Below are 86,567 nucleotides of genomic sequence, written 5' to 3'. Positions count from 1 at the left end.
TAACGTCTGTGATTTTTTGGGGTTCTATCTGCGACTAAAGTGCCTTCCTCATCCCATCTTCTTAGGGTTTGGATGGAAACACCCAGTGTTTTAGCTGCAACGCCAATACTAACATATCTACTCATTTGTATATAATAATATAGAAATAGGTAGATTTCAACTAGCAGTTATTAACCCTATGAATTTGATGAATTACTGGCGCGAATTTATGCCCTGCTCAGACGTAGCGGCGCACAAAATCCTGTAAACGATACCGCACATATTTTAAGTTATGGCGATTTAGTCTTAGATACCGAACAACATTTGGCAAAATTCAAAGGTGAATATATCGAATTGTCGAATCGTGAATGGGCAATTTTAATGGCTTTGGTCAGCCACCCTAATAAAATTTTCTCTAAAAGTAATTTAGAAGATAAATTATATGATTTTGACAGTGAAGTCAGCAGCAACACCATTGAAGTCTATATTCACCATTTACGCGCCAAACTTGGCAAGGACTTTATTCGTACCATTCGTGGTTTGGGCTACCGTTTAGGGCAAATTTAATGCAATCCTACTCTTTGCAAAAACGTCTGATTGTTTATGTTTCTATCTTTAGTGTCATGTTGGGCTGCGTTTTGGTATTTGCAGCGTATCGAATTGCCCTAGAAGAAATGAATGAAATTTTAGATGCACAAATGCAAAGTTTGGCAGAACGCATTGCAGCGAACCATCCTGAACCTACACAGAGCCAAATCGATTTAAATCAGAGATATAGCGAAGAAGACTTATTTGTCGATATTTGGTCATATGACGATGCTACAACACAATTACACCCTCAAGATGTGTTGCTACAACCCGTAGAAAAACCAGGGTTTTATAATCATCAAACCGAAGTTGGACTGTGGCATACCTATATTTTGCCGCAAGAAACCCTACAGATTCAAATTAGCCAGCAAAACTCTGTGCGCCAATATTTAGCTTTAGAATTAGCGGCAAATATGTTTATTCCCTATGCAATATTTTTACCCTTTGCCCTTTTGGCTTTGGGTTGGCTGATTCGTCATAATTTTCAACCACTAAATAACTTTAAAAGCGAATTGGCACGTCGTAAAGCGCAGGATCTCAGCCCGATTCACATGTTGGATTATCCTGTCGAGCTTGCACCCACGATTCAGGAAATGAATCAGTTATTTACGCGAATTTCTGCCGCACAGCAGGAACAGCGCCAGTTCGTTGCCGATGCTGCACATGAATTACGTACCCCACTCACTGCACTCAATTTACAAGTACAAATTTTATTGCAGCAATTTCCACATAGTGATGCCCTCAATAATTTAAGCCAAGGGGTTTTGCGTTTACAGCATTTAGTCAATCAGTTATTAAGCTTAGCCAAGCAAGATGCCTCAGATAGTCTAATTGAAAACGATCAAACCCTATCTTTAAATCAAATGACCATTGCCTGTGTGGAACAGCTCATTCAATTGGCATTGCAAAAAGATATTGATTTAGGTGTCGAACAACGCCAAGAGTTGAATATTCATGGACAAAGTTCTGCTTTACTTCCATTATTTATAATTTAATTGATAATGCGATTAAATATACCCCCAAACAAGGCGTGATTAATGTGACTATTTTTCAGCAAGAACAACATGCAATTTTGCAAATTGAAGACAGTGGTGCAGGCATTGACCCCGCACTATTCAATCAAATTCGACAGCGTTTTTACCGTATTCATAACCATGCGGAAATTGGTAGTGGTTTAGGTTTATCTATTGTAGATAAAGCCACCCAACGCTTAGGTGCAAGTTTAGAGTTTTCTAAAAGTGCCAGTTTAGGTGGTTTATGTGTGCAGGTTAAATTTCCGATGCGTTAAGATCGGGTTTTAAGTTAGATTTTGAGTGTGCAATTTATGCGCCAAGAATGCATAGGCAACCACATTCAAACACCAAGTAATCCAGCCTGTCCAAAGATTATGACTAAAAAAATGTGCCCCGCGCATCATTTGCGCCCAGCCCATCCCCATGCCTAAAATACATGCTGCAATTAAGAAAAAATAAGCACGTTTAGGTTGAGCAACCCGATAAACAAAATATCCTACCAATAAAGCAAAACCACTTGAGGCATGCCCACCAGGAAAACAATGCCCTGCCGTTGCACTTAAATCCCACCAAACGCCATGCGCTGTGGCAATGCTCATATCCCACGGGCAAGCATGTGCCGACTGCGATTTAAGTATTGCAATCACACTGGTTGAAATCACCGCCATCCAAAAGAAATAGCCAAACTCCCAACGACGAGCACGTAATTTTTGAAATCTGAAAGACAGCAACCAAGCCAGCAAATAGCTCAGATATACTGCAATCAGGATATATTTGACATACCGATGATTTAATACAGCCAATGCCCAGTCTTGTCGAAGTGGAAATTCTGCATGAGCATCCACAAAGGGTTGAATGAGGTATAAATCTAGCCTGCCTGCAACGCTAAAGAAATTGAGCAATATCAGCAAACTCAGAAGGAGTAAAATTGCTTGAAGAAGTAAAAATTTTGAATGCTGATGCCGCATGAGGAATACTCAACTCACTATCTATTTTAAAGTCTGTTTTATGCTTGTTTTTTAAGGAATTAAGCAGAAATCAGGCATGCACCCCAAGTCAATGCGATAATTGCCAAAGCAACAAATTGCGCTGCACTGCCCATATCTTTGGCATTTTTAGACAAGGGATGTTGCTCAATTGAAACACGATCGACCACAGCTTCAATGGCTGAATTAATCAGTTCGACAATGATGGCAAGTAAACACACCACTATCATGATCACTTGTTCGACACGACTAACAGGCATGAAAAAACTGAGTGGAATCAGCAGTGAATTAATCAGAATGATTTGCCGAAATGCCGCTTCATTTTGAAAGGCGGCTTTAAACCCTGCCAAAGAATAGCTTGTGGCATTCAAAATCCTTTGTAAACCAGAAGTGCCTTTGTAAGGAGAGCGTGGAAGCATAGTGAATCTGATTTGAAATAAATCCGATGTTAAGTCACTTAGCTTAAAATTGGCTTAAATATAACCTTTTGAGACTATTAAATTAAATCTGTGTAATATGTAACATTATGAATGCCTATTGAATAATAAGACTCCATCTAAAGTAAGCTGTAAATACCATCAATTTCTTATTGTTGAATCTAAGGTTGTATCAATTGCTCGGCTTCAACTTGCTTAATATCAAAATCAGGACTTTCTTTGGCTTGAATAATTTGCACAGGAATAAAGCGCACTTGAACCACACTTGGTTTTCCAGGTGGGTCTTGTGCTAATTTTTGATTCAATGCAGAAATCTGTTGAGGTTTTGGCGCTATATCTCCACGCAAGACTACGCGAATTAAAGTCATCTCTTTACGCCGATCAAACTGCACCGTATCAATCAAATTATTATGTTGATTAAATTGACTTTCAATCAAGCTTTCTACCTGATGTTCATACATCTGTTTATTTAACATCATCATAAAGTTAAAGCTTAAATAGATACCCAGCGCAAAAAGTACTAAAAGACTCACGATATTTCTTTTAATAAATTCAATTACTGTGCTATTTACTTCTTCATCTGAACCGCGTCTAAAACCTGCTGCCCATAACACCAGTGAAGAACTAATTTGAATAGCAACAATATTGGTCAGTGCCAACAGCAGAGCATTTGCTGCATGTTTCCATTCCAGATGCGCAATTAATATGCCACTTGCAACCAGCGGCGGTACCAAAGCAGTCGCAACTGCAACGCCAACAACAGCCACAGACAGACGTGGTGAAACGGCTGCAAATGCCCCTGCTGCACCACCCGCAAGTGCAATCATTAAATCCATAATGGTAGGCTGAGTTCTAGACAGAATTTCATGGGTGATAGGTAAGTTAATATTGATAAGACCTAAAATGATGCCAATACTGACAATCATCGACACACCTAAAACTAAGGTTTTAAATGCTGTTTTAAAAAACAACCATCGATTATCAATAAATGCTAAAGCTATACCTGAAATAGGGCCTAGCATCATCGCAACCAGCATTGCACCAATCACCACTGCGGCTGAATTTGACAATAAACCATAGCCCGCAATAATCGCTGCCAAAGCATTCATTATAAAAAAGGTTTTGCTTGGTAAGGCATCCGCTTGAATGTTCAACCGTACTTGTTTATGATCAATTTTTTTAGAATTTTCGCGCTCCGCCTGTTTGTATTTCAGCTTTTCTTTCAAAAGTTCATATTTTTCTTGTTCAGGACTGTCTTCAACCACTATCGTTGGATCTTGATCTTTTTCCAAAGCATACCTCCGTGTCAGCTAAAGAAGAATCTTTCCAAATCCTCATACGGCCGTAGACTTTGTGCAATTACGCCCATCATGTTTAGCTTCATACAATTTATTATCTGCAAGTTTCAGTACATCAGAAACATCTTCTGCATCTCGAGGCCAAAAAGCGATGCCAACAGAGATGGTGATTTGACCCATCTGATTAATCGTAGTTTCCTGCATGGTTTTTCTAAGCCGCTCTGCAGCTTTATACACCACATTTGCATCTGCAGTCGTCATTAAAACTAGAAATTCTTCACCGCCACTACGACAGCAAACATCCTGTTCCCTAAAATTAGTTAGCATTATTTGCGCGAGCGTTTTAAGTACCACATCACCTTGATCATGCCCATACTGATCATTAATTTGCTTAAAAAAATCTATATCAATGGCTAATACTGCAAATTCGGTACGAGTCTCTAGCAGTTCATTTAAAAATAATTGCATACCACGACGGTTATATAAACCTGTTAATGGGTCCGTATTGACACGATGTTTTAACTCCGCAATCCGATCACTAAAGGTTTCCGAACTCATTAATAATGAGGTTCTAAACTTTAAAACCTCGAAATACCACGGATCAACTTCTTTAATTTTATTTTCAATGTCCGCATGATTGAGCATACTTGCCATACGTGCCAAGCGGTTCAAAGGTGAAGAAATAAAGCTTGAGATATACCAAATCAATAAAAAAATAAAAAAGTAAAAAATGAAGATTCCAATCGATACTTTAAAAATCAGCGTATTAGCTTGTGCAAGTAAATCATCTGTGGGCTGCTGAGAAACTACAATCCAATTTACACTTGGAATATGTGCAAAACCCGCCAAATTATCTATACCTAAACTATTCTTTAAACGAATTGATCCCTTTGTATTCTTATTAATATAATCCAAACCTGTATTATTGATAATTTTTTCACCAATTCGCTTTTTATCTGGATGAAAAATAATACGATTATGTTGATCAATCACATACATATAACTTTTTTTATAATCATACTGAGTATTGAGCATGGTATTAATCAAGTTCTGCTCCTGTAAATAAATCGTACCACTGATTAAGCCTAAATATTGATGTGTTTTATTATAAATAGGTTGTGACATCATGACGATTAAATTATTACTTATAGACCAATAGGGAGATGAAATATAAGTTTTCTTTTTTTCAATAGATCCATCAATACCAATGGTACTATAAGCCTGATTAAAATTAAGTTTTAATGTATTAGGTGCATAAGCTAAAATATGTTTATTCTGCTCTACCAATAAAACACTATTAAAATTATTCGATTGATTTTTTAAGCGTTTTACTTCTTCTTTTCTAACTTGTGTATTATAAAATTTTTTTTCTAATAAACGTGCACTATAATCCAACTCTTGCAGCATATCTGAAAAATGTTGATTGGCACTGGTGGCAATTTTTTCTGCATATTTTTCATTGATCGAAAGTGAATTTTGAATTAATTGTTGTTTAATTACATAATTTAAAATAAAAATACTTACGACAAATAAGCCTGATACACTTAAAATTGTGGAAATTAAAATAAGTTTACGCAGATCCAATCCAAGTCGTAGTAAAAAATGTTTCAACAGTTCCTACCCCAAAAATTCAAAAACTGTGACAATTGCCAACTTTAACACATAATTTTACAACTCAATCACATAATTTTAAAGCAATATAGTTGAATTTTTGATGTTCAATTCAACAAATTGGATAATTCGCTTGTTGCTGACCACAAACTAAATCAGAAATATATCCTCTAAATACAATTTCTACCACACACTTCCTAAGAATGCACCGACTAATAACAAATAAAGACAACTTGAATTTTTTCGTTCTTATTTTTTGCTGAAAACCTTGTCTATTCGATAAACTTTTAGGGTCAATTACTCATAAAATTACAAAAAATAAATATTTATTCCATGCTTTAAATTTATCCTATCCACCTAATAAATAAATTGTTTTCTCTTATGTTTAAGACACTTTTCACTATAAGCAGTTGCTCACTTTTAACAGCATGTATTGTAGTTGACGGAACAGCATCGGGGCAGATTCCCAATATCGTCATTCAACCTCAAATTCCAGCAAGTACACCTGTAGAACGTCCTGCACAACAAACCATTTATATGCCAACACCTATGCCTTATCCTGCACAAACATGGCAACAAAAAGTCAAAATTAAAACCTATGATGGTCGCTGCGTAGATTTTAGTCGCAGTAATCAACGTTCCATTCAGACTTCACATTGTCATGATGGTACCAATCAGCATTTTATTTTCCATCCTGATCAAAGCATTACCGTGCAAGGTAAATGTCTAGATGTAGCAGGAAAACAGAAACATGATGGTGCTGAAGTAATTGCTTATACCTGTAATGGACAAAGTAACCAAAAATGGTATCTCGATGGTCAGCGTATTCGTAGTGCAGATACAGGCAAATGTTTAGATATTTATAATGGAAAAATGAAAATGTATAGCTGCAATCAAAATCGTGGGCAGAAATTTAGTTTTATTGCCTTATAAAAAAGAATCACTAATTCCCTCAGCCTAGCCTGCTCTTTTGAAGATGAGGGAATTAGCGAATGATAATTTAAAAAATTATAAAAATTTTACTTTAAATACGATTAATTAAGGATGCTGACTAAACAAATCAAAAATCACTTTTCTTAACCACTGATGACTGGTTTGGTGATGACAAGACGTATGCCAATATTGTCGTACAGGATAGGTTGGAAAATTCAAAGGCGCACTCACTACTTGTAAATTCCCGCGTGCCAATAACACCTCACTTAAATAATAAGGCACTGTCGCAATCATATCGGTTTCTTGCACAATTAAACCGACCCCTAAATAACTTGGGATACTCATTAGAATATTACGTCTTAAACCACGATTGCTTAATTCATTTTCAATATGGTAGTGACCTATACTGGTATCTACATCGACATGCGATTCACGAATATAAGCTTCAACATCTAAACTTTTTTCACAAATACGTGGATGATCTTTACGACTAATCACCACATAATATTGTAAAAATAATTGCTGCTGATAAAAACCCTGCTCTAACTCAGGTAAAAAACCAATCGCAAAATCAATTTCACCATTTGCCATTTGATAACTGGTTTCACGGGTAATAGGACGAATTTTAATCCGCACTGAAGGTGCATATTTTTTTAAAAACTTGGTCAGTTTTGGCAATAAAACCAAATGCGAAACATCGGTCATTGCCAAGGTAAATAATTGATCGGAATGTGTCGGATCAAAATCGACTTTAAAATTATTGACCGTTTCAATTTTATTAATAATTTCACTAATCGGTGAAAAAATCTGTTTCGCCAACTCTGTAGGCAACATTTCATTGCCAACCCTTAAAAATAATGGGTCATTAAAATGCTGACGAATTTTATTTAAACAGTTACTAACCGCAGGCTGACTCATGCCCAATGCATCTGCTGCTGCAGACACATTTTTTAATTTATATACATAGTAAAAAATCTGTAGCAGTTTGCTATCTAACTTAAACATATCCATCTTTCCTTAGAATCAGTTTCACTGCTCAGTTTTCATCCTTATTTAACGCCAAGCTTTTAATTTAGAGCTATGCCCAATGCCCACATTAAAACAATTGGTCGGATCCAATTTTTGATAATGCTGCTTTAAGGCAGGCTTCGCCACATATAAATGCCCAACATTATGCTCTGCAGGATACTCTGCCCCACGTGCATCAAGCAATGACCACATTTGATGTTCCATCGCCAACGGGTCTACGCCTTTTTTAATAATATAGTCCTGATGAAAGACATGACATAAAAAATGACCATAATACAACTTATGTATAATCGCCTGCTCCAACTCTTCGGGCAAGGTTTCAACCCATTGCTGATCATTACGTCTTAACGCAATATCTAAAGCAACAATGTCTTCCACTTCATTTCGATGTGTATCACGATAACGAATTGCAGCACCTGCCACTGCAAAGCGATGCAGAAAAGCCTTGCGGCCTTCATCTTCATTACATAGAAAAAAACCGCCGGAATTGCGCGTGATAAAATAATCCATTAAAAACTGCTGTACTGCCGCAACATCTTGCTGCTCAATGCGCAAAATTAAATGATGTTCATACAAATCACGAAATTGGTTCATGCGTTCTGGTAAATGATTTGGCAGTAGTTTCGTGAACATTTGCAAAACTTTATCCGACAATCCACGCATGCCCCAACGGGTTAGAAAACCATCAACTTTATCTTTCATGGCAAAAGCTGCAGGTACTTTACTGGTGCCAAACTTCTCGATAAACAAGAAGCTGTCTTTGCCATATTCTGCACCAATGTCATAGGCATCTCGATGAATATACTCGCCAGCAATCGGTACACGCGGCAAATCACGTAATAAAAAACGGCGAATCGCGGTTAAATCATCCTGCTGATTGCTGCCGATATAAAACACCTGACTCGGAATTTTCTCAAATGTATCCAAACGCACTGCAAACACACAGACTTTACCTGCCGAACCCGAAGCTTCAAACAAACGGCTCGGGTCGGCATTAAACCGTGCAGGCGTATCGGCATCGACTTGGGCAACATCATGCACGTAACGCTGATCTGAAGCACAACAATGTTCCGAATATTCAATATCTTCAGGGCGATATTGTTGTTGCTCAAGTTTGGTTAAAATTTCTTCTGGCGAGTTCCCTAAATTCACCCCCAAATGATTGATGAGTTGCAACTCGCCCAGTGCATCGACTTGTGCATATAAGGCCAACTCAGTATAGGCAGGACCACGTCTGACCAATGCACCACCTGAATTATTACATACCCCGCCCAACACTGAAGCGCCAATACAAGATGAACCAATGACTGAGTGTGGCTCACGCTGATGCGGCGCCAATTGCTGTTCCAAAGCATCCAATGTTGCACCAGGCAAGCAAATCACTTGCTTGGCATCGTTGATGAGCTGAATACCTTTTAAACGTTGGGTGTTGATCAAAATTACAGGACGATCATAGTCATCACCAAAAGGGGTAGAACCACCCGTGAGTCCAGTATTGGCGGCTTGCATAATAATAATGCAATCTGCTGCCACAGCCACTTGTAACACTTGCCACTGCTGCAATAAAGAACCTGGCGTGACCACCGCAAAAACCTGTCCTTCGCCAAAACGTCGCCCTTGACGATATAAACGAGTATCTGATTCATGGGTCAATACATGCGCTTTTCCCACAATATCGACCAAGTTTTTGAGGGTTGCTGCAGCATCAAATTGTGTTGCAGAAGAAATTGTCTGTGGCATAGTGTACAAGTCCTGAAACAAGGTGAAAAATACAATTAAGCGATTCAGCCAAATGCATCGGTTGATGGATTGATCGCTCCTGTTGGCAGTTTAGCCTTTCAGTTCACGCTCAAGTTGTACCAAGCAATCTGAGTTAATCGCTTGAATGTTTTTAGCACCCGTTAAGGTCATTGCGACTCGCATTTCTTTATCAATCAATTCGAGTAAATTACTCACACCCGCCCCACCTGCTGCACCTAGTGCATAAATAAAGGCACGTCCGAGCATACAAGTATCCGCACCCATCGCCAACATGCGCACCACATCTAGGCCATTACGAATACCTGAATCCACTAGAATTTTTAGATCTCCTTTTACTGCATCGGCTATTGGCGGTAAAGCACGTGCAGTCGAGAGCACACCATCTAACTGACGACCACCGTGATTGGACACCACAATTCCATCAGCCCCAAAACGAACAGCATCCTTAGCATCTTCTGGGTCTAAAATGCCTTTAATGACCATTGGGCCATCCCAGAATTCACGAATCCACTCCAAGTCTTTCCATGAAATAGATGGGTCAAAGTTATTGCCTAACCAGCCAATATAATCTTCAAGTCCTGTTGGTTTGCCTAAGTATTTAGAGATATTGCCCAAGTCATGCGGACGACCTTGTAAGCCAACATCCCATGCCCAGTTTGGATGCATCACTGCCTGCATATAGCGGCGCATAGCAGCATTTGGACCACTCATGCCCGAATGTGCATCCCGATAACGTGCGCCAGGCACAGGCATATCTACTGTAAAGACCAAAGTTGAACAGCCTGCTGCTTTAGCACGTTCCAAAGCATTACGCATAAAACCACGGTCACGCAATACATATAATTGAAACCACATTGGCCGTGAAATGGCAGGCACCACTTCTTCAATTGGGCATACCGACACGGTAGATAAAGTAAACGGAATGCCTTTTTTGTCAGCTGCAACTGCAGCCTGCACTTCACCACGGCGCGCATACATGCCCGTTAAACCCACAGGTGCCAAAGCCACAGGCATTGACAAGGTTTCATTAAATAAGGTGGTTTCTAAACTCAAAGCCGACATGTCATTCAAAACACGTTGGCGCAAGGCAATCTGTGAAAGGTCTTCCACATTTCTTTTTAGCGTTTGTTCCGCGTACGCACCTCCATCAATATAGTGAAATAAAAATGGCGGTAAACGGCGTTTCGCTGCTTCGCGGTAATCATTCGCAGAAGAAATAATCATGGCGCTATCCTGTTTAATCGACTCGCACGCTGACGACGCGCATCTTCCTCGTCTATCATGCGTACTTGTTGAACTACAAATTCAATATGTCCACACACTGCCGAACGGGCAGCTTCTGGATCCTGGCGTTCAATTGCATCCATCACTTGAAAGTGTTGATCGTGCAACTGATCGAAACGGTGGGCTTCGGTATAGACTTTGCGTCTGCCCAAAACTACGTTGTATTGCAACAAATCAAATAAGCCACGCATCATTTGAATGAGCACCAAATTGTGCGATGCTTCGGCAATTGCCAAATGAAACTTGGCATCGGCAATTGCTGCCTGATCGTCATCACCTAAAATTTGAAAATGGGCGATTTGCTCATAACAGGCACGGATGTTTTTCAAATCCTCAGCAGTTGCCCGCTGTGCGGCATACCATGCCGTACCACCTTCAAGCACCATTCGAGCTTCCTGCACATCAAAACGATAAGCAGGGTCTTCATCAATCAGGTTACTTAAAGGCTGCACAATTTGATATTGCGACCAATTGGTGGGTAGCTGTTGCAAAAAAGTACCCGCTCCAACTTTGCTGACCAGCATGCCCTGACTGGTCAATTGCTGAATAGCCTCACGCAAAGAGGAACGGGAAACCCCGAGTTGTTCACATAACTTTCTTTCGGCAGGCAATCGGTCTCCGACTTGCATCTGATTTTTTTCAACCAGTGTGCGCAGGTCTTGAACAACTTTGTCGGAAACTTTCATGCGGCTATCCTCTTGTGCATGTGGTTATGGAATCATCCATGGGAACACATAAGCTTGTAGAGTGATAATAATACCGATCATTACGGTGAACGTGATACTGTGTTTCACGGTAAAGCGGAATAAATCCGATTCTTTACCGACTAAACCAACAGCCGCACAGGCAATTGCAATAGATTGCGGTGAAATCATTTTGCCTGTTACCCCACCACTGGTATTGGCAGCAACCAACAGAACTTCTGGTACACCAATTTGCTGTGCGGTTGTGGCTTGCAAGGCAGCAAACAAGGCGTTGGCTGAAGTATCTGAACCTGTCAAGAACACCCCAATCCAGCCTAAAAATGGCGAGAAGAATGTGAAAGCATTGCCTGTGTGTGACAAAGCCAGTGCCAAAGTCGCAGACATGCCTGAATAATTGGCAATAAAAGCAAAAGCCAACACCATCCCAATCGAATAAATTGGTGTTTTTAGCTCATTGATGGTTTCTGCAAAAGTTTTAACAGCTTCGCGCGGTTTCATTTTTAAGTAAATGATGGTGATGACAGCCGCAATCATAATTGCAGTCCCTGTTGCACTCAGCCAATCGAACTTAAAGATTGCATCGTAGTCTTTAACTTCAGCAACCACAGGCGGCATTTTTTGCACCAATTGATGTAAAAATGGCACTTTGATGGAAATTACCCAGTCATGCATTGCCCCATCTTTTGCAAATAAATCTTTGAACGGTTTAATACTCCAAATGGTGACCATCACCGTTAACACTGCAAAAGGTGACCATGCTTTAACAATCTGCCCGATGCTGTATTTTTGCTGTTGTTCTGCAACTAAGTTGGCATCCACTTTGGTGTCTGCATCGCTAAAACGGAAAATGTGTTTTGGCTGCCAGAATTTAAATAAGACCGTTAAACTAATCAAAGAGGCAATTGCGGCTGTAATGTCAGGTAACTCAGGTCCAACAAAGTTAGAGGTCAAGTATTGTGCAATCGCAAAAGCACCACCACCCACCAACACTGCAGGCCAAGTTTCTTTCACACCGCGCCAGCCATCCATAATTGCCATAATCCAGAACAGCACAATAGGCACCATAAATGGCAACTGACGCCCAACCATCTGGCTAATTTCCATGGTTTCTACACCCGAAACCTGACCCGCCACAATAATTGGAATCCCCATTGCGCCAAACGCAACAGGTGCGGTGTTCACAATCAAACATAAACCCGCAGCGTATAAAGGTTTAAAACCCAAACCCACCAACAAAGCAGCAGTAATTGCCACTGGCGCCCCAAAGCCCGCTGCACCTTCTAAAAATGTGCCAAACGCGAAGCCCACTAGTAGCATCTGGAGACGCTGATCTTCTGTAATTGACAGAATAGATGAGCGAATAATGTTAAACTGCCCTGTTTTTACAGAGATTTTATATAAAAATAATGCGCCAATAATAATCCATGCGATTGGCCATAAACCGTAGAAAAAGCCATAGATCAATGAAGCAAAAGCCATTGGTGCAGGCATGCCATAGGCAAATAACGACACTAATAACGCCAAAATAACCGTAATTGTTCCCGCAACACTTCCTTTTAAGCGAAATACAGCCAATGCCAGAAAGAAAAAGATAATCGGGATTAATGCAATAAGACTCGAAATCCAAATATTTGCCATTGGATCGTAGATCTGTTGCCAATGTTGAAGCATTGTCATCTCCTTGAAATGCTCACTCAAACGTAAACATAGGTCTAAGCATATAGATAAAATTCTAATTTTGGTCTGACCAATATTAAGATAAAAATCAAAATACTCTTAACATTTGCAACAAATAATAGTTTTATACAAATAAATGTCAATATTGGTTGGATTGTTTATTCATATGGTCATACCAATTTAAATAAAGATGATCTTTGTTCGCAGCATAAAAAATACGGTGAAGAAAAATTTAAACTTTGTTTTTTCTGTAGTTTTTAAGAGGAAGGAAAAACCAAATTTATTCGGCACAGCCTTATACAACTTTCGTCTAATACAGTAAAATACGTGTGCTTTCTTCTAAGATGAATTGAACGCTTGATCAAAGGAATCATGGATAAATTCAGCTCAAGTGGCCGCTATTCGGCTTAAAAACATGTGGATTAAAAGAATTTTTTAGACAAAAAAATAACGCCATTATTGACTGCAACAATGGCGTCATCGTGTATTTATAACAGCAACTCACACCTTACTGTGGCTTAACCTGTCACCACGTTCAGGCGCTTTAAACGCGAAATATGCAAATCAATTTGCCCTGCAATTTCAGGTAAAATTTGCTTTAAAAACTGGCTATAGTTCATTGCATCTTCTGCTCTTAATACGCCTGCTTGTACCAATTGTTCCTGCTGTAGCAACATACTTTGTACACGGTTTAAATCAGGCTTTTGCCCTTGGCTTAAACCTGTACTAATTTGCTTAAAGCCTAAATACAACTGATCACGTTGCTGGATTAATTGCTGCATTTCAACTGCAGATACCGCAGCACGCTCTAGCATAGCGTTTGTTTCCAGTACATTTTCAGATTCATCTGAATATAGACTTTGCGTTGTTTCTATCTCTGTGGAAGCCGTGTTCGGTTTCACCCACACTGTTTCCGAAACAGTCTTATTCGGTGGTTGAAATACATACACCACGGTAAACAACACCGCGACCGCCAAAACAAAAAAGCCAATACCGAGCCATCGAGTCCCATTCATGTGCATGCTCCATAAGCAAACCATCCTAAAATGCGCTCAATTCAAATATCGTCTTGAGCGCCTTAGCATGCTTTGCCTGTTATGATCGGCCTAAAAATTACGGCGTCGACCAATCGCTTGGTGCATAACCCAAACGCACTCGCTGTGGGTGATTCCCCACTGGCACACTGCGGACTTTTTCTCCCGTAGCAAAGTCAATCACCGTTACCACATCGGTTTCACTTTCTGAAATCACACAGCTTTTTCCATCTGGGCTACGGGTTGCCCAATATGGTTTACCTGCAGGAATCAGTTTGCCTGCTTTTAAACTCTGACGGTCTACAATGGTCGCGTAATCATCCATCGTGCCTGCCACACAGAGTTTTTCGCCATCTGCGCTGATGGATAAACCATGATGACGTGAATCATTTACCCATTTGCTGCGGTCTTTTGGAATTGTACTGCTGCCCGGTAATTGTCCAATACGCGTGACTTTATCGGTTTTTAAGTCGTATTCCACCAAACCATTAAAAAATGAAACCTGCGCATAAAGTTTGCTTTCATCTTTACTTAGCACCATAGGACGCACTGAGTTGGATAAATCTTTACGTCCAAAGGCATCTAACGCAGGTCGGAAATCAATTTTTTTCAGAACTTTATAATTGTTGGCATCGGCAATGGTAATAAAGCGCTTACCTTTGGTAAAATCTTGCCACTGTGCATCCATCGAAGTTTCTACGTTACCAATCGCAGAGTTTAAGATTTTCGTTCCACCTGCAAAGTAAATATTTTCGTGCGGCTTATCCCCTGTTGCAAAACGCCCCAATTCTTTACCTGTATGAATATCTAAAACATGCACCACATTACCTGACGATGCCGACACAGCAACACGTTGTCCATCTGGTGAAACCGCCATGTGGTCTGCGCGGAAACCTTCGACTGGCGTACGCCAATTAATTTTGCCCGTTTTAATGTTGATGGATACCACATCGGCAAAACTTGGACGTGAAGCCACAATCGACTGTCCATCTGGCGTGGAATACATATCATCCACCAACTGGTCATTGCCCTCACCTGCAGTTTGTTGAATGTAAGTGTAGGCAATCAATTTCACTGGATTTAAATGAATTTCTAATAAACGCTCTTTGCGGTCAGGAATCATATTGACCACACCCACTTTGCCAAAGTCTTGTGAAGGGTGAATCACCGTCACTGTGCCATCCCAGTTATTGCCGACAAAAAAGACTTGTTGGGTATTCGGTGGCTGCGGTAAATAGGTCGAATCTGCATAACTTTGTGCGCTGACACAACTTCCTAAAGCCAGCACGCCTTGAAGTAGATGTTTAAACACCTTGTTGGAATAATTCATGTTCTTGTTCTCCCTGAACAGCAAAATGAAAGTGTTGTTTTTGTTTTGGCTTGTGTTTTTACATATTTGTTGTTTTTAACTGAAGCCTGCCTAATCCATCTTGAAGCGATCTTGAAGATTGTTGGCGTGGCATTGATTGGGCAATAGCATAAGAGTTTTTGTAATTTTGCGTCTAGGGTTCGAGCTAGACTATCCGATAGCAGGTCAATTTTCAGATAAACAGAAATACAGCATCACATCCTGTTAAAATGCCAAGTATGATAAAAGCTTGTTTTTGTCGATGAAATGACAGTAATCCCATACCCATTCAAGCATTTAAACTCAAGAATATAAGGATGTGCCGAGATGCAGTTGTTGGAACTTAAAACCTTGCGTAAACAGCTTCGACAACAGCGCAGAGCGGTCACGCGCACCCAACAGCAACACGCACAGCAAGCTGTTTTGCAGCGGCTAATACGACTGCCAAAATTTCAGTACGCAAAAAAAGTGGGTATGTATTTACATGCTTTTGGTGAAATTCATACACACCGCATCATTGAATATTGCTTCGCGCATAGCAAACAAGTGTATTTGCCCATGATTTGCAATATGAATCAACACTTGGTGTGGGTACAAATCACCCCACAACAATATCGTCAGCGTCGCTTTGCCCATCATCGTTTGGGGATGCAAGAACCAAGAACAAGTCGCGGAAAACACATCTCCCATTTAGATTTAGTCTTGATGCCCTTATTGGCTTGCGATACGCATGGCACCCGCATTGGAATGGGCGGTGGTTATTATGACCGCACTTTAGCCTCTGCCCCGCAGCATCCTTATCGCTTAGGGATTGCACATGATTTTCAGCTAATTCATACACGCTTGCCACGTGAAAATTGGGATCAACCTGTAGATGCCTTACTAACTCCACAACATTTTTTACAGTTTAAACGCACCTTGAAACGCTAAATTGATCATTTTGACTGAATAGATCAATTTAAAATCACATATTTAGCTACTTTTTAAACAATTTGTGTTGACCTGCCCTTGTATTTTAAAAAATACCCATCACTATTAAAAAAATGGCAACACCGTTGTCACTCATTAGGAGTGCCCATGTCTGAAATTATTATGAATCAAGAAACCTTAGAGCCTCAGGTTCCAAGTGTATTACCGCTTTTAGCGCTACGTGATGTGGTGGTTTATCCACACATGCAAATCGCGCTATTTGTAGGTCGTGAAAAATCGATCAATGCAGTTGATGTGGCTCGTAACAGTGACAATCTAGTATTTGTAGTTGCGCAAAAAGATTCGCTTACAGAAGAAATTGATCACGACAATTTATATCAATACGGTACTGTCGCGAAGATTGTGCAAGTTGTGAATCACGAAAATGATGAAAACTGTATCAAAGTTCTGATTGAAGGCTTATACCGCGCCAAACTCGAAAAAATTATTGATGAAGACGCGTATTTGACTGCAGAACACAGCTTGAGCCCAATGACTGTTGCGATGGATGAAAATACCCAAGCAACACGTTTGCAAGAATTACGTGCCTTATTTGCGCAATATGCAGAAGCAAAATTACGCAATGCACGTGAACTGATTGCTGCTGCCAATAAAATTGAAGATTTATTGCAGTTGTTGTTCTTTGTTGCAACCCGTGTGCCATTGAATATTGATGTCAAACAAAAATTCCTTGAGCACGATGAGTTTGAAGCTCACTTGACCGAGTTAATGACTTATTTATTGCAACAGTCTGAAGAACAGCAGATTGAGCAAACCTTGCATGACTCTGTTAAACGCCAGATGGAAAAAAATCAGCGTGAATACTTCTTGAATGAGAAGATGAAAGTCATTCAACGCGAACTGTCCGATATGAACGGCGGTGCGGAAGATGATGTCGCTGAAATTGAAAAACGTCTGGCCGAAGCAGACTTGCCAGAACATGTCCGCAAAAAAGCAGAAGCTGAGTTCCGTAAGCTAAAAGCCATGCAACCTGCATCTAGCGAAGCGGCTGTGGTACGTAACTATCTGGAAGTAATTTTAGATACGCCATGGAACAAAGCCAGCAAAGTCAGCATTAACTTGGCGAAAGCACAAGAAATTTTAGATGCCGACCATTACGGTTTAGATGAAGTCAAAGACCGTATTGTGGAATACCTTGCTGTGCAGTCGCGCGTGAAAAAACTCAAAGGTCCAATTCTGTGCTTAGTCGGTCCTCCGGGTGTAGGTAAAACCTCACTGGGTGAATCGGTTGCAAAAGCCACTGGACGTGAGTTCGTGCGCATGGCGCTAGGCGGCGTACGTGATGAAGCGGAAATTCGCGGTCACCGCCGTACCTATATTGGTGCGATGCCGGGTAAAATTGTGCAGTCATTGACTAAAGTTGGTGTGAAGAACCCACTGTTCTTGCTCGATGAAATTGACAAAATGGCACAGGATTACCGTGGCGACCCTGCATCTGCTTTGTTAGAAGTACTTGATCCATCACAAAACAACAAGTTTAATGATCACTATTTAGATCTAGACTTAGACTTGTCTGAAGTGATGTTCATTTGTACTGCCAACAGCATGAATATTCCAGAAGCTCTGTTAGATCGTATGGAAGTAATTCGTCTACCGGGTTATACCGAAGATGAAAAAGTGAATATTGCAGAACGCTATCTTGTCCCTAAAGCCATCAAAAATAATGGCTTGCGTGCTAAAGAATTGACGGTTCATGAAGAAGCGATTCGTGACATTGTGCAGCGCTATACACGTGAAGCAGGTGTGCGTAGTCTGGAACGTGAAGTGTCAAAAATTGCCCGTAAGGTGGTGAAAGAAGCAGTCAGCAAAAAAGCCAAAAACCTACAGGTAGATGTGACTTCACAAAACTTGCCTGACTACCTTGGTCCACACAAATTTGACTATGGTATGGCAGAAGAAGAAGCCGAAGTGGGTCGTGTAAATGGCTTGGCTTGGACTTCAGTGGGTGGTGAATTACTCACCATTGAAGTGGCAACCATGAAAGGCAAAGGTAATTTCATCACCACAGGTTCATTGGGTGATGTGATGCAAGAGTCAATCAAAGCCGCGATGACCGTTGTGCGTACCCGTGCCGACAGTTTAGGCATTGAAGCCAATGTATTTGCCGAAACCGATGTACACGTACACTTGCCAGAAGGTGCAACACCTAAAGATGGTCCATCTGCAGGTTTGGCATTGACTACGGCATTGGTATCTGCATTTACAGATATTCCAATTCGTCCTGATATTGCCATGACAGGCGAAACCAGCTTACGTGGTCGTGCAATGCGCATTGGTGGCTTGAAAGAGAAACTTCTTGCGGCACATCGTGGTGGTATCAAACTGGTATTTATCCCACAGGAAAACGTGCGTGACTTGTCTGAAATTCCAGACAATGTCAAAGAAGGTTTGGAAATCAAGGCTGTGAAAAGCATTGATGAAATCTTGCCTTTGGCACTGACCAGTATGCCTAAGCCTTTAACCAAGGCACCGATTGTGAAGCCAGTAGCAGCAGGCAAAGCCGCACGTCATTAAGCAAGTTACTCTGCTTTAAGCATAGAACATCTCAAAAGAGCACTTCGGTGCTCTTTTGTCGTATTTAGATTCTGGATTTAAAATAATTGAATAATTTTTTAATTATTTTTAAAATGGATAGTCTGTTTTTAATTCAATTTCCTTGAAAAAATAGGCAAACCATCCACATATATAAATTTAAGATACATCGCGCTGTATGTTTCTTGTTTGGTCTATTTAGACCGATAAATTGATCAGACGCTTTTGATTGAAGCGTGCTTCATGGTCTGGTCATCCATATCTCCAGGTGGATGACCTTTTAACCGCAGTCCTATTTCTATTCAGGGCTGCGTTCTTTATGCGCTGCGATCAATCATCAAGGTGATAAAATCTGTGCAACCAAGCCATTCACGACATGTGCCATTTTTTCAAAATTTACTGTTTTTAAAGTATCACCTGTGGTGTGGCGAAGTGAGCTGCGATAACTGCCCGTATCGGTAATTAAAATAGCTGGAATATCATATTTCCAATAATTTAAATGATCTGAAAAATCTATACCCTTGATGAAAGTCGGTGCCACCACGCGCTCACATTGCAACTGGTTCAAACGCTGCATCGTATTGCAATAGCTTGCACTCATTTCACGTGATTGCATATTGCTCAATGCCACAATAAAATTGCCATGACTTGGGTAAATCCACTTTAAACCGATTGGGTAATTTTGCACCAAATTTTTATCGTAATAACCAATCATATCCAGCACATACACCGCACGGATTTTTTCCTTTTCAGCCTGCACAGATTTGGCATGTATAAAACTGCCCATCGACTCGGTTTTAAAAAATGGTGGCTCTGCCAAGGTATAAAAAACAAATTCAACATTTTGACTAAGTTTATTCTTTTCCTGCGCCAAAATTCGTGCTGTTTCGATTACACCTGCAACGCCAGAAGCGTTGTCATTTGCCCCCTGCTGCTGCCCATAAACATCGTAATGCGCACCAAAAATCGTTTTTTGCGCAGCACCGATATTCAATTTGCACACCACATTGCGGTAGCTTTGCTGATTGACCACATAATTTTGAAATTGACACGGAATTCCAAATACTCGCATTTGTTCCCGAATCCATGCCGAAACCCGATTCAGTTCAATCACATTTTTATAATGACGATACTGTTCGGAATTACCCAAACCCTGCTGCCCAATCACTTGCTGCATATAGACTTGCAAATTGTTTGGTTCTGCCCATTGAGCCTCAGGCACAGCAAATGTAGCAGTGGTCATCAATCCCATACCCGCGCCCAATATCCATGAATATAACTGCTGACTTTGAAACGCGCGCATGCTGATAATTCCAAGACAAAAAAGACCAATAAGATTGCTGAGTATTAAAGCAACAGCCTGTTGGCAAATTCAATTGCAAATTGTGTCGTTACACAGCGCTTGTGTTGAATCATGGTTATAATGCGAGATTCTGATTGATCGCTACATGAACTCGCCTATGAAAATTCGCATTCTGACCATTGGACAAAAAATGCCTGCTTGGGTGCTGACTGGTTTTGAAGATTATTTCAAACGGATTCAGCCTTTTGTGCAGACTCAAATTGTCGAACTGCCAATGGCGAAACGTGGCAAAAATGATTCTGAGGCCGATATTCTAAAATATCGCCAAATTGAAGGTGATAGCATTTTAAATGCCATGAAAAACAATGAGCTGTTAATTGCCTTGGAAGTGGGCGGCAAAGAGTTCAGCACCGAAAAACTTGCAGAAACCATGAAAGGCTGGATGCTAGAAGGCAATGATGTCGTGCTTGCGATTGGTGGACCAGATGGTCACTCTGAAGCAGTACGTAAAGCAGCAGCATGGCATTGGTCATTATCCAAACTAACTTTGCCACACCCTTTAGTTCGCGTGATGCTGATTGAGCAGCTATACCGTGCTATGAGCATCAACCACAACCATCCTTATCATCGTGCAGGTTAAATCAACTTATTCAATTTGTACGTTGAGTTATCAAAATATCTTCAACTCAAACGACGTTGCAAAGCTGCAACATAGCGTTGAACAAAAGTACATTTCGCTATACACACTTTTTTGCGATGCTGTAGAACAGCAGGCTTTAGGGATCTAGGCATGAACTTACAGACATTACCCGGTTTATTTATCTCACATGGTTCGCCCATGTTGGCACTCAATCCTGAACAGGTCGGGCCTGCACTCAGCCGTTTAAGTGAAAATTTGCCAACACCGCAAGCCATTGTGGTGATGTCGGCGCATTGGGAAAGTAATGCACTGGAGGTCAACACAGGTATTCGCCCTGAAACATGGCATGACTTCCGTGGTTTTCCTGAAGCCTTGTACGCCCTGCGCTACCCTGCACCTGGATTACCTGAACTGGCAGAAGATATTTTGCAGCGTTTGGCTGATGCGGGCTTTGCTGCCCATGCCAACAGCACACGCCCGCATGATCATGGCGTATGGATGCCATTACTACACATGTATCCCGATGCCAATATTCCAGTGATTACCATTTCTTTGCCCATGAATATGAGCGCCGAACAGATTTATCACATTGGGCAAAGTTTAGCGCCATTACGTGAACAGCAAATTTTACTGATTGGCTCAGGCAGTATCACCCATAACTTACGTGAATTATCATGGAATACACCCAATGCGGCTGTGCCTGAATGGGCATCTAGTTTCCGTAATCGTGTGGTGCAGCATTTAAGTCATCGCAATTATGATGCAGTACTAGATTGGCAACAATTGCCACATGTAGCACGTAATCACCCAACCCTAGAACACTTTGCACCGCTTTTTTTTGCAATGGGTACGGGAGATCGATTTAACATTGTACATAGCAGCTTTAGCATGGGTTCACTCGGTATGGATATTTATCGTTTTGACTAACCGATAGCTCCGCTTATTTAAAATCTGACTTTTTAATTTGGATACATTTTGTTAGCAAAAGCTACGATTTGTATCCATATTTTTTGTTAATCTCTTGATTATAATCACGTTGAAACTTTAGCACATAGAATATAAACAAATGAAATTCAGTATTTTTGCGCTTGCCCTGCTCCCTTTGGCTTTAACTGCATGTCAATCTTCACATCTTCCTGCCACTTCAGGAGATCCGGCTATTTCTACTCTATCCACCACATTAAAAACGCCTACACAAATTTTGCCCGCTTATACCTGGGAACTTGATCGTGGGCTGCAACGCCCGATTGTTCTGAGCTTTGATCAACGAGGCAGACTAAGTGTAGCTTCTGGCTGTAATGGCCTTGGCACGAGCTGGACTGTTAAAGATAATACCCTGAGTACGGGTGACATGATGGGCACCATGATGGCATGTGATGCACCATTAATGGAACAGGAACGTTTTATCAGCCAGCTTCTGCAAAAGCGTAATATTCCGTTTAGTCTGGATCTAAATGATGCCAATCAGCCAAAACTGAGTATTACTGCAGCTGATGGTCAAAAATATGTCTTTACCGGAAAAATGACACCGGAAACCAAATACCAAGGTCAGGCAGAAACCATTTTCCTGGAAGTTTCGTCACAGACTAAAGCCTGTACGGGTGTAGCTCAGCAAACCTGCTTACAGGTGAAAGAAATCAAATATGATGAAAAAGGCTTAAAGACTCAGGTCGATAAAGACTGGACTTTATTTTACGATCAGATCGAAGGTTTTCAGCATTCATCGAATGAGCGTCAGATTATTCGGGTAAAACGTTATGAAATTAAAAATCCGGCAGCTGACCAGTCTAAATATGCCTATGTATTCGACATGACCGTAGAGCGTGAAGCAGTCAAAGGCACTCTATAACGATAAAATCGCAATATAAAAAAACCGAGGCATTCACCTCGGTTTTTTTTCAAGCTTAAACTCAGTCAGACTTAGAATACGCCTTGAGAAAGCATTGCATCAGCAACTTTTACGAAGCCAGCGATGTTTGCGCCGTCTACATAGTTCACGGTACCGTCTTCTTTCGTACCGAATTTTACGCAGTTGCGGTGAATTTCTTTCATGATTGCGTGTAAGCGCTCATCAACTTCTTCGAAAGTCCAGCCTAAACGCAATGCGTTTTGAGACATTTCCAGACCAGAAGTTGCTACACCACCGGCGTTAGATGCTTTACCTGGCGCATAAAGAATTTTCGCTTCAACGAATTTCTCAACCGCTTCAAGTGTAGAAGGCATGTTCGCACCTTCAGCAACACAGATTACGCCGTTTGCAAGAAGCGCTGCTGCATCATTCGCATCAAGTTCGTTTTGAGTCGCACATGGAAGCGCGATATCACATTTAATACCCCAAGGACGTTGACCTTCAAGGTATTCAAAACCGTGCTTAGACGCAAATTCAGAAATACGACCACGTTTTACGTTTTTAAGTTCCATCACTTCAGCAAGTAATTCTGGCGTGAAACCTTCTTTCACGTACACAGTACCATTCGAGTCAGAAAGTGAAACTACTTTCGCACCCAAGTACATTGCTTTGTCTGCAGCAAATTGTGCAACGTTGCCTGAACCAGAAATCGCAACGACTTTATCTTTAAAGCAATCGCCACGAGTCTTGAGCATTTCCTCAGCGAAATACACAGTACCGTAACCTGTAGCTTCTGGACGCGCCAAAGAACCACCGAAAGACAAGCCTTTACCTGTGAATACACATGAAGTGTCATTGCTGAGCTTCTTCATCATACCCGCCATGTAACCCACTTCACGACCGCCTACACCAATATCACCCGCAGGAATATCCGTGTTAGAACCTAAATGACGATATAACTCGATCATTAAGGCTTGGCAGAAACGCATAATTTCGCCTTCAGACTTACCTTTAGGGTCAAAGTCTGAACCACCTTTACCACCGCCCATTGGCAATGTGGTCAAAGCATTTTTAAAGGTTTGTTCAAAACCTAAGAATTTTAAAATTGAAAGGTTCACTGATGGGTGGAAACGCATACCACCTTTAAATGGACCAATTGCTGAGTTGTACTGTACACGGAATGCACGGTTTACGTGGGTTTGACCTTGGTCATCTACCCAAGAAACGCGGAACTGAATTGCACGCTCAGGCTCAACCAAACGCTCAAGCAAACCATGTGCTGCATATTGAGGGTTCTTTTCAATGAACGGCCAAAGGCTGGTCATTACTTCTTCTACAGCTTGTAGAAACTCTGGTTGATGTGCATCACGTGTTTTAACGTAATCTAGGAATTCGTTAAGGCTGTTGTATTTCAACGCTTAATCCTCAGCAGAAAATGGATCAAAATTGGTCAAAATTTCAATCAATGATATATTTTGGCGCAAAATATTAAATATCTTTTGTTAACAATCTACAATAGTTTTTTTCAAAAAACTTTAAAACATTTGTATTTTCATAAATTTAACTTATTTTTTAGCGTGTTAAGCCTATAAGTTAATGTAACAAATTAATTCATAGTTTTGAGCATTTTTGCCCAAAAAGCTAGCAATTGTTGTTCTTAATTTGCGCACAAGCCTAAAAGCAAAAATCGTGCTAAAATCATCGACCTAGAATTTCCCCCTAGCCTTATCTTCCGTTTTTCTGCTGCTGTTTAAAGTGGCATTGGTTTGTCCATGAATTCGCAAATTGCTCTGATTCAAAATATTGATGCGCTACTCCCTCAAACTCAATGTGGCTTATGTGGTCACCGTGATGGCTGTTTACCCTACGCCAAAGCGATTGCAGAAGGCGAAGCGGCCAATAAATGCGTACCCGGTGGACAACCTGTTGCAGATGCACTAGCAAACTTACTGCAACGCCCTGTATTGACCGCAGAAGCCAGTGTTTGGCCTGTGCAGGCAGATGGACGCCCACAGCGTATGAAAGCGCTAATTCGTGAAGATGAGTGCATTGGTTGTACCAAATGTATTAATGCCTGCCCTGTCGATGCCATTTTAGGCTCAGGCAAACTCATGCACAGCATTTTGACTGATTTATGTACTGGCTGTGAATTGTGTATCCCACCTTGCCCTGTCGATTGCATTGACTTGGTAGAAGATACACAACCCCTGCTTTCTGATAGCGCACGAGTGGCAGAACAGAATGATTTACGCCAACGCTACTACGCCCACATACAACGTGAAGAACAACGTCGTCTGCACCGTAAAGGCCCTGTGGTACGTGCAGAAATTGATACCGAACTGTTTGCTCAATTTTCTGCACAAGCCGATGCTGCTGTGCCTGTGATTGAATTGCCTGTGCAAAAAAATGAACAGATTTCCACTGCCGATGCACAAACCACCATCGAACTGGCAAAATTACGCACACAAATTAAAAAACTCGAAAAACAACTCAGTGTGCGTGACGATGAGAAAAAACGGCTATTACTAACCAATTTACAACAACAGTTACGTGAATTAGGAGCATAAACATGCCCGAAAGAAATACACGTCTGACCAATAAAGCGGTCAAAACAACGGCTGCCAAAAGCACCACGCTCAAAGAAAAGCCGTCTAAAAATATGACCAAAAAGCAAATTCAGACTTTTTTTGAGCGCTTACGTGACCAACGTCCAAATCCGACCACTGAACTGAATTTTTCCAATCCATTTGAATTGCTGATAGCGGTGACCTTATCTGCACAAGCGACCGATGTCAGCGTCAATAAAGCCACCGACAAACTGTTTCCTGTTGCCAATACTCCCGAAGCGATTTATGCCTTAGGTGTGGAAGGTTTAAAAGAATATATTAAAACCATCGGGCTGTATAATTCCAAAGCAGAAAATGTCATTAAAACCTGCAAAATTCTCATCGAAAAACACGGCAGCATCGTGCCTGATAATCGTGCCGATTTAGAAGCCTTGCCCGGCGTGGGACGCAAAACGGCCAATGTAGTGTTAAATACCGCATTTGGACAGCCTACTATGGCGGTCGATACGCATATTTTCCGCTTAGGTAACCGTACAGGTTTAGCTGTAGGTAAAAATGTTTTAGAAGTCGAACACCGTTTGATTAAAGTCATTCCTAAAGAATTTTTAATTGACTCGCATCACTGGCTAATTTTACATGGCCGTTATTGTTGTATTGCGCGTAAGCCTAAATGCGCTGAATGTGTGGTGTCAGATGTGTGTAACTGGCCTGATCGCTTTGAATTTGGTGCACATCGTCATACTACGCTGCATGAAATTCATCACGCGCCCATATCTAAGTAAGTGCTTCGGTAGAGTTTTGCAAAGTGATCTAAGCTTATTGATGACAAGCTAGATCATCAAAGCAATGTGGATTATCCAAAATCGTGTGGATAACTGTGCAATCTATGCACAAGATTGTGCAGAGATGATTTATTTATCCTGAGAATCTTCAGACTGACGTTGTTGTTCTTGCTGTTGTTTAAGTTTCGGATGCAATTGATAGTGCTTACCTGATTTTTTTTCAGCCGAATTCTGAGCTTGTGTGTTGCGCAATAACTTATAGCTCACAAAAACAAGAAAGCCTAAAACGGCAATACTTGCCAATAACATGATGATCACAGCAGCATGTTGCAAAGCACTCTCCCAAACTGACACAAATAAAAAGAGCCCTAATATGAATCAGGACTCTTTTAAAGTCAAAACAAGCTGCCTGTTTAAGCGATTTTATTTTCTTTTAAACAGGCTTGGTCTAAAACCTAGACTTATTTTGCTTGGTCTAAAATAGCAAACAAATCTGCTTGAACTTCTTCAATTGGACGAAGACCATTCAATTTGTTATAGCTTGGTGCATTTTCACCAGAAGCAGCACGACCTTGATAGAAGCCAACCAATTGCTCAGTTTCTGAGTGATACGCTTTTAAACGCTTACGAATGGTTTCTTCTTGGTCATCTGGACGTTGAACCAAATCTTCGCCAGTTTCGTCATCTTTACCTTCCACTTTTGGTGGATTGTAAACAAGGTGATAAATACGACCAGATGCAGGGTGCTGACGACGACCAGACAAACGTTGTACGATTTCTTCGTCTGCAACATCAATTTCAATCACGTGGTCGATATTGATGCCTTCGCTTTCCAAGGCTTCAGCTTGTGGAATAGTGCGAGGGAAACCATCAAAAATACAACCATTCACGCAATCTGGCTGCGCAATACGCTCTTTCACTAAGCCAATGATCAGTTCATCAGATACCAAACCGCCACCGTCCATGACGCTTTTGGCTTGTAGACCTAATTCAGTACCTTCACGAATTGCAGCACGGAGCATATCACCGGTTGAAATTTGTGGGATATTGTAGCGCTTACAGATCAACTGAGCTTGTGTACCTTTACCTGCTCCAGGTGGTCCGAGTAAGATAATGCGCATAAAAAAACATCCTCATTTTAACAATGTATTTGACACTCGTTGCATATCAGAGCCATCGCCCTTTACGCAGCCAGCATCCTCTTATAAGAAAGCGACAAACAAATGTATTAAACCAGCAATAAAACCAGTTACACCACCCAAGACAATTAAAATCCACTCATCTTCCTGAAAGGCAGGACGCAAGAGATTCTGGAATTCTTTTGGCGTCAGTTCACGAATACGATCTCTGAACATTTGATAAATTTTCTGTGCACGGCTCGCATTAAAGGCAGGGTCGCATACAGGCACCATCGTAATTTCAATCGAACGATCAATCAAGTCAGTCTTGAGTTTGGCATACTCTTTTGGCCCCAAAGACAACTGTAAAGAGGTACGAACCAATGGTGTTTCCATAATTTCGTTGATGTGGCGTTTGACAATACGGCGGGTTTTGTCTTTTTTACTGCCATACATCATTTCAGTCATAATCGATTTTAACGTAATCAGATCTTCTGTGACTACCGTTGCAAACACATCCGAGACTTCTTCTTGGCGTTTCATGAACGCACCCTGAATATTATAAGTCCCAATGCGTGGAATCACTGGCTTAATCCATGGAAATTGACGATTTTCAGTCAATTTAAAGAACTGCGGATATTTCACGTAATGTGGTTCGACTGGGTTAAATACCATCCAAATCGCAATCCAGTTGGTCAAGAAGCCCCAAATTGCCGCCCAAAATGGAACCGTCCAGTGCCATGGTACAAGAAACCAAACAATCATTTGGAAAATACCAAAGAACATCCCAATCAATGCACTGATATGCCAAATAAAGTTAATTTCTTTTTGACCGACTTTTAGGAACATACGCACCATTAAGCGGCGATCACCTTCCATTTGGCTGACCACCATTTCACGCATATCCACCAAGGATTCAACATTCAAGGTCAGTTCAGTCACCAATTCACGCAGCACACCTGGCAATTGTTTATGCGCCTGTGCGTAAATACGGCGTTTAATCGAATACGGTAGGTTTTCCCAAAGCACAGCATTGCGGTCTAACATGACCTCATCAATTAAGTGCTCAAGTTCAAAACCCACTTGCTCACCAATAATACGCGCCATATCGTCAGGGTCCATAGCATTGAGAAACTCACGCAATGAACCTAATTTTGACAATGTGTTATCGGTAATGATGCCTGAAATACGCCCTGCTTTACGCGGTACAATCCCCTGCCATCCCACAGGAATAGGCCCAAGGTGAAAGCCCCAAAAGCTAATTGGATAGAACACCATTTTTAGTGCCATCCACACGTGCGCCCAAGTCACAAAAGCAGTCACAGGAATAATACTGAGCACGGCCCAAAAATCTGGACGATTCAAAAAGGTTTGCCACAACTGATTGACGTACTCAAGCATGCATTTTTTCCATATTTAGTTCTAATTACAAGATTCTAAAGTAGTTAAAAGTCACTATTCTGACTACAAACCCATACTGAGCGTATAGGAAAATTGTAGTCTAGGCTCAGTTTCCGCAATCACTCGCCCTTGTCGATCTTCCAATTTTTCACCTGCGCCAATGCCAACACTAAAGCTACTGATGCGTTCAGGGCTCAGTAATACATAAGCCAGATCAATGCCTGCACCTAAACGCGCTTTTTCTTCACCATCCACCCATTTAGATTCTAGGTGTCCTGCGTAAGCGCCAATATAATAACCATTTTTGTCTTTACCTGTGAGGTGGTATGGGTAACGAAAACCTGTTTGCCCACCGACTTCATGGTCACCATTTAAAAAAGCCCCCGCTTTTAGATAGGCAATGCCATAAGGATTGACCCATTCACCATTCAAATGCAGTAATTTTTGGGTAATACCCGCCCCTACATTCCAGGTTTTTGCGCTATCTGCGCTAATTTTTGCTTCAGGTAAAAAAGTAGTGTTCCCAGCAAAGCTAAAACTTGAAAAGGCAAGTAATGCCACGAAAGAATAGACTTTTGTCATTATTGTCACCAGTGTCCATTTGTTTTAATTTTAAAAACAGTCCTGTTTTCGTGTTTTGACTCTAGCAGAATTGTCAGGATTCTTATATACAGCAAATTACAATTTTGATGTCGCTAAAGTCAAAAATTAAGATTGCGCCCATCTTCTAGGTTAAATCGGGCAATTCAGTCAAACATGGTTACTCAAAATTGCCAATAGATGCGTTAGAATAGTCCAAATTCGTTCTCCCTCATTTTTGTTAAGCCAATTTTTGTATGAAACAACACTATCCGTTAAAAAATGCTCAGCAAGAGAAGCGTATTTTTCGCAATCGCATCTTTTTTTCGGTGGGTGTTGTGGTTTTTTTCTTGCTGCTGTTGGTGGCTCGTTATGCCTTTTTACAAATTAGCGGCTACGATGAATTTGCGACTGCATCAGATAAAAACCGAATTCGGCTACAACCACTCGCACCTGCACGTGGTTATATTTATGACCGCAATGGTGTGTTATTGGCAGATAACTACCCTGTGTTCTCAGCCACTTTAAGCCGTGCAGATGTTGAAGATATTGACGATACCATTGCGCGACTGACACCTGTTTTACAACTGACAGAAGAAGATATCGATCGCTTTAAAAGTCGGATTAAAACTTCACGTAAAACTGAACGTGTATCGATCAAGCTGAATTTAAATGAATCGGATATTGCCCGTTTTAGTGAAGTTAAATTTCAATTCCCTGGGGTCAATATTGAAACCCAGATGACACGTTACTATCCGCATGGTGACTTATTTGCGCACGTGATTGGTTATGTCGGGCGCATTAACGACAAAGAACTGAAAGAAATTGACAAAGATGCTTATGCAGGCACCAACTTGATTGGCAAAATTGGGGTGGAGAAATCGTATGAGCACTTGCTACATGGCGTACCCGGCAACGAATCTGTAGAAGCCGATGCACATGGTAATGTGCTGCGCAATTTAGGACGTAAAGACCCTGTACGTGGCAATGATTTGTTTTTGTCATTGGATTATGGCTTGCAAGTGGTCGCCTCTGAACAACTGGCAGAACGCCGTGGTGCAATTGTGGCACTTGACCCACGTACAGGTGAAATTTTAGCTTTAGTCTCCAGTCCGAGTTTTAACCCTAACTTATTTGTCACAGGTATTAGCCATACCGACTACTCTGCCTTACGCGATAATTTAGATCAACCACTCTATAACCGTGCAGTACAAGGTGTTTATCCACCGGGTTCTACCATTAAGCCGATGTTTGGTTTAGGCGGTATTCATTATGGCTATGTCGACTGGAAAACCGCCATTCAGGATTATGGTTATTTCACTTTACCAGGCGACAGCCACCGTTTCCGTGACCATAAAAAAACTGGGCATGGCATTGTCGATATGCACAAAGCTCAAGTCGTGTCGTGTGATACCTACTTCTATGTATTGTCGTATCGCATGGGCATTGAAAAAATGAACGACTGGATGCGTCAATTTGGCTTTAGTGAAAAAACTGGGGTCGATTTACCAAGTGAAAGCACAGGACTCTACCCAAACCCGGACTGGAAAATGCGTACGCGCAAAGCCAAATGGATGAAAGGTGAAACAATTTCCGTCAGTATTGGTCAGGGTGCATTTACCTCGACACCATTGCAATTAGCAATGGCCACCGCCATCACCGCCAACAAAGGATTTAAAGTCACACCGCACGTGTTACGTGAAAGTCGTGGCGCGAAACCATTTAAAGTTCACAATGGTACCAACGGAAAAATTGACTTTAACGGCACAGAAGAAGACTGGATTAAAATGCGTGATGCCATGGTTGATGTGATTCAATCAGGTACAGGTAAAGGGATTAAAGGCGGCTTGCAATATTCAGTTGCAGGTAAAACAGGTACAGCACAGGTTAAAAGTATTGCGCAAGGTAAACGCTATAACGAAGCCTTATTGACCGACCGTCAGCTTGACCACGGTTTATTTGTTGGCTTCGCTCCTGCCGAAAACCCTGAAATCGCAATTGCCATCATTCTAGAAAATGGTCGCGGTGGTTCTGCAGCAACGGCTTTGGCGCGTCCAATTTTAGACTATTGGTTACTGAATAAAAATAAAAAGCCAATTCGTCCATCTGCCGCACAAGTGAGTGGTGGCTTAATGACTGCAGGTTTAAAACCAAGTGAATTGCCAAGTGGTGAAGTCCCTTCATCTACTGCACCAAATACGAATAACGTGAATAATCCGAATACAGCAACCAATCACCCTGCGCTCAACCCAAATCCTTCGCAAACTACTCCGAGTTCAGCTCCAACCAATCCACCTGCAACTGCGCCAACAGCAGTTGTACCCACTAACCCAATTGAGAGCGACTAAGCCATGAAAAATCAACTACGTATTATTGGTGGAGAATGGAAACGTCGTCAGTTGGCTTTTGCTTCAATTGAGGGATTACGCCCTACGCCCGACCGAGTGCGCGAAACCTTATTCAACTGGTTAATGTGGGATGTGCAAAACGCCAAAGTGTTAGACCTCTGTTCAGGTTCGGGCGCTTTAGCTTTTGAAGCCCTGTCTCGCGGTGCGGCACACGTGGTCATGATTGAGCCAAACCGTACACAAGCACAGTTTTTACAGCAAAATTTAGAATTATTACGCGTCAATAAAAGCAAAGCACAATTAAAAGTTTCTACCGCACAACATGCTTTGGCGACACTAAAAGATCAGTTTGATTTGGTATTTTTAGACCCGCCTTATAGTTTAGATTTATGGGAAGAATTGGCAGGGTTGGCTGATCCACTCATTGCGGCACAAGGTCTGATTTATGTTGAAGCAGATCGTGATTTAAACCTGTTAAAATTACCGCAGACTTGGCAAAAAGTTAAAGAGAGCAAAGCGGGAACTGTACGTGCGGGCTTATACCAAAAGATTGTTGTTTAAATTTTCTCCTTAAAAGATACGCGGTAATTTTATGACTATCGACACTTTTCAAGAGTCATCTATTAATGTAATATTATAACATTACATATTGTAGTATTTATCTTCATGAAAGTTCGTTCATCTTTAAAAAGTGCAAAATCGCGTGCCGATTGTCAAATTGTGAAACGTCGTGGCAAATTATTTGTGATTTGCAAATCCAATCCACGTTTTAAAGCAAGACAGGGATAATCCCCTGTCTTTTAGTTTTGATAGATTATTACACTGAAATAGTGTGCTTATTCTGAATAGTAACGTGTATCGACACTAAAACTTTCAGGAATTTTTGCTTGAACCTGCGCATAAAATGCCATGATTTCAGCCATATCTTTTTCAAAATCACCGGTTGGATGCACAATTTTTCCCACACCCGTTTTCTTTTTTGCGTAATCCATATACGCCAAAGCAATTGGCACACCTGCATTTAACGCAACATGATAAAAACCTGTTTTCCATTGTTCTTGACGCGCACGTGTGGCTTCAGGCGTCACCAACATCACCAATTTAGGATGGTTTTTAAATAAGTCCGTCATGAGCTGAACCATACTAGGTCGTGCTTCGCCTGGTGCTTTCGGACGACGGTCTATACCAATACCTCCCATTGCACGAACAAATGGCCCAAACGGCAATTTCATATAGCTGTCTTTAATGGTCAGGCGAACATTAACGCCCAAAGCTTTAAGCCCTAAACGTGCATATAACGCATCCCAATTACTGGTATGCGGTGCTGCAATCATCACATATTGGTCTAACTCCAACGGACAATGATTGTCGATTTCCCAACCCATTAAATTTAAGCTTCGCTCAGCTAACTTTTCAAACACAACCGCATACCCCAAATAAAGTGTGCGAATTTTAGCAAGCATCGACAAATACAAAAGTCTAAAACGACGAATAAATAAACAAATACTTTATAAATGTATAAAAATTTCCTGCACTCATCTTATTTTTGTCATTCCATGCAAAATCATACTGTTTATGCGCTTATTCATTGCTAGATTCAAGCAAGTTTAAAATGGTAAATATATAAATTTACGCACAGTTTGCTGAGTTTTTTACGGTCTAATCCGATGTAATCCTTGAAGTGAAACTTAAAACTTTAAAACATCGGGCTTGTTATGATTTGCTACAAATCTTCATTAAAAATAAGGCAAATTGGCTTTTCAGATACAAGGTGAAAGTTTAAGGTGGCAGCAAGACAAGTTTGAAGTTTAGAACATTTATGCTGAATCGTTATCCGATTGCACTCAGTACACTTAGCTTATTTTTAGTAGCTTGCGGATCAACTGATCCAAGCAGGGAATATCAATCCGCTTTGCCTTCTGAGCCACAAATTACGCCCAAAACTGAAGTTCAAAATTCAGCAACTTCATGGACAGGACAAGCTACAGGTAACTTTAGAGCCTTATTGCCTTGTGACAACTGTGAACAGCATGTGATTCATTTACGCCTGAATGATGATCAAACCTTTCAACTCAGCGACATTAAACGCTCGAAACAGCGCCAGCGCGAAAACCAAGTGGCGGGAACGATTCAAGCTGCTCAGGGCAACAATCAGCAAGACAAACAGAACCAACACCCATCGCAAAACACGGCAAATGAATGGTTGCTCAATACAGAAAATGGGCAAGCCTATGCACGTATTCAACTCACAGCTCACGGTCTTCAATTCAGCTTATACAATCAGAAAAATATACAAAATCAACAGAAAAATGAAACTCAGGTTTTCTTACATCCTGTAGAAAATATGCAAGTCAGTAATGCCCTGAAGCATGTCGATATTCAGGCTGAACACGTACAAAATGTTGAGGTCAAAGAATTAAACGACCCTGTGATGGCACACGATTATTTTCTGGCAATTCACAATCAATCTGATCAAGCATTACAATTACATGCCAATGACTTGGTTTTGGTCGATCAGCAATATCAAGAATATGCAGCCGTAGTCGATCCGCATTTTTTAGAACCAATTCCTGCACAACAAAAACAATGGATTAAGGTGTCTTTCCATTACCCTGCTTCTGTAGAGGCAGATGTGATCAAAATTAAATAGGTTACAGCTGCTGCATTTCATAAATGAAGGAACATCAATTTAAGGATGTTTCAAAGTTCTTTGACTATTTTAAATAGCCATAAAAAAACCCTGCATCAGCAGGGTTTTCTTTTAAACCATCAAGCGATTACGCGTTGAATTGGTTCATTGTGTTTTTAGCTTCGTCCGCTGCTTTAAGCGCGTTGTCACCAGAGAAAATTTCTTTGTGATCGTCACCGATGTCAGAACCAGCCATTGCTTGGTGTTTAACACAAGCGATACCACCGCGGATTTCTTTACGTTGTACGCCAGCAACATAAGCCAACATACCTTCAGAACCGAAGTAACCTTGAGCAAGCTCGTGAGTAGAAAGAGCAGCTGTGTGGTAAGTAGGCAGAGTAATCAAGTGGTGGAACACGCCTGCTTCACGAGAAGCGTCTGCTTGGAATGTACGTACTTTTTCGTCAGCTTCAGCAGCCAATTCAGAATCGTCGTACTCAGCGCTCATTAATTTAGCGCGGTCGTATGCAGATACGTCTTTACCTTCAGCAACCCAACGGTCGTACGCTTGTTGACGGAAGTTCAGTGTCCAGTTGAATGATGGAGAGTTGTTGTAAACAAGTTTCGCATTTGGCACAACTTCACGTACACGGTTAACCATGTGAGCGATTTCTTCTACGTTTGGAGTCGCAGTTTCGATCCAAAGAAGGTCAGCACCGTTTTGTAAGCTAGTTACACAGTCAAGTACAACGCGGTCAATTTGAGTGCCTTCACGGAACTGGTACAAGCCAGAAGCTAAACGCTTAGGACGGTGTAATTTACCATCACGCTTGATTAGGATTTCGTCTTCTTTCGCTTCAGAGATGTCAATTTCTTGAGTGTCTAAGTAGCTGATGTATTGAGAAGCGATGTCGCCTGGCTCTTTAACTACTGGGATTTTTTGAGTTAAGTCAGCGCCTTCAGAGTCAGTACGTGCAACGATGATACCGTCGTCAAGACCCATTTCTAAGAACGCATAACGTAACGCGTGGATTTTAGCGATGAAGTCTTCGTGTGGAACAGTTACTTTACCAGCTTGGTGACCACATTGTTTCGCGTCAGAAACTTGGTTTTCGATTTGAAGTGCACATGCACCCGCTTCGATCATTTTCTTAGCTAATAAGTAAGTTGCTTCTTCGTTACCGAAACCAGCGTCGATGTCCGCAATGATTGGCACAACGTGAGTTTCAAAGTTGTCGATTTGAGCAGTGATTTCAGCAGCTTTAGCAGTATCACCAGCGTCTTGTGCTTTTTTAAGTGCGCGGAACAAATCGTTTAATTCTTTCGCGTCAGCTTGACGTAAGAATGTGTAGATTTCTTCGATCAATGCAGGAACAGAAGTTTTTTCGTGCATAGATTGGTCAGGAAGTGGACCGAATTCTGAACGAAGTGCAGCAACCATCCAACCAGAAAGGTAGATATAACGGCGTTCAGTAGTACCGAAGTATTTTTTGTTCGCAATCATTTTTTGTTGCGCAACAAAACCGTGCCAGCAACCTAAAGATTGAGTGTATTTGCTTGAATCAGCATCATAAGCAGCCATATCACGACGCATAATCGCAGCTGTATATTTAGCAATATCTAAACCAGTTTTGAAACGGTTTTGCATTTGCATACGCGCAGCATCTTCAGGACTGATGTCTGCCCAAGTGTTGCCGAATTTTGCTTTTAATTCGCGGATTGCATCAATCGCTGTTTGGTATGTAGTCATGATATTGTACCCTGTAATATTATTTAGGATTTATCAATCGAAGGCTAAATCGCGCTTATGCTTGATTGCTCAGATTTAGAGCACTTCGTTACGATGAATACAGAGTAGAGTGACTGAATGAATTAATCCAATATTCTCGTGTAATTCTCGGTATTTTTTAAAAAAATGTATAGATCAAAGTCTTAATTCACAAAAACAATAAAAACACAACATATTGATTTTAAAAACTTTATTTAGAAAATCAATCAAATATCTTTGCTTACAAATTCATCTCTATGCCGATATTTTCTGCATTAGACTTAAGTCTTGCATTTCATAAAAAATGCTTGCATTGGCGATTTCTGCCATTTTTTAGCAAAATTTTGCTGCTTTTCAGCGCAATGTAAGTGCATAAGTTTCATACAAAATAGAATCTGCTATCAGTTCTGCCAATGCTTTTAAGTGTTTTTGCATTTAAGATTAAAAAGTATAGATGCAGTACTAGGCAACCTACATTTCTTTAGGAAATAATGATGGGGCTGGCTGTTTTTATTCAGATTTTTTGCTGTTTATCTCGTCGATTTTTTCATCATAATTTATACACAAGCCTTACGGCTTATGGCATAATTCCAATAATTTAGTGATTTTATTTTCGGTATTTATTTTATGAATCTGGAGCGGGTTGATCTTAATCTATTAATTTATCTTGACGTCTTACTTCGTGAAAAAAATGTAACCCGTGCTGCAGAACAATTGGGCGTTACCCAACCTGCGATGAGTAACATTTTACGTCGTTTGCGCAATTTATTTAATGATCCCCTGCTGATTCGTTCTTCTGAAGGCATGACGCCAACTGAACGTGCCTTAGAATTACAACCGCGTATCCGCGATGCCTTATCTGACCTTTCTATGATTTTGGAGCCGCGTACTGAGTTCCGCCCTTATACTTCAAATCGTGTATTTCGGATTATGACCTCCGATTACGCAGAAGCCACATTAGTCCCACGCTTGGTTAAAGCTTTACGCTCTGAAGCACCTAATGTGGTATTAGACTTTTTAACCCCGAGTGATGTGTCTTATCGCGACATGGAACAAGGTAAAGTCGATTTGGCGATTAACCGTTTTAATGAAATTCCACAAAGTTTCCATCAGGTTTTAGTTTGGCGTGATAGTTTTTCTTGCCTGCTCAATCACAAACACCCTGCTGCCAATAACCTGAATTTAAAAAGCTACTTAGATGCACAACATATTTGGGTTTCTAAAACAGGTATGGGCGTTGGTTTTGGTGTGAATCCAGAGAAACAAGCGGGACTGGGTTGGATTGATCAAGCTTTAGAGCGTATTGGACAAAAACGTAAAATTTCGGTGTTTACCCGTCATTATCAAATGCCTGCACTACTCGCGTCTAATGTAGATTTAGTCGCAACCTTACCTACACGTATTGCGCGCTTACAAGCCAAAAGCCAAAGTTTACTGATTAAAGACCCACCATTTTATATTCCAGAATTTGAATTAAAGATGGCATGGTGTCCGTTGTTACATCATCACCCTGCACACCGTTGGTTACGCCAATTGATTTTATATGTAGCGCGCCAAATGATTGAAGAAGAAAACCGTGAGTTTTTACTGAATAACTCTCAATTTTCAGCCTATTAATTAAAAATTCACTGAACTTATTGGCACAAACGCTTATACTCAGATGAGGAATATTTCGATATTCCTCATTGTTTAATCATGATTTAATAAAGATTCAAATTGTTATATTTAAAATAATATAATCCACAGGTGGATTCGTGAGCCTCTTCCAGAATATTGTTATTATCCTCATCCTCATTGTCGGAGCTGGTTTTTTATCGCTGACTGAAATTGCGTTGGCTGGTGCACGTAAAGTTAAACTGAAAATTCTAGCCGAATCAGGCGATGAACGTGCCCAAAAAGTTTTAGACCTACAAGAAAACTCAGCTGATTTTTTTGCTGCCTCACAAATTGGCTTAAACGCAGTTGCCATTTTAGGTGGTATTTTAGGTGAAGGCGCATTCCGTCCTTATTTTTACAACTTAGTTGTGCGCTTCTATCAAGGACCATGGGCTGAAACGCTTAGTTTTGCCTTGTCATTTACCTTAGTGACTTCGCTGTTTATTTTATTTGCCGACCTAATGCCTAAGCGTTTGGCAATGATCGCACCTGAAAAAATTGCGGTATCGGTGATTAATCCGATTCAAATTTTTATTCGGATATGCAAGCCTTTGGCATGGATGATTAATGCGATTGCCAACGTGCTGTTCCGTTTATTTAAAGTAAATACCACGCGCGAAGACAATATTACATTTGATGATATTTCTGCAGTCATGGATGCAGGCGCTCAAGCAGGTGTTTTACAAAAGCAGGAACATCACTTTATTGAAAACGTGTTTGAACTTGAAGAACGTAACGTGCCTTCGAGTATGACTACACGTGAAAATGTGGTGTTTTTTACCCTAAAGGAATCTGAAGCCAGTATTCGTCAAAAACTTGCAGAATATCCTTATTCCAAATTTTTGGTCTGTAGCGAAAATATTGATGATGTGATTGGTTATGTTGATGCCAAAGATATTTTGGTCAGAATCCTCAATAATCAATCTTTACTGCAACTGAATGAAAGCACCATCCGTAATGTATTGACCATTCCAGATACACTCACGCTGTCTGAAGTCTTAGATCGTTTCCGCTCGACCAAAGAAAAATTTGCCGTGGTGATTAATGAATATGCTTTGGTTGTGGGCGTGATTACCCTGTCTGATATTATGATTACTGTGATGGGCGATTGGGTAACACCTATTGAAGAAGATCAGCAAATCATTAAACGTGATAACAATTCTTGGCTGATTGATGGCAGTACACCAATTGAAGACATTAAACACGCGCTGCAAATTGATGAAATGCCAGATGATGAAAATTATGAAACCATTGCAGGTTTTATGATGTATAAGCTACGTAAAATCCCGCGTCCTGCCGATTCTGTACTTTTTGATGGTTATAAATTTGAAGTGGTCGATGTCGATCATTTTAAAATTGACCAACTTTTAGTAACACGAATTGTAGAAACACAGGAAATACAAAACAACACTGAAGCAGATGGATAGTGAAATTCACTGTATTCGTGTGGGCTTGATCTGCATCCAGATTTTCTAGCATTCATAAAAAAGCACCACATCAAAATGAAGTGGTGCTTTTTTCAAACCTGAACAGATACATCTGAAATTCAGCTGAATATCTATTTAATATTTGCTGATCAATTCATCCAATACCGCTTGATAGTGAATCGCAATATCTTCAGCTAGAATTTTATAGACATTGTCGAATTGCACCATCGGCCAGCCCTCTTTCCAGAAAGGAAAAATGTTGTGCAAATCATGCGTCACCACAGCATCTTCACGCACAATCGCTTGTGCAACCTGAGCCAATACTTGTGCAGTTTCTGTGCCATCAATGGCTAAATAATCAATGCCACGTGCTTTTAAAATACGTACACGGTCTTTTTTATAACGGATTTTTTTCATTTGCGCTTCGTTTAACTGCAAAGCCAAACTTACTGCTTCTACAAATTTGCTTTCGAATGACTGATTAAGTGCCACCAACGCTGCTTTATGCGCTTCCTGACGACCTGCTTTCCCACCATTACGGATAATTTCTTTTGCCTCTGTGTCTAGCTCATCACTTTTCATAGACTGCAAAATGTCGAGTATTTCGATATCACTTAATGATTCAGGAGATTGGTCAATCATGTACAGCCCTTGGACAAAAATAGCAAAACGCTATTTTCGCACAATTTAGCTAAAAGCTCGACACATTCCGAAGCAATTGTTCACACAAGGCAGTGCTGCACCTATTACAGTGCAGCAGTTTAAAATTGATCTTTCAGCTTTGATCATCCTTGTTTATTTTAAATTTCTTATTGTTCCCTTAGTTTTTCTCCTGAATTTTACCGTCTATTTAAAACCCGTTATTTCAAATGAATAATCCAATAAATAACAGGTTTAACTTTTCAACTCACTTGTACTTTTTAGTAAAAAATAATTAACAGGTTGCTCTTTACACTTAATACAAGTTTTCGCGTTTATCATGATCGAGGCGGTCAATATAGCGTTCTAAATGTAGCAGCGCATGATACATTTTATTTAAGTTCCGAACATTGATTTGCTGACGAACAATATTTTTGTGTAACCGTTTTAATGCACGTAGACTGTGTTTTGGCGTATATGCAGATAAAATTTTCATAAGTCTGCTCTCTCTATCAAATTATTTTACATGAACCGTTTTGTTATCTTGAGAATGAATTCAATGAATATAAAGATAAGCTCTATTATTGACAGGGTGTGTCCTACACCTCCTTAATATTTGACTATTTGGAAAAATTTTATTGTGTTAAATTGTAGTTTAAAGGAATATTTATGTAATTATGATTAAAATAATTGCTAAAAAAGATTCAAAAAATCTTTGTTAAAATCTTCTATAAAAATATGCATAAAAAAACTGACACTCGGTCAGTTTTTTTATGCATGTTGATTTTAAATTTGGAGTCTTTAAATCACTTGCACCACGACTTTACCCACATGCTCGCCTGTATCCATTTCGGCATGTGCCTGCTGAATTTGATCAAACTGGAAAGTTTTATAAATCATTGGCAGACATTCACCTTTTGCTAACAATGGCCAAACGATCTCTTGCAACCCTTTGGCAATTTCAGCTTTTTCTGCAGTATTGCGGGCGCGCATGGTTGAACCAGTAATAGTAAGACGCTTCATCATGATTTGACCAAGTTTCACCTCTTTGGCTTTTGCACCCCCTAAAAATGCGATATACACCAAGCGACCATCAAGGCGTAATAAATTTAAATTACGTTCCAAATACGGCGCACCAACAATATCTAAAATGACATCGACCCCAGCATTGTCTGTCGCCTCGTTAATCACTTGTTCAAAATCTTGTGTCTTGTAATTAATGGCTGTAGTGAGATGTGAAATTGCTTGTACTTTTTCATCTGAACCTACAGTGGCAAAGGTTTTTAAACCAAGCGCATTACACAACATTAATGCTGTAGTACCAATGCCACTAGTGCCACCGTGAATTAGTGCCGTTTCGCCCGCTTTGGCTTTGCCCATTTGGAACACGTTGGCCCACACAGTAAAAAATGTTTCAGGTATTGCTGCGGCTTGCACAAAGCTGACACCTGTTGGAATCGTCAAAGTCTGGCTTTCAGGTACAACACAATATTCTGCATAACCACCACCATTGGTTAAGCCGCACACAGCATCACCAGCTTTAAATTGGCTGACATCTGCCCCCACAGCAACCACTTCACCTGCTACTTCTAAACCTGGCACTGGCGTCACGCCTTTAGGCATAGGATACAGACCCTGACGCTGTAAAATATCAGGACGATTCAAACCAAAAGCATGTACTTTGACCAAAACCTCATTGGCTTGTGGCTCAGGTATTGCAACCGTTTCATAGGCTAATTTTTCTGGGCCACCTGGTTCTGTAATAATAATCTGCTGCATTGTGTTTTGTGTCATGGCAAATCCCTGATTGTTTGATGCTGATATGAATTCTGACTATTTGAACATAAAACAGCAAAGCATTAAAACCCAGATTAACTTAGGTATAATTCTCATGCCGTGGTGTTTCATGCGTGATTAAATTTTTATTTATGATTAAAGAGTATGTGATGTCAGAAATTGTGGAATACAACGAAAATAATTACCGTGAGTTTGAATATGAAACAGGCGTTGCGGTGATTCGTTTTTATGCGACGTGGTGTACGCCTTGTGTTCAAAATGCACCATTTTTTGAGCAGCTTGCCCAACTTTTTGATGCTTCGGTAAAATTTGGCAAAGTAAATGTCGATCTATCTCCAATTTTAACTTTGCGCTATCAAGTCTTTGGTTTACCGACCACCCTAATTTTAAAGATGGGCAAATTGTTGAACGACTGTCGGGCAATGTTTCTGTCGTACAACTTCAACAAAAAATTAAGAGCTATCTTTAAGCCATGTAGAGTAGCGTCAACATATTAAGTTTGAATTACTACCTGATCGCGTCCTGCATGTTTGGCTTGATACAAATGCGCATCTGCAGCTTTCATAAAATCATCCACGTGCATATACGCTTGTGCGCGAGTCATCCACGCTACACCGATACTTAAAGTCACATATTGTTTATGGTCTTCTCGTGCTACATGCTCAAAAGCTGCATCACGCACAGCCTGCAAGACCTTTTGCATGAGTGGTGCAATCGCAGGTTGCGGAATATCGTGCAGTAAAATGGCAAATTCTTCACCCCCATAACGTGCCACAAACGCATTTTTAGGCAAAGTATCTTGTAAAACTTTAACTAGGTTTTGCAGAATTTGATCGCCTTTTAAGTGCCCATAATGATCATTGTATTTTTTAAAATAATCGACATCGAGCATCGCAAAGACCAAAATATGTCGCTTATTTTGCAAGGTTTCAAAATACAAACGCTGAATTTCTTCATTTAATGCACGGCGATTATATGCCCCTGTTAATGCATCGGTTTTAATCTGTATTTCCAGTTTCTCATTCAAAAGACTGAGTTGTTCAGTGCGTTCCTGCACTTTTAAATCTAACGAGCTGTTTAAATGAATCAGTTTTTGGTTCAAGCGTTCAATGCGTAAGTTATGGTAGGCATAATTTCGTGCCTGCTGAAACATGATGAGCAATGCATAAACACTGGTCGAAATAAAAGATAAATGAATGGAATTGACCAAATTCAGCATTAATAAAAAATCATGAATAAATGTGCCACACAGAATAATTACTGCCCAAAAATTGATTCTAGAATAATGCTCTCCTGAATGCAGGGTTTGATAAAATCCATAAGCAAAATTTGCCAAAATCAAAACAAAGAAAAATGAACTATAAAATGCCAATTGCTGAAAAATAGTGGGTTCTGCCCACAGCGTCACCCCAATATTAAAGCTTAATAACAACATTGCCGCGCTATATACCCAACGATGCAAATAGCGCGAACTGAGCAAAAACATATAACTCAGGAAAAATAAAATCGCGAGAAAACTAAATAAATATTCGAGCCTTATTCCCCAAGACCAACTTAAATTCAGGAAAGTGGTGTAAGCATAGGGCGGAGAAAATAAATTATGTAATGCTAGAAAAACAATAAACAAGCCAAAAATAAACATAAGCTTGGTCTTGCCGCCATTTGCAAGACTAAATGCCGAAAACATCAAGGTAAACAAACCAATACCAAGTACTGCCCCACAAATCATGGCAATACTCATCATCAAACGCTGATATTGTTGATTGATGGTGCGACTTAAACCAATTTTCATTGGATTTTTTAAACCACCTTGCAAGCTCTGAAAGCTAGACGCTTGAATGGTCAGGGTAAAATATTCACTTTCAGGAACAAAATATGCAATTCGTGGGGCATTTTCGGTTTGGTGACTACTCGCATCTGCACCGACTGTGCCAACACGCACCAGTGGATCGCCATTTAAAAATACCCGATAGGCGCCATATTGGTTGGGAATCCAAATCGCAATACGTCTGCCTAGAAATTCTTTTGGAATTTGAAAGTGCCCAATAAAAGTGCCGTAAGTATTGGCATTGCCCATTAAATCTTCAAATGAAGCAGGCAATTCAACGGTATTCGATGCCAGTACCGCACTGGGTTCTTGAATCAATTGTTGCGGATAAAACAACCATCGCCCAGTCAAAATACTCGATTGATCTTCAGTAAATTGAACAGAATTGAGCAGTTGTTGATGTAGATAGTAAGATTCAGGTGCAGACTCATACTGCGCCAACACACGCGGTGGTGTGAGTACACTGCACAGTAAAATTAAGAAGAGCAATGCACACTTGTGCCACATCCGAGTGAAATTCAAAAATGCAAAAGTCCTATTGTGCTTGTTTTTTAATCTAATCGTTCTTGCACTAAATTTGAAGTAAAAAATTAAGTCATTTATGCTAGACCTTACTGGCATCGGATGAATGACTTAAATTCTAGCGGTTTGGCTAAGTTGAAAGGTGTTTATTGATCGCGTGTTTTCACATCATACAATTCAATTTCAAAAATCAAATTAGAATTAGCAGGAATGATATTGCCCATTTTGCGCTCACCATAAGCCAAATGCGCAGGTACGATCAGTTTGCGTTTACCACCCACTTTCATCCCCATGATGCCTTGATCCCAGCCTTTAATGACACGACCTGTACCAATCACGGTTTCAAAATAGTTACCACGGTCTAAGGATGAATCAAACTTGGTGCCATCTTCCAACCAGCCTGTGTAATGCGTAGTAATTAAAGCGCCTTTAACCGCTTCTTTCCCCTCACCCACCACCAAATCAATAATTTCTAATTCTGCACTCATGTTCATCTCCAAATATTTACACTTCGATGTTTAAGATAATTTCCAGCTCGTGCAAGTGTTATTGCAACTGTGTCCACTCAATCTGAGCCTGTGTCTGATCGCCAATCAATGTCCATTCGCCATCCATTACATTCAACTGCAATTGCATGGTACGTTCGCATAAAGCTTGAACGGCTTCGGTACTCGCTGGCGATAGTTGCCACACTTCAACATTATTTAAAGTTTTGATTTTACTGTTACGTTTGTACCATTCATCTACCGATGAACCATAAGCAATAATCGCAACTTGCTTACAACGCGAACTGGCTTTTTTGACTTTGTCTTCATCTGGGCAACCGACTTCAATCCACTTAATTAACTGCCCTGTTAAGTCTTTTTCCCACAAAGCAGGCTCATCGGTTTCAAATAAATCTTTGGTAAATTCCAAAGCTTCATCTGCATAACGTGCGAATGCCAAAATACGCACCATCAATCGCTCAATAGTTTCAGAAGGATGCAATGCCATGGTGAGCTGATAGTCACCGTATTGATGCACATCCATATTGGCAATGTTCAAATCTGCCTTATAAATTGTCGCTTTCAGCGCCATTGTCTATTCCTAAAACTATGTTTAAATTTGCCACTAAGCATAATGGATTTTCTGTGATTTTGCTGTATCGTTTGCCCGATAACGTATAGATTTCAGTCTAGAACCGCAGCAGCATCGACCCGATACGCCAATAGTTCAGCCTCAAATTTTTCCCAATCACGCTCGCTTTGATAAATAATTTCCAACCGATTGTCTATGCCTTCATCGGTAGATTGATAATTAAATTGCTGCGGATTGAAGTTGAAACTTTTCCAACCCTGATTGGTATAAAAAATTCCTTTAATACGCAGCCAATCTTGCTGTTCACAGAGTAAATCTAATAAGGGATAAAAGTCGAATTGCCAACGTTTAGGCAATTTCCAACCTGCGACTGCATATCCTTGTGCAGTTTCGACATAGTGATATGGCAATTGTTTGATTTCTGCAGACTCTTGCAGATTTGTAGAGCTGACCTTCTGTTGCAATTTTAGCAACGGCTGAATTTTACGCTGTGTACCGACATACGGTATATCCATTTCGGTCAAAGCCAGATGACCCTGTTCTGCTTTCAACCATTTTTGCGCGTAGGCTTGATATTCCTGTTGTAGTTGTATGAGGGCTTGCTCATCTGCCGCCTGCATTTGGTCTGCATGTGACACCACAATAATTTGTGCAGCTTTGAGCTGATCGGCATACAGGTTTTGCTGCGTCCACGCCTGATCATGCAAACGCGAACCATCTACTACCGTCACCAAGGCGCGCATCGATAAATGCGTATGCCAATGTGGTTCGGTCAGTTGTTCCAAGAGTTGCGCAGGATGCCCCAAACCTGTCGGCTCGATGAATAAACGGTCAGGCTTCGCTTCGGACAATAAACGCGACAAAGCAATTTGCATAGGCAATTGGCTGCTACAACATAAGCAACCGCCCAATAATTCTTTGACTTGATAACCCTGTTGCTGAGGTAAGAGTTGTTGATCGACCCCGATTTGTCCAAATTCATTCATCAGCACCGCCCAAACTTCATGTTCTGGTTTTTGGCTGAGTAACTGTTTCAATAAGGTGGTTTTTCCTGCACCGAGAAAACCAGAAATAATATGCGTCGGGACTGCTTTTTGTGGTGCAATTAATTTCAAAATAAGCTCACTTTATTGAATTTCAAACAACTCAAGCATGCTAAGCAAGTTTAGCGATTAGTTCAATCTGAATCTAAACACACTGAAATTTATTCATTTCAGCACATCTATCACCATCATGATTTGAAAAATTCGCTTACATTTATTACGTGATGATCTGCAACTTATTTGGGGAAATACACGAGTTTTAGCCGCTTGATGTTATGTTTTATTGCCAACCACGCAATTTTATTGCGGAAAACACAGCCATTTTGATTGGATTTGACTGCATATTTAAAACAAAAATTACCAAACTACGACCTATTCATCATCATTGTGCGGTTCAAGTAACCGTCATTGTTTTGCTTTGTTGCAAGCATTGATCCCATAGCTTTGGCTCTTTAGCATGAGTTCCTGTTCAGCCCGTTCAAATCAGGTGATGACTGACTTGAACACTTTAGCCGCAATAAGTTTTTTTACTTAATGCTTGTGCTGAGCACTCCCTACTACTCATGAAAAACTTTAAATAAGGATGCCAAACCATGAAATTGACACAAATTTTACTCGCTTCAACTTTTGCTTTTGCCACTGCAACTACTTTTGCTGCAAAGGCTGAATCGACAGCAACAGAACAGGAAAAAGTGGTTGTTTCAACGCAGGAAACTGTGGCTGAACCAGCTTCAGAACAAGCTGCTGCACAACCTGCATCTGAAGCAAGCACTGAAACCCCTGCTGCATCGACGCAACAGCCTTAAAACTTAGATACATTTAAAAATGTAGATCGAATACAAAAACTGAGTTTTCCGCCACTCTCTCGGTTTACTCAGTTTTTGTTTATCTGCATAACTTATCAATATTGCCTTGGACAAAATTAAAAAATAGGCACAAAAAAACCTGTCTACAATTGCAAACAGGTTTTCAGCTAAATTTGATGAAAACTTAGTTTTGTTCAGTTTTCTTATAAATGCTGCAAGATGGATGATGATTTTCTTGCAAACGTGCAACTTTACGTTGCTCTGCTGCTTCAAAACGGCAACGCTTCCAGTCATTGTCTAATTTCAACGCAGGGATTTGTTTTGGTTTACCATTTTCATCGACTGCAACCATAGTGAAGTAACAGCTGTTGGTATGGCGCACTGTACGCTTTTGAATATTTTGTGCTTCTACACGAATCCCAATTTCCATTGAAGTACGACCGACATGGTTCACACTAGCAAGGAAAGTCACCAATTCACCCACATGAATCGGCTCTTTAAAGTTCACTTTATCAACCGAAAGGGTCACCACATAACTACCAGAATAGCGGCTCGCACATGCATACGCCACTTGGTCTAATAGTTTTAAAATTGTTCCACCATGTACATTCCCTGAGAAATTTGCCATGTCGGGTGTCATTAACACGGTCATGGTTAATTCTGACTGGTCATCTAACACTGGGGCAATTTGATCTAATGGTGACATCGCGTTCTCTAGACTCTTTTAAAGACAGTAAGATATGAGCGTATTATTATATCGCGTTTATAAAAGTTTGAATGTTCATTTCGGCAACAACTGCATCATTATTATTTATATTGTTTATGATAACATTTATTTAAAATTATAAGACTAACACTAAGACTCCCAAGCTGTTATTTTTTAATCCATTTCTAATTTTTTAGAATATTTGTTCAAATTGAATATTACGTGAATCCCCCTGATTCAAGTGTTCAAAAAACAATCTAAAATCTTTTATTCAATGGATTATTCAAGCAAATTTCGGCGAATTTACACAAAAAAAGTTCAATTTCCCCGTAAATTTTCAAACTTCGCTGCGACATTTAAGCCAAGCGCAGCATTTCCTGCGACACATTGCTATAAGTCAAAGTTTGTTCAGTACTCAGTGCAGCTTCAATCACATAAGAACCATCTGGATTAATCATCGTCACTGTAAAAATAACTTGCTCCATAGTAGCAAGTTTCACCTGCTGTCCAATTTCAAAGCCGTGCATGAAGTATCCCCTCGATTTTTTATAAAGTTTTAAAGTCCTGAAGCACAAAAGTTAGGCCGTCTTGGAAGCATGTTCAATTGGTAAACTGCTTAAAAAACTAATTCAGTAAATGCTGCATAGAATAAATGGAAACAGTGCGAAAGAACACGCTAAAAAATTGATTTTAAGTCTAAATACCTCATCTCAGTATTTAGATATCTTTAGGGTATCTTTATTTTTAAACTATAATATCAAATACTTACAAAGAATAAATCTAAGCAATCTAACATTAAAGTTATTTTTATCAAGCACCTAATTAGACTTAAGTTAAATCTGTTGATTTCATTGAATTGACCTAAATGAAGGATCTGGACAGCTATTTAAACTGTCCATAAAGCCCAAAAGTATTACTCACTTTATAGTCTACAATTCTATGCCCATGCGCATAATGATGCTGTTGATAGACCTGATCAATTTTATTTAATTGCGCTGCGGTTGCTTCTGCGCCTGCCAACATGGTCGCTTCGCGCCCTTTCACATCAAAAATATGGGCTTTTTCACGTAAATCGGGTTGAATGACCACATCTGCCAGTTTCAATTCTTCATTGGCCAAATGCTTTTGCATAATATTAATATTTTGGTTAAACAATCCCCACACATTACTGGTTTCAGTATGAATAGGCTGCGCCAAAATATTCACGGCAATCACAATATCTGCCCCTAAATCGCGTGCAACCTTGACAGGTACAGGGCTCACTAAACCACCATCGACATATTCATGTTCTGCAATTTTAGTAGGTACAAACATACTTGGGATAGACACTGACGCACGCACCGCTTGACCCGTATTGCCATAATTAAATACAACTTTTTTGCCTTCTTTTAATTCAGTCGCCACCACGTACATCGGGATTTTAAATTGCTCCAAACGGAGTTGATCGACTTGTGCATTGACATAATTTTCAACTTTTTTACCATCAAAAAAGCCTTTTAAATCTAAAGTCACATCCCGCACATCATTGGCTTTCATATTCATGGCAATTTCACGTAATTGCTGTGCATTTTTACCACTGGCATAAATTGAACCGACAATGCTGCCTGCGCTGCTGCCCACAATAAAATCAGGATGAATACCGTACTGCTCAAGTACTTCAATTACTCCAATATGTGCATAACCACGAGCACCACCACTGCCCAAAACCAATGCAACAATTGGACGTTTTTTTTGTTGTTTTAACTGACGAAAATCAATTTGATTCAGGCGTGACTCTGCTTCAACCACGGGCTGCGACTCAAGTAAAGTTTGAGTCGAAAATTGCTGCTGTGATGGCACTGCCTGACATCCCACCATCAATAATGCTGTAAGAGATACATACCCAATTTTCATAATGACCTTCTTGAATCCATAGGTTTCAGTCGATATTTCACCGCCAATCGTGACAAGGTTGATCAGCTAACTTGATACAGCAACCATCTTAACCATGCCACTGATGCTATTTGTTTCGCCTTGCATGACCGCCCATAGTCTATCTATTATTTTAACCGATCCTTGTAGTAATTCGTTAAACTGTCACGTCTAGCCACTACAGTGGCGCACAAGTCGAATCTGTCTAAAATTATATGCCAACACCTTCTTATTCCTTATTATTCTGGATTTTTCTGCAATTAGGCTGTCTGTCTTTTGGCGGGCCTGCAGCGCATTTGGTATTTTTCCATCAGCGTTTTGTGCATCAACTCAAATGGCTAGATGAATCCCAGTATTCACAAATTGTCGCACTTGCACAACTCTTACCTGGCCCAACTAGTAGTCAGGTGGTTTTAGCGATTGGTTATTTGCAAAAAGGCTATTGGGGTGCAGTCCTAGCGTGGTTGGGTTTTACCATGCCTTCCGCATTGTTTATGGCATTGGTTGCAGTTTTGGGACATCAATATTTAGATGTACTGTCGTCAAATAGCTTTCACAGTATTCAACTGATCGTATTGGCCGTGGTGGCTTGGGCATTTTGGCAAATGTTGCGTAGTTTTTGTAAAACGGTTTGGCAATATGCCTTAATGTTTGCTTCTGCCCTATTTATTTATCTGATGCCCTTGAGCTTCAATCAAGTTTTAGTGATTCTGATTGCAGCTTGTTTTGGCATTTGGATGGCGAAACGCGCAGCACCAACTGCTGCACAATCATCCACCAATACAACGGCGACAGATACGCATTTTACTGCGGCACATTTACTCAAACATCGTCGTTATGCTGTATTTTGGGCAGTACTTTTTGTTGCACCCTTTATTGTGCTGTCAGGTCTAAACTGGCTGCAACCTCAATTACTCTATGCAGCCAATTTAAGTTTCTATCAAGCCGCATCTTTGGTCTTTGGCGGAGGGCATGTCATTTTGCCTTTATTGCATCAAGATTTTGTTAGCACAGGCTTAGTCAGTGCAGAACAGTTCGATTTGGGTTATGCCATAGCGCAATTGGTGCCTGGTCCACTGTTCAGCTTTGCAACATATTTGGGCAGTTTGATTCCAATGACAGAATCAATGCTGCTGAATGCGACTTTAGCCACGTTGGCGATTTTTCTGCCATCTTTCTTTTTAGTATTTTCGACTTTGCCTTATTGGTCTTGGTTGATGCAGCAAGCCTATATTCGTCATGCGGTTACAGGGATTAATGCAGCGGTAGTCGGTTTGCTGCTGTATATGGTGCTCGAAATGGCACAGCGTCATATTTTGAGTATTGCTGATCTGCTGTTTATTGTTTTGGTGATTGGATTATTAAAATCCAAACTACCTGTTTGGCTCAGTTTAATTGGTAGTTTCCTGGTCTATACAGCATTCTTGCATTTCATGGCTTAAAATAAAAATGCTATCGATCAAATAAAAATGCCAGTTCAATTGAACTAGCATTTTTTGTGGATGACTGAATCAAGCCTGAATGCTTTGGAGCTTAGCCACCAAAGAATTTTAGAATAGATTGAATCACCGCAACGTTAATTAAATCGACAAAGAATGCACCACACAGCGGCACAATCAAGAACGCTTTATAAGATGGACCATACATATTGGTAATGGCCTGCATATTGGCGACTGCTGTTGGCGTCGCCCCCATGCCAAAACCACAGTGTCCTGCTGCCAGCACGGCTGCATCGTAGTTTTTCCCCATAATACGGAAGGTCACAAAAGCTGCATATAACGCCATTGTGAGCGTTTGCGCCCCTAAAATCACCATCAACGGCCCTGCCAAATCGGCCAATTGCCATAATTTGAGTGACAATAACGCCATCGCCAAATATAACGATAAAGATGCATTCCCAAACACATCAATCGCACGGTCAAAAATATTGACTTTAAAAACACTTTCCAAGACATTGCGCAGAATCACACCGCCCGCCAATGCCCAAACGAAAGTTGGCAATTCAAACATGCTGCCTTTGGCAACGCCTGTCATAAATTCGGCAAATGCCAAACACGCTGCAAATAAACCCAAAGTAGTAATTGCATTATCTGCTGTGATTAAACGCACCTGATGCGGATATTCAAATGGAATAAACTCATTGGAATCTTGATCCGCAGGCGTATTATCGCGTTTTTCAATTTGTTCGTCGGTACGTGGTACAGCCAATTGATGACGATTGATTAAAGTTTTAGCCAGTGGACCACCAATTAAACCACCAATAATTAAACCAAAGGTCGCACTTGCCATGCCCAGTGCCAAAGCACCTTGAATACCATATTGGGTTTCTAAAATTTCACCCCACGCACCTGCTGTACCATGACCGCCAGTTAAAGTAATCGATCCTGCAATTAAACCAATTAGTGGATCAATACCTAACAATGTTGCAAGACTAATGCCGACAATGTTTTGCAACACAATAAATGTGGAAATTGCAATCAAGAAAATAATTAAACCGATTCCACCCTGACGCAATTTTGTGAAGTTCGCGCTTAAACCAATCGAGGCGAAGAAAATAAGCATAAAGCTAGTTTGCAATGCGCTACTGGTGGTAATGCTATAACCCCAAAATTGATTCACCAACAATGAAACAATAGCGGCAACCAAACCACCTGCAACAGGTTCAGGAATATTATAGCGTTTTAAAAAATCAATTTTATTGACTAAAAGTCGCCCTAAGAGCAGGACGATGACCGCAGCAATCAGCGTATAAAACGCATTAAAAGTAAATTCCATGGCAATATCCATATAGTGATTGCAGATTATTTTTAATACGATGAAGAGCTGTCTATGCAAACCAAAGCATTTGCATCACTATGACTCTAAATCAACTAAAAAATGCCGCAATACAAAGTATGTAAACAGTATCGTATTTGACCGAAGTTTAAGAGGTATGCATTTCGCTCAGCCAACCCATCCTTTGGTTTCACTCAAGCGTTATCATCTGCGTTTGCCTAGAACAGAAGAAAAGAAAGACAAAAGACAGCATTTTCACTTTCGGGGTGACTTCGAGTGCAAACAACTGAATCGGCTTAACACTGAGAGGTAATCTCATATAAGCTCCCAAATATCTGAGGTGGATAAATACCTTCCGATAAAGATATTCAACCACTTGACAAAAAACAGCAAGATTAAAGGTCGATCATTATGCATTTTTTTTGACAAAAAGCTGCTATTTTCTGCGTTTTTTTCTATAAATTTTAATGATTGTTTTCAGCTATAAGTGAAAGTTAAAGCATTTTATAAAAGTGAATAAAATTTAAGTTATTGAATTAATGTTATAAATTTAAAGCATAAAAAAAACAGAGCCTAAAATTAAGCTCTGTTTTCGATTTTGCTCAAAAGTAGCGACTTAGAAGCTATAGCGCGCCATAAAGCCTACTCGGTCATCACTGAATTTTTGACCTTTGAAAGTTTCACGTTCACCATTTAGATACTCGATACCTAAATCAACTGGTTTTACAGGTGAATAGATAAAGTTAATCCACGCTTGTTGTACTTTCTCATTAGCACCACCATTTAAAAGCGCATAGTCTGTACCATCATCCGCAAATAAAGCACCGTAGGCTAAAGTTGAACGTAGTTGTGGTGAGAACGTATAAGTTGCACCCACTTGTACACCAAATGCTTCATTCTGTTCAATTTCACCATTAACTGTATTTACGTAAAATGCAGAGTTACTACCATATAAGTAGTTGCTGTTGCCCTTAACATAAGAAACATCCGCAGATACTTTTAAAGGTTCTGCAACTTGATAATTCGTACCTACAGCTGCGCCCCAACCTGTTTTATCATCACCAGATTTAGCTTTATAATGTTCAACCAATGCACGTGCTGAAGCCGAACCTTTACCTTCAGCATAACCTTGAACTAATTTAGCTGTAAGTACTGGAGCACGATAGGTCACATCTGATGAAACATTTTCTCTCGTAACTTTAGGAGGGTCAATTACAGCACCCGAATCATCTCTGATTTTTTCTTCTGTAACTTTCAATTCAGTTGCTGAGCTACTACCCTCTTCTGCCGAAACGAATAACTGAGTTGTAGGTGCTAGCTTATAACCATAACGTACTTGCGGTACACGTGTAGTACCACCACCAATATTCGTTGCGAAGTCAATCATTTCTGGTGCATGATTTGACAAGAAGTTCGATGTGGTTTGACCGAATAACCAGTCATTGAAAGTTAAATAAGCGTGGCGAATACGTAAATTCTCTGCCGCACTTGCAAAGTCAACCTCAACTTTACCACCTACTTTGTTGTCACCAACAGGTGTATTAAAGTCTAAACCTAAGCGGGTGACTTTTGCTGTAGCACGTAATTTGTCACTTGCTTCTTCTTTACTTGTATGTGCTGAGTTAAAGTCATTATCCGCACCTTTAATAATATAGTTTGCATCACCACGTACAAAACCATAAATAGAAACATCTGCACCAGATTTAGACTTTAAGCTGCTTAATGCACTTACAGGTGCAGCAGGCTTCGCCTGTTGTACTTGGGCAATTTGAGTTTGCTGCTGTTGTTGTACTTGCTGTTGTTGCTGAATTAATGATTTTAACGCTTCAACTTCTTGACGAAGTTCTTGAATTTGTTGTTGCTCAGTTTTTGCTGCGTGTGCAGTACTTACCATTAAAGTTGTAACGGCAATAGCTAAACCTTTGATCATAAACTGACCGTTGAGTAATTGACTCATTTATCTCTCCAAAATAAAACAACGCTGCATCCGTGCATGATGATTTTGTTCGTCATCTATCGATTTCACATCGAATTATAAAAATGGCTTAAAAATCAAAACACTTTTGCCAAATAGTCCAAGACACTCAAATATTTCAAATTGTGTCATTTATTACAGACTTCAATCTATCAAGTTATGACGTTTATTAAAATCAGTTTTCCCGAATAAGAAATCACAATTAATCATAATTACAGATTTAAACAATTAAACCATATAAAATTCAATACTTTAAATAGGTTGATTATTCAAGTATTTACACCACCATTAGACTATTGTATATATTTCAGTTCTGTCTAAAAGCCCGATTTTTGCGAAAAAAATCACCATTTGAAAAAGTATTGACCTCAACTCAGTCTGATTGAGGTTGCAAAATATGAAAAACGGCAAACATCCCAAACCCAATAAATAGCAGCATTAATACAGCCATATTCAGCAAAGCACTGCCTGTTAAAAAGTTGAGTAACACCCCACCAATCAAGCCACAAAAGAATTGCACACTGCCCATGACCGCACTGGCTGTTCCTGCACGTGCGCCCTGTTTTGCCATTGCCAGTGCCATAGCATTCGGGCCTGTAAAACCAATCCCAGACACAGCAAGAAATAAACCGACCATCACCAATGCCAAAGGTGCATGCCCCAAACTACCTGCAAGCAGTAGAATAACCGCACCACTCAGTTGAATCATGCTGCCTAATTTTAAGCGTTGCAGCACACCCAATTTGCCACTGATTTTTTTATTCAAAGCCGAAAACAACATAATACCAATCGCATTGGCACCAAACACATAAGCAAAAGCCGTTTCACTCAAGCCATATTGATCCATCATGACTGCACTTGAACCGCTGATATAACAAAACAATGCCCCACCTGTCAGGCAGCCTGCTAACATTGGAAAACGAAAATCACGATCTTTTAAAATTGCGAAATATAAGGTCAGTACTTGCTGAAAGTTCAAATTTAGACGGCGTTCTTTGGCCAAAGTTTCTTTAAAAAAGAAGTGCACACATAAACAGCAAATAATTCCAACGCAGGTCAGCACTACAAAAATAGCTTGCCAATTCATCCATCTAAGTACCCATGCGCCCAGCGTAGGTGCAATAATGGGCGCAATGGTCATCACAATCATCATGCTCGAAAAAGCTTGAGCGGATGTTTGCAAATCCAAGCGATCACGAATAGCTGCTCGTGCAATTACCACACCCACACAGCCACCCAAAGCCTGCAAAATACGTGCAGCAATCAGTCCCCATTCATTTTGTGCAAACACACACAACATACTGGCGAGTGAAAATAGTGCCAAGCCAAAATATAAAGGCGGCTTACGTCCAATCCGATCACTCAGCGGCCCGTAAATCAGTTGACCCAATGCCAAACCTAAAAAGTAGGCAGGCAAACTGTTTGCGACCATTTGGGTCGATACGCCAAACTCGCTTGCCATAACGGGCAAGGCAGGCAAATACATATCAATCGATAAAGGCCCAAGCGAAGTCAATAACGCCAACAATAAAATCCACGCAGTCGAATATTGCCGCATGTTGGGTTGTTGCGCAGATGGTGGCGTACTGCTTGAACTTGGCAGCGTTTTCGATATGCTCATATTTTATGATGAAATGACAGATGTACAGACAAGCTTACACGCTCCATAGTATGATTTGTTGTGATCAAAGATGAATTTTCACATATTAGGTACTCTAAACATCTCATCTACAGTTACAATGTACGCAAACCTTCATCTTGCAGCATAAATCTCTGTTTAGACAGAAAAGTTTACTTAAAGGAATGATGTTGAAACCTTGGCTGATAAAGCTCAAACAAGCGACCTATAACACCACATTTATGTATAACATCCGCATGCTCATTGCATTTGCGGGAACTGCTTTTGTTCCCTATTTTATGGGGATGCAGCTTGCCACTATTCCTTTAACTTTAGGTGTGCTTGCCGCAGGTTTGAGTGATATTGATGACCGTTTTTCGGTGCGTATTGTCAATCAGCTCTATACTTATATTGGTTTCTTTGTTACCGCCACATCAATTCAGTTTTTATTTCCGCATCCTATTTTATTTGCTACAGGCTTAATCCTGTCGTGTATTGTCTTAATTTTGCTCGGTTCGCTCGGACGACGTTATGCCACCATTTCTTATGGCTGTTTGGTAGTATCGGTCTATTCCATGCTTGGCGTCAACCTATTTGATGACTGGTACATGCAGCCGCTGCTTTTGGTTTCGGGCGCAATTTGGTACGGCTTAATTTCGACCATCAGCTTTTTACTGTTCCCTGTTCGTGCCTTACAAGACAAACTTTCACTCAGTTATTCTTCTTTGGGTGATTTTTTATTTGCCAAATCAAATCTATTTGATGTGGATATGACTGCACCGAGTTATCAACAAAGTATCATTGATTTATCACTTGAAAATGGCAAATTAATTGCGATTTTTAACGACTTAAAAACCGCTTTACTGACCCGTTTAAAAGGTGACCGCGGGCAAAAAGATACCCGACGTAGCTTACAGTATTACTTTGTCGCACAAGACATTCACGAACGTGCCGACTCTGCACATATTGATTATCAAAAACTGGCGAAAATATTTCAGCACAGCGATATTTTATTTCGCTTCCAACGCATTTTGTCGATTCAGGGCAAAGCCTGTAAAGATTTAAGCGAAAGCATTTTGCACCGTAAACCTTATGTGCATAACAAGCGTTTTAAACATGCTTTTGAAAATCTTAAACAGTCTTTAGAAAAACTGCGCAGTGAACAGCAATATGACCAAGTCTGGATTAATGCATTGTTTGCCCTATACCGAAACCTGAAATCTATTGATGCTCAATTGCGTAACCTTGAAACCGAACGCAATATTAAACTGGATAAATCAAAACATATTGAACAACAACTGAAAGATGACGACTTAAAAAGTTGGGATGATATTGTCATTCGGATCAAGCAGCATTTAACCCCAGAATCGGTCTTGTTCCGCCACGCCATTCGTTTGTCGATTGTACTATTGATTGGCTATATTTTTGTGCAAGTCACCAATATTCAATATGGCTACTGGATTTTACTGACCGCCCTGTTTGTGATGCAGCCCAACTTTAACACCACCAAACGACGTTTACGTTTGCGTATTATTGGGACGTTGGCAGGGATTGTAGTCGGCTACACCATTTTATATTTTGTACCATCTGTAGAAGGACAATTACTGGTTTTAGTGATTAGTGGCATGTTGTTCTTTGAATTGCGTAGTAAACAATATGCACAAGCCACTGCCTTTATGACCATTTTGGCGCTGATGAACTTTAACCTAGAGGGTTTAGGCTATGCTGCAGCCGTACCACGTATGGTCGATACCTTAATTGGTTGTGCGCTAGCATGGTTTGGCGTGAGTTTTATCTTCCCCGATTGGAAATTCCGCCGTCTATCACGCACGATTCGCCGCTCACTCACCGCGCAATGTGGCTATTTGGCAGAAGTGATTGAACAATATAAAAATGGACGCAACAACGGTTTGAATTATCGTGTCGTGCGCCGTGCTGCTCATAATACCGATGCAGAAGTTGCTTCACTGATTTCAACACTCGCCACCGAACCTGATTTTGACCCCAATCAAAAAGCTCAAGCCTTTGAGTTCTTGTGTCTAAATCACACCTTTATTAGCTATATTGCTGCACTTGGTGCGCATCGTGACAAAATTGACGATCAGGAAGTCTTGCAACTGCTCGATCAAGCAATGGACGATATTCAAGGTGCTTTACTGAAAGATGAAACGCCAGATTTAAGTGCACACAACATGTTGCAAACCATTCGTCAGCGTTTAAGCCAAAACAAAGAAGAAGATCAAAAATCATTAATTATTTTGCAGCAATTATCTTTGATGATGAGTATCTTGCAACAATTAAGTCGCTTAAAACAAAGTTTAAGCCACGAACATGATCAGGACGCAACTGAACTGGCGTCTTTATAAACAATCCTGCAAACGGTCAGTGCCTACTTATTCGCCCTAAGCTGCACAAGTATTCACCGACCTTAGCATGATTTTGCGACAATATACTCACTGCATGACAGCAATTAATGCTAAACTTTTTATAGTTTTAAATTTGTTAGTTTCACTATGACCGCGAAAAGTTTATACGCCTATACCCTACAGCCTGTGATCTACGAAGTTTCTGAAGAAGAACAACGTCACGCACAACTGGTAATTTGGCGCAGTACCAATAAAATTGGCATGAAAGCATGGATTATTATGGGTGTGATTGTTGCCCTTTCCATTTTAGGCATTCTGCTGTTAAAAAATTATTCGACAATTTTCTGCTGGGTTGCCATTGTCTGTGTGGTGCTCTACCTGCTCGTGCGTAAATACGGCTTGGAATGGTACGTTAAGCGAAAAATGAATGAATTTCCTGTTCAAGAAATTAAAGGGATTCGTTTAGGCGTACAGCCGCACGGTATCGTGATGCGTCAGCAAATGGGCGCTCAAGAAGGCGTGGGTGCAATTGGCTGGAAAGATGTATATGAATGGTACAACACCCCTGAATTTATTTTGATGAATTTCAAAGTAAAAGGTCAGCAAGGTGCTTATATTCTACCTAAGCGCATGGACAGCAAGAACTTTTCGTTCAACACCATTCGCAAGCATTTAACCGAAGCTGCAGGCGAAGCCAAGCAAATCTAAATATCCCGATCTAAAAAAAACCTCTATCCCCTACGATGGAGGTTTTTTTACTTAAAATTAAAACAATGAATGATAATGAGAATAAATAGCATTTGCATTAACTTTGTATCTAGATTATTCTTCTGCAAAATTCGTGCTCAACTCGCATTCCTCATGTTAAAAAAAACTTTTTTCCAAATTCACTGGTTCCTTGGCATTACAGCAGGGCTTATTTTGTCACTCATGGGTGTCACTGGGGCAATTTATTCCTATGAACAACAAATTCTAAAATGGTTGAATCCAGACAGTTACCAAGTTCAAGTTGAGCAAAAACCCAAACTTACTCCTGCAGAAATTTACACACATTTTCAGCAAGTCCAACCAAATTATAAAATTAACAGCATTACCATTGCCCAAGATCCTGCAGCATCTTCAAGCATCAATATTGCGAAAGAAGGCGCCAGACGCGGGCAAAATATCCTGATTAATCCCTACTCTGCAGACATTTTACCTGAAGTGAAAGGGCGTGATTTTTTTCAATTCATTCAGCAATTACACCGCAATTTAACCGTAGGGCCTATTGGTAAGCAAATTACAGCCGCATGTACCCTCATGTTGTTGTTCTTTGTGTTAAGTGGCATTTATCTGCGCTGGCCGAAACGCCATTCATTCAAACAATGGTTTGCGATTAAACCACAACTCAAAGGTCGCAATTTTATTTGGGACCTACATGCTGTGGTCGGTACATGGGTAGTGATCTTCTATCTTGTTATGGCATGCACAGGACTGTATTGGTCGTATGAGTGGTGGCGCAATGGCATGTTTAAAGTCATGGGCGTAGAAAGACCACAAGTACAATTACAAGCAGAGGGACGCAATAAAAAAGAAAATCAAAATAATCAAACACCTCATCAAGCAAGACAGACACAAGTTGTGGAAAATGGCCCAAATAACACGGATCCTACCAAAAAAAATACACTGGATCAGGCACAAATCAATCTGGCATTGACGAAGGCATGGCAACATTTCCCGCAGCAATTGGGGCAGGATTATTCCAGTATCACTTTTAATGTGCCTAAACACGCCAATAGTGAAATTGAAATTAACTTTGTCGATGTCATTCCACAACATGAACGTGCCCGCAATAACGCAACTTTTGATTATCAACAAGCACGTATTACTCAACTTGAATTATATGCAAACAAACAGCTTAATGAAAAAATCATGAGCAGTATGCTACCTGTGCATCGCGGTAGTTTCTTTGGACCTGTTTATCAATTTTTGGCCATGCTTGCTGCCTTGATGATGCCGCTGTTTTTCGTCACAGGCTGGATGCTATATTTAAAACGACGTAAACAAAAGCGTTTGACTCTTGCTGCACGTCAAAACCAAACTCAATTTAAGATTGACCCAAATGCTGAACACTGGCTCATCGTCTATGCTAGCCAAACAGGTACTGCCGAACAATTGGCATGGCGCACTGCAACGAGTCTGCAAGAAGCACATCAGCCTGTCACAGTCAAAGCCCTGCAACATCTCAGCCTTGAAGATCTTAAAAACACCACCCAACTGTTATGTATTGCTAGCACTTATGGCACAGGTGATGCACCCGATTTGACCTCAAGTTTTGTGAAAAAAATCCTACCGCAAACCTGTGACCTGAGTCATTTGCGTTATGCAGTACTGGCTTTAGGTTCACGTGAATATGCAGATCATTACTGCCGTTTTGGACATACGATTGCTGCATGGTTGCAACGTAATCAAGCACATGCCTTGTTCAATACCATTGAAGTAAATAATGCCAATCCTGCAGACATACAGCGTTGGAATCAGGCTTTGGTACAGGTCACACAACTTGACTTACCAAGTATGCATATCGAAAAAACTTTTGATACATGGACCTTACAGCAACGTGACTTGCTAAATCCCAACAGTTTAGGCGCACCCGCCTTCAATATTGAACTGTTAGCACAACATGATGTGCATTGGTCTGCAGGTGATATTGCAGAAATTCAGCCTGAAAACAGCACTGCACGGATTCACGCCTTTTTAAAACAGCATCAACTCGATGCCAATACAATTCTTGCTGATGGTCAGCAAACCTTAGTACAGGCTTTGGCAGATAAAGACCTCACCGCGCCAATTCAGACATTTAAAACTGCGGATGAATTATTGGCACAACTTTCACCCTTGCCTAGTCGTGAATATTCAATTGCCAGTATTCCTTCACAACAGGTTTTAAGACTTGTGGTGCGTCAAAAATTCGATGCTCAAGGCGAGCTTGGCTTAGGTTCAGGTTGGTTAACTGCACATGCTGCACTTGGGCAAAATATCGCATTACGCATTCGCAATAATCCATCTTTCCATTTAATTGATGATGACCGCCCAATTATTTGTATTGGCAACGGTACAGGGCTTGCAGGATTAATGAGCTTATTGCATGCACGTACCCGCCTGAATTACACCCAAAACTGGTTGTTTTTTGGTGAACGTCAGCAAGCGCACGATTACTTTTATCAGCACACCATCGAGGCTTGGCAAAGCACAGGTATGCTACAACGCCTTGATTTGGCCTTTTCCCGTGATCAAGCCGAAAAAGTCTATGTACACCATAAGTTACGCGAACAGGCTGAAGAATTAAAACGCTGGATTGAACAAAATGCCGTGATTTATGTCTGCGGTAGCATTCAAGGCATGGCCAGTGATGTCGACCAAGCCTTAAAAGATATTTTGGGTGAGACTCAACTGGAACAATTACGTCAGCAAGGACGTTATCGCCGAGATGTGTATTAGGATTTGTTGACACTTTTTAAATGGCTTGCGCTGTAGCTCTATAGCTAAAACTTGGCAATTCACCCAAGTTTTATCCATAGCCTCAGCCGAAACATAATTCAGTTGAGGCAAAATTTTTCAGCAGCTTCGGCTATACTGTTTGTACAGCATCACAGTACAATAAAATTATGCAAGGCATGCAAGCAAGTCACGTACAAACACAATTTAGTCTATTTAAAAGAATATTGAGTAGCCTAATTGGATTAATTTTAGTATTGGATGGTGCCTATCTCATCAGCTTAAAGAAAATTCATTTCGGCACCGTTTTACCTGTTTTAATAGGCATGATGCTGCTGTGTTATGCCATTTTCTATACTTGGATTCAAAGCTACTTAAAACAACATACACGCTTAGATTGGCTGTGGAAATTCGGTTGGGGCGTATTTTGGCTGTGGTGCATCAGCCTGCTGATCTTTTTTACTTATATTCATTTCAGTACACAGCAGCAAAATACTGTAACCAACAATGCTAAAGTGGTGATTGTACTCGGCAGTGGCATTGAAAATGGACAACCATCGCCCACGCTCGCCAAACGACTGGATACTGCAGCCGCGTATGCCTTGGAGCATCCTCAAAGTTATTTCATTGTTAGTGGTGGCCCTGCATTTGCGGAACAACTCACTGAAGCACAGGTGATGTCTAATTATTTGCAACAACGTTATGCAATTGCAGCATCACACATTATCTTGGAAACCCAAAGCACCAGTACGGCACTTAATTTGAAAAACAGTCAGCCCTTGCTGCATACATTAGGCACAGATAAAACCCAACCGATTATAATTGTCACCAGCGACTTTCACACACCACGTGCAGCAGCCATTGCCAAACGACAAGGATACACACAGTTCAGCATGCTCAGTGCAACGACACCACTCTATACCCGCTATAACGCATGGTTACGCGAGTATTTTGCTTATATCAGTGGTTGGCTGCTGAATGAGTATTAAAAATAAAATCTAGCAAGCAGATCGCTTAATTCAAACGTATCGAGCGTGGTAAAGGAATTTGCATATCTTTAAAAAATTCAGGTTTTTGCATATACACCTGATACAAATAATTTTTTAGATCAAGCAATAACTTTTCAGGGGCAACCAATACATTCTGCCCTTCTGGGCTTAGATTCATCGAAATATTGGTGGCTTCCTGACGTAAAAATGGAATCACTTTTTCAATAAAATCTTTCAGTGAAATTTCTTCGACTTGATAATTGGCCCAATTGTCTTTAATTAACAGTTTTGCCAGACTTTTATTTTGCCACATTGCAAAAGCACGTTGCCCTGTAGGCGTGGCACAGAGCGCCCAGCCATCTTCATACAATGCAAAAACATGCCCCTGAGACACAATGGTTTCAATAAATTGCTTGTAAATATCTTGTGCATTATAAGTTTGCGTTGCTTGCTTAGATGCAGCTTTACGTTGATAAGGATTTCGCATAAGTCACGGATATTAGTATTATTATTAAATAAAAATTCTAGGCGAATTTAGTGCAATACGCAAGAAATATAAGATAAAGGAGGATGAAAGGATATGGTGGGCGCTGACGGGATCGAACCGCCGACATTCTGCTTGTAAGGCAGACGCTCTACCAACTGAGCTAAGCGCCCTGAATATTAAAAAATAACATCGTTATTTTTTATGATGCAAGACAAGCGAAGCACGTCGTCTTGAACTTTGAAATACATTTTTCACATCAGGGAATGAAAAATGGCGCAGCGGACGGGGCTCGAACCCGCGACCCCCGGCGTGACAGGCCGGTATTCTAACCAACTGAACTACCGCTGCAACGGTAATTGCGTTAAGCAATTAAGGTCTTTTTTGTATATATGACAAGCATAGATACTAAAATATGGTGGGCGCTGACGGGATCGAACCGCCGACATTCTGCTTGTAAGGCAGACGCTCTACCAACTGAGCTAAGCGCCCTGATAAGATCAAAACAATATTTTGTTCTGATTTTGCAAAACTGTCAAACTTTGCATTATTTCAGTTTAAGTCTATCAGGCAACCTAAACTTTTCTTTTGAATGGCGCAGCGGACGGGGCTCGAACCCGCGACCCCCGGCGTGACAGGCCGGTATTCTAACCAACTGAACTACCGCTGCATCGCAAAAGAATCTGGTGGGCGCTGACGGGATCGAACCGCCGACATTCTGCTTGTAAGGCAGACGCTCTACCAACTGAGCTAAGCGCCCTCAAAAGCAATTTATGTAAATGGCGCAGCGGACGGGGCTCGAACCCGCGACCCCCGGCGTGACAGGCCGGTATTCTAACCAACTGAACTACCGCTGCACTTACACAAAGTCACTATTGTGGTACAAACAATGGTTAAAGAATCTTAAGTGGCGCAGCGGACGGGGCTCGAACCCGCGACCCCCGGCGTGACAGGCCGGTATTCTAACCAACTGAACTACCGCTGCACGTAAGAATCTATAACGTAAAGGCTTGGTGGGCGCTGACGGGATCGAACCGCCGACATTCTGCTTGTAAGGCAGACGCTCTACCAACTGAGCTAAGCGCCCTTAACGTCTTTATCGTTTGTGAGGTGCATTATAGAGAATCTTTACCGCCTGTCAAACGCTTTTCGGCTTGTTTTCAGTTTTTTGTGACTGAGTGATTAAAAAATAGGTGATCCGCTATAAAAACAAACAAATTCTGCAAGTTATTTTAGTTTTCAAGCAAAATTAATGTGCTTTTCAACTTGTTAGCTCTGCAATCTATCTGCTCAATATGTTGGTTTTTTATGTTGTGATAGATACAACTTTATTCAATTGACTCGCACCATCAACCAAGCAAACCTAAGCTATTTAAATCTAGCTTGTGTTCAGAAATATAAACCAAGGCTTTTTCTGGAATCAGTTCATACAATTCTAAAATATCGTGGTTACGCATCCGAATACAGCCATGCGATGCAGGAATTCCCATCGGCTCTGTATCTGGTGTGCCATGTATATAGATATAGCGCTGAAAAGTATCGCAGCCGATGCCTTGATTAAAACCTTCTTGCAAACCACTGAGCCATAAAATGCGGCTTAAAATCCAGTCTCGTTCAGGAAATTGTTCAGCTAAATCTAAATTGTAAATTTCCCCTGTCGGTTGACGTGCAATGAACACTGCATTTTCAGGTTCATTTTCACCAAACTTTAAAGCGACTTCATGCCAGCCACGTGGTGTTTTACCACTATTTTCAGTTTCACCAATGCCATTCACACCACTCGAGATGACGTAGAGTTTCTGATGCTTCGGCAAATATAAAGTTTGCTCGGCTAAATCAATCAAAATATCTGCTTGTGTGTATAAAAAAGACATTGCGCTACCCTATTCTTCTTCTTGCGTGGGCGGCTGTGGCTCAGGACGTAACCACAACCAAATACACACCACCAACATGGTGGTATTGGTAAAAATTTTGACCGCAACGGGCGCAGTTGTAAACAGCATGATCACGGCACTAATACTCATCATGATCGTTGCAAACCATTTGGCTTTACGCGGTACAGTACCATTGGCACGCCAATCTCTGAGTGTACTGCCATATTTAGGATGATTCAGTAACCAGTTGTCCATTTGCGGCCAACCGCGTGACGATGCCCAAGCTGCTAAAATCAAGAAAACAGTAGTAGGCATACCCGGCAACAATGCACCAATAAAGCCGAGGATGACAAAGATCACCACTAAACTTCGCCATAACAAGCTTTGCATACCACTGTCCTAAACTACGAATTGCGGTAGTATAAAGCGTTTTTTAATTTTCCGTTGTAATTCTGCATTTTTCAGCATGGATTCATAATGATTGAGTTGTATCAACCCGAACTTCTGCCCGAAGTATGGCTGACCTACAAAACCCCACTCATCCGTCAGTTGGCTTTTAGTGTGGCAAGTCCGAATATTTTATGTGCTGTGCCTGAGCAATTGCCCATTCAACATGCTTTTGAATTCCATTCAGATACTTTTTGGCAGCAGCATTATCACGCTTATCAATCACGTTTAGCCTATTTAGATTCACATCCAGAAGCAGTGTACGACTTTTTAAATCAACTGAAAAGCACCCGTTTAGGCTTACGCTTTGAAATGCTGATGTGGTTTTGGCTGCGTGATCGTGATTATCATCCCTTCGAATTATTGGGACACAGTATTCAAATTATTGATGGCGCTAAAACTGTGGGTGAACTGGATTTTTTACTGCACAACCATGACACACAGCAGGTTGAACATTGGGAAGTCGCATTAAAATACTATTTAGCCGAAGCGGATTGCTCTTTGGCACACTGGTATGGTTTAAACCGCTCCGATACTTTGGCGCGTAAACTGAATCATTTTAGTCAAAAGCAATTTCAATTTAAGCAAGCCTTGGATGTGCCAATTCAACGCCGTTTTGCTGTACTCAAAGGACAATTGTATTTCGCCATACATCACTTGGCACAATCATCTACAACACTTACGCCACACTGGGTTAATCGCGCTCGTCGTTTAGGTCTTTGGGGGAGTGATATTCCTGCCCAAGCAGAACGGTTTTATCGCCTACAACGTCATGAATGGATTTGTCAAAATGCTCAAGCCAGTAGCCTACCGAATCAATGGTGGGGAGATGGCTTGTATTATCGGGCGGCACATTCACAATTTTATATGTATCGCGCTGCACCGCTGATTAGCTATCCCCCTTTAACACGCTGAATAACTGTTTCAACATTTTATTACGTAAGCACCATAAAAGTTGCCTATTTATTATTCTGTTTATTTCCTAAGCTAAAAAACACATCAAAATAATCTATCTAGAGCATATTGGAGATGATCATGAAAAAAATTCTAGTGACTTCACTGCTATTAACCTTTGTTTTAACGGGTTGTAATACAATTAAAGGCGTGGGCGAAGACGTATCTTCTGCAGGTCATGCGGTGAGTAACACTGCTGAAAAAACCCAACAAGAAATTCGCAAATAATTCTGAGTATTTCACGAATATCTTCACAAAAACCACAAAAAACCTTGTTCTCGGACAAGGTTTTTTTCACGCTAAAATTTCACTTTTGTTGCATTATTCCCCTATTATTAGCACTTACTCTTGATAAACGTCTGAAACTCTCATGACCTCTTCTGCTACTCTGGATTTAAGCCTTCAGCTTTTACGCCAACCGTCTGTCACTCCTGTCGATCACAACTGTCAAAACCTCATGGCAGAACGCTTAGAAAAAATTGGATTTAAGATTGAATCTATGCGTTTTGACGATGTAGATAACCTCTGGGCGCGTAAAGGTACAGAAGCACCTGTCTTTTGCTTTGCAGGTCATACAGATGTTGTACCGACAGGCAATTTAGACGCATGGAATACCGATCCATTTGTACCTGAAATTCGTGATGGCAAACTTTATGGTCGTGGCAGTGCTGACATGAAAACAGCATTGGCAGCCATGGTCGTTGCCTCTGAACGCTTTGTCGCCAAACATCCTGACCACAAAGGCTCAATTGCCTTTTTAATCACCTCAGATGAAGAAGGCCCATCCATTAACGGCACCGTAAAAGTTGTAGAAACGTTGGAAGCACGTCATGAAAAAATGACTTGGTGTTTGGTGGGTGAACCTTCAAGTACCCATAAATTAGGCGATATTATTAAAAATGGGCGTCGCGGTTCGCTTAATGGTGTCTTAACGGTAAAGGGTAAACAAGGTCATGTGGCTTATCCACACTTGGCAATTAACCCGATTCATACCGCGTCTAAAGCGATTTCGGAACTTTGTGAAACGGTGTGGGATCATGGCAATGAATACTTCCCTGCCACCTCATTTCAAATTTCAAATATTCAAGCAGGAACAGGCGCGACCAATGTTGTCCCTGGCAATATGACGGTGACCTTTAACTTCCGTTATTCGACTGAAGTGACTGCAGACGAACTAAAAGCTCGCGTCTTGGAAATTTTAGATCGCCATCAAGTGGATTATGAAATCGAGTGGACGCTTTCAGGTTTGCCATTTTTAACCCCTGTAGGTGAATTGGTTAATGCTGCACGTCAAGCCATTCGCAATGTCACAGGTGTTGAAACAGAATTATCGACCAGTGGCGGTACATCTGATGGTCGCTTTATTGCGCCAACAGGTGCGCAAGTGTTGGAGTTAGGCGTACTCAATGCCACCATTCACCAAATTAACGAGCATGTTGATGTGGCTGATTTAGAGCCATTGGCAGAAATTTATGAACAGATTTTGGAAGGGTTATTGACTTAAACCCTATAAGATTAGTTGCATGAAGCAGAAAAGGAACTCCATTTTGAGTTCCTTTTCTATTTTACAACGGAGAAAAATTGCGTTTAAGCCGTCAAGTTTTCTTGAATGTATTGTAAATTTGGTACATGAAAGACCTGCTCACCCATACGGACATATTGGAATACCGCAGGATCAGTCGTGGTTTGCTGGTCATCATCTACCACTTCAGAAATACGCAAGCGCAGGGTTTTAGGCATTTCATTGCACATCAAAGCAAAACGCTGCTCCATTTCATCGCCTTCAATAACCAGTGCCACGCCCATTTTTTTCTCTGGGTCATTGACCGCATAAACAGGCAATTGCGATTCGTGCCATTCCACAGTTTTAACTTGAGTGGCGTTATCCAGCGCTGACAACACAATATTTTGAGGTATCAGCATTGGTTGTTTACCATGACATTCAACAATATAAGCATCAATAAAACCGGTAGATACGGTAATTAAATGTTGCAGCTCTTGCTGACTGATTTGCCCGAGTAAATTTGGACTATTCGTCTGACTCATCGTTTACCCCTGACTGACTGCTAATAATTGTTCAATATTGGCAAGCAATTCTGCCTCTTGGAACGGTTTCCCCATGTAATGCGTCACACCTAAGCTAAACGCTCGTTCGCGGTGTTTTTCACCTGTACGTGACGTAATCATGATGATCGGCAGATTGCTATGCATGTCGTGGTGGCGCACAAGGTTAGTCACCTCAAAACCATCCATACGTGGCATTTCAATATCCAGTAACATCAAGTCAGGTTTGACGTTTTCAAGCTGCTCCATGGCATCGACACCATCTTTAGCAGTCACGATATCATAACCTTGACGCTCAAGCAGACGTGAAGTTACTTTACGTACGGTGACTGAGTCATCCACGATCATAATTAAGCGGCGCGTATCACGACGTTGGCTATCACGTTGATCGCTGGCTTGTTTGGTACGTTGCGTTGCAAGAATTTGACGGGCAATGTTCTGACCATCCAAAATCAAACAAACTTGACCATCACCCAAAATAGTTGCGCCTGCAATTGCACCAATGCTTGAGAACTGTTGTCCAATTGGTTTCACAACAATTTGACCACGCGAACCAATCAACTGATCGACTAGTAAAGCAATGGTTTGACCTGTGCTGCCTTTAATTAACAGAACAGGTAGTGAATGACCCACATGGCTTAAACGCGGTAATGGCTGATTGCCAACGAACTCAGATAAGTAACGTAACTTGTAGTTCTGGTTGTCAATTTGGAAGAAATCTTCATTGCTGTTGAAGTAAGATTCCAAAGTGGTTGGTGCAATACGTACAATACGGTCAATTTGCGCCAACGGTACAGCAAATTGTTGATCACCAACTTTAACCATTAAGGCATCGGATACCGCAACCGTCGTTGGTACACGAATACTAAAGGTTGTGCCTTGACCTAATGTTGAATCTACAGAAACGTGACCGCCGAGCGCCTTAATCTCACTTTGCACCACGTCTAAACCAACGCCACGACCTGAAATTTGTGTAACCGATTGTGCTGTTGTAAAGCCTGGGTGGAAAATGTATTGCAGAATTTCGTTTTTATCTAAATTCTGATCGGCTTTGATTAAACCTAAGCTCAATGCTTTTTCTTTAATCTTGGCATCATCAATACCCTTACCATCATCCACAAAAGTCACCACAACATCTGTGCCTTGACGGGTAATGTTCAGTTCAATTTTACCAACTTCAGGTTTATTGGCTGCAGCACGTTGTGCAGGGTCTTCAATCCCATGGTCGACCGCGTTGCGCAGCATGTGTTCAAACGGTGTCACCAAACGCTCTAGAATGGTACGGTCTAATTCACCTTCAGTGTTATAAACCACCAGTTCTGTCGGACGGTTTAAGGTCGATGAAGTCTGACGCACAATACGTTGTAAACGTGGCAATAAACGTGAGAATGGTACAAGGCGTGTACGCATCAAGCTTTCTTGAATTTCAGCCTGAATACGTGATTGTTGTAATAACAAACCTTCGGCATCACGAATTTTTTCAGCCAAGGTGCTCTTAAAGTCCACCAAGTCCGATGCAGATTCCGCCAGAGATTTAGACAACTGATTCAACGATGAATATTGGTCCATCTCTAATGGGTCAAAGTCTGCATAACGTGAGTTTTCAGAACCATGCTTGGCAATAATTTGCGATTCCAGCTCGCCTTCCATTCGGCGTAACTGATCGGCAAGACGTTTAATCGCCAATTCCATCTCATTCAACGTACCGCCTAGTTGCCCAAGCTCCATTTCAATACGTGAACGGTTAATCGAGTTCTCGCCTGACAAGTCAATCATCTTCTCGACTAAATCGGCCGAGATACGAATCATCTCATTGCTATTATCCAGCTGTGTGGTTTCGCCCCACTCACCCGACATTGCAGGCGGCTCTGTACCATCACCCTGAACAAACTCATAACTACGGCTTGGCGATAACAAGTCGGTATGCGTTAAACGCTCAGGCAATTGTGCAGATACATCCACAAACTGCATTGCCGACAAGCTAGATTTTAAGCTGTCATAATTGCTGTAATCTGCTTTGAAAATTGCATCACGTAACCACGCTAACGTGGTTTGCAACAAGGCATCATAAACATTTGAGTTAAATTGATGCACAGCAAACTGTTCAAAGGCACTTTCAAGTTGATAGGCGATTTGCGCAACAGACTCAATTTCAGCCATACGTGCACCGCCTTTTAAGCTGTGCGCCGCACGTTGTAATTGAAGCAAGATACTTCGGTCACTACGCTGCTCAAACCATTGTTTCAAGCGCTGATCTGCAGCATCCAAAATTTCTTCCGCTTCTTCTCTGAAAGTCTCAACCACAATTGAATGTAATTGCTCATCTTCAGATTCAGCACTTGCTTCAAGACTTGCAGTTTCTGTGATCGGTTCAAATGCCGCAGCAGCGGTGTCTTCAAGATGTGCATCATCAGCAATAACTGCGTCATCTTCAGCTAAATCTGCAGTTGTATCTTGCAACGCTTTTACCGCCAACTCAGGCTGTGCATCAACCTCTTCTACTGCCTCAATAGTCTGTTCAGGCTGCGCTGCGGTTGTCGCACTTGCAACTGACACATCTGCATCGCCTTGTGCCAAGCTAACAATGTTGCCTAAAATTGCAATCGACTCTGGCGCAGCATAGTCCACACGCTCATCACGAATGGTCTGAATACGGTCTGCAATATCATCTTGCACCAAACGAATAATTTGAATTAACGCAGGTGAAACAACAATTTGGTTGTTAATGATACGCTCGTAAATCGACTCAAGGTTGTGTGCAATTAAACCAATATGCGTCGCAGAAATCATATTTGCACCACCTTTTAAAGTGTGCAAATAACGCATTAAGTTATTTAACGCCGAAGTATCGCTGGCGTCTTTTGACCAAGTATTGACATCTTCATCCATACCCACCAAAAGCTCTTCTGCTTCTTCCAAGAAGATATCCAGCAAGTCAGGATCGAAGTCTTTGTTGGCATCATCGGCATGCATGTTTTGTTGATCTGATGCAATACGTTGTGACAATTGCGCCAAATTCACTGTGCCCGAATTTTCGCTAGCAACTGCAGCAGGCACCGCTTCAGGTTCTGCAACAACTGTTGTTTCTACAGCATTGTCGCTCACTGATGTTTCAGCATCTTCAAGTGCAATTGCATCAATGTCTTGCTGCACAAATGCAGTTAAGTCATTTAAGGTTTTCTGAATGTCTTCTGTAACCGTAACACGCTGTCCCGCAGCCAAGGTATCGAATAAATGAATAAACTCTTGGTGCGCCTGTGCAAATAACTCATAACCATATTCAGAGTTAAGCAAGATTGGCTTGGCTAAAACACTGTCGTAAGCGGCTTTAAGTTCTTCAGTAAATTGATGGATACCCACAGACGCACGGTTATCGGTATGCTCTACCAATAATTGTGCTTGTGCACTGAGTTCTTCTAAATAGCTTGGGAATTGCGCTTGCGCCAATTTATCAAATTCAAATTCGGCATCAAGTAAACGATCAATATTCAGTTCGATTAGCTTCGATACTAAACCTTGAGGATTAGAGTCTTCTGTATCGCTGGTGCTAAAGCCGTAGCTATCCCATGCTTTATTAAAAGTTGCATAGATTACATCTAAACCATCACAGTGACCTTGACGAAGTACATGCAGATAATCACGGACAAATTCTGCATATTGCACCAACAGCGCAGTTTCTTTAGAGGTGGATTCAATTTCATCTTGCACAAATGTTTTAAACAAGTTTTCAACTTTAGAACTGGCTTGAAAAACTTGATCAATTTGCGCCATAGACGAACTGCCGCGCAGTGTATGTAAAGCACGAATTAAGCCATTATAGTCTTGTGAGTGAATCTGATCTTGCGCCAAGAACTGATCAATTGTTGCTAAATGCTCTTCAGCTTCTTCCACAAAAATAGCCAGAGTTTCAGCCAATAGGCTCGCATCAGCAGCCTCTTCTTGTGCAACTTCTGTCTGCGGCATTTCTTCAGCAGTTATTACATCTTCAGATGATTCAACTGCTGTGACTACTGCTGTTTCAACTGCAGCATCCGCCAATTCTAGTCCTGTCGGCATATCAGTGGCAGTCAGTTGATCCGCTAAAATCAGCAACTCTTCCAATGCAGGTTCAGGACTTTGGTTTTGCTGTAATTGTTGTCCTAAAAGCACTAATGGGCGTAAATCAAGATCAATTAAACCGACTTGTTTAAAAATTGGATAAAGCTTGTATTGATAAATATTTAAAACAGTTTTTGCGTATTTTTGAATATCAGTATTGAGTGTTACCGCACCCGAAAGCACACGGTTTAAAGTATCTTCAACCGTCCATGCCAATTCGCCCGCAGACTTCGCACCCACCATGCGACCCGAGCCTTTTAAAGTGTGAAAGTGACGACGAATAGTCACTAAAGTTTCTTGATCTGTTGGGTTCGCAAACCAAGTAGTAAATAATGGATTTAATTCTTCGAAGATTTCTTCAATTTCTTCGACAAAAATTTCAAGAATTTCCGCATCTTGCTCAAGATAACTATCTTCAGGAAGCGTCATTGTTTCGACTAAATTTTTTAATATTTCTTTCATAGCTAAGGCTTCTTACGTTTTCAGCACCAAAAGGCACTTCAACTTAATTGTAACCATCCTGAATGCCCCTAACCCAAAAGTTAAGTTCATCTTTGCGATGCTTTATCTCTGAATGATGGTGTACCCATAACTGTGTATAGGTACACCTTTCCCCAAGCTGGAATCCCGCTTATTCAGGTAGTTTAAAGTCAGTTACAGATTCACGTAATGATTCTGCCATGTTGGCCAACTCAGATACCGAACGTGCAGTATCGAAAGTTGCACTGGTCGTTTGCGAGGTAATTTCCTGTACAACGTTCATCGTGGTTGCAATGTGACCTGCAGAAGCAGACTGAAGTTTTGCAGCATCCGAAATGTTAGAAATCAATTTCGCAAGGTTGGTCGATACCGTTTGAATCTCATCCAGTGCAACACCCGCATCTTTAGATAAGTTCGCACCACGCACAACTTCGGATGTGGTTTGTTCCATCGAAATTACGGCTTCGTTGGTATCGGTCTGAATGGTTTTAACCAGTGTTTCAATCTGCTTGGTTGCAGATGCTGAACGTTCCGCTAGACGCTGTACCTCGTCGGCTACGACTGCGAAACCACGACCTGCTTCACCCGCCATAGACGCCTGAATTGCTGCGTTTAATGCCAAGATGTTAGTTTGGTCGGCAATATCGTTAATCAAGGCAACGATGTTACCAATCTCTTGTGAAGATTCACCCAAACGCTTAATACGTTTAGAGGTTTCTTGAATCTGCTCACGAATGATATCCATACCTTCAATTGAACGGTTTACAACGTCTGCACCATTCGATGCAATATGTACTGAACGTTCTGCTACCGCTGCTGATTCTTCAGCGTTGGCAGATACTTGGTCAATCGACATTGCCATTTCGTTAATTGCGGCAGATGCACCTGCAATTTCTTGCGCCTGATGCTCAGATGCTTCAGCAAGCTGGTTGGTAATGTTCTGTGTGGTTGCCGTATATTGTGCAACTTCGTGCGATGTTTCGTGAATACGCGATACAAGGTCACGTAATTGGTCAATTGCGAAGTTAATCGAGTCGGCAATTGCACCCGTGAAGTCTTCCGATACTGTTGCGTATGAACGTAAGTCACCATCTGCAAGGTCGGCAATCTCATCGAGTAAACGTAAAATCGCGTTCTGGTTACGGTCATATTCATCTTGTAGACGAACCACGCGAGTTTTATCGGCTTCACCACGTAAGTTCAAGAGTTTGAATACACAGAATAAGAACGCAAGTAATGCTGCAATTAAGCCAATTGCAGGAATTGCAATAGACCAACCTGAACCGCTAGACAATTTATTTAAATTGGTTAAAAGCTTATCTGACTGATCAAAAATAGAAGATGATGCCTGACGTACTTTTACAATTTGTGTTGAGTTATTTAAAACTGTTGCAGCAGCAGATTTCAATACATCTTCATATTCTGCTTGAATACCTTCTAATGAACTACGTAAATCTTCTTGAGTAATACGTTGTACACCAAGTTCCGCACTACCATTTAACTGTGCTGCCAAGTAAGCACCAAACGTTTCGGTATCAGCACTAAAGTCATCTGCAGATTCACGTGAACTGTCTGTACCTGTTAATACAGAACTGATTGAACGTAAAATACGTTCTGCAATGAATACTTGGTTCTTTGCAATAACCACCTGGCTACTTGGCATGTCTTGACGTGCCATTTGGTCAACCATCAAGTTATATTCAGCCTGAATACCCGGAATGGTTTCACCAATTGCAATGTTGGTGTCATAGAGTTGGTTAATGATTTTTTGTTGCGAAGCAATCAAATCAATATTTTCAGAAACCGATTTCCACTGTGTTTCCACTTCACGCAGTGTATCTGTGCTGGCATGAATATCCTTCACTGTTTCTAAGTGAGCAGCAAAGGCTTTTTGTGAATCTGTTAAGTTTTTAATAGATTCAGGCGTACCTGATGCAGTCGCTTCAGTTGCTTGACGTGAAATGGTTTGTGACAACAGACGTAAATCACCCAAACTACGGGTAAAATCGTTATTACGCGGCACGCTATAAAAAAGGTATAACAACAGGAAAAGCGATAAGATGATACAAAAAGCTGCGCCTAAAATAAGTGGCTTAGATTTTTCTGTTTCGCCAAATACACTCGCAAACTCTTCTGTTCGCGCCTGTAATTTTGCAAAAAAACCTGGACCACTTGCTTTACGGACGGTTTCTTCGCCTGAATTTTTCTTTTTAAGTTTAAAGCCCATGCAGCTTCTCCCCGATTGACGCCTTCATTTTTTAGGTGCGCGACAGTTAATTTATAAATTTTATAGATGCGTTCATGTATTTTGGGTTTTGCAATAAACGACTAAATAAGAAAACATGCCATTGTTGGTTATGTTGGTGAAAATACCCCTGACAATATTCTTGTAAATTACTATCTAAATCATTGTGTTTAGAAAAGAAACTTTTCTTATTAAAGTGCTGTATACCCAAAACTTGATCTACAACTAAACCGACATAATGGTCATTATGACTAATACACATTACTTTTTGAGTAGGTGAATATTGGCTGCTTTGCCCAGAAACATAATGTGCCAAATCTGAAACTGAAAGTAATCTTCCGCGAATATTCGCTAAACCTACTACCCAAGGTTGGGTATTTGGCACTGGCGTATATTTCGGTGGATAAATAACCTCAGAAACTTCTCCTAATGGAGCAACGAAATATTGCCCCATCATCTCAAAAGCAATGCCTGACCAGCGGTTTACCTCATTTTCGGTACTAACGTAGTTTTTGTTTCCACGTTTAGATAACCGAAGCAATTCAATAAAACCATTTGCAGCCATAGCTTATCCTGCATTAAGGTGTTGATTAATCACATCAATTAATTGTTTTTCGTCAACAGGCTTAGTTAAGTAATCGCTTGCACCTTGGCGTTTTCCCCAAACACGATCAGTTGCCTGATCTTTGGTACTCACAATTACAATTGGAATGTGTTTAGTGGTATCACCACGCGAAATTTGACGTGTTGCCTGAAAGCCATTCACGCCTGGCATAACCACATCCATTAATACTAAATCTGGTAATTCAGCTTGCGCCATGGTCACGCCATCTGCACCATTCGCTGCTTCAATGACTTCAAAACCATGCTTGGTCAAGATTTCTCTAAAGCGGAATGTTTCTGTAGGTGAATCATCTACAATAAGAATACGAGCCATTATTTTCCCCAATAAATCTAACTAACTAATAATTATGCGGTCACGTGGTTACGAATGGCGTTTAATAATTCATCTTTACTAAATGGTTTAGTCAGATACTCATCAGAACCCACGACACGTCCTTTAGCTTGGTCAAATAAACCATCTTTACTTGATAGCATAATGACAGGAATGTTTTGGTAGTTTTGCGAGTTTTTAATTAAGGCACACGTTTGGTAACCATCTAGGCGTGGCATCATAATATCTACGAATACGATATCTGGATTTGATTCTGCAATTTTGGATAAAGCTTCAAATCCATCAACTGCGGTAACCACTTCACAACCTTCACGCTGCAGAAGTGTTTCAGCTGTACGGCGAATGGTTTTTGAATCATCAATCACCATGACTTTTAGATTTTGGAATTTATCGTCCATTCAATGACCCTTCCCATTTTTGTTTGTACAAGCAACTGAGTAGAAAAATCTTACACATTGATCGTATTTTTAACATATCTTTACTTGTAGTTTCAATGAACATATTTAGTGTAAATCTACACTTTTACACCATTATCACCAAACCGCTCACACTTTCTTGTGACCATTGATATTTTTTATCGGTTGTATTTTTTTAATTCCTAATTTTGATCTAATATAACACTATTATTACGTGTAATTTAAGTAATTTAGTCAACTTTATTGTGGGGGACAACGTGAGCACTTTTTTTGCAAAATCACTCGCTGTCAAATTAAAACAAAATAAGCAGTCACTTAAATTGGGCATGCTTGCTTTACTGCTCTTGTCCTCTGCCCCACTCATGGCTGACAGCCAGAACAAAGCGGTGTGGTATCGCTATTATGATCAACATAGCGTTGCAAATATTAGTAGTAATGTGACACCTAATCATATTCGTCATGGCTATGAAGCATTAGACCGTAACATGCAAGTGATTCAGCGCGCACGTCCATACAACACTGAAATGGATATTAAAAAAGCCCCACAACGTGCTGCTCAAGCGTATCAAATGGAATCTGATCAGCGTTTAAAAAAAGCCTATACCAATAGTCAAACCGCAATCACTAAACGTAATAACGCTTTAGCGCATATTAAAAAGCAAATTATTTTCCAACAAGAACAACTCAAACAGCTGCAAAATGACCGTATTACTTTTAAACGTCAAGAAATGGAGTATTTACGCAAGGTCAAACCTGTGCCTGCACAACTAAAAACCAATTTGGACAATAACTTAAAAAACATCGAGCTTAAAAAAGATATGATTCAATCTTTACAAACAAGCTATCGAAATACACAAGCAGAATACGACAGAATTATTACTCGCTTAAAAGCACTTGAATAGTTGATTTGAATTACCTTGTCATTTTGGCAATCAATAAGGACAAATATGCATGCACATTGCACAGCGTATCGCAGTTAGGTTTAATCGGCAGCATTTACCCATTTTTCGTATCGGTGCAATCGGTTTATGTATTTTGCTGAGTGCCTGCCAAAAAACAGAAACTGAAAATAAAACAACAGTATCAGAAAAAATTGAACTCATTCAGCAAGATTTAGTGACACCACAACAAGGCAGCGCAATCAGTAAAACTGCCTTTACAGGCACAGTGCGTGCTGTGAATCAAAGCAGTATTCAAGCACAGGTGACTGCCACAGCAACCTCAGTCTATGTCAAAGTGGGAGATAGCGTACAACGTGGTCAAACCTTGCTACGCTTAAATAATCAGGATAATGCTGCGCGTTTAGCACAAGCTCGCGCCAATTTAGCTGCAACGCAAGCGCAAGCCAACCAAGCCCGCAATATGATGCAACGAAAAAAACGTTTGCTCGATCAGGGTTTTATTTCACAAGTGGAATATGAGCAAAGTCAGTTAGATTATCGTGCGCAAATGGAAAATGTACGCGCCCAACAAGCCAATGTCGATATTGCACTAAAAGCCGATCAAGATGGCACGATTACCAGTCCAATTCATGGTGTCATTACCCAACGTCAAGTTGAGCCTGGGCAAACTGTGGCTGCAGGACAAACCTTATTTGAAGTCGTCGATCCGAACCAATTAGAAATTCAAGCGAAATTACCAAGCGACTTACAAGCCGCACTCAAAATTGGTCAAAAAATTGAATATCAACTCCAAGGACAAGCAAACACATTTAATGCACAAATTAGCCGTGTTTCTCCTGTTGCGGATTTAGCCAGTCGTCAAATTGAATTTTTTGCAACCCCGCTTGATCGTCTTCCCTCTTTAAGTATTGGGGCATTTGTGGATGGTTATATTTTAGCGAACACGACAATTTCAGGGCAAATCATCCCACTCAATACCATTCACGATATCCAAAACAAACCTTATGTTTGGGTGATTCGAGATCAAAAAATTGCCCGCGTGGATATCACAGTTTTAGAACAGCGCTATAGTGACAATACTGCTGTGATTCAAGGCTTACAGAGCAGTGATCTAGTCAGTCGAGTGGTGTTCAACCCCGATCAAATTCAGCAGCAGGTGATCATTCAAAATAACCCTCAATAAATTGAATTTCATCTCAATGCAGTAGTGCAGATGTCCAATAAATAAAAAATCAGGATCGTTGTTATGTGGTTTACCCGAGTTAGCGTCAAGTATCCCGTTTTTACCATCATGATGATGTTTTGTCTAATGGTGCTTGGCTTGGCTTCATGGCAACGTATGGGCGTGGAAGAATTTCCTGACGTCGATTTTCCGTTTGTAGTGGTTTATACCAGTTATCCGGGTGCATCACCTGAAACAGTTGAATCTGAAATCACCAAGAAAATGGAAGATCAGATCAACACCATTTCTGGACTCAAACAACTGGTTTCACAATCCAGTGAAGGGCTATCTACTATTATTGCCGAGTTTAATTTAGATGTTCCTTCGGCAGTGGCGGCACAAGATGTACGCGATAAAATTTCGTCTGTCAGTGCAGGGTTTCGAGATGAAATTCAAGACCCAGTGGTGGAGCGCTACGATCCAACTGCCAATGCAGTGATGTCGATAGTTTTTGAATCCTCACAAATGTCCTTACGCGATTTAAGTTCCTATTTAGATCAACAAGTTGTACCGCAACTACGCACTGTGTCTGGTGTCGGAACTGTTAATTTATTGGGTGATGCACAGCGACAAATTCGGATTGAGGTAGATCCACAAAAGTTAATGAGTTTTGGCTTAGGTGTAGATCAGGTCATCAACACGCTCAAAGCTGAAAATATTGAAGTACCTGGCGGCACACTCAAACAAGCCAATAGTGAATTGGTGGTCGAAATCCAATCCAAAGTCATTCATCCTCTGGCTTTTGGCGATTTAATTATTGCCAATAAAAATGGTGCGCCAATCTTTTTAAAACAAGTTGCCACAATTCAAGATAGTCAGGCAGAGCTGGAAACCAGTGCATTTTTAAATGGGCAAACTGCGGTTGCTGTCGATATCTTGCGTAGTTCAGACTCTAATGTCATTGAAGTGGTAGATAACACTTATAAAACCTTAGAACGTATTCAAACCCAACTGCCTGCTGGCATGACTGCAAAGGTCGTGGTGGATTCTTCTAAAGGGATTCGTGGCAGTATCCGTGATGTAGCGCGCACCATTATTGAGGGTGCGATTCTGGCAGTCCTGATTGTACTGTTGTTTCTTGGTTCATTCCGTTCTACCGCCATTACAGGATTGACCCTGCCAATCGCCCTACTCGGCACACTCACCTTTATTTGGGCATTTGGCTTTACCATCAACATGATGACCTTACTGGCACTCTCGCTCAGTATTGGCTTATTGATTGATGATGCAATTGTGGTTCGTGAAAATATTGTGCGTCATGCCGATATGGGCAAAGACCATGTCAGGGCTGCTTTGGATGGTACTAAAGAAATTGGCTTGGCAGTTTTAGCAACCACCCTAACCATTGTGGCGGTATTTTTACCTGTAGCATTTATGGGCGGAATTATCGGACGCTTTTTCTATCAATTTGGTGTCACCGTCAGTACTGCCGTACTGATTTCCATGTTTGTCAGTTTTACGCTGGATCCAATGCTTTCTGCACACTGGGCAGAAAAAGCAAATCCGAATAAAAAACCTGGACGGTTAAAACGCTTCTTAAACTGGATTTCTAACAAACTCGACAATTTAAGCCATCATTATGAAAAACTTTTAAAATTAGCACTACGATTTCGCGTTATTACCTTATTGATTGCAGTGGGCTCATTATTTGCAGCACTCGGATTATCCAAACTGATTGGCACAGAGTTTGTACCTGTACCCGACAAAGGTGAAATTCGGATTAAATTTGAAACACCTGTAGATGCCTCGCTTGAATATTCACAAGCAAAATTAAAACAAGTAGATCAAATCATCCGTCAACACCCTGAAGTACGTGCGACTTACGGAGCCATTAACAGCGTAACAGATCGCGGGAAAAATCATGTTAATTTGCGTGTAACTGTCAGCCCACGTAATGAACGTCAACAAACGCTAACCGAACTCAATAACGAATTTCGCCAGCGTCTACAAAGTGTTGCGGGCATCACCATCACCTCTGTCGCCTCTGCCGATGAAACGGTTTCTGGTGGGCAAAAACCTGTGATGGTGTCTATTAAAGGCCCTGATTTAGCAGAATTACAAAAAATCTCTGACCGCTTTATGACCGAAATTGCTCAGGTGAATGGTATTGTCGATTTAGAAAGCTCGCTAAAAGCTCCTAAACCTACATTAGGTGTTCATATTAACCGTGTCCTTGCCAGCGATTTAGGGCTATCGGTAAATCAAATTGCCAATATTATCCGCCCACTGATTGCGGGGGATGATGTCACCACTTGGCAAGATGAACGTGGCGAAACCTACGATGTCAATGTTCGCCTTACAGAAAACCATCGTAGCTTGCCGAGCGATGTGCAAAATATGTATTTAACTTCACAAAAAACCGATGCCAATGGACAAAATATTTTAGTGCCTCTAGCAAGTGTGGCGAAGTTTGAAGAAAGTTTAGGTGCAGCGCAAATCAACCGCCGTGATTTGGCCCGTGAAGTTTTGGTCGAAGCTAACACTGCTGGACGTCCTGCAGGGGACATTGGTGCCGACATTCAAAAAATTCAGGATAACTTTAAATTACCCGCAGGTTATAGCTTCGACACTCAAGGCGCCAATGCTGACATGGCTGAATCTGCAGGTTATGCACTGACTGCAATTACCCTGTCTATTGTGTTTATTTATATTGTTTTAGGTTCGCAATTCAACAGTTTCATTCACCCCGCAGCAATTATGGCTTCCCTACCTTTATCGTTGATTGGAGTATTCTTGGCACTGTTTATTTTTAACTCGACCATGAACCTGTTTTCTATTATCGGTATTATTATGCTGATGGGATTGGTCACCAAAAATGCGATTTTACTAATTGATTTTATTAAAAAAGCCATGGATCAGGGCGATTCACGTTATGATGCAATTATAGCTGCAGGGAAAACCCGTTTACGCCCTATTTTAATGACCACCAGTGCAATGGTGATGGGGATGGTGCCACTCGCACTTGGCTTGGGTGAAGGCGGCGAACAAAGTGCGCCTATGGCACACGCAGTCATTGGCGGTGTAATTACATCCACCCTACTCACCTTGGTGGTCGTACCTGTCATTTTCACTTACTTAGATGATTTTAAGAATTTTATGTTACGCCAAACGCGTAAACTGATTTCTTAAAATCTCACGCAAAGTCACACAATCGTTCGGGCTAAATTTTAACGCAAGTTTAGCCCGATTTTTATTGTATAATCTGGCTTTGAAAAAACTCCATTTAACGCTTCACTTTTTAGGACAGTTTCCATGCGCGCGAGTCGCTTTTTATTTGCTACGTTAAGAGAAACCCCAAACGATGCCGAGGTGATTTCTCACCAGCTGATGTTACGTGCGGGTATGATTCGTAAATTGGCTTCAGGTTTATATACTTGGCTGCCAATGGGTGTGCGTGTGCTAAATAAAGTTGAAGCCATTGTTCGTGAAGAAATGAATCGCGCAGGTGCTTTAGAAACTTTTATGCCTGTCACTCAGCCTGCCTCACTTTGGGAAGAATCAGGGCGTTATGTGCAATACGGTCCTGAATTACTACGCTTTAAAGATCGCCACGACAATCCTTTTGTACTTGGCCCAACACATGAAGAAGTCATTACCGATTTGGCGCGTAATGAATTAAAAAGCTATAAGCAATTGCCAATCAACTTCTATCAAATTCAAACTAAATTCCGTGACGAAATTCGCCCACGTTTTGGGGTAATGCGTTCACGCGAATTTATTATGAAAGATGCTTATTCTTTCCATACCGATCAAGCTTCTTTACAAAAAACCTATGATGTGATGTACGACACCTACTGCCGTATTTTCTCGCGCCTAGGTTTAGACTTCCGCCCAGTACAAGCTGATACAGGTTCTATTGGTGGTTCTGGTTCACATGAATTCCACGTTCTGGCTTCAAGCGGTGAAGATGATATCGCCTTCTCTACCGAATCTGATTATGCAGCCAATATTGAAATGGCTGAAGCTATTTTGGTGGGTGAACGTGCTGCTGCAACGCAAGAACTCAACATTGTAGATACACCAAATCAAAAAACCATTGCGGAAGTTTCTGCATTTTTAGGTACAAATAGCAACCAATCAGTCAAAGCGCTCTTGGTTCAAGGTATTGCAGATGAAACAGGTCAAGTGCCTGTGATTGCATTATTCCTGCGCGGTGACCATGAACTCAACGAAATTAAAGCAGAAAAGCATCCACAGATTGCTGCACCACTTACTTTTGCAACCGATGCACAAATTGCAGCTTTAGGTTTAACTGCTGGTTTTGTTGGTCCACAAGGTTTGGTTGAAAAAGGCATAACAGTGATTGTAGACCGTGCTGCATCGATATTGTCTGACTTCGTTGCAGGTGCAAACCAAGTTGATCAACACGCAACAGGTGTGAACTGGGAACGCGATGCACAATATACTGAAGTTTACGATTTACGTAACGTCGTTGAGGGCGATCCATCTCCAGATGGCAAAGGAACTCTACAAATTAAACGCGGTATTGAAGTCGGTCATATCTTCCAGCTTGGTACTAAATACTCAGAAGCGTTAGGCTGCAAAGTATTAGGTGAAGATGGCAAACCGTTTACTGTTACCATGGGATGCTATGGGATTGGAGTAACACGTGTCGTTGCCTCTGCCATTGAACAAAATTTTGATGATAAAGGGATTATTTGGCCTGCAGCCATCGCACCATTTGAAATTGCGATTGTACCAATGAACGCACATAAATCACCTCGCACATTAGAAGCAGCAGAAGCACTTTATGCTGAACTTCAAGCTGCGGGTTATGATGTATTACTGGATGATCGTAATGAACGTCCTGGGGTGAAATTCTCTGACCTTGAGCTTACAGGTATTCCGCACCGTATTGTGATTGGTGAGAAAGGTTTAGATGCAGGTACTTTTGAATATAAAGGTCGTCGTGATGCTGAATCTAGCAACCTAACGAAAGAAGAATTACTCATCAAAATTGCCAAATAAGAGTAAGCGTCCGCTGAATCCCATACCTATTTTTTAATTCGATTTAGGTTTCCAGCAGTGCGGCAGCAATTCTTCAATTTGGGTCACTTTGTGTGTCGGTAACCTTTTCAGCACATCACTTAAATAGGCATACGGATCCAAGCCATTCAGCTTTGCTGACTGGATTAAAGTCATGATGTTTGCCGCTCGCTGACCACTGCGCAGCGAACCTGCAAACAGCCAGTTCTTGCGTCCCAACGCCCAGGGACGCATCTGATTGTCGGGTAGTCAGACGCAGTTACCTACGTCCAACCCCCTAAGAACCGTGCATGCGAGTTTCCCAGCACACGGCTCAAGCCTCTGCTAAGGCGCCATTCGGCACCCGGTTATACATCGTTGACATTGGCAAACTGAACACTCCTCGGACAATACAGATGGTAAATCTCAAGATTAGCAACTGCATCCGTTCCACCATGACTTAGCTTCACAATATGACGGCTGTGCCATGGTGTATCTTTGGTGACTGGTTTAAGACAGGCGCAGCAGCGACCACCTTGTTTTAGCCACACCCGATACAGCTTGGCTCGCCCCTTTGCGGAGACCAGCATTCTTTTACCCCATCGGGATTCGAAGTACTCATCCCATGCGGGGTCATGAGGGTTAGCAGCAGCCTTGATCTTGATATGTCGCACAATTGGCGTGTCCGAGGCAGACACTAATGTGTATTGTCGCTTCCGACCATCAGCGGACTGTTCATCACATGAGAACACCCATCGACGCGCTCCTTGTACTTTGAAATACCGATCTTTGACCCATCGGAGTGTCTTGCGAGGGTGGCGACGTACAGCCCATCGCCAGAGCATTTCCCACACTGCGTTGTCTACCTGGTTGAAAACCTTCTTGGCAACGACATGACTATGATAGTTGGCCCAACCCCTTAGAATCGGGTTGAGCAAACCGATCAAAGTGGCCTGTCGTGTCGCTTTGTTTGCATTGATTAATGCTCGCAGCTTGTCAAGATGAGCGCTGATGTTTGCCTTTGACGGCTTGATCAGTAGCTTGCCGTTGTACTTACGTACGTTCCAGCCAAGAAAATCGAACCCGTTCCCTATGTGCGTGATTTTGGTCTTTTCCTGAGAGAGCACGAGACCGCGCTCCGCCAGAAATTCAACCACGGCAGGGCGAACTTCATTTTCGAGCCACTCTTTAGAATACCCCGTGATGATGAAATCATCCGCATACCGTACCAGTTGCAGCTTTTTGCCTGTCCATTTGGCGTTAGGGAACCTCTTCGCCAGCATCGTTTCCAGTCCGTCCAAGGTCATGTTGGCCAACACCGGGGAGATAATACCTCCTTGCGGTGTTCCGGAAAGACTGGGAAACAGCTTGCTTTGGTAGACGTAACCGGCTTTGAGCCATTTCCGTAGAATCACCTTGTCCATTGGGAGGTTGGTGATCATCCAGTCATGGCTGATATTGTCGAAACAGCCTTGAATGTCACCCTCTAGCACCCACTCCGCACTTACTTTTCTTGACAGCACACCAAAGCACTGTGCTGCAGCATCCGCGGTTGAGCGTTGTGGTCTGAATCCATAAGAGTTCCGATCAGCGGTGGTCTCCGCGATGGGTTCCAAAGCCAGCAGATGGAGCGCCTGCATGGCCCGGCATTTCATCGTGGGTATCCCGAGAGGTCTCATCTTGCCATTTTTCTTCGGAATAAGGACTCTCCGAAGCGGAAGGGGCGTGTAACCTCGCCTCTTCAACGACATCATCGCACCGGTCTTGGCCTTGGGTGTATTCCAAGTCACCTTGTCGACCCCAGCCGTGTGTTTGCCTTTGTTTTCAGACACTCGTTTTACGGCCAATGCTTTGCCACTAAACGAGTGAGTCAGCAGCCATTGCAGAGCTTTCGCCTTGTTATACCTGCCGTCTTGTACCGCCTTCACAATACGCGCTTGCAGCCCTCTGACATGACGCTGTACAGCAATCCAATCGATGCTGTCCCACGATGTGCTGGAAGGCGCACACGCTGATACTGCTGCGTTCATTTGCTCTCCCTCCATTAAAAGGGTTCTACACACTCTCTTGTGATGAGAGACCATAAGGACGTCAGCCCGCTTTCGCGTGAGGTAATGTTTCAACCTCTATCCAACCCATTACAGACTGGCATTCGCTTTTTCCTCGTTCCTTCGCCCGCATCACCATGGGCAGTTTTTGCAAACTGCTTTCCCAATGGGGGTAATACGGGATTTCCACGTTCCGCTTACTGAAGTACATCGGCTTAGGTGCCTGCTATCGACCGGGAGGCGTATGGGTCACGAATGCGTAGTAGAAAGACGCGATTCCCACCTCCATTACCGTTTTGGTTCGAGCGTATTAGCCATTTCCGCTCGTTCAATTTAACGATCGTTGCGCAGATTCACATGTGTTCACCATACCGATTATCTAGCCCTTGTCCGGCTATGGCTGCCAGAAGAGTACGCCTCTCACGATTGATACCCCGCACCTTACGGTGCCTCGTTACATTGTCGAAGGCGCTCTTTATTCAGCCTTCTAGATTCACCCGGTGACACGGGTGGTTCCCGCAGGGGGAACAACTTCATTAAGCGACTTCGTGTCGCACCTCTACCCAATTGTTGCATATCGGTAGATTGCCATCATCCAGATAGCGGCTTAAGG

The 86,567-nt window shown here is 41.2% G+C and carries 70 protein-coding genes, 8 tRNA genes and 4 pseudogenes; 30 read left to right on the top strand and 52 right to left on the bottom strand.

The annotated features are described in order from the left end of the window. Positions 1–125: MerR family DNA-binding transcriptional regulator (locus FTU70_RS09545; RefSeq protein WP_180060505.1), on the bottom strand; the 125-nt coding region annotated here is incomplete at its 3' end. Positions 126–174: 49 nt separating this feature from the next. Between FTU70_RS09545 and FTU70_RS09540 the strand changes: the two are divergent. Both FTU70_RS09540 and FTU70_RS09535 read left to right on the top strand, forming a co-directional pair. Beyond that, positions 175–546 (top strand): annotated as a pseudogene (locus FTU70_RS09540) (winged helix-turn-helix domain-containing protein); the annotation flags it as partial. Then, positions 546–1,855, top strand: a pseudogene (locus FTU70_RS09535) (ATP-binding protein). The pseudogenes FTU70_RS09540 and FTU70_RS09535, both read left to right, overlap by 1 nt. Positions 1,856–1,864: 9 nt before the next feature. On the opposite strand, the gene FTU70_RS09530 reads toward FTU70_RS09535, so the two are convergent. The 4 genes from FTU70_RS09530 to FTU70_RS09515 all read right to left on the bottom strand — a co-directional run bounded on the left by FTU70_RS09530 (position 1,865) and on the right by FTU70_RS09515 (position 5,912). Further along, positions 1,865–2,548 carry a phosphatase PAP2 family protein gene (locus FTU70_RS09530; RefSeq protein ID WP_179994041.1) on the bottom strand — a complete coding sequence of 228 codons (684 nt, stop codon included), beginning with the start codon at positions 2,546–2,548 and terminating at the stop codon, positions 1,865–1,867. Positions 2,549–2,607: 59 nt separating this feature from the next. Beyond that, the gene (locus FTU70_RS09525; RefSeq protein ID WP_179988910.1) at positions 2,608–2,985 is read right to left on the bottom strand and encodes a diacylglycerol kinase; all 378 of its coding nucleotides are present in this window, start codon (positions 2,983–2,985) and stop codon (positions 2,608–2,610) included. A 179-nt stretch (positions 2,986–3,164) separates the two neighbouring features. Then, positions 3,165–4,295 carry a TIGR00341 family protein gene (locus tag FTU70_RS09520; protein WP_180060504.1) on the bottom strand — a complete coding sequence of 377 codons (1,131 nt, stop codon included), beginning with the start codon at positions 4,293–4,295 and terminating at the stop codon, positions 3,165–3,167. A 42-nt stretch (positions 4,296–4,337) separates the two neighbouring features. Then, a complete protein-coding gene (locus tag FTU70_RS09515; protein WP_180009250.1) occupies positions 4,338–5,912 on the bottom strand; it encodes a sensor domain-containing diguanylate cyclase in 1,575 nt (524 codons plus the stop codon). A gap of 381 nt (positions 5,913–6,293) precedes the next feature. Between FTU70_RS09515 and FTU70_RS09510 the strand changes: the two genes are divergently transcribed. Beyond that, positions 6,294–6,845 carry a ricin-type beta-trefoil lectin domain protein gene (locus FTU70_RS09510; RefSeq protein WP_019837853.1) on the top strand — a complete coding sequence of 184 codons (552 nt, stop codon included), beginning with the start codon at positions 6,294–6,296 and terminating at the stop codon, positions 6,843–6,845. Between the two features lie 105 nt (positions 6,846–6,950). Here the strand turns inward: FTU70_RS09510 and FTU70_RS09505 are convergent, their stop codons facing one another. The 7 genes from FTU70_RS09505 to FTU70_RS09475 all read right to left on the bottom strand — a co-directional run bounded on the left by FTU70_RS09505 (position 6,951) and on the right by FTU70_RS09475 (position 15,664). Beyond that, the gene (locus FTU70_RS09505) at positions 6,951–7,850 is read right to left on the bottom strand and encodes a LysR family transcriptional regulator (protein WP_004970549.1); all 900 of its coding nucleotides are present in this window, start codon (positions 7,848–7,850) and stop codon (positions 6,951–6,953) included. Between the two features lie 48 nt (positions 7,851–7,898). After that, entirely contained in the window at positions 7,899–9,614 is a 1,716-nt protein-coding gene (dld, locus tag FTU70_RS09500) for a D-lactate dehydrogenase (protein ID WP_179996991.1), read from the bottom strand. Positions 9,615–9,704: 90 nt separating this feature from the next. Then, a complete protein-coding gene (lldD, locus tag FTU70_RS09495; RefSeq protein WP_180060503.1) occupies positions 9,705–10,859 on the bottom strand; it encodes an FMN-dependent L-lactate dehydrogenase LldD in 1,155 nt (384 codons plus the stop codon). Beyond that, entirely contained in the window at positions 10,856–11,605 is a 750-nt protein-coding gene (lldR, locus tag FTU70_RS09490) for a transcriptional regulator LldR (RefSeq protein ID WP_004970689.1), read from the bottom strand. The genes lldD and lldR overlap by 4 nt, the downstream gene beginning before the upstream one ends. Positions 11,606–11,629: 24 nt before the next feature. Next, entirely contained in the window at positions 11,630–13,300 is a 1,671-nt protein-coding gene (gene lldP, locus FTU70_RS09485; protein ID WP_179996066.1) for an L-lactate permease, read from the bottom strand. Positions 13,301–13,818: 518 nt separating this feature from the next. Then, positions 13,819–14,316: a hypothetical protein gene (locus FTU70_RS09480; protein ID WP_004970693.1), complete on the bottom strand. Its 498-nt coding sequence runs from the start codon at positions 14,314–14,316 to the stop codon at positions 13,819–13,821. A gap of 97 nt (positions 14,317–14,413) precedes the next feature. Continuing rightward, positions 14,414–15,664, bottom strand: coding sequence for a YncE family protein (locus FTU70_RS09475; protein WP_096902747.1), 1,251 nt, complete (start codon positions 15,662–15,664; stop codon positions 14,414–14,416). Positions 15,665–16,015: 351 nt separating this feature from the next. Between FTU70_RS09475 and FTU70_RS09470 the strand changes: the two genes are divergently transcribed. Together FTU70_RS09470 and lon are read left to right on the top strand one after the other, a co-directional pair. Beyond that, entirely contained in the window at positions 16,016–16,612 is a 597-nt protein-coding gene (locus tag FTU70_RS09470) for a 5-formyltetrahydrofolate cyclo-ligase (RefSeq protein WP_026438444.1), read from the top strand. Between the two features lie 147 nt (positions 16,613–16,759). Further along, complete coding sequence (gene lon / locus FTU70_RS09465; protein ID WP_131260796.1) at positions 16,760–19,186, top strand: endopeptidase La; 2,427 nt, start codon at positions 16,760–16,762, stop codon at positions 19,184–19,186. Positions 19,187–19,541: 355 nt separating this feature from the next. On the opposite strand, the gene FTU70_RS09460 is transcribed toward lon, so the two are convergent. Then, on the bottom strand, positions 19,542–20,507 hold the full coding sequence (locus FTU70_RS09460; protein ID WP_373683476.1) for a M28 family peptidase: 966 nt from the start codon (positions 20,505–20,507) through the stop codon (positions 19,542–19,544). A gap of 157 nt (positions 20,508–20,664) precedes the next feature. Here FTU70_RS09460 and rlmH point away from each other — a divergent pair, with 157 nt between their 5' ends. From rlmH to FTU70_RS09445, 3 genes are all read left to right on the top strand, one after another. Next, the gene (gene rlmH / locus FTU70_RS09455; protein ID WP_026438445.1) at positions 20,665–21,147 is read left to right on the top strand and encodes a 23S rRNA (pseudouridine(1915)-N(3))-methyltransferase RlmH; all 483 of its coding nucleotides are present in this window, start codon (positions 20,665–20,667) and stop codon (positions 21,145–21,147) included. 150 nt (positions 21,148–21,297) lie between these two features. Beyond that, positions 21,298–22,074 carry a dioxygenase gene (locus FTU70_RS09450; protein WP_096901485.1) on the top strand — a complete coding sequence of 259 codons (777 nt, stop codon included), beginning with the start codon at positions 21,298–21,300 and terminating at the stop codon, positions 22,072–22,074. 139 nt (positions 22,075–22,213) lie between these two features. Then, positions 22,214–22,996, top strand: a complete 783-nt coding sequence (locus tag FTU70_RS09445) for an META and DUF4377 domain-containing protein (RefSeq protein ID WP_004970709.1) — start codon at positions 22,214–22,216, stop codon at positions 22,994–22,996. 71 nt (positions 22,997–23,067) lie between these two features. Here the strand turns inward: FTU70_RS09445 and gdhA are convergent, their stop codons facing one another. Further along, on the bottom strand, positions 23,068–24,411 hold the full coding sequence (gene gdhA / locus FTU70_RS09440) for an NADP-specific glutamate dehydrogenase (protein WP_004970711.1): 1,344 nt from the start codon (positions 24,409–24,411) through the stop codon (positions 23,068–23,070). Positions 24,412–24,768: 357 nt separating this feature from the next. On the opposite strand from gdhA, the gene FTU70_RS09435 reads away from it, so the two are divergent. Further along, positions 24,769–25,563: an RnfABCDGE type electron transport complex subunit B gene (locus tag FTU70_RS09435; protein ID WP_004970712.1), complete on the top strand. Its 795-nt coding sequence runs from the start codon at positions 24,769–24,771 to the stop codon at positions 25,561–25,563. 92 nt (positions 25,564–25,655) lie between these two features. Further along, positions 25,656–26,345 carry an endonuclease III gene (gene nth, locus FTU70_RS09430; protein WP_154321249.1) on the top strand — a complete coding sequence of 230 codons (690 nt, stop codon included), beginning with the start codon at positions 25,656–25,658 and terminating at the stop codon, positions 26,343–26,345. Positions 26,346–26,474: 129 nt separating this feature from the next. Here the strand turns inward: nth and FTU70_RS09425 are convergent, their stop codons facing one another. The 4 genes from FTU70_RS09425 to FTU70_RS09410 form a co-directional block, all read right to left on the bottom strand. Continuing rightward, on the bottom strand, positions 26,475–26,699 hold the full coding sequence (locus FTU70_RS09425) for a hypothetical protein (protein ID WP_225543532.1): 225 nt from the start codon (positions 26,697–26,699) through the stop codon (positions 26,475–26,477). Between the two features lie 107 nt (positions 26,700–26,806). After that, on the bottom strand, positions 26,807–27,466 hold the full coding sequence (adk, locus tag FTU70_RS09420) for an adenylate kinase (protein ID WP_004970717.1): 660 nt from the start codon (positions 27,464–27,466) through the stop codon (positions 26,807–26,809). An 81-nt stretch (positions 27,467–27,547) separates the two neighbouring features. After that, positions 27,548–28,864, bottom strand: coding sequence for a hypothetical protein (locus tag FTU70_RS09415; RefSeq protein ID WP_167846149.1), 1,317 nt, complete (start codon positions 28,862–28,864; stop codon positions 27,548–27,550). A gap of 63 nt (positions 28,865–28,927) precedes the next feature. After that, the gene (locus FTU70_RS09410; RefSeq protein ID WP_004970721.1) at positions 28,928–29,446 is read right to left on the bottom strand and encodes a hypothetical protein; all 519 of its coding nucleotides are present in this window, start codon (positions 29,444–29,446) and stop codon (positions 28,928–28,930) included. A gap of 254 nt (positions 29,447–29,700) precedes the next feature. Between FTU70_RS09410 and mrdA the strand changes: the two genes are divergently transcribed. The 3 genes from mrdA to ykgO all read left to right on the top strand — a co-directional run bounded on the left by mrdA (position 29,701) and on the right by ykgO (position 32,580). After that, a complete protein-coding gene (gene mrdA, locus FTU70_RS09405) occupies positions 29,701–31,791 on the top strand; it encodes a penicillin-binding protein 2 (RefSeq protein ID WP_096901482.1) in 2,091 nt (696 codons plus the stop codon). Positions 31,792–31,794: 3 nt separating this feature from the next. Continuing rightward, entirely contained in the window at positions 31,795–32,352 is a 558-nt protein-coding gene (rsmD, locus tag FTU70_RS09400) for a 16S rRNA (guanine(966)-N(2))-methyltransferase RsmD (protein WP_004970724.1), read from the top strand. A 105-nt stretch (positions 32,353–32,457) separates the two neighbouring features. Next, a complete protein-coding gene (gene ykgO / locus FTU70_RS09395; protein WP_026438469.1) occupies positions 32,458–32,580 on the top strand; it encodes a type B 50S ribosomal protein L36 in 123 nt (40 codons plus the stop codon). A gap of 47 nt (positions 32,581–32,627) precedes the next feature. On the opposite strand, the gene FTU70_RS09390 is transcribed toward ykgO, so the two are convergent. Continuing rightward, on the bottom strand, positions 32,628–33,254 hold the full coding sequence (locus tag FTU70_RS09390) for a 1-acyl-sn-glycerol-3-phosphate acyltransferase (RefSeq protein ID WP_180060502.1): 627 nt from the start codon (positions 33,252–33,254) through the stop codon (positions 32,628–32,630). A gap of 356 nt (positions 33,255–33,610) precedes the next feature. Between FTU70_RS09390 and FTU70_RS09385 the strand changes: the two genes are divergently transcribed. Further along, positions 33,611–34,441 (top strand): copper resistance protein NlpE N-terminal domain-containing protein, encoded by an 831-nt coding sequence (locus tag FTU70_RS09385; RefSeq protein ID WP_180060501.1) that lies wholly within the window; start codon positions 33,611–33,613, stop codon positions 34,439–34,441. A gap of 127 nt (positions 34,442–34,568) precedes the next feature. On the opposite strand, the gene FTU70_RS09380 is transcribed toward FTU70_RS09385, so the two are convergent. Then, positions 34,569–36,170 (bottom strand): isocitrate lyase, encoded by a 1,602-nt coding sequence (locus FTU70_RS09380; protein WP_004977281.1) that lies wholly within the window; start codon positions 36,168–36,170, stop codon positions 34,569–34,571. A 645-nt stretch (positions 36,171–36,815) separates the two neighbouring features. Here FTU70_RS09380 and FTU70_RS09375 point away from each other — a divergent pair. Next, positions 36,816–37,805: a LysR family transcriptional regulator gene (locus tag FTU70_RS09375; protein ID WP_004977282.1), complete on the top strand. Its 990-nt coding sequence runs from the start codon at positions 36,816–36,818 to the stop codon at positions 37,803–37,805. A 137-nt stretch (positions 37,806–37,942) separates the two neighbouring features. Continuing rightward, a complete protein-coding gene (locus FTU70_RS09370) occupies positions 37,943–39,271 on the top strand; it encodes a hemolysin family protein (protein ID WP_104852324.1) in 1,329 nt (442 codons plus the stop codon). Positions 39,272–39,406: 135 nt separating this feature from the next. Here FTU70_RS09370 and FTU70_RS09365 read toward each other — a convergent pair whose 3' ends face one another. The 3 genes from FTU70_RS09365 to FTU70_RS09355 all read right to left on the bottom strand — a co-directional run bounded on the left by FTU70_RS09365 (position 39,407) and on the right by FTU70_RS09355 (position 41,704). Further along, positions 39,407–39,913 carry a hypothetical protein gene (locus FTU70_RS09365; RefSeq protein ID WP_004977287.1) on the bottom strand — a complete coding sequence of 169 codons (507 nt, stop codon included), beginning with the start codon at positions 39,911–39,913 and terminating at the stop codon, positions 39,407–39,409. Positions 39,914–40,226: 313 nt separating this feature from the next. After that, on the bottom strand, positions 40,227–40,406 hold the full coding sequence (locus FTU70_RS09360; RefSeq protein WP_180060500.1) for a hypothetical protein: 180 nt from the start codon (positions 40,404–40,406) through the stop codon (positions 40,227–40,229). A gap of 305 nt (positions 40,407–40,711) precedes the next feature. After that, the gene (locus FTU70_RS09355; protein WP_180060499.1) at positions 40,712–41,704 is read right to left on the bottom strand and encodes an NAD(P)H-quinone oxidoreductase; all 993 of its coding nucleotides are present in this window, start codon (positions 41,702–41,704) and stop codon (positions 40,712–40,714) included. A 152-nt stretch (positions 41,705–41,856) separates the two neighbouring features. On the opposite strand from FTU70_RS09355, the pseudogene FTU70_RS09350 reads away from it, so the two are divergent. After that, positions 41,857–42,176: pseudogene (locus FTU70_RS09350) on the top strand (thioredoxin family protein). A gap of 24 nt (positions 42,177–42,200) precedes the next feature. Here the strand turns inward: FTU70_RS09350 and FTU70_RS09345 are convergent. The 4 genes from FTU70_RS09345 to FTU70_RS09330 form a co-directional block, all read right to left on the bottom strand. Further along, positions 42,201–44,042 (bottom strand): diguanylate cyclase, encoded by a 1,842-nt coding sequence (locus FTU70_RS09345; protein ID WP_257222560.1) that lies wholly within the window; start codon positions 44,040–44,042, stop codon positions 42,201–42,203. A 161-nt stretch (positions 44,043–44,203) separates the two neighbouring features. After that, positions 44,204–44,545, bottom strand: coding sequence for an FKBP-type peptidyl-prolyl cis-trans isomerase (locus FTU70_RS09340; protein ID WP_004977304.1), 342 nt, complete (start codon positions 44,543–44,545; stop codon positions 44,204–44,206). 58 nt (positions 44,546–44,603) lie between these two features. Further along, complete coding sequence (locus tag FTU70_RS09335; protein WP_131262033.1) at positions 44,604–45,134, bottom strand: YaeQ family protein; 531 nt, start codon at positions 45,132–45,134, stop codon at positions 44,604–44,606. A gap of 92 nt (positions 45,135–45,226) precedes the next feature. Beyond that, complete coding sequence (locus tag FTU70_RS09330; RefSeq protein WP_096901474.1) at positions 45,227–46,249, bottom strand: GTP-binding protein; 1,023 nt, start codon at positions 46,247–46,249, stop codon at positions 45,227–45,229. A gap of 521 nt (positions 46,250–46,770) precedes the next feature. Between FTU70_RS09330 and FTU70_RS09325 the strand changes: the two genes are divergently transcribed. After that, positions 46,771–46,983: a hypothetical protein gene (locus FTU70_RS09325; RefSeq protein ID WP_004977309.1), complete on the top strand. Its 213-nt coding sequence runs from the start codon at positions 46,771–46,773 to the stop codon at positions 46,981–46,983. Between the two features lie 184 nt (positions 46,984–47,167). Here the strand turns inward: FTU70_RS09325 and FTU70_RS09320 are convergent, their stop codons facing one another. From FTU70_RS09320 to FTU70_RS09310, 3 genes are all read right to left on the bottom strand, one after another. Beyond that, positions 47,168–47,689 carry an acyl-CoA thioesterase gene (locus FTU70_RS09320; protein ID WP_004977311.1) on the bottom strand — a complete coding sequence of 174 codons (522 nt, stop codon included), beginning with the start codon at positions 47,687–47,689 and terminating at the stop codon, positions 47,168–47,170. Positions 47,690–48,045: 356 nt separating this feature from the next. After that, positions 48,046–48,216, bottom strand: coding sequence for a hypothetical protein (locus FTU70_RS09315; protein WP_165492551.1), 171 nt, complete (start codon positions 48,214–48,216; stop codon positions 48,046–48,048). A gap of 355 nt (positions 48,217–48,571) precedes the next feature. Continuing rightward, positions 48,572–49,546, bottom strand: coding sequence for a patatin-like phospholipase family protein (locus FTU70_RS09310; RefSeq protein WP_179989456.1), 975 nt, complete (start codon positions 49,544–49,546; stop codon positions 48,572–48,574). Between the two features lie 269 nt (positions 49,547–49,815). On the opposite strand from FTU70_RS09310, the gene chrA reads away from it, so the two are divergent. Then, positions 49,816–51,042 (top strand): chromate efflux transporter, encoded by a 1,227-nt coding sequence (chrA, locus tag FTU70_RS09305; RefSeq protein WP_180060498.1) that lies wholly within the window; start codon positions 49,816–49,818, stop codon positions 51,040–51,042. Between the two features lie 91 nt (positions 51,043–51,133). On the opposite strand, the gene gltS is transcribed toward chrA, so the two are convergent. From gltS to FTU70_RS09290, 3 genes are all read right to left on the bottom strand, one after another. Continuing rightward, positions 51,134–52,375 (bottom strand): sodium/glutamate symporter, encoded by a 1,242-nt coding sequence (gene gltS / locus FTU70_RS09300; protein ID WP_180060497.1) that lies wholly within the window; start codon positions 52,373–52,375, stop codon positions 51,134–51,136. A 616-nt stretch (positions 52,376–52,991) separates the two neighbouring features. Further along, a complete protein-coding gene (locus FTU70_RS09295; RefSeq protein ID WP_180060496.1) occupies positions 52,992–54,332 on the bottom strand; it encodes a DcaP family trimeric outer membrane transporter in 1,341 nt (446 codons plus the stop codon). A gap of 391 nt (positions 54,333–54,723) precedes the next feature. Then, the gene (locus tag FTU70_RS09290) at positions 54,724–55,908 is read right to left on the bottom strand and encodes a multidrug effflux MFS transporter (protein WP_180060507.1); all 1,185 of its coding nucleotides are present in this window, start codon (positions 55,906–55,908) and stop codon (positions 54,724–54,726) included. 251 nt (positions 55,909–56,159) lie between these two features. Here FTU70_RS09290 and yccS point away from each other — a divergent pair, with 251 nt between their 5' ends. The 4 genes from yccS to FTU70_RS09270 all read left to right on the top strand — a co-directional run bounded on the left by yccS (position 56,160) and on the right by FTU70_RS09270 (position 62,800). Continuing rightward, the gene (yccS, locus tag FTU70_RS09285) at positions 56,160–58,334 is read left to right on the top strand and encodes a YccS family putative transporter (RefSeq protein WP_180060506.1); all 2,175 of its coding nucleotides are present in this window, start codon (positions 56,160–56,162) and stop codon (positions 58,332–58,334) included. Between the two features lie 147 nt (positions 58,335–58,481). Further along, positions 58,482–59,042: a YcxB family protein gene (locus FTU70_RS09280; protein ID WP_004977388.1), complete on the top strand. Its 561-nt coding sequence runs from the start codon at positions 58,482–58,484 to the stop codon at positions 59,040–59,042. Between the two features lie 153 nt (positions 59,043–59,195). Beyond that, a complete protein-coding gene (locus FTU70_RS09275) occupies positions 59,196–61,814 on the top strand; it encodes a sulfite reductase flavoprotein subunit alpha (RefSeq protein WP_180060495.1) in 2,619 nt (872 codons plus the stop codon). A 167-nt stretch (positions 61,815–61,981) separates the two neighbouring features. Then, the gene (locus tag FTU70_RS09270) at positions 61,982–62,800 is read left to right on the top strand and encodes a YdcF family protein (RefSeq protein WP_131261500.1); all 819 of its coding nucleotides are present in this window, start codon (positions 61,982–61,984) and stop codon (positions 62,798–62,800) included. Between the two features lie 25 nt (positions 62,801–62,825). Here FTU70_RS09270 and FTU70_RS09265 read toward each other — a convergent pair whose 3' ends face one another. The 11 genes from FTU70_RS09265 to FTU70_RS09215 all read right to left on the bottom strand — a co-directional run bounded on the left by FTU70_RS09265 (position 62,826) and on the right by FTU70_RS09215 (position 65,548). Continuing rightward, positions 62,826–63,287: a DUF2750 domain-containing protein gene (locus FTU70_RS09265; RefSeq protein ID WP_004977378.1), complete on the bottom strand. Its 462-nt coding sequence runs from the start codon at positions 63,285–63,287 to the stop codon at positions 62,826–62,828. 94 nt (positions 63,288–63,381) lie between these two features. Then, positions 63,382–63,457, bottom strand: a tRNA-Val gene (locus tag FTU70_RS09260). A 101-nt stretch (positions 63,458–63,558) separates the two neighbouring features. Next, positions 63,559–63,635 (bottom strand) — tRNA-Asp (locus tag FTU70_RS09255). A gap of 65 nt (positions 63,636–63,700) precedes the next feature. Beyond that, positions 63,701–63,776, bottom strand: a tRNA-Val gene (locus FTU70_RS09250). 101 nt (positions 63,777–63,877) lie between these two features. After that, positions 63,878–63,954: transfer RNA gene (locus FTU70_RS09245), tRNA-Asp, on the bottom strand. Positions 63,955–63,968: 14 nt separating this feature from the next. Then, a tRNA-Val gene (locus FTU70_RS09240) sits at positions 63,969–64,044 on the bottom strand. A gap of 20 nt (positions 64,045–64,064) precedes the next feature. Continuing rightward, positions 64,065–64,141: transfer RNA gene (locus FTU70_RS09235), tRNA-Asp, on the bottom strand. Between the two features lie 51 nt (positions 64,142–64,192). After that, positions 64,193–64,269: transfer RNA gene (locus FTU70_RS09230), tRNA-Asp, on the bottom strand. Between the two features lie 26 nt (positions 64,270–64,295). Further along, positions 64,296–64,371, bottom strand: a tRNA-Val gene (locus FTU70_RS09225). Positions 64,372–64,633: 262 nt separating this feature from the next. Next, complete coding sequence (elsL, locus tag FTU70_RS09220; RefSeq protein ID WP_004968267.1) at positions 64,634–65,158, bottom strand: cell wall-recycling L,D-carboxypeptidase ElsL; 525 nt, start codon at positions 65,156–65,158, stop codon at positions 64,634–64,636. 9 nt (positions 65,159–65,167) lie between these two features. Next, positions 65,168–65,548 carry a YbaN family protein gene (locus FTU70_RS09215; protein ID WP_104852333.1) on the bottom strand — a complete coding sequence of 127 codons (381 nt, stop codon included), beginning with the start codon at positions 65,546–65,548 and terminating at the stop codon, positions 65,168–65,170. Between the two features lie 87 nt (positions 65,549–65,635). Here FTU70_RS09215 and FTU70_RS09210 point away from each other — a divergent pair, with 87 nt between their 5' ends. From FTU70_RS09210 to dapE, 3 genes are all read left to right on the top strand, one after another. After that, positions 65,636–66,520, top strand: a complete 885-nt coding sequence (locus FTU70_RS09210) for a DUF1853 family protein (protein WP_180060494.1) — start codon at positions 65,636–65,638, stop codon at positions 66,518–66,520. Between the two features lie 120 nt (positions 66,521–66,640). Further along, positions 66,641–66,787, top strand: coding sequence for an entericidin A/B family lipoprotein (locus FTU70_RS09205; protein ID WP_004968261.1), 147 nt, complete (start codon positions 66,641–66,643; stop codon positions 66,785–66,787). A gap of 142 nt (positions 66,788–66,929) precedes the next feature. After that, a complete protein-coding gene (gene dapE / locus FTU70_RS09200) occupies positions 66,930–68,063 on the top strand; it encodes a succinyl-diaminopimelate desuccinylase (RefSeq protein WP_179988577.1) in 1,134 nt (377 codons plus the stop codon). 83 nt (positions 68,064–68,146) lie between these two features. On the opposite strand, the gene FTU70_RS09195 is transcribed toward dapE, so the two are convergent. From FTU70_RS09195 to pilG, 6 genes are all read right to left on the bottom strand, one after another. Continuing rightward, on the bottom strand, positions 68,147–68,605 hold the full coding sequence (locus FTU70_RS09195) for a hypothetical protein (protein WP_167846162.1): 459 nt from the start codon (positions 68,603–68,605) through the stop codon (positions 68,147–68,149). Positions 68,606–68,608: 3 nt separating this feature from the next. Next, complete coding sequence (locus FTU70_RS09190) at positions 68,609–73,183, bottom strand: Hpt domain-containing protein (RefSeq protein ID WP_180060493.1); 4,575 nt, start codon at positions 73,181–73,183, stop codon at positions 68,609–68,611. Between the two features lie 169 nt (positions 73,184–73,352). Continuing rightward, positions 73,353–75,428, bottom strand: a complete 2,076-nt coding sequence (locus tag FTU70_RS09185) for a methyl-accepting chemotaxis protein (protein WP_179988579.1) — start codon at positions 75,426–75,428, stop codon at positions 73,353–73,355. Between the two features lie 46 nt (positions 75,429–75,474). After that, positions 75,475–76,011, bottom strand: a complete 537-nt coding sequence (locus FTU70_RS09180) for a chemotaxis protein CheW (protein ID WP_004975527.1) — start codon at positions 76,009–76,011, stop codon at positions 75,475–75,477. A gap of 3 nt (positions 76,012–76,014) precedes the next feature. Continuing rightward, positions 76,015–76,383, bottom strand: a complete 369-nt coding sequence (locus FTU70_RS09175; RefSeq protein WP_004975526.1) for a PleD family two-component system response regulator — start codon at positions 76,381–76,383, stop codon at positions 76,015–76,017. A 32-nt stretch (positions 76,384–76,415) separates the two neighbouring features. Continuing rightward, complete coding sequence (gene pilG, locus FTU70_RS09170) at positions 76,416–76,799, bottom strand: twitching motility response regulator PilG (RefSeq protein ID WP_004975524.1); 384 nt, start codon at positions 76,797–76,799, stop codon at positions 76,416–76,418. A 275-nt stretch (positions 76,800–77,074) separates the two neighbouring features. Between pilG and FTU70_RS09165 the strand changes: the two genes are divergently transcribed. The 4 genes from FTU70_RS09165 to FTU70_RS09150 all read left to right on the top strand — a co-directional run bounded on the left by FTU70_RS09165 (position 77,075) and on the right by FTU70_RS09150 (position 83,909). After that, on the top strand, positions 77,075–77,719 hold the full coding sequence (locus FTU70_RS09165; protein WP_180060492.1) for a hypothetical protein: 645 nt from the start codon (positions 77,075–77,077) through the stop codon (positions 77,717–77,719). Positions 77,720–77,768: 49 nt separating this feature from the next. After that, entirely contained in the window at positions 77,769–78,902 is a 1,134-nt protein-coding gene (locus FTU70_RS09160; protein ID WP_131261509.1) for an efflux RND transporter periplasmic adaptor subunit, read from the top strand. 63 nt (positions 78,903–78,965) lie between these two features. Further along, a complete protein-coding gene (locus FTU70_RS09155) occupies positions 78,966–82,070 on the top strand; it encodes an efflux RND transporter permease subunit (RefSeq protein ID WP_180060491.1) in 3,105 nt (1,034 codons plus the stop codon). A 123-nt stretch (positions 82,071–82,193) separates the two neighbouring features. Next, positions 82,194–83,909 carry a proline--tRNA ligase gene (locus FTU70_RS09150; RefSeq protein ID WP_180060490.1) on the top strand — a complete coding sequence of 572 codons (1,716 nt, stop codon included), beginning with the start codon at positions 82,194–82,196 and terminating at the stop codon, positions 83,907–83,909. Positions 83,910–83,942: 33 nt separating this feature from the next. Here FTU70_RS09150 and FTU70_RS09145 read toward each other — a convergent pair. Both FTU70_RS09145 and ltrA read right to left on the bottom strand, forming a co-directional pair. Continuing rightward, positions 83,943–84,170: pseudogene (locus FTU70_RS09145) on the bottom strand (transposase domain-containing protein); the annotation flags it as partial. A gap of 104 nt (positions 84,171–84,274) precedes the next feature. Continuing rightward, positions 84,275–85,936: a group II intron reverse transcriptase/maturase gene (gene ltrA / locus FTU70_RS09140; RefSeq protein WP_180060489.1), complete on the bottom strand. Its 1,662-nt coding sequence runs from the start codon at positions 85,934–85,936 to the stop codon at positions 84,275–84,277. Positions 85,937–86,567 lie beyond the last annotated feature (631 nt).

The organism is Acinetobacter sp. YH12135 (genome assembly GCF_013418565.1).
In the GTDB taxonomy this organism is placed as follows: Bacteria; Pseudomonadota; Gammaproteobacteria; order Pseudomonadales; family Moraxellaceae; genus Acinetobacter; species Acinetobacter towneri.
Note: the sequence above shows the minus strand (reverse complement) of the source record. Positions and strands in the feature narration are given on the sequence as shown.

Coding starts and splice junctions, on each gene's coding strand:
- FTU70_RS09530 (WP_179994041.1), bottom strand. CDS start 2,548: ATGCGGCATCAGCATTCAAAATTTTTACTTCTTCAAGCAATTTTACTC.
- FTU70_RS09525 (WP_179988910.1), bottom strand. CDS start 2,985: ATGCTTCCACGCTCTCCTTACAAAGGCACTTCTGGTTTACAAAGGATT.
- FTU70_RS09510 (WP_019837853.1), top strand. CDS start 6,294: ATGTTTAAGACACTTTTCACTATAAGCAGTTGCTCACTTTTAACAGCA.
- FTU70_RS09505 (WP_004970549.1), bottom strand. CDS start 7,850: ATGTTTAAGTTAGATAGCAAACTGCTACAGATTTTTTACTATGTATAT.
- dld (WP_179996991.1), bottom strand. CDS start 9,614: ATGCCACAGACAATTTCTTCTGCAACACAATTTGATGCTGCAGCAACC.
- lldD (WP_180060503.1), bottom strand. CDS start 10,859: ATGATTATTTCTTCTGCGAATGATTACCGCGAAGCAGCGAAACGCCGT.
- lldR (WP_004970689.1), bottom strand. CDS start 11,605: ATGAAAGTTTCCGACAAAGTTGTTCAAGACCTGCGCACACTGGTTGAA.
- lldP (WP_179996066.1), bottom strand. CDS start 13,300: ATGACAATGCTTCAACATTGGCAACAGATCTACGATCCAATGGCAAAT.
- FTU70_RS09480 (WP_004970693.1), bottom strand. CDS start 14,316: ATGAATGGGACTCGATGGCTCGGTATTGGCTTTTTTGTTTTGGCGGTC.
- FTU70_RS09475 (WP_096902747.1), bottom strand. CDS start 15,664: ATGAATTATTCCAACAAGGTGTTTAAACATCTACTTCAAGGCGTGCTG.
- lon (WP_131260796.1), top strand. CDS start 16,760: ATGTCTGAAATTATTATGAATCAAGAAACCTTAGAGCCTCAGGTTCCA.
- FTU70_RS09460 (WP_373683476.1), bottom strand. CDS start 20,507: ATGCGCGCGTTTCAAAGTCAGCAGTTATATTCATGGATATTGGGCGCG.
- rlmH (WP_026438445.1), top strand. CDS start 20,665: ATGAAAATTCGCATTCTGACCATTGGACAAAAAATGCCTGCTTGGGTG.
- FTU70_RS09450 (WP_096901485.1), top strand. CDS start 21,298: ATGAACTTACAGACATTACCCGGTTTATTTATCTCACATGGTTCGCCC.
- FTU70_RS09445 (WP_004970709.1), top strand. CDS start 22,214: ATGAAATTCAGTATTTTTGCGCTTGCCCTGCTCCCTTTGGCTTTAACT.
- FTU70_RS09435 (WP_004970712.1), top strand. CDS start 24,769: ATGAATTCGCAAATTGCTCTGATTCAAAATATTGATGCGCTACTCCCT.
- nth (WP_154321249.1), top strand. CDS start 25,656: ATGACCAAAAAGCAAATTCAGACTTTTTTTGAGCGCTTACGTGACCAA.
- adk (WP_004970717.1), bottom strand. CDS start 27,466: ATGCGCATTATCTTACTCGGACCACCTGGAGCAGGTAAAGGTACACAA.
- FTU70_RS09415 (WP_167846149.1), bottom strand. CDS start 28,864: ATGCTTGAGTACGTCAATCAGTTGTGGCAAACCTTTTTGAATCGTCCA.
- FTU70_RS09410 (WP_004970721.1), bottom strand. CDS start 29,446: ATGACAAAAGTCTATTCTTTCGTGGCATTACTTGCCTTTTCAAGTTTT.
- mrdA (WP_096901482.1), top strand. CDS start 29,701: ATGAAACAACACTATCCGTTAAAAAATGCTCAGCAAGAGAAGCGTATT.
- rsmD (WP_004970724.1), top strand. CDS start 31,795: ATGAAAAATCAACTACGTATTATTGGTGGAGAATGGAAACGTCGTCAG.
- ykgO (WP_026438469.1), top strand. CDS start 32,458: ATGAAAGTTCGTTCATCTTTAAAAAGTGCAAAATCGCGTGCCGATTGT.
- FTU70_RS09390 (WP_180060502.1), bottom strand. CDS start 33,254: ATGCTTGCTAAAATTCGCACACTTTATTTGGGGTATGCGGTTGTGTTT.
- FTU70_RS09385 (WP_180060501.1), top strand. CDS start 33,611: ATGCTGAATCGTTATCCGATTGCACTCAGTACACTTAGCTTATTTTTA.
- FTU70_RS09380 (WP_004977281.1), bottom strand. CDS start 36,170: ATGACTACATACCAAACAGCGATTGATGCAATCCGCGAATTAAAAGCA.
- FTU70_RS09375 (WP_004977282.1), top strand. CDS start 36,816: ATGAATCTGGAGCGGGTTGATCTTAATCTATTAATTTATCTTGACGTC.
- FTU70_RS09365 (WP_004977287.1), bottom strand. CDS start 39,913: ATGATTGACCAATCTCCTGAATCATTAAGTGATATCGAAATACTCGAC.
- FTU70_RS09360 (WP_180060500.1), bottom strand. CDS start 40,406: ATGAAAATTTTATCTGCATATACGCCAAAACACAGTCTACGTGCATTA.
- FTU70_RS09355 (WP_180060499.1), bottom strand. CDS start 41,704: ATGACACAAAACACAATGCAGCAGATTATTATTACAGAACCAGGTGGC.
- FTU70_RS09345 (WP_257222560.1), bottom strand. CDS start 44,042: ATGTGGCACAAGTGTGCATTGCTCTTCTTAATTTTACTGTGCAGTGTA.
- FTU70_RS09340 (WP_004977304.1), bottom strand. CDS start 44,545: ATGAGTGCAGAATTAGAAATTATTGATTTGGTGGTGGGTGAGGGGAAA.
- FTU70_RS09335 (WP_131262033.1), bottom strand. CDS start 45,134: ATGGCGCTGAAAGCGACAATTTATAAGGCAGATTTGAACATTGCCAAT.
- FTU70_RS09325 (WP_004977309.1), top strand. CDS start 46,771: ATGAAATTGACACAAATTTTACTCGCTTCAACTTTTGCTTTTGCCACT.
- FTU70_RS09320 (WP_004977311.1), bottom strand. CDS start 47,689: ATGTCACCATTAGATCAAATTGCCCCAGTGTTAGATGACCAGTCAGAA.
- FTU70_RS09315 (WP_165492551.1), bottom strand. CDS start 48,216: ATGCACGGCTTTGAAATTGGACAGCAGGTGAAACTTGCTACTATGGAG.
- FTU70_RS09310 (WP_179989456.1), bottom strand. CDS start 49,546: ATGGTGGGATGTCAGGCAGTGCCATCACAGCAGCAATTTTCGACTCAA.
- chrA (WP_180060498.1), top strand. CDS start 49,816: ATGCCAACACCTTCTTATTCCTTATTATTCTGGATTTTTCTGCAATTA.
- gltS (WP_180060497.1), bottom strand. CDS start 52,375: ATGGAATTTACTTTTAATGCGTTTTATACGCTGATTGCTGCGGTCATC.
- FTU70_RS09295 (WP_180060496.1), bottom strand. CDS start 54,332: ATGAGTCAATTACTCAACGGTCAGTTTATGATCAAAGGTTTAGCTATT.
- FTU70_RS09290 (WP_180060507.1), bottom strand. CDS start 55,908: ATGCGGCAATATTCGACTGCGTGGATTTTATTGTTGGCGTTATTGACT.
- FTU70_RS09280 (WP_004977388.1), top strand. CDS start 58,482: ATGACCGCGAAAAGTTTATACGCCTATACCCTACAGCCTGTGATCTAC.
- FTU70_RS09275 (WP_180060495.1), top strand. CDS start 59,196: ATGTTAAAAAAAACTTTTTTCCAAATTCACTGGTTCCTTGGCATTACA.
- FTU70_RS09270 (WP_131261500.1), top strand. CDS start 61,982: ATGCAAGGCATGCAAGCAAGTCACGTACAAACACAATTTAGTCTATTT.
- FTU70_RS09265 (WP_004977378.1), bottom strand. CDS start 63,287: ATGCGAAATCCTTATCAACGTAAAGCTGCATCTAAGCAAGCAACGCAA.
- elsL (WP_004968267.1), bottom strand. CDS start 65,158: ATGTCTTTTTTATACACACAAGCAGATATTTTGATTGATTTAGCCGAG.
- FTU70_RS09215 (WP_104852333.1), bottom strand. CDS start 65,548: ATGCAAAGCTTGTTATGGCGAAGTTTAGTGGTGATCTTTGTCATCCTC.
- FTU70_RS09210 (WP_180060494.1), top strand. CDS start 65,636: ATGATTGAGTTGTATCAACCCGAACTTCTGCCCGAAGTATGGCTGACC.
- FTU70_RS09205 (WP_004968261.1), top strand. CDS start 66,641: ATGAAAAAAATTCTAGTGACTTCACTGCTATTAACCTTTGTTTTAACG.
- dapE (WP_179988577.1), top strand. CDS start 66,930: ATGACCTCTTCTGCTACTCTGGATTTAAGCCTTCAGCTTTTACGCCAA.
- FTU70_RS09195 (WP_167846162.1), bottom strand. CDS start 68,605: ATGAGTCAGACGAATAGTCCAAATTTACTCGGGCAAATCAGTCAGCAA.
- FTU70_RS09190 (WP_180060493.1), bottom strand. CDS start 73,183: ATGAAAGAAATATTAAAAAATTTAGTCGAAACAATGACGCTTCCTGAA.
- FTU70_RS09185 (WP_179988579.1), bottom strand. CDS start 75,428: ATGGGCTTTAAACTTAAAAAGAAAAATTCAGGCGAAGAAACCGTCCGT.
- FTU70_RS09180 (WP_004975527.1), bottom strand. CDS start 76,011: ATGGCTGCAAATGGTTTTATTGAATTGCTTCGGTTATCTAAACGTGGA.
- FTU70_RS09175 (WP_004975526.1), bottom strand. CDS start 76,383: ATGGCTCGTATTCTTATTGTAGATGATTCACCTACAGAAACATTCCGC.
- pilG (WP_004975524.1), bottom strand. CDS start 76,799: ATGGACGATAAATTCCAAAATCTAAAAGTCATGGTGATTGATGATTCA.
- FTU70_RS09160 (WP_131261509.1), top strand. CDS start 77,769: ATGCACATTGCACAGCGTATCGCAGTTAGGTTTAATCGGCAGCATTTA.
- FTU70_RS09155 (WP_180060491.1), top strand. CDS start 78,966: ATGTGGTTTACCCGAGTTAGCGTCAAGTATCCCGTTTTTACCATCATG.
- FTU70_RS09150 (WP_180060490.1), top strand. CDS start 82,194: ATGCGCGCGAGTCGCTTTTTATTTGCTACGTTAAGAGAAACCCCAAAC.
- ltrA (WP_180060489.1), bottom strand. CDS start 85,936: ATGAACGCAGCAGTATCAGCGTGTGCGCCTTCCAGCACATCGTGGGAC.